Here is a 103,133-nt window from a genome sequence, read left to right on the forward strand (position 1 = left end):
AACCACGCGCCCTCCCCCCGCCCCACCCACCCCGCCCCCCCCGCCCCGGGCGGGGGGCGGGGGGGGCGGCACGGCCCCCCCCGCGCCCCCCGCCCGTCCTCGTCCGCCGAACCGGCACAGGCTCCGCCGGGCGCTTCAGGCGTCGGCGCTTCAGGCGTCCGCGCTTCAGGCGTCCGCGCTTCAGGCACCTGCCGAAGTCGACCGCGTCCAGCCGAGCGTCCGCATGATGTCGGACACACGCATGTACACGCCGGGATTGCCGGCCCGACCACATCCGATCCCCCAGGACACGAGTCCGATCAACCGCCCCTGGGCCACCAGCGGCCCTCCGCTGTCGCCCTGGCAGGCATCCTTGCCTCCCTCGGTCTCCCCGGCGCACAGCATGCTCCTGGCGTCGTAGGTGCCTTGGGAACCGCCCGGATAGGCCTCCTCGCACAGCGCATCGGGGAGCACGCGCACACGTGCGGCCCGCAGGCTGTCCGGATAATCGCCGACACCCGAGGTGTCACCCCATCCGTAGACCGTCGCGGTCCCGCCTGCCGTGTACGCAGGGTCACCGGCAGCTGCCATGGGGATGGTCGAGTTGCCTTGGAGGGGCTCGGCGAGAGTGAGCACGGCGAAATCCCCCTCGTTGCTGTCCCCGTCGTAGGCCGGGTTCACCCATGTGCGGCGCACGGCGATCTCCTGACCGCCGCGGCCCGCCAGCAGGTCTGTGCGTCCGGCTATGACCTTGAGGTCTCGCACACGCTCCGGCGGCACCCCCAGAACGTTCTCGTCCAGGCAGTGGGCCGCGGTGAGGACGGTCGTGCGACCGACCGCCACGCCCCCACAGAACTGACCCGCTCGCGTACCCCCGAACCGGTCACGACTGGACAGGGCGACCGTCCACGGGCTCTGGGATATCTCGACGGGGAATCCACCTATGACCACGCTGTCGGCGGCCACAGGGCCACTGGAGCCCATGGACAGGGCGGGTACCGCGGCTGCAAGGGCCAGCGGCAGGAACAGCGCTCGTGCCAGACGACGACGCATTTCGCTCCTCACTCCGTGGTGTCGATGAGACACCCAGAGTCATGCACTCCGCGTCACCCCGCACCCGCGGCGAGACGGCACGGCAAAGGCCCGGTCCCCCCTCGGGGAACCGGGCCTTGCGCGTCGTAGACCTCGCTCAGTCGAGGTAGTCGCGCAGCACCTGGGAACGGGACGGGTGGCGCAGCTTCGACATGGTCTTGGACTCGATCTGGCGGATCCGCTCACGCGTGACGCCGTAGACCTTGCCGATCTCGTCGAGGGTCTTCGGCTGACCGTCGGTGAGGCCGAAGCGCATCGAGACGACGCCCGCCTCGCGCTCCGACAGGGTGTCCAGGACGGAGTGCAGCTGCTCCTGCAGGAGCGTGAAGCTGACCGCGTCGGCCGGGACGACCGCCTCGGAGTCCTCGATGAGGTCACCGAACTCGCTGTCGCCGTCCTCGCCGAGCGGGGTGTGCAGCGAGATCGGCTCGCGGCCGTACTTCTGGACCTCGATGACCTTCTCGGGGGTCATGTCGAGTTCCTTGGCCAGCTCCTCCGGGGTGGGCTCGCGGCCCAGGTCCTGGAGCATCTGACGCTGCACACGCGCGAGCTTGTTGATGACCTCGACCATGTGCACCGGGATACGGATGGTGCGGGCCTGGTCGGCCATGGCGCGGGTGATCGCCTGACGGATCCACCAGGTGGCGTACGTGGAGAACTTGTAGCCCTTGGTGTAGTCGAACTTCTCGACCGCGCGGATCAGACCGAGGTTGCCCTCCTGGATGAGGTCCAGGAAGAGCATGCCGCGGCCGGTGTAGCGCTTGGCCAGGGAGACCACCAGACGGAGGTTGGCCTCCAGGAGGTGGTTCTTGGCGCGGCGGCCGTCCTCGGCGATGATCTCCAGCTCGCGCTTGAGCTTGGGGGCGAGCTTGTCGGCGTTCGCCAGCTTGTCCTCGGCGAACAGACCCGCCTCGATGCGCTTGGCGAGCTCGACCTCCTGCTCGGCGTTGAGGAGGGGGACCTTACCGATCTGCTTGAGGTAGTCCTTGACCGGGTCGGCGGTGGCACCGGCGGCGGCGACCTGCTGGGCGGGCGCGTCGTCCTCGTCCTCGTCGGAGAGCACGAAGCCCGCGTTCTCGGGGGTGGCCTCGGGCTCCTCGCCGGCCTTGCCGGGGGCCGCCTCCTCGAGCACTTCCTCCTCGAGGATCTCGGCGTCGTCCTTCTTGGCGCTGGTCTTCTTGGCCGCGGTCTTCTTGGCGACGGTCTTCTTCGCGGCCGCCTTCTTGGCGGTCGTCTTCTTGGCAGCCGCCTTCTTGGCGGGTGCCTCCTCCTCGGCGGCGGGTTCGGCGGCGGGCGCCGCCGGCGTGGCGGTGGCCTTCCGGGTGGTCACCGCCTTGGCCGCGACCGTCTTGGTGGCGGTGCGCTTGGCGGGACTCTTCGCTGCGACGCTCTTTCGGGTGCGCTTTGGCTCTGCGGCACTGACCATCAGCGTCACACCCTCTTCCTCGAGGATCTGGTTGAGGCTGCGCAGTACGTTCTTCCACTGAGTGGCCGGAATCTGGTCAGCTTCGAAGGCCCGACGCACGTCATCGCCGGCGATCTGCCCCTCAGCCTTTCCCCGCTCAATGAGCGCCATGACAGAGACGGACTCGGCGATCTCCGGCGGGAGCGTACGGGATGTGCTGGCCGACACGAACAACCTCTCGGAACGTTGGAAAACGGCTTCCGGCCCCGTCCGGTGTGGACAGGAGCCGACCGCCGGCTTGGGGATGGGCCGACGGCGCGGGCGGGGGCCGGGAAGATGCACAGCGCCGTGAACGGCGTCCGTATTCCCTCCGCGGCTGTCACCTCTTAGGTCATCGTGTTCTCCCCGCGAGCGTTACGCCGAATCTGCGTGGCCCGAGTCACACCCCGTAAGCGAACAGAAACGGTCGAACACGGGCAGAACGGGTCACGCACGGTATCCACCCGACCGCGCCATGGGATATCGACCCCTTCGCGCCGTCGGACCCCGCAGGATCCAAGGATCCCACGGGGTCCGACGGGAGGCGGATCACCGATCAGGCACTGCCACAGGAGGGGGGTGGCACACCCGGCCGCGCCGCCCGCGGAACGCGGTCAGTGCTCGCGCGGGGCGGGCACCACCCGTTCCACCTCGGGGTGGACCGTGAGGAGTTGACGCATGGCCGTCTCGGCCGCCGCTCCGTCACCGGCGGCAAGGGCGTCGCAGATGCGGCCGTGGTGCGCGAGGGAGGCCTCGTTCGGCCGGTCACAGCCCGTGACCGGACCGCCCGAGACCTGCAGGGCGGCGGAGACGATGCCGGACAGGTGCTCCAGCATGCGGTTGCCGGCGACCTGGATGAGCAGCGAGTGGAACTCCGAGTCGGCGCGGGAGAACGTGAGCGCATCCCCCTGGGCCATCGCGTGCCCCATGATCTCGACCATGTCCGTGAGGCGCTGCTGGACGTCCTCGCGACCGTGCCCCGCCGCGAGGCGGGCGGCGAGCGGCTCGATCGTCCATCGCAGCTCGCTCAGCTCACGGCGCTGGTCGTCGCGCTGGGGCCCGAAGGCCCGCCATTCGATGATGTCCGGATCGAGGAGGTTCCAGTCACTGACGGGACGCACGCGCGTGCCGACGTTCGGACGGGCGCTCACCAGACCCTTGGCCTCCAGGACGCGGAGCGACTCGCGGACGACGGTGCGGGAGACCTCGAATCGCTGGCCGATCTCCTCGGGCACCAGCGGCCGGTCGGCGCCCAGGTCGCCGGAGACGATCATCTGACCCAGCTGTTGAACGAGTTGGCCGTGCAGCCCGCGTCCGCGGCTGCCCGCGGCACGACGGCCCACACGGCCCAGCTCAGGGTCTCCGCCGTCCCAGGCAGGGATCCCGACGCGGTCGACGGCGGGCGCCTCGGCGTACGGGTAGCGGTCGAGTTCGCCCGGGCTCGCGAGGCCGGAGTCAGCGGAGCGGGCGGCGGTCATCATGGTGTGCGCAAGGGTACTCACGCATCATTTGTCGGCGCCCTCTCCAACTCCCTTGAGGTCTTTGGTGAAAAGCACACGAAAGGGTGATCGCTCACCCCGTCGCAATTGACGCCTTATCGGAAAGAAATGGGCGTTCTGCAGGGAGTTGTGCGCATAGCCGGACTAAGGGTTACGGACAGTCGTCACCGGAATCTGCTGCGCAGCGTCGTGAGCAGGTACGCACAGAGCAGCGCGGCCAGCGACAACGTCAGTGCGCCGCCCACGGGTTGGGACATGACCTTGAGCGCGGCTTCCAGGTAGCGCTCTCCTCCGAAGGGCCACCGCGGCAGGAGCGTCTCTCGCAGCCGCACGGGAAGTCCGGCCGCGGTTCGCATGGACGGACCGTTCACGAGCCTGTGCACGACGGGTACCACGAGGAGGGGGACGGCGGTCACCGCGGCGAGGCCGGCCGTGGTCGACCGGAAGACACCTGCGGCAAGCACGCCGGCCCAGGCGCAGCCGACCACGAGCCCGATCCAACTCGTCATCAACGGGACCCAGTCGGCGGGAACCTGTGCGAGCTCCCGTCCGTAGACGAGATAGAGCACTTCGGCGTCGCATCCGACGGTGAGGACGGCCAGCACCAGCGCGGCGGCCGTGGAGACGAGCAGTTTGGCGGCCAGGAGCCCCAGCCGGCGGGGCACGGTGCCGCGGTCCGCGGCGAGGGCGGGGTGGCGGAACTCGTCGCCGAAGGCCAGCGCGCCGAGCAGCCCCGCCCCGAGCGCCGCGGGGGGCAGGGGCAGTTCCTGCGGCCAGGCGGCCAGCAGCCGCGGCTGTGGGGTGTGCCCGATGCGTGCGAGCACTACGGCGGTCACGGCGGACACGGCAAGTACGGTGGCCGCGGTCAGGAACCCCGTGCCGATCCCGGTGGCACGGCGGATCTCGTAACGGAGCGGGCGGAGCGGGCTGGGGGCGGGACGGACGGAGATGGGGGGCGGCAGAGGAGGCGGCGCGTCGAGCGTACGAGCGGTCAGGACTGCGGTCGGGTGCGCCGTCCGCGGCCGGGACGGCGGAGTCGCCGTCAGGGAACCGTCGTCCGTTCCTCCGGCCGGGGAGAGCTCCGAGAGTTCGTGCGGCTCCACGTCGGGCAGCTGCGATTGCCCGAAGGACAAGGACGGCTCACCTGTGCCCGGCTCCCTTGCGATGGAGAGGGATCCCGGCTCGAGCACCTGGTGCGGCTCGGCGGTGGGAGCCTGGGTGTCCGGTGCGAAGGGTCTCGTCGGACCGGCAGACGATGACGACTCGCCGGAATCGGGCGTGAGAGCCGCCCCGTGCGTGTCCGTGACACGCAGCGGCTCGACCAGGACGGAGTCGCGCTGCCCGTTTGTGTGAGCTGGACCCGCACCGGGCCCCATGTCTCCGATCTCGTCGGCGAGTTGGTGAACGACGATGCCGTGACGGAACGCGATCTCGCCGATGTCCGCGCAGGTACCGCCGTACACCGAAAGACGGTTGCCGCTCTCTCGGACAACTTCGACGGAGCGCTGCGATGTGCGGGCTTGCTTGGTCAGGAGAACTGCCAGACGGGCCGCGTGCGGACTCCGCACCGCGACACGGGGACGCAGGCGGGTACGCGCGAACTCCGCGGCCTCCTGGTCGGCCACGAGCCTGCCGTGATCCAGAGTGACGACGCGATCGGCGGTGCGCGCCGCTCCCTTGGGGTCGGCCGTGGTGAACAGGACCGTGCCGCCCCGAGCGGCATGGGCGCGCAACATGCCGTGCAACCAGGCGCTCTCACGGGTGGAGAGTCCGCCGGCCGGGTCGTCGAGGACAAGGGAGTGCGGGTCGGCCAGGAGGACGCAGGCCAGACCGAGGCGCCGGTCCATACCGCGGGAGAGTGTACCGAGGCGCTCCTCGCGCAGGCTCACGAGCCCGACCGCCTCGAGCACTACGTCGGCACGCCGGACCGAAACCCCCGCGGCCGCGCACAGCATGCGCAGATGGCCTCGGACCGTCCGGGCGGGATGCCCGGGCACGTCTCCCAGCAACACGCCGACCTCGCGCGAGGGATGAGTGATGCGGTGCAGCGGACGGCCGCGGAAGTGGGTGATGCCGCGACCCTGTTGGAGTTCGAGCATCAGTCTGAGAACCGTCGTCTTGCCGGCGCCCGGTGCTCCGAGCAGCGCGGTGACGCGGCCCGCCCGCGCCTCGAACGAGACGTCGTCGGCTGCGGGCGGAAGCTCTTTGCGAGGGTTGCTGGTCAGTCCGAAGGCCTGGATCACTCACAGCAAGATAGCGCGCTATGTCCGTTTTTTCGGGCACCTGAGGTCCCTATCGAGGCCCACCTCGGGAAGGACCGACACCCGCGACCGGGCTGCGGCCGGTTTCGAGTCCTGCCGCTGCGGCCGGTTTCGGTTCCTGCCGGTGCGCCGCCCGAACCCGGCCGACCACTCACACCTCGGGACGCAGCATCGGGGGGTTGAGCAGCGTCGCGCCACCGGCGCGGAAGAGCTGGGCCGGGCGTCCTCCCTGGCGAGTCGTCGTCCCACCGCTGGGAACCAGGAAGCCGGGTGTACCCGTGACCTTGCGGTGGAAGTTGCGCGGGTCGAGCGCAACCCCCCACACCGCCTCGTAGACACGACGCAGTTCCCCCACGGTGAATTCGGGTGGGCAGAACGCAGTGGCCAGTGATGAGTACTCGATCTTGGAGCGAGCGCGTTCCACTCCGTCCGCCAGGATTTGCGCGTGGTCGAAGGCGAGCGGCGCGACCGGCTCCGCCTCACGTCCATAGCCGCCCTGCTGCAACAGTTCCTCGACCGGGGCCCAGCGCGCGTTGCTGGCGTCTCCGCCCGCCCTGGGTGGTGGCAGATCGGGAGCGAGGGCGAGGTGGGCGACACTGACGACCCGCATTCTGGGGTCTCGCTTCGGGTCTCCGTAGGTGGCGAGCTGCTCCAGGTGCGCGCCGTTGTCCTGAGCCGGGGCGGCCGGGTCGTGGACGCGCAGTCCCGTCTCCTCGGCCAGCTCGCGCGCCGCGGCCCGCGCCAGATCCTCGTCGGCCCGTACAAAGCCGCCGGGAAGCGCCCAGCGCCCCTGGAACGGCGGTTCACCCCTGCGCACCGCCAGCGCGCACAGGGCGTGGCGGCGCACGGTCAGCACGACCAGGTCCACGGTGACGGCGAAGGGCGGAAACGCTGACGGGTCGTAGGGCATGCGGCGATCATAGTCGTCTGCCTGACGATAAACACCTCCTTCGCCGGTCCGTCCGCCTAGTGATCCACTTCGGTCCGCTGATGGACTCAGTTGCCCGCACCTGCCACGTAATGGCACGTCGGTGCACGTCACACCCCCAGTTGCAGTCCGTCGGCCGCCTCCTCGACCATGGCCAGTCCCAGCCGGCCTACCCGCACGGAGAACCGGGCGCCCGCCACGCGCAGTCCCGTGAAACCGATCTCCCCGAGGGGTGCGCTGCGCACGGGGCGCAGGGTGACCATGCCTGCCGGAGCGTCCGGCCGGATGCCGGCGAGGGTGGTCAGCAGCATGACTCCGGCGGCCGCCGCTGTGGCCGCCGGACGGCAGGCTGCCGGATGTGGGAGCGGGGCGCTTCCTTCCGTGCGCTGCTCCCCCGCGTACATCTCGGGCAGCCGGTAGGCGAAGGTCTCGGCTGCCGCGAGCACGCCCCGCACCAGTGAGCCGGCCTCCTTCTCATAGCCGGCGGCGGCGAGTCCCGCGGCTGCGAGCGCCGTTTCCTGGGTCCGTACGGCTCCTGCACGGTGGCCGAACGGATTGAATCCCGCTTCCTTCGAACCGAGTCCGCGCAGGCCCCAGCCCGAGTCCATCACGGGGCTGCCGAGCAGCCGGGCGAGGTGCTCGGTCCGGACCTTGTCCAGCAGGCCGGGCGCCAGCTCGCCTCCGCCCAGCAGGCCCGTGTCGAGGAGGTGCACGGCAGCGGCGCCCAGGTGCGGCACCGGACTGCCGTCCGGCGCACGTGCCGCCGCCGGCCGGCCGCCTCCCCGGTCCTCGACCCAGAAGTGCTTCCGGAAGGCGGCCCGCAGGGTCTGCGCCCACTGCCGGAGCGCCTCCGCCCCCGTCCGGCCACAGGCGTCGAGGAGGTCGGCTCCGAGCAGCGCGGCACGGTGGGCGTGGGCCTGTGTCTCGCAGCGGACGGGCCCTCCAGGGTTCGGGTCGCGCAGGTAGGTGCCGTCTCCCACGGTGTCCCGCAGCCAGGTCAGGCAGCGCTCGGCGGCGGGCAGCAGTGCTTCCGTTTCCTGGTCGGGGAGTCCCCAGCGGCGGGCCTCCGCCAGCAGGGCGGGGAAGAGGAGCGTGGCCTCTGTGCCGGTGCACTGGGGCGGGAGGTGCGGCCCGGCGTCCCGTCTGGGGCCGGGGATCATTCCGTGCTGCGGCCCGGGGCCGGTGAGTTGGGTCCGCGCGAGGATCCGCAGCGTTCCCGCGGCCAGGCCGGTGCCCAGCGGCAGCACCATCCGGGCGGCGGCCAGCGCGTCGGCGGGAGCCAATCCGCAGCGCCAGGGGGCCCCGGCCGCGAGGTGGGTGTCGGCGGGGTACGCGGAGTCGCGCAGGAGGAGGGCCTGGAGGTCCTCGATGCTTGTCCGCAGGAGGGTGGGGACCCTCGGGTCGTCGCCCTCCGCACATGCGGCGGCCAGCGGGCTCGTCGCCGCTCGTCCCATGGCTCGGAGGGGCCCCGCGCCGTCCGGCCGCACCCGTAGTTCGACGGTTCTGCTGCCGCCCGGTGGCAGGTCGAGCTCCCACCGCAGCAGCCCGACCGAGGCCAGGGCGTCCGAGGGAGGCGGTTCGGCTGTCAGGGAGGCGTTGCCGGTGGCGCAGGACCAGCGCAGGCCTGAGCCGTGGACACTTGCGGCAAGTTCGGGGCCCGCACTGCCGGAGGCGATCGCGCCGAGGTCGGCCAGGTCAGTGCCCAGAGTGATCTCGACCGGCAGCCGCAGGGTGCGCGGAGCCGCGCTGTGCAGGGTGACCCGCTCAGTGCCGTCGGCGAAGCGGTTGCGTTCCACGATCACGTCAGGGTCCGGACCTGTCTGCGGTGACGTGCGGAGTGTGCCCACGAACCGGGCGCGGTCGGCCGAGGCCATGCGGGCCTGTACCGCGAGCGGTTCTCGCCCGGCGACACGGATCTCGCACCGGGAGAGCACGCGGCGGCCGGCACGGTAGAAACCCTCCAGTCCCCGCCCCGTCAGCTGCCCTTCCTCGGTCGAGATGGCCAGTCCGGGAAGGGCGACACAGATCATCGCGGTGTGGGCGGGGGGCAGGTCGGCGGACCAGCGCAGTCCCGGGACGGTGGCACCCCGGGGCGGGGGTGCCGATGAGTGCCCCACGGTTGATGGCGTCCGCCCTTGAGCGAAGGGTGAGGAGGCTGGGCCACGTCCCGTACCCGCGCCAGGGCGACGGCTCTGGCCCGCCCACCGTGGGGACGGACGGCCCGGACCCGACGACGAGGGTGGACGCGAGTCGGCGCTGGGCGGCGCAGAGGGGTAGGACATGCCGCCGGGGAAACTCGGCCCGTATCCGTCGCCGTGTGCGGACGGTTGGGGAGGGACAGACTGGTTTTCGACTCGCGGTACCCGGGCCCAGGGCGGGCCGAGGCCCGACCCTGGGGGCTGTGGGGGGCCACCCTGGGGGCGGCGGTCGTCGGCGGCGGGCCGAGTCGGCTGGTGCATGAGACGGCTTCCTCTGCGCTCGGTGCGCCGAGACCGGGTGCGGCGCGGGTGCCGGGGGGCTCCGACGGAGCAGGGACAGTGCGGCCTCACGGTCCGTCCGGCCGTTCCGCCACTCAGGTGAACGCTGTGAGCGTCCTCCGGGTCACGCCCCGGGCCGCCCTCCGCCCGGAGCCCGCCCGCCCGCCGCAAGCTCATTCCTCACCGCTCAAGCCCTGATCTGTCTGCACGCCTTCCTCGCCCCTGTTCCGATCGGGCGTGGCTGTCTTCTTCGGCGCATGCGAAGGCGAGTTGCCTGTTCGCGCGTCGCCGGGCCGCGCGGTACCGGGCGCCGTCACACGGCCGGGGCGAGCACCGGTTTCGGTAGCGCCCACGGAACGCGTGGCCGCGGGACGTGTGGCGGCCGCGGAACGTGCGGGGCCAGCCGGGCGCGTGGTGCCCGCCGGTGTGCGCCGGCCAGGAGTGCGCACTGCGCCGTCACGGTCGTCCGCGCGGGTACCGCCGCATGCTGAGCCGGTGGCGCCGGACGTGCGAGTGCGGCGGCGACGGCGGGACGGCGCTGCCGGTTGAGCGGGCTTTTCGTGCTGCTCGGACTCGGGCCGCACCGTTGTCGGTGAGGAGTTGCCGGGTGGTCCGAGCCGGGGCGCGGCTGCTGATGACGTTGTTCCGTGGGGCTGGATCTCTGGCGCCGCCTTGGTGTCGCGTCCGGCGGACTCGGAACTTTCCGCATGCGGTTCCAGGTCGGCGGCCGCACGCCCACGGCCTTCCCGCTCCGCCCGAAGGCACCTGCGGATCGACTCCGGGTCGAGGCCTTCGTTGCAGGCCTGGTGCAGGAGACGGGCGAAGAGGTAGTCGGGGTCGGCGCCCAAGGCCATGGCAAGGGCTTCGCGGGCCTCGAGTTCGTCGCCGGCGGACCAGGCGACCCAGCCGGCGAGGGTGAGCGGCGCGGCGGCGTGTTCACTGTAGGGCCCGACACAGCGGCGGGCCAGGGTGCGCCAGAGGCGAAGGGCGCGTGCGGCTTCGTCGCCTTCCATCCACGCGGCCGCGCGGTCGCGCGTGGCTCGGTCCTGGAGGCCGAGGATCAGCCGGGCGGCCTCGTCGTGGCCGAGCAGTTCGTCGTCGCGAAGATCCGCCAGGAGCATGCCGGAAACCGGCTGTGCCTCGGCGAAACGGTCCAGGATCCTTCCGGCCAGCTCCAGCGTCTCGTCGGCCACGGTGGCGCGGCCCGCGTCGTCCAGAATTTTCGGCACCAACGCCATGCTGGCGGTGTCCAGGGCTGCCTCCTGCTCGAGGGCCGCGGCGTTCTCCCAGGGCAGCAACCGGGCCCGGAGCTCCCGCAGCGTGCCGCGCACCTGGATGCCGGCGTAGGTGGCGGCCGCGGCGAGCACCGAGGTGCCGGGGAGGCCCATGGGGGCTCCCTCGGAGGAGCAACATGCCTCGTTGTCACAGCAGTACGACCAGTAGCGGCCCTCCGAGATGCACAGTGCCTCGACGACCACCACGTCCAGGGAACCGCACTCGACGCGCAGCCTCTGGGCCAGGGGCCGCAGCCGCTCCATCACCTGCCGGCCCGTCTCTCCCTTTCCCGGTTCCTGACACAGGAAGGCGACCATGGACTCGGGCCGGCCCCTTCGGCGCTCGCTGCCCGTCACGAGGCCGTGGGACAGCTGCCTCGCAGCCGACGGCCAGTCGTCCGGGCTCGCTGGGATACCGAGCCGGGCCCGGCCTCCGAACCGCCCCCGGCCGTTGCTGTCGTGGAGCGCGACCAGGACGATGCTGTCCTCGGGGCGGTAGCCGAGCAGGTACGGCAGGGCGTCGGCCAGCTCGGCCGGCGTGCGCAGGGTGACCTGGTGCTCGCCTCCGTGACCGGCGTAGGGCGGCCCGGCGGTGTTCGGCGCGGACGGTTCGTTCCCCTTGTTCTCCTGCTTGCTGTTCCTGTGCCCGCTCTGTGTCCCGGGGCCGGTGATGTCACCGTTCTCAGGGGATCCGGTCGTTTCGCTGTGGTTCGTCATGCGAAGACGATCTCGCGGAACCCAAACCTCCGCTTGAGCCTGTGGATAAGTCTGATCAGGGACGCGTCATCCTGTGCGGTTGTGTCCACAGGTCTCGGTGCGCGGCTCCGGATGTCAGTGACGTCCTGTTGTATGGAACGCATGGAGCACACGAGCAACACGGAACTCCGGGCGGCCGCCGACGCCGTCCTCACCCGTCTCGTCGGGGACGTCTCGGGAGAGGCCCGGCTGCGCGAGGACCAGTGGCTGGCGATCGAGGCGCTGGTCGCCGACAGACGCCGTGCCCTTGTCGTCCAGCGCACGGGCTGGGGCAAGTCCGCGGTGTACTTCGTGGCCACTTCGCTGCTGCGGGCGCGGGGCAGCGGCCCCACCGTGATCGTGTCCCCCCTGCTCGCCCTCATGCGAAACCAGGTCGAGGCGGCGGCTCGGGCCGGCATCCATGCCCGGACGATCAACTCCTCCAACACCGAGGAGTGGGATGCCGTTCAGGAGGAGATCTCCGCGGGCGAGGTGGACGTCCTGCTGGTGAGTCCCGAACGGCTCAACAACCCCGACTTCCGTGACCAGGTGCTTCCCCGGCTCGCGGCCGCCACCGGGCTCCTGGTGGTGGACGAGGCCCACTGCGTCTCCGACTGGGGTCACGACTTCCGTCCGGACTACCGCAGGCTCCGCACCATGCTCGCCGATCTTCCGCCCGGTGTGCCGGTGCTCGCGACCACCGCCACGGCCAACGCGCGCGTGACCGCCGACGTGGCTGAACAGCTCGGCACCGGCGGCAGCTCGGACGCCCTCGTCCTGAGGGGCCCGCTGGACCGGGACAGCCTGAGCCTGAGCGTGCTGCGCCTGCCGGACTCCGCCCACCGGATGGCCTGGCTCGCCGAGCACCTCGACGAGCTGCCCGGGTCCGGAATCATCTACACCCTCACCGTGGCGGCCGCCGAAGAGGTCACCGCCTTCCTCCGGCAGCGCGGCCACACGGTCTCGTCGTACACGGGCAAGACGGAGAACGCCGACCGTCAGCAGGCCGAGGAGGATCTCCTCGCCAACAAGGTGAAGGCGCTCGTCGCCACGTCGGCGCTCGGTATGGGCTTCGACAAACCCGACCTGGGCTTCGTGGTGCATCTGGGCTCCCCCTCCTCCCCCATTGCCTACTACCAGCAGGTGGGCCGCGCGGGACGCGGCGTGGAGCATGCCGAGGTGCTCCTGCTCCCGGGCAAGGAGGACGAGGCGATCTGGAAGTACTTCGCGTCGCTCGCCTTCCCCCCGGAAGACCTGGTGCGCCGTACGCTCGACCTCCTGGCGAACGCGGAGAAGCCCCTGTCGTTGCCGGCCCTGGAGCCCTTGGTCGAGCTGCGCCGCTCCCGCCTCGAGACCATGCTCAAGGTTCTCGACGTGGACGGTGCGGTCAAGCGGGTCAAGGGCGGCTGGATCGCGACCGGGCAACCGTGGGCCTACGACACCGAGCGGTACGCCTGGGTGGCACGTCAACGCGAGGCCGAGCAGCAGGCCATGCGCGCGTACACGTCGACAGCGGAGTGCCGCATGGAGTTCCTGCAGCGCCAGCTGGACGACGAGGCGGCCAAGCCGTGCGGGCGCTGCGACAACTGCGCCGGCTCTCGCTTCACCGCCGACACCTCCGAGGAGGCTCTCGACGCCGCGCGCGTGGATCTGGGCCGGGCAGGTGTCGAAGTGGAACCCCGGCGGATGTGGCCCACCGGGCTGCCGGCGATCGGAGTGGACCTCAAGGGACGCATCCCCGCCGGCGAGCAGGCCGGGCCAGGACGCGCGCTGGGACGCCTCTCGGACATCGGGTGGGGCAACCGGCTGCGGCCCATGCTCGCGCCCCAGGCCCCCGACCAGCCCGTGCCCGAGGATGTGGCAAGGGCGGTGGTGGACGTACTGGCCGACTGGGCCAAAGGCCCCGGTGGCTGGGCCCCGGGCGCACCGGAGGGGCGATCGCGCCCGGCCGGCGTCGTCACCGTCGCCTCGCGTACGCGACCGCAGCTGATCAGCTCCCTGGCGGCGCACATCGCGGAGATCGGGCGGCTGCCGCTGCTGGGCACCGTCGAGTACACCGGCGACGCCTACCCGAGTTCCAGGAGCAACAGCGCCCAGAGGCTGAAGGCGCTCGACGGAGCGCTGGCCGTGCCGCCCGCCCTCGCGACCGCTCTCGCAGGGGCCCAGGGCCCGGTCCTCCTGGTGGACGACTACACGGAGACCGGCTGGACCCTCGCCGTCGCCGCCCGTATGCTCCGCCGCTCGGGCGCGCAGGGGGTGTTGCCGCTGGTGCTGGCCGTGCAGGGCTGACGGCATTCCCGAGTTCGAGGTGGTTGTCCCGACGCACACCTCTGGACGCCGCCCACCCCCATGACGTACGAACGTCTCGTGCTCGAACGCCCCATGGGTGGTCCGGAGACACGCATCGCGGGGATATTAGCCGCGCATCATCTGATAACGGTCGGCTGCCTCAATTGCTCGTTGCCGCATTCAAGTTCGACAGGAAGAATTGAGGTCCGCTCCCGCACGGCTCGCCCGCCGCTCCGGTTAGGGCTTTGCCGCGGTGCGCGCTCCCAGAATCCGACCCCGCCCGCAGTGTGGGCGCGTAGCCGAAGGGAGGACCGTGACCTTCGGATTCGCTCCGGCCGCGGCAGCGGCGTCGACGTCCGTCGCTTCCGCCAACCGCATGCTCGAACCCGCGGAATGGGCCGCCGCCGGGATCCCACTCCTGCGCAACCCCCGCGAGATCGTCAGCGGACTGCACGCCCGGCACCACCCGCAGCCGGCGACCGCTGTCGTCGCCGTACTCGACCCGGACGAGCGGCTGCGGGCGAGCGCCTCGTTCGTGCGCCGTTCGTCCCCGGCCGACGGCTGGATGTTCCGCAACGCGCTGCTTGCGCAACTGCGTCGGGTCATCCCGCACGATCTGCGTCGCCGGACACCGGTACGCACCGCGGTGCTGCTCTACTGCCGTGAGGGCGACGCGCGTTGGACGGAGGAGGACGGCGCGTGGATGTGGGGGCTGCGCGACGCGTGCACGCTGCACGGACTGCGCTGCGGGGCGTACATCACTCTGACCCGTGACGGCTGGCAGGTCCTGGGCGAGGGTCGCGGTGGGCGCCGCCCAGACTCGACCTCGGCGCCGGAGCCGTTCGCCACGTCGGAGGCACCGCCGCCCATATCGCGCACCGGTGGCGCCTCCGAGGTGCTGCGCCGCGCGGCGGCGGCTCGCTGAGTCCGGGCCGACCGCTCCACACGGCCCCGGTACCAACGGCGCCTTGCCGCCCGGCACAACGCGGTCGGGACGACGAGCAGCAGGAACGAGCACTCCGAACCCTGCCCTGCCCGAGGCACACGCACGGTCGTCCGCCACAGCCGCAGCGGCGCTACCCCGGACCGGGCGAGGACGGCACAGAGTCACGTCCCACACCCGCAGGGCAGGGTGAACCGCCCACCGCGCTACGCCGCTGCAGCGGCGACCCGAAGCCCGCCCCCGCGCCCTACCGGGCGCTACGGCACCGGCTCAGACGCCCGCGCCCAGCACCGAGTTGATCCGCTGCGGGTCACCACAGACGATCAGCAGGGCACCGGCTCGGGAGTGGGCCTGGGACAGGGCACTCACGGCCGCGGCCTCGGGACCACCGTTGACAGCGACCACGACCACCGAACGCGACGCTGCACGCTCCGCGATGGTGGCGTCCGTGTAGAAGACGTCGTCGCCCGTGTCGTGCTGGGCCCAGTAGGAGGTTTCACCGAAGGACAGCTCGTGGGCGGCCCACGGGTGCTGCTCCCCGGTCGTGATCACCAGGATGTCACCGGGGGCACGACCGGAGTCCAGCAGCAGGTCCACGGCCTCCTCGGCGGCGTCGAGCGCCCCCTCGACGGAAGCCGGGATCAGCTGGATCTGCGGGGTGGCCGGAGCGGCGGCATCGGCGGCAGGGCCCGACGGGGCGGGCTTGGCGGCCACATCGCGCGGCGTGCGTTGCACCGGCGGCGCCGGCCGGAGAGGGCCGGGGCGACCGGGACGCGACGGGGCCGCGGGACGGGGGCCTGGTACGGGACGGGGGGTCGGCGCGATTCGGCCGCTGGCCGGAGTGGCGCGGGGACCCTGGGCACTCTCGTGAATCTGAGGCTCCTCGGGAATGAGAGGCATGAGTTGATATTTATCAAACGCTAGTACGGCCCGCTTCGGCGGGTGGCGCATGAGCGTGAACGAAACCGTCAGAAATCGAAGCCGAGCTGACCCTCGATCTCCGGAACGCTTCCGTCCACCCAACTGCGGACCTTCTTGAGGTGCCGCCACTGGGGCAACGCATCAAGATACGCCCACGACAAGCGGTGGTAGGGGGTGGGGCCCCGCTCCGCCAGTGCGGCCTTGTGCACGGGTGATGGATACCCGGCGTTGTCCGCAAAACCGAAGTCTGCATGGTCGATACCCAGTTCGGCCATCATTTTGTCGCGCTGGACCTTGGCGATCACCGAGGCCGCCGCGACCGCCACGCAGGACTGGTCACCCTTGATCACCGTACGGACCCGCCAGGGGGTACCGAGGTAGTCGTGCTTGCCGTCGAGGATGACGGCGTCGGGACGGACCGGCAGCGCGTCCAGCGCACGCCCCGCCGCGAGACGCAACGCGGCCGTCATACCCAGCGCGTCTATCTCCTCCGGAGAGGCATGACCCAGCGCGTACGACGTAACCCAGGTCCGCAGTTCCTCGGCCAGGGCGGTGCGTCGTTTGATGGTGAGCAGCTTGGAGTCCGTGAGCCCCTCGGGCGGACGGCGCAGTCCGGTGATCGCCGCGCAGACGGTGACGGGACCGGCCCACGCGCCGCGCCCCACCTCGTCGACACCTGCAACGATCTTCGCTCCGGTCGTGGCTCGAAGGGAGCGCTCGACGGTGTGAGTAGGCGGTTCGTACGGCATGGCGCACCTAGATTACGCCGCCCTCCGGCGTCCGCGACACCCCGGTCCGCCGCAGCGGGCTCACCACCCTCGCGAGCCCCCTCCGGGCGCCGTCCCTCAGGAGCGACAGACCACTCCGCCGGGACGTCAGGAGCCATGCGGACGCAACAGCGGAACCATCAACTGGTCGATCATCTCCTCGACTTCACCGTCCTGCCATTCACATCCGCACATCTTGGAGCGATACATCATCATCGCCGGTATGGCGTCATAGACGTAACCGTTCGCAGCTTCCGGGCGCACTTCGCCTCGCCTGACGCCTCGATCGACAACCTCCCGCAACATCTTCATGGTGGGCTCCACAACCCCCTCGAAGATCACGGCATGAAAGCGTTCGGCCTGCGCTGTGTCGCACTCGTGAATCACCGAGCGAAGCGCGGAACCCGGACGGGAGAACATCGCGTCACGGGCTCGCAGGCACAGGGCCAAGAGGTCATCACGCACACCGCCTTCGTCCGGAACCGCGTCGAACTGCGGCAGCCCGGCACGCAAGGCGTCGGCGACAAGATCCTCCTTGGACGGCCAGCGCCGGTAGACCGCGGCCTTGCCGGTCTGGGCGCCGGCGGCGACGCCCTCCATCGTCAGGCCGTTCCAGCCGACGGTGCTGAGCTGGTCCAGGGCGGCTTCGAGAATGGCACGTTCGAGCACCGCGCCTCGGCGGCGAGCGGCCGTCCGGGCGGGAGCATCCGCCCAGCTGGGGGTAACCATCTGACTCTCTCCAACGAGCAGAGGAAGCGGGCATTTCGGGGACGGAGGACGCGCCGCACGGCCACACAAGGGGGACGCGCCGAACGACGCTGTCATAAGTGAACGCTTGCGTTCACTGTCGGGGACTCACTACCGTTGACGCGGCAGTGAACGCCAGCGTTCACTAAAGCTCTCGTGGGGGACCCATTGTGACCACCTCTCCATTGCTCCAGAAACACAAGCCAGGCGCGGCACGCCGGGAGGGACGCCCCGGCATCGCGCTCACCGTCATCGCGGCCTGCCAGCTCATGGTGGTACTCGATGCGACGATTGTGAACATCGCGCTCCCGCACATTCAAGCCGCGCTCGAGTTCAGCACCACCGACCTCACCTGGGTCGTCAGCTCCTACACACTCACCTTCGGCGGCCTGCTGCTCCTCGGCGGCCGCGCCGGCGACATCCTCGGACGGCGCCGGGTCTTCATGACCGGCATCCTGCTGTTCACCTTCGCCTCGCTGCTCGGCGGGCTGGCCCAAGAGCCCTGGCAGTTGCTGGCTGCCCGGGTCCTGCAGGGGGTGGGCGGCGCGATCGCCTCGCCCACCTCGCTGGCCCTCATCACCACCACGTTCCCCGAGGGTCCGGAGCGCAACCGGGCCTTCGGTGTCTTCGCCGCGGTCTCCGCCGGTGGTGGTGCCATCGGTCTGCTCGCAGGCGGCATGCTCACGGAGTGGCTCGACTGGCGCTGGGTGCTCTTCGTGAACGTGCCGATCGGCGTGCTGATAGCCGTGCTCACTCCGCTGTACATCAGCGAGTCCGAGCGGCACACCGGCCGCTTCGACATCGCGGGCGCGGTTACCTCGACCGCGGGCATGGCGTTGCTCGTCTACGGATTCATTCGCGCCGCGGACGAGGGTTGGCGGGACAGCCTCACCATCGGGTCCTTCGCCGCCGCCGTTGTGTTGCTGCTCGCCTTCGCGATCATCGAGTCCCGGGCCAAGGAGCCGATCACCCCGCTGCGGATGTTCGCTGACCGCAACCGCTCCGGCACGTATGTGATCATGCTGAGCCTGGCAGCGGCGATGTTCGGCATGTTCTTCTACATCGTTCTGTTCGTGCAGAACGTGCTCGGGTACAGCCCGATCGAGGCGGGCCTCGCCTTCCTGCCCGTGACGGTCGTGATCGCACTCGGCGCGGGCCTGTCGCAGCGGTTCCTCCCGGTCCTGGGCCCCAAGCCCTTCATGCTGGTGGGCTCGGCACTCGCGATGACCGGACTGGCCTGGCAGGCGCTCATCAGCTCCGACAGCTCCTACGCCGGCGGGGTCCTTGGCCCGATGCTGGTGTTCGGCTTCGGCATGGGGCTGAACTTCGTGACGCTGACACTCACTGCGGTCTCCGGCGTCGCCCCGCACGAGGCGGGTGCGGCGTCCGGGCTGCTCAACACGACGCAGCAGGTGGGCGGATCGCTGGGCCTTTCCATCTTGACGACGGTCTTCGGCACGGCGACCAAGGACGAGGCGGAGAAGCAGCTTCCGAAGTTCATGGCCGACGGATCCGCGGAACAGAAGGCGGAGTTCGCCAGGACGCAGCAGCTGCCCGCGCCGTGGGGGCACGAGGTGCTGGCGCAGGGCATCTCGACGGCCTTCGTCCCCGCGGCCGCGATGGCCGTCCTCGCCCTGATCACGGCCTGGCTGGTGATCCGGGTCCGCAAGAGCGACCTGGAGGCACTTTCCGGCTCTGCCGGACCGGGTCTCGGCTGATTCCGGGGCATCGCGAACCGGCCCCGGCGGCCCGCCGGCGGGCACGACACATGCTCGCCGACGGCCGTCGAGCCGGTTCACGATCGGCTGCCGATGCCCGGTCCGCATCCAGGGAACGGGCGAGGCCAGCAGCGCCGCCAACCGCACGCCTCCCGCACGAGGTACGACAGCGCCCCACCAACGGATCAGGGCCGCGAATAGAAACTTCATGACGCCCCCTCCCTCGCGCTCACCCGGATGTCCTGCCGACGTGCGCCTCGACGGCCCACGCCGCATGTCGGAACAACGGGCGGACGGTTACGGAGAGTTCCCGATGTACACGGAGAGTTTCCGGCGGGTGAGCGTCCTCACCTCAGGCCGACAGGGGCACCCAGTCCGGAAGCGGCTCCGTCCGCTCGATCCAGTCGGCGGGCGGAGCCCCCGCCTTACCCGAGGCGACCACGCCGCCGACGATGGCGCACGTGGTGTCGACGTCGCCGCCCACCTGGGCAGTCGTCCAGAACGCCCGCTCGTAGTCGCCGAGGCTTCTCGCGGCCGACCAGAGAGCGAAGGGCACGGTGTCGTGGGCCGTCGTACGCCGCCCGCACCCCAGCACCGCCGCGACTGTGCCCGGGTCGTCGTAGTCGAGCATGTCCCGGGCCCGGCGGAGTCCCGCACCAACGGCGCTCTTCGGCACCAGACCGATGACCCCGTCGAGGAGTGCTTCGGCGCCGGGCGGTCCGTCGGGGGCAGCGGTGAACGCTGCCGCCGCGGCGACGGCCATGGCCCCGACGACCGCCTCGCGGTGCTGATGGGTGGTGTAGGCCGAGATCTCCGCCTGATGTGTCGCCTGCTCAGGGTCGCCGGCGTACCAGGCGCCCAGCGGGGCGATCCGCATCGCGGCGCCATTGCCCCAGGACCCCTGCCCGTTGAAGAGCGCGGCGGCGAGTTCCCGCCAGTCACCGCCCTCCCGGACGAGACGCAAGAGGCGATTGACGGCGGGGCCGTACCCTCGGTCGAAGTCGTGGTGCTCCGCGAAGGAGAGGGCCAGGGCGTCCTGGTCGATGCGGTGGTGGGCGGCCAGGACGGCGACGACCGAGCCGGCCATCTCCGTGTCGTCCGTCCACTGCCACGTACCGGACGGCACCTCGCGGCGCTTCAGCAGCGGGTAGTTCACCGGCACGAAGTACTGGCTGCCCAGGGCGTCCCCGACGGACAGTCCGCGCAGGCAGGCCAGGGCGCGGTCCAGGCGCACGTCGGGGGAGGAATCAGCGGTCATCGCCCTGCCACTCTATCCGGTGATCTCGTACGGCTCGGGGTCTCGCCAGCGATCGAAGGGCCGGTCGAGCGTGTACTTGCCGTCGTCCCCCAGAACGAGCATCCGCACCTCGCCGTTCCCCGGGTTCGACAGCGACTCGAACTCCGCGACGGTCCAGTGGAACCACCGCATGCAGAACAGCCGCATGGCCAACCCGTGCGTGACGATGAGGACGTTCGGCGGGTGGTCCGGATCCTCGAAGCTACGGAAGAGGCTCTCCAGGAAGCCTCCGACCCGGTCGTAGACGTCGGCGCCGGACTCGCCCTGGGCGAAGCGGTAGAAGAAGTGCCCGTAGGCGTCCCGATAGGCCTTCTGGAGGCGGACCTCGTCCCGGTCCTGCCAGTTGCCCCAGTCCTGCTCGCGCAGCCTTGGTTCCTCGCGCACCCGTATGAGACCGGTGTCCAGATGGAACGCGCGCAGAGTCTCGTGCGTGCGGCGGTACGGGGAGACGTAGACGCTGACGCGCTCGTCGCCGAAGAGGTCGCGCAGCTGCTCGCCCGTCGCCTCCGCCTGCCGTCGGCCGCGCCCGGTCAGTGCCAGGGCGTGGTCGGGTTCACGCTCGTAGACGGAGTCATCAACATTGCCCGTTGACTCGCCGTGCCGGACAAGGACGATGCGCCGTGGTCGTGCCATGCCAAGACCCTAGATCGAGTGAGGGCCCGGGGAGCACTCACACCGCATCCATACCGCGTAGGTCACACGATTCGTGCACCACGGATCACTCCAGTCGCACGCTTGTCCGACCTCAACGACCTCAACGACCGCGTCCGGCTTCCGGAAGACATGGCCCGGAATCAGACGGTCCAGCTCGACTCCATGTCCACGACATCCCCGGTGAGCGCCGCCACGTCCGCCTCGATCTGTGCCCTCAGGGCGAGCCGTTCCACACGTTCCGTGCGGTACTTGCCGTGCTCGGCGGCCGAGCGCCACATCGACAGCACCATGAACTCGTGCCCGGGTGCCTCGCCGAACAGCCCACGCACCATGCCGGGCGAGCCGGCCATCGCCGGGTTCCAGACTTTCTCCTGCATCAGCACGAAATGCTCCGCCCGCGCCTCGTGGATACGGCAGAGCGCCACCCGGAGCAGGTCGGCGTCCGTGAACCGAGGTTCGAAGCCGGTCTTCACGTCGAAGCGGTAGTCGAAGAGTCTGACCTGTGCGTCCTTGAACGTGCCCGCCTGGGAGGATGCGAGCCGGTCGTGGGACCGTGCCATGAAGGAGTCGTAGAAGGCGCGGCTCTCCCAGAACGCGAAAATGTGCGCCACGTCCGGCCGCCCCCGGCTCCAGCCACCCCCCTGCCCGCGAAACCCCGGCTCCCCCAGAAGCCCCGCCCACTTCCGCTGCCCCCGCTCGAAACCGCGGCGGTCCACCACGGTGCAGCGAATCCACTTGACCAGCACCGCGCCATGGTAAGGCCACCGAGCGTGGCGTCGGTCACTCTCGGCTGGACCGCTCCCCCTCGCACCTACCCGCGCGCGTGGCAGGATGGACAAACAGTCATGCGCGCCCGGCAGTTGGGCCGGCGGACGGGTCGGTACGGGGAAGGGGACTCTGGTGGACGGGCTCAACAAGGGGCTTCGCAAGGTCGAGATCGCGGTGCGGTGGGATCCCAGTCCGGCGGGGCAGCCGTCCACCGACCTGGACCTGGTCGCTGCGACCTACCTGGCGGACGCTCCGCACGGCGATCCCGCATACGTGGTGCACTTCGACAGCCGCTCCCCGGACGGCACCATCACTCTCAACCGGGACAGCAAGGACGGCCAGGGCTTCGGCTACGACGAAGTCATGACGCTGGAACTGGACCGGCTCGACGTCCGGTACGCGCGCGTGGTCGTCGGTGTCGTCATCCAGCAGCGCCCGGCGGAGCGCACTTTCGTCAGTGTGCGCAACCCCGGACTGCGTATTCGCGAGGGGTACACCGTCCTCGCGGAGGACGACTTCGGCGGTGTCCTCGGCGCGACCGCGGCGACGGTCGCCGAGTTCGCCCGGGACGGCTCGGGGCCGTGGGACTTCCGCGCCGGCCTCCGTGGTTTCGAAGGCGACCCCGTGGACTTCACCGGGACGATGGGCTCGGCACACCGTCCCTGACGTCGCCACCGACGAGGCACTCACGACAGGAGGGGCACCGCCCGCAGGCGGTGCCCCTCCGTCATCGGCTCAGGTGCTCGACGTCAGCTGCAGCCGCTGGTCGAGCCGCAGCCCTCGCAGATGTAGCAGGAACCGGCACGCTGCATCTTCGTGCCGCAGGAGAAGCACAGCGGGGCGTCGGCCTGGATGCCCAGCTGCATCTCCACCAGTTCGGCACTGGTGTGGGCCTGCTGCGGGGCGGGCTTGACCGTCTCCTCGGCCTTCGGCGCGGAGACCGCCTTCAGCTCCTGGGCACGCGGCGCCGACTGGGCCAGGCCCTCGACATCGACCTCGTCCTCGCTCGGCTCGTACGAACCGGTCTCGAGGTGCCGCTGACGCTCCTCGGCGGAGTGGATACCGAGCGCGGAGCGCGTCTCGAAAGGCAGGAAGTCCAGCGCCAGACGGCGGAAGATGTAGTCGACGATCGACTGCGCCATCCGCACGTCCGGGTCGTCCGTCATACCGGCCGGCTCGAAGCGCATGTTGGTGAACTTCGAGACGTACGTCTCCAGCGGCACGCCGTACTGGAGGCCGACGGAGACCGCGATGGAGAAGGCGTCCATCATGCCCGCGAGGGTCGAGCCCTGCTTGGACATCTTGAGGAAGACCTCACCGAGACCGTCGTCCGGGTAGGAGTTGGCGGTCATGTAACCCTCGGCACCGCCGACGGTGAAGGACGTGGTGATGCCGGGACGTCCCTTCGGCAGGCGCTTGCGGACCGGGCGGTACTCGACGACCTTCTCGACCGCGGTGCGGATGGTTTCCTCGGTCTTCTCGGTGATCTCCGCCTTCTCCTTCTCCTTGGTCTTGGCGGAGAGGGGCTGGCCGACCTTGCAGTTGTCGCGGTAGATCGCGAGCGCCTTGACGCCGAGCTTCCAGGCCTCGAAGTAGATCTCCTCGACCTCCTCGACGGTCGCCGACTCCGGCATGTTGACCGTCTTGGAGATGGCGCCGGAGATCCACGGCTGGATCGCGGCCATCATGCGGACGTGGCCCATCGGGGAGATGGCCCGCTCGCCCATGGCGCAGTCGAACACCTCGTAGTGCTCGGGCTTGAGACCGGGGGCGTCGATCACGTTGCCGTTGTCGGCGATGTGAGCGACGATCGCCTCGATCTGCTCTTCGAGGTAGCCCAGGCGGCGCAGGGCCTGCGGGACGGTGCCGTTGACGATCTGCATCGAGCCGCCGCCGACCAGCTTCTTGAACTTGACCAGCGCGAGGTCGGGCTCGACACCGGTGGTGTCGCAGGACATCGCCAGACCGATGGTGCCGGTCGGGGCGAGCACGGACGCCTGGGAGTTACGGAAACCGTTCTTCTCACCGATGCGCAGGACGTCGCCCCAGGCCTCGCTGGCGGCGGCCCACACCGGGGTGTCCAGGTCGTCCATGCGGACGGCCGTGTCGTTGGCGTCCGAGTGCTGCCTCATCACGCGCTTGTGGGCGTCGGCGTTGCGGGCGTACCCGTCGTACGGGCCGACGACCGAGGCGAGTTCGGCGGAGCGCCGGTACGCCGTGCCCGTCATCAGGGAGGTGATGGCACCGGCGAGGGCGCGGCCGCCGTCGGAGTCGTAGGCGTGGCCGGTGGCCATCAGCAGGGCGCCGAGGTTGGCGTAGCCGATGCCGAGCTGGCGGAACGCGCGCGTGTTCTCGCCGATCTTCTGGGTCGGGAAGTCCGCGAAGCAGATCGAGATGTCCATCGCGGTGATGACCAGCTCGACGACCTTCTGGAAGCGCTCGGCCTCGAAGGACTGGTTGCCCTTGCCGTCGTCCTTGAGGAACTTCATCAGGTTCAGCGAGGCGAGGTTGCAGGACGTGTTGTCCAGGTGCATGTACTCGCTGCACGGGTTCGACGCGGTGATCCGGCCGGACTCGGGGCAGGTGTGCCAGGTGTTGATGGTGTCGTCGTACTGGATTCCGGGGTCGGCGCAGGCCCAGGCCGCCTCGGCGATCTTGCGGAAGAGCGCCTTGGCGTCGACCTCCTCGATGACCTCGCCGGACATCCGGCCGCGCAGCCCGAACTGCCCGCCCTGGTCGACCGCCTTCATGAACTCGTCGTTGACACGGACCGAGTTGTTGGCGTTCTGGTACTGGACGGACGTGATGTCGTCGCCGCCCAGGTCCATGTCGTAGCCCGCGTCACGCAGAACGCGGATCTTCTCTTCTTCCTTGACCTTGGTCTCGATGAAGTCCTCGATGTCCGGGTGGTCCACGTCGAGGACGACCATCTTGGCGGCGCGGCGGGTGGCGCCACCGGACTTGATCGTTCCTGCGGAGGCGTCGGCGCCCCGCATGAAGGAGACCGGACCGGAGGCGTTGCCGCCGGAGGACAGCAGCTCCTTGGAGGAGCGGATCCGGGAGAGGTTCAGGCCGGCGCCGGAGCCGCCCTTGAAGATCATGCCCTCTTCCTTGTACCAGTCGAGGATCGACTCCATGGAGTCGTCGACGGACAGGATGAAGCAGGCGGAGACCTGCTGGGGCTGCTTGGTGCCGACGTTGAACCAGACGGGGCTGTTGAAGCTGAAGATCTGGTGCAGGAGAGCGTAGGCCAGCTCGTGCTCGAAGATCTCGGCGTCGGCGGGCGAGGCGAAGTACTTGTAGTCCTCACCGGCCTTCCGGTACGTCTTCACGATGCGGTCGATCAGCTGCTTCAGGCTGGTCTCGCGCTGCGGGGTGCCCACGGCACCGCGGAAGTACTTGCTGGTGACGATGTTGACCGCGTTCACCGACCAGAAGTCGGGGAACTCCACGCCGCGCTGCTCGAAGTTGACCGAGCCGTCGCGCCAGTTGGTCATGACGACGTCACGGCTCTCCCAGGCCACCTCGTCATAGGGGTGGACCCCGGGAGTGGTGTGGACGCGCTCGACACGCAGGCCCTTGCTCGCCTTGGCGCTCTTGGCGCGGGAACTCCGTGCCGGACCGCTCGCCGTCTCTGTCATGCCGCCTCCCTGTACGGGCGAAAACGCCCTGAAGTGCCCCGTTGTTCCCGGTGCACGATGTTCTGTCTGGTGTTGCGGGCTCCCACTCACACGCCCGCAACAGGTCTTCTCACGCCGCCGCCCGGCCGGGCCCGGAGCTGCCTTCCGGGTCCGGCCCGCCGGTCAGTCGGCGGCGCCTGCGGGCTCGGGGACCTGCTTCGTCCCTCCGGGCCCGCGGTCGTCTTCCCGGCTCTCCGCAGCCGCGTCCTTGCGGTCCGGGTCGTCCGTATAGGTGTGTCCCGTCTGCGCCCTGAGTTCCTCGATGGCCGCCTCGAAGTCGTCGAGCGAGTCGAACGCCCGGTAGACGGAGGCGAACCGCAGGTAGGCGACGAGATCGAGTTCCTGCAACGGGCCGAGTATGGCCAGCCCCACGTCATGGGTGGTCAGCTCGGCGCTTCCGGTGGCTCGCACCGCCTCCTCGACCCGCTGGCCGAGCTGGGCGAGTGCGTCCTCGGTGACAGGTCGCCCCTGGCACGCCTTGCGCACACCATTGATGATCTTCGTACGGCTGAAGGGCTCGGTGACTCCGGACCGCTTCACCACCATGAGCGAGCACGTCTCCACGGTCGTGAAACGACGGGAGCAGTCAGGGCACTGGCGGCGCCTGCGGATCGATGTGCCGTCGTCGGTCGTACGACTGTCGACGACACGGCTGTCGGGGTGCCTGCAGAAGGGGCAGTGCATGAACTCCCAACCCTCCTCACAGCAGACTCAATAGCCTCGCCGGGCATCTTGCGCCCCACGAAGCAGCCCCAAGCATAGGCGATGACCATGGGCCTCGAGACCCGGGGGACCACAACTTATGGGCTGCGGATGTAATCCAACCACTAGATGTGGGGATTGGCTCATACATGCACGCCCATCTCGCGTGTCGCACGCGTAGGCGCAGGTGACGGGCGGCGGCTCCCGCTTCACGGGCACGTGCACACCCCGGGCGCCACTGCCGGCGCCTTCGCCCGGAGCGCGTCGGCATCCGCTCCCGCACGGCCGTATCGCCGCGGCGCATGCGGAGATACCGTGGGCGCCGCAAGGAGGGGGCGTGGGACTCCCGCGCAGATGAGGGCTGGTCCCCGGGTCCGGGGATGCCGGATGGCAGACTGGGCCACAGTCCACGAGGCGATCACCCCGGCGGTGAAGAGTACAGCAATGGGCCCTTTTGCCCGCCCGGTGACCCGGCCGCTAATACACCCGGACACACGATCGCGTCCGACGATTCGCGTTTTTTCACTCGAACGTGTGTTTGGCGCAACCTTTCGAAAGCAACTACCGTTGTCCAGCAGGGAGACCATCGAGAGGGGCCGACGTGACCACCACCGCAGACAGTGCCGCCATCGCTGCCCAGGACCGCTCCCAGGGCCGACTGGAGCCGGCGCATGCGATGAACGAAGCCACGAACCCTGAGGGGCACAAGCGCTCCCTGCCGGGCCGACCTCCCGGCATCCGGGCGGACAGCTCGGGACTCACCGATCGCCAGCGCCGGGTGATCGAGGTCATCAGGGACTCCGTGCAGCGACGGGGGTACCCGCCGTCGATGCGGGAGATCGGTCAGGCTGTCGGCCTTTCCAGCACCTCCTCCGTCGCACACCAGCTGATGGCACTGGAGCGCAAGGGCTTCCTGCGCCGCGACCCGCACCGCCCGCGCGCCTACGAGGTGCGCGGCTCCGACCAGGCCGCCTCGGTGCAGCCCACGGACACCGCGGGCAAGCCCGCCGCGTCCTACGTGCCGCTGGTCGGCCGGATCGCCGCAGGTGGCCCGATCCTCGCCGAGGAGTCCGTCGAGGACGTCTTCCCCCTGCCCCGCCAGCTGGTCGGCGACGGCGAGCTGTTCGTCCTCAAGGTCGTCGGTGACTCGATGATCGAGGCCGCGATCTGCGACGGCGACTGGGTCACGGTGCGCCGTCAGCCGGTCGCCGAGAACGGCGACATCGTGGCCGCGATGCTCGACGGCGAAGCCACCGTCAAGCGCTTCAAGCGCGAGGACGGCCATGTCTGGCTCCTGCCGCACAACGCGTCCTACGAGCCGATCCCCGGCGACGATGCGACCATCCTCGGCAAGGTGGTGGCCGTGCTGCGCCGCGTCTGACAGCGCGCACGGCGTCGGGCGGGCCCCGCGGGCCCGCCCTCTTGACCGGGCCCCGGGACCCCTGCGCCGGTTCCGGGGCCCTGCGCTGTCCGGGGCGGTTGTCGAACCTCAGGACTCAGTGGTTCGTGCACGTGGGGGCCGACCGACGGCTGAGCCGCCGGCCGGCCCACCGCTCATTCTTCTTCCGCCTGCTGGGCCGCGGAGTCGATCGCCGCGAGCGACTTCCGTACCTGGTTCCGGTCCGTCGTGAACCAGAAGTCGGGCAGCGAGGCCTTGAGGTAGCTCCCGTACCGGGCCGTCGCCAGACGCTGGTCGAGGACGGCGACCACGCCCCGATCCCCGGATGCCCGTACGAGCCGACCGGCGCCCTGGGCCATGAGGAGCGCGGCGTGGGTGGCGGCGACCGCCATGAAGCCGTTGCCTCCGGCGTCCTCCACGGCCTTCTGGCGAGCGCTCATCAGAGGATCGTCCGGGCGCGGGAACGGAATCTTGTCCATGACGACCAGCTGGCAGCTGGGGCCCGGGACGTCCACGCCCTGCCAGAGCGACAGTGTGCCGAATAGGCAGGTCTTCGGGTCGGCCGCGAAATTCTTGATGAGCTCGCCGAGCGTCTCCTCCCCCTGGAGCAGGATCGGGAACTCGGGGATGCGGGACCGCAGTTCCTCGGCGGCCAACTGGGCGCCCCTCATGGAGGAGAACAGGCCGAGGGTGCGGCCGCCCGCCGCCTGGATCAGCTCCGTGAGTTCGTCGAGCATGTCCGCGCGGTCACCGTCTCGCGCGGGACGCGCCAGGTGTTTGGCGACGTACAGGATGCCTTGCTTGCGGTAGTCGAAAGGCGAGCCGACGTCGATGCCCTTCCACTTCGGGACGTCATCACCCTCGGTGCCCTCCGGGGCGAGGCCCAGGGAGGCACCGACACCGTTGAAGTCACCACCAAGCTTCAGCGTCGCGGACGTCAGCACCACGGAGCGGTCAGCGAAGAGCTTCTCGCGCAGCAGCCCGGAGACGGACATGGGCGCGACGCGCAGGGAGGCACCGAAGCGGTCGTGCCGCTCGTACCAGACCACGTCCCACTCGGAGCCGTTCGTGATGCGCTCCGCCACGTCGTGCACGTTCTCCACGGACGCCAGAGCCTGCTTACGGACGGCGTCCTCGTCCTGGACGGACTTGTCGCGGGTCGTGCCGATCGCGGAGATGACCGTGCGGCACGCGTCCCGAAGGGCCATCAGGGCGTACCCGAGGTCCTCGGGAATCTCTTCCAGACGGCCCGGCAGCGCCAGCTCCATCAGCCGTTCGAAACCCTCGGCGGCGGTCTGGAGCTGGTCGGCGGCCTTCTCGTTGACCAGTTTCGCGGCACGGCGCACCGCGCGGTTGACCTGGCCGGGGGTGAGCTCGCCGGTGGCGACTCCGGTGACCCGGGAGACCAGCTCGTGCGCTTCGTCGACGATCAGCACCTCGTGCTGCGGGAGGACCGGGGCGCCCTCGATGGCGTCGATCGCGAGCAGCGCGTGATTGGTGACGACGACCTCGGCGAGCTTCGCCCGCTCACGGGCCATCTCGGCGAAGCACTCGGCACCGTACGCGCACTTCGACGCGCCCAGGCACTCCCTGGACGACACCGACACCTGAGCCCAGGCCCTGTCCGAGATGCCGGGCGTGAGGTCGTCACGGTCGCCGGTTTCGGTCTCGTCGGCCCAGTCGCGCACCCTCAGCAGGTCCTGGCCCAGCTTGCTGGTGGGCGCGGCGGCCTCGAACTGGTCGAAGAGGCCCTCCTCCTCGTCCTGCGGGACACCCTCGTGCATACGGTGCAGACACAGGTAGTTCGACCGGCCCTTGAGCATCGCGAACTCCGGGCGGCGGCGCAGGAGTGGGTGGAGCGACTCGACCGTTCTCGGCAGGTCGCGCTCCACCAGCTGGCGCTGCAGGGCGAGCGTGGCGGTCGCGACGACCACACGCTCCCCGTGCGCGAGCGCGGGCACCAGGTAGCCCAGGGACTTTCCGGTGCCGGTGCCGGCCTGGACCAGCAGGTGGGAGCCGTCGTCGATCGCTTCCTCGACGGCTTGGGCCATGGCCACCTGACCGGGGCGCTCCGTGCCACCGACGGCAGTGACGGCGGCGTGCAGGAGTTCGGGAAGTGAGGGCTTCGTCATAGCGCGACCACCCTACGACCCTGCACTGACAAACGGGTGATCAAGGCGGGTGCGGGGGACGGGATCAAGGCCGTGGGCTCCTCGGGAATGGGCCGTGAACGGGGGTCGTCCGGCCGGGACGTCGAGTCGTGGCACGGCCGTTCGAGAGATTGGCGCGGCGGACGGGAACTGTCCCGGCACGGGCCGCGTTCAATGAGTGATGGCGCGGTGACACAGCGCTACAAAAGGTGCCGGATGGGCCGGTCTCGGACCATGAGAGCGGCTCGCTTGGCGGTCAGGTCGACTTCGGCGGAGAACCGGAAACCGGCGGTCAGGAAAGCGGCGATGGAAGGGGTGTTGCGAATGTCGGGTTCCGCGATGACCCGTGCGCAGGAGGGCCGCTGCGCGAGGACGAGGTCGGCGACGGCCCGGAGCAGCAGACCGCCCAGGCCGCGCCCGCGGTCTGCGACCCCGCCTAGCAGGAGGTGGACCCCCGTGTCATGAGGCCGGGCGGGGTAGTGCCGGGCCAGCGGGTCCAGATCCGCCCGGTAGATCTCCCAGTAGCTCATCGGTGTTCCGTCCAATAGGCCGAGGCACGGAGCGCTGCGCCCGTCTCCGGCCAGCTGGGCGCGCAGGTGGTCCCGTGTCACCTCCTGCGGTCCGGCCAGGTCCCAGAACTCCGCGGCGGCGGGGTCGTTCATCCAGCGGCTGATGAGCGCCAGGTCGTGTTCGATGCGCACGGGGACGAGGTGGAACCGGCCTGCGGGCGTGTCTGCCGGGCTCCATGCGGCGATGTGGTCGAGGCCGTCCCCGCCGTCGAGCTCGGCGGCGGTGCCGGCCGCGACACCTGCGAGGTCACTGGCTGCACTCGGCCTGGTATCGGAGTCGACGCCCTGCCCGGCAGCGGTGTCGGCTCCGGACCCGGCGCCTCCGGTCACGGCGGTCACGGCGGTCACGACAGAGTCAGCAGCCACGGCGGCGCCGGTGCCGACGCCGTGGGTGGCGATACGGCTCCCGGCGATCGGGGTGGCGGGAGGCACCGGACGCTCCTCTCAGGAAGGGGGTGGCATGTCCTCAGGGACGAAGGAGATGGGTCAGCGGCGGTCAACGGGGATCAGAGCGGTCAGGAGTGCAGGGGGTTGTCGATCGTGACGTAGACGGATTGGGTGTCGACGGGGCCGACGAGTTCGTCGAGGCCGTGCAGCCGGGTCAGCAAGTTGGCCTTGCAGCGCAGGACGGGTGAGTCGAGCAGCAGGGCGGGCAGGGTGGTGCGCAGCCGGGACGGGCCGGAGGCGAGGTGCCCGAGGAAGCGCCGGAAGGCGGCGAGCAGCAGCCGCTCGTCGGCGAGCCCTTGGGAGCCGAAAGCGCCGATCAGGCCGAGCACGTTGTTGATCACCAGGTAGTACATGAGCCGCTCATCGGTCACCTGGTCGCAGACGAACGTGTCGCTCCGCTCGCCGATACCGGGCAACCGGTCGTCGAGGTCCTGGCGCCGGGATGCGCGGAAGTAGTAGCCCTGGTTGTCGCGGTAGCGGCCGCCCGTGGGCCAGCCGTCGGCGTCCAGCAGGAGCAGGGTGTTCTGCTGGTGCGCTTCCAGTGCGACGCCGGCCTCGCCGTCCAGCCAGAGGACGGGACGGACCACGTGGGCCAGGTAGCGGAGGAACCACTCGGCGGCGACGGCTGAGCGGGGTCGGCCGGTGCGGCGGGCCAGGCGCGTGACCACCTCGGCCAGTCGGGACAGCAGGGCCGGGCCGTGTGGGTCGGGGCGCCCCGGGGCACCCTCCGGCGCGGCCGGGGTGCATGGGTGCGGCGAGAGGAGGCCGGCGACGCAGGACACGTCGTCGGAGGGGCTGAACGGATTGTGGCGGATCACCACGTCCAGTCCGGGCACGGGGTCGCCGTCGGGGGTGTCGACGGCGAGCCAGGCCGGGTCCCGGACGATGTCGAAGCACGGGTGCGCGGCGTGCCACTGCTGCCCGAGGCCGCTGCGGAGCAGGCGGTGGACCTCGACGCCGCGGTGCAGTTCCTTGCGGAGGTTCTCACGGCGGGAGTTGGTGATGCGCAGGCCCAGCGAGAGCTTGAGCATCGCGGGGGCATGGGTTCGGTAGACGGTTCGTACGGAGGAGGTGGGGTGCCAGGCCGGGCCGTGGGTGCCGAGGTCACGGAGCAGTCCGGTGTCCAGCAGGGCAGCGGTCTGCGGGCGGCGCCGGACCTCGTGTGCCTGCCAGGGGTGCAGGGGCAGCAGGGCGTACCCCTCCGGCAACCGCGCTCCGGCCCCGGCAAGCCGGGCGGCGAGGAGGGGTGCGGCGACCGGGCGGCCGCGTTCGGTCCAGGAGGAGTCGGTGGCCAGCACGGAGGGGGCGACAGCCATCCAGTGCAAGGGGAAGGAGCCGCGCGACTCGGGTGAGTAGAGGGGTGCTTCGGCCTCGGTGAGGCCTTCGCGGCTCTTCGGTGTGGGGTGCAGGGGGTGTCCGAGGACGAGTGCCTGTTCGGCGGACAGGAAGAGGTCCGGGTAGTCGGCCGGGCGTTCCCGGCGGTCGGTGATGAATCCGGCGACACGGCGCAGGGAATCGGCAACACCTGCGACGAGTCCGACGCCGTCGACGGATCCGGATGGCGCGGAGTCGGGCGCGTGCGTGGGGACGGAGGGGGCGTGGGCACGGCTGGTGCCGGGCGTGTGCGTGGACGTCTCCCTGGTGAGCAGGGCGGCGATGGTGACCGCGTCGGCGGGTGGAGCCGTCTCGGGAGCATCGGCGAGACGAGGAGGGCCGAAGCGGTGCCAGCCCGTCGGGGACCAGTAGCGCACCGGTGCGAGGAGACTCGTACCGCTGGCGGGAAGGGGGATGTGGAGGACGCCGTCGGCCGGGTCGGGCGCGTTGGTCTCGCGCGCCCAGCAGCGGAGCAGGTTCTCCACGGCGGCGGCCTGGGCGACGGTGTGCGGGTCGGGATGCTCCAGTGGGTCACCGTCGTGGCCGGCGCTCGGCTCCTGGGCGGGTTTCGCCGCCGGCCGGGGGTGAGGGACCAGCGGGCTCGGCGACGCTGCCGACGGCCAGGCTTCGGCGGAGCTTTGTCCCGAGGCAGGGGCGTGGTCGTCGGGGTGGGGCGTGAAGTTCACGGCAGGTACCTCATGGGGTGGTTCCGGGATCATGCGGGTGGGGGCTGCGGGACGAGGAGCCGGACTCCGCACGGCATGCGGTGCGCGAGGCCGAGCGGTGGGCGGACGGGTGTGCGGGGTCTAGCTGCGGGCGGACGGGGGTGCGGGGCCACTTCGCTCGGCGTGCCGGGCGAGTGGCCGTCAGGACTCACGGCGCTCGGCGTGCCGGGCGTGTGGCCGTCAGGACTCACGGCACGCGGCTTGCGGGGCTCACACGGTCTGCGGGACTCACAGCCGGCGGCGCGTGAGGCTGGTGGCCAGCGGGGCTCACGGCCCACGGCGTGCAGGGTTCATGACGCGCGGCCGTCATGGCTCATGGCGCGTGGGCGTCCGGCGAACGGTGGCGCACCCCTGGTGCGCAGGCATGCCGCGCGGACTTTCACGCTCGCCGTGCAGGTCACCGAGTTCACGGTGCGGCTGCCGTGCCGGCACCACAGTCCCGAGCCGCCGCCCCGACCGCGTCGGCCAAGCGGTCCATTACGGCGGCCGCTTGTTCATCGGTGATGGTCAGGGGCGGCAGCAGGTGGACGACGCTTGCGTGCGGGCCGCCGAGTCCGACGATGAGGCCGCGCCGGAGACACTCCCGCTGGACCGCAGCAGCCGGTCCGGGAGCGGCGGGGAGGGGCCCGGGCCCGCTGCCCGGCCTCGCCGACGCCTCCATGCCGCAGTGCGCAGTCCGGGCGGCGCCGGGGTCGCCGGGTTCCCTCTCGCCCTCGGGATCCATCAGCTCAACACCGATCATGAGCCCTCTCCCCCGCACATCAGCGACACAGGCGAAATCGGAGACGAGCTGCTGGAGTTGGTTCAGCATGCGTGCCCCGAGGGTCGCCGCGCGCTCGGCGAGGGCGTTCTCGCGGACGTGGGCGAGGGTCGCCGTGCCGGCGGCCATGGCGAGCTGGTTGCCGGGGAAGGATTCGGCGGAGGTGCCGGGTTCTCCGACGTCGAGGTCGTCGCGGTAGACCACGACAGCCAGCGGCAGGCTGCCTCCGATGGCATCGGAGAGAACCATCACGTCGGGGGTCACGCCACTGTGCTCGACCGCCCAGAAGGCACCGGTCCGGCCCACCCCGGTCCGGATCTCGTCGGCGATCAGCGGGACGGACCGGTCGGCGGTGAGCCGGCGCACGCGCCGCAGCCAGGTGTCGGGGACGGGGATCACCCCGCCTTCACTCCGGACGGGCTCGATGATCACCCCGGCGGGCAGCGGCGCCCCGGCGGCAGGGTGGTCGAGGAGAAACTCGGTCCAACCGGCGGCGAGGTCGGGCCCGGGCTCGCCCCTGGCGCCGAGGGAGCAGAGATCGGACCCGCGCTCGCCCCCCGCACCGAAGGAGCAGAGATCGGACCCGGGCTCGCCCCCGGCACCGATGGCGCAGCGGTGGTCCCGCGGGTCGGGCAGTCGGGTGATCCGTGCGCCATGTGCCTCCGCGGAGGTGACGTCGAAAGCCCTGGCGGTACTTCTGTCACCGGCGCCGGTGAACGTCACGAGGCCGTTCCGGCCGGTCGCCGCGCGGACGAGCGCGTAGGCGGTCTCGACGGCTTCGCTGCCCGCCGGCCCGCAGAACCGCACGTGCGCCCGATCCGCGAGGCCCCGTGGCAGAGTGCGCAACAGTTCGGTGAGGAAGGCGTCCTTGACGGGGGTCGCCAGATCGAGGGCGTTCAGAGGTGCGCCGGAGTCGAGCACCTTGCGGAGGGACTCCAGGACGACCGGGTGATTGTGGCCGAGGGCCAGGGTGCCGGCGCCGGAGAGGCAGTCCAGGTAGCGGCGGCCGTCCGCGCCCTCGATGGTGAGTCCCCGGGCCCGCACCGGAACGATCGGCAGGGCACGGGCGTAGGTCCGGGCGGCGGATTCGCGGGCGGCTTGGCGGCGCAGGAATCCTTCGTGCGCGGAGCGGGGGGCAGGTGCGGTGTCTTCCCGCGCTCCGCCGAGGGGGGATGTCGCCTGCCCGCGCCCCACAGAGGCGTCCTCTGGTGCACAACCCCCACGGATGGATTCCGCCACGACTTCTCTGACCTCCCACTGCGCACGGGCACAGAGGACCGCGCGCAGACAGCAGGCCCCCCACCGCTACCAACCCCGGACCTCTCACGGGGTTACGGGTTGCCTCAAGATCCTTTCCGTGACGGAACTGTTGCGGATCCGTCGGGTCGCCCCCACAGCCACCGCATAGTGTGTGATGCCGTTCCCGGACACCGCGAGGTGGCCCCGAACTTCCCGCGAGGCAGCGGGAATCGGGGCCGAAGCCCGGTTCGTCCACGTTCGTTCCGCACCAGGGGGAGTCAGATCATGCGATCCACACGGCCGTCGTCCCATACCGTCCGAGGGGGGAGCGCGCGCCGCAGGAACTCCCCCGTCCTGGCAGCCGTGGCCCTGGCCTCGGCACTCGCCCTGACCGCCACCGCCTGTGAGTCGGGCGATGCGACGGCTGACGGTCAGGCCTCCGCGTCCGCCACTGCCTCCGACGACGGCAAGCTCAAGATCCCGGCCGACATCAGGGAGCGGCTCCGCGAGCACGGGATAGACATCGACAAGTGGAAGAACGGCGCCTGGAAGAACTGGGACCGGGACGACTGGCTGCGCGAGGCGAACGAGTACGTCAACCCGATCATCGAGGGGCTCTGGAACCCGGACCGCATGCGGGAGGCCGAGGAGCCCGACCAGGACGTCGACGCGGGCGAGATCGCCGAGGACCAGGGCAAGACCGACCCGACGCCCGCTCCCGTCCCGGCGCGGGCCGTGCCGCCGTCGTACCACGCCGACTCGCCCACGGCCGGCAAGGTGTTCTTCGACTCCCCCGAGGGCTCGGCGGTCTGCTCGGCGACCGTCGTGAAGGACCCGGCGCACCCGGGCAAGTCCAACCTGGTGTGGACGGCGGGCCACTGCGTGCACGCGGGCAAGAAGGGCGGCTGGTACCGCAACATCGCGTTCGTGCCGTCGTACAACGACGACGGCAAGCCGATGGCGGAGCTGGAGAACGCCACCCGCGAGGACGTCGCTCCCTACGGCGTCTGGTGGGGCGACTGGGCGCGGACCTCGGACCAGTGGATCGAGCAGGGCGGTTCGACGGGCGGTGACGGCGCACCGTACGACTTCGCGGTCATCCATGTCACGCCGGAGAAGGGCAGTGGCGGCAAGTCGCTGGAGGAGACGGTCGGTTCGGCGCTGCCGGTCGAGTTCAAGGCGCCGGCGGTGCCCCGGGTGAAGCGCGTCGTGGCGATGGGCTACCCGGCCGCCAAGCCCTACGACGGCCAGAAGCTGTATGAGTGCGAAAGCCGGCCCGGGCGGCTGTCGATCAACGCATCGGATCCGACGATGTACCGCATCGGCTGCAGCATGACCGGCGGTTCGTCCGGCGGCGGCTGGGTGGCGACCGGTTGGGACGGCAAGCCGGCGCTGGTGTCCAACACCTCGATCGGCCCGGCGACCTCGGGCTGGCTGGCCGGACCGCGCCTGGGTGACGTGGCCAAGGGCGTGTACGACTCGGTCAGCAAGAAGTTCGCCGGTCGGTGACGGCCCACTGAACCACGCCGTCGACGGCGGCCGCGTACCCGCACCCGGACGCTCCGCAGCTGCGCCGCGCACCTTGCTACTCCCGGGGGGCTGCGCCGCCCACCCTGACGCTCCGGGCCGCGCCGCGCAGCCGAACGATGCGGGCCGCGCCGAGTGCCCGGAGCGTGCCCGGCGCAGCTGAGCCCCCTGGCGTATGACATCGCCCCGGGGGCTCTGGGAAACCTTCACCGGCTCACCCCGGTACACCCTCAACTCCCCGGGCATAGTGGGGAGTCGCGCGGAGCCACCGGTTGCCGCGCCCATGCCGTGCCCACGCGGCACCTGCACTGAGCAGGACCAGCACCACTCAGTACGCACCAACGGGGGTCATCGCAGCATGCGTTCCACATCCACGCCCGCACCGAGGCGCGGACGGCGTACCGTCCTCGCCGCCGTCGGGCTCGTCGCCGCCCTGGCGCTCACCGCGACCGCCTGTGGCGGTTCCGGGGATTCGGCGAGTGACAAGCCCGACGCCACCAGCTCCCAGTCCTCCGCGAACGGCGGTGGCGAGGCCAAGATCCCGGCCGATCTCGCGGGCAAGCTCAAGGAGCACGGGATCGACGTCGACCGTTGGAAGAACGGCGGCTGGAAGGACTGGGACAAGGACAAGTGGCTCAGTGACGCCAAGGACTTCGTCAACCCGGTGATCAAGGACCTCTGGAAGCCGGAGCGGATGCAGTCCGCCGACGAGGCCGACAAGAGGGTCACGACGAAGGACGCGTCGGCCGGCCAGGGCGTCAGCGATCCGGATCCGGCGCCGGTCCGGGCACAGGCCGAGAAGACGCCGTACCACCGCAATGCGGCGCCGGTCGGCAAGGTCTTCTTCGACTCCCCCGACGGACCGGCCGTCTGCTCGGGCACGGTCGTCAAGGACGTCAACCATCCGGGCAAGTCCAACCTGGTGTGGACGGCGGGTCACTGTGTGCACGCAGGCGGCAACGGCGGCTGGTACCGCAACATCATGTTCGTCCCGGCCTACAACGACCTCGGCAGGTCCGAGGCGGAGCTGACCAATGCCAACCCGGCGGAGATCGCCCCGTACGGCAACTGGTGGGCGAACTGGGCCTCGACCTCCAACCAGTGGATCAAGGGCGGTTCGGAGACCGGCGGTGACGGAGCCGCGTACGACTACGCCGTGCTGCATGTGAAGCCGGAGCAGGGCGCCAAGTCCCTGGAGGAGACGGTCGGCGCCGCGCTGGACGTGGACTTCTCCGCCCCGTCGGCGGCCGAGGCCGCGAAGATGGGCGCCTGGGGCTACCCGGCCGCGCCGCCCTACAACGGCGAGAAGATGTTCAGGTGCATCGACAGCCCCGGCCGGTTCTCGCTCAGCCCGTCCCTGCCGACGATGTACCGCATCGGCTGCGACATGACCGGCGGTTCCTCCGGCGGCGGCTGGTTCCGGGTCCTGAACGGCAAGTCGGTGCTGGTCTCGAACACCTCGATCGGCCCGGCCGACAACACCTGGCTGGCGGGTCCGCAGCTGGGCCGCGACGCCGAAGCGCTCTACCAGAACATGAGCAAGACCTACGGCGGTCAGTGATCCGTACATGCTGAAGGCCCGCCCCCTGTGACAGGGGGCGGGCCTTCTCGCGTTCAGGGCGAGACCCGCCCTCAGGCCAGACGCGCGCTCAGATCGGACTCAGAGCGCCGGCGCCGGAGCGTACGGCGTGAGCTCCGCAGCCAGTTCCTCGTGCACCCGCACCTTGAGCAGAGTGCCCTCCGGGGTGTGCTCCTCGGAGATCACCTCGCCCTCGTCGTGCGCGCGGGCGACCAGCTTGCCGTGCGTGTACGGCACGAGCGCCTCGACCTCGACCGACGGGCGGGGCAGCTCGTTGTCGATGAGCGCGAGCAGTTCCTCGATGCCCTGGCCGGTGCGGGCCGAGACCGCGATGGACCGCTTCTCGACGCGCAGCAGCCGCTGGAGCGTCAACGGGTCGGCCGCGTCGGCCTTGTTGATCACGACGATCTCGGGCACGTCGGTGGCGCCGACGTCCCGGACCACCTCGCGCACGGCGGCCAGCTGCTCCTCCGGGAACGGGTGCGAACCGTCGACCACGTGCAGGATCAGGTCGGACTCGCCGACCTCCTCCATCGTGGAGCGGAACGCCTCGACCAGGTGGTGGGGCAGATGGCGTACAAAACCGACCGTGTCGGCCAGCGTGTACAGCCGTCCGCTCGGCGTCTCGGCCCGGCGCACGGTCGGGTCGAGGGTCGCGAACAGGGCGTTCTCGACCAGCACACCCGCGCCCGTGAGGCGGTTGAGCAGCGAGGACTTGCCGGCGTTGGTGTAACCCGCGATGGCCACGGACGGCACCTTGTGACGCTTGCGCTCCTGGCGCTTGATCTCGCGGCCCGTCTTCATCTCCGCGATCTCCCGGCGCATCTTCGCCATCTTCTCGCGGATCCGGCGCCGGTCCGTCTCGATCTTGGTCTCACCGGGACCACGGGTGGCGAGGCCGCCGCCCTTGCCGCCGCCCATCTGCCGGGACAGCGACTGACCCCAGCCGCGCAGTCGCGGCAGCATGTACTGCATCTGCGCGAGCGCGACCTGCGCCTTGCCCTCTCGGGACTTCGCGTGCTGGGCGAAGATGTCCAGGATCAGGGCCGTGCGGTCGATGACCTTGACCTTGACGACGTCCTCGAGGTGGATCAGCTGACCGGGGCTGAGCTCACCGTCGCAGATGACGGTGTCAGCGCCCGTGTCGACGACGATGTCGCGCAGTTCTTCGGCCTTGCCGGAGCCGATGTAGGTGGCCGCGTCCGGCTTGTCGCGGCGCTGGGTGACTCCGTCGAGCACCAGCGCACCGGCCGTCTCGGCGAGGGCGGCGAGCTCCGCGAGGGAGTTCTCCGCGTCCTGCACGGTTCCCGAGGTCCAGACGCCGACGAGGACGACCCGCTCCAGTCGGAGCTGGCGGTACTCGACCTCGGTGACGTCCTCGAGCTCGGTGGAGAGGCCCACCACACGGCGCAGGGCCGCGCGGTCGGAGCGGTCGAACTGGTCGCCGTCCCGCTCTCCGTCGATCTCGTGGCTCCAGGCGACGTCCTCTTCCATCAGGGCATCGGCCCGAAGACCCTCGGGGTGGCTGTGCACGAAGCGCTTGGAGTCCTGGGAAAAGGAAGAAGAGGAGGTCATTGGATCCTTACGTAGGTCGGAAACCGTTCACTGCCTGCAACGCACGGGCGGTCCGGGAGATTCCCGGTGCTCCGTGCCGCGCCGACCTGAAGATGGTCGCACGGCACGGGGCGTCTCGTCACCGTGTTATCGGGAGGGCGCCCACGCCCGCCCGGCCTGCTCCGCGGAGGCCTGCTCAAGGGGGGGGCTGCGGCCTCGGGCGCACTGCTTCAGGAGGTCTGCGGCCCCACGGCGTCCGGCGATTTCGCGGCGGCCTCGGGCTTCCAGTCCGGGTGGCCCGGCATCGGCGGGGTCTTCTCGCCGTAGAGCCAGCCCTGGAAGAAGCCGCCCAGGTCGCGCCCGGAGATCTCGGCGGCGAGCCGGAGGAAGTCCTCCGTCCCGGCCGTGCCGTCCCGGTGCCGCTCGACCCAGGCGCGTTCCAGGCGTTCGAAGGCCGCGCGGCCGATCTCCTGGCGCAGGGCGTAGAGGACGAGCGCCGCCCCGTCGTAGACGTTGGGGCGGAAGATGTCGGTCTTACGGCCGGGGTCGGGCGCCTTGGGCGCGGCGGGGGGTCCGCCGGTGGCGCGCCAGCGGTCGGAGGTCCCGTAGGCGGCCTTCATCCGGTCCCGCATCGGCTTGCCGCCCCGCTCCTCGGCGTACAACGCCTCGTACCAGGTGGCGTGCCCCTCGTTGAGCCACAGATCGGACCAGGTGCGGGGGCTGACGCTGTTGCCGAACCACTGGTGGGCCAGCTCATGGACCATGATCGACTCGACGTACCACGAGGGGTGGGACCGGTCGGTGAACAGATCACGCTCGAAGAGCGAGAGCGTCTGGGTCTCCAGTTCGAAGCCGATGGAGGTGTCGGCCATGAGCAGGCCGTACGTCTCGAAGGGGTAGCGGCCGACCTTGTTCTCCATCCAGGTGATCTGGCCAGGGGTCTTCTCCAGCCAGGGTTCGAGCGCCTCGCGGTGCTCGGTCGGGACGACGTCCCGTACGGGGAGTCCGTGCGGGCCGGTGCGGTGCAGCACCGTGGAGCGGCCGATGGAGACCTGGGCGAGCTCGGTGGCCATGGGGTGCTGGGTTCGGTAGGCCCACGTCGTCGTCCCGTTCGACTTCTCCGTTCCGGCGGGCAGGCCGTTGGCTACGGCCGTGTGCCCGTCGGGTGCCGTGACCCGGATGGTGAACATCGCCTTGTCGGAGGGGTGGTCGTTGCACGGGAACACCAGGTGCGCGGCGTCGGCCTGGTTGGCCATGGCGAGGCCGTCCGCGGTGCGCACCCAGCCGCCGTCGCGGCCCTTGGCGGGCACGGGGTCACTGGTGTGCCGCACGGTGATCCGCATCCACTTGCCGTCCGTCACCGGCTTCTCGGGCGTGATCACCAGGTCCTCGCCGGCGGTGTGGAACTGCGCCGGGTCGCCGTCGACCTCGACGGACTGGACCGTGCCGTGGGCGAAGTCCAGGTTGACGCGGTCCAGGTCGGCGGTCGTCCAGGCGTCGATGGTGGTGACGGCCCGCAGCGGCTGGCTGTTGCTGCCCGGGTAGGTGAAGGAGAGGTCGTACGACGCCACGTCGTAGCCGGGGTTGCCGAGGTACGGGAAGAGCCGGTCGCCGACGCCGAGCGGTACGGCGGGGGCGCTCGCGGCGACGATGCAGACGGAGACGGCCGACGTGAGCAGGGCGGCGGCGGTCCGGCGCCGCCGGGTGGGGGCGCCGGCCTGGCTGTGGAGGGTCAGGAGCATGCCCCATGGCTATCAGCGGGCGACTGAACGTCACGGACGGCGCGCTTCCGCCCCACCCGAACCGGGGACCGGGGCATGCGCCGGGTGCCGCCCCGGCGGTTCGGCGCGGCCGCACGCGACGGTCGTCCGCGGCCGGGTCAGCACCGGGGCGACACCGCGGACCCCACGCGGTCAGCCCGGGCAGGCCGTCCGCAGGGGCGCCCGGGCCTGCTCGGCGCGGGTCGCGTCAGCCGCCCTGGGGCTGCGGCTGCGCCCTGCTGACGTCGTACACCCCGGCCACGTCCCGCATCGCGCGCATCAGGCCTGGCAGATGGCCGGCGTCGGGAAGCTGCACGGTGTAGGTGTGCCGCACCTGCTGCTGGGTGGGAGGCTCGACGGTCGCCGAGACGATCTCGGCACCCTCGGAGGCCATGGCCTCGGTGAGGTCGGCCAGCAGATGCGGACGGACGAACGATTCGGCGACCAGCGTGACCCGGCACTCGGCGGTCTCTCCCCAGCGCACACCTACCTCCGTGCGCCCCCCGTCCTTCATGCGCGCTACCGCGGCGCACTCCACGCGGTGCACGGTGACCGCTCCCCCGCGTACGGCGAAGCCGGTGATCCCGTCGGGCGGGACGGGCGTACAGCAGCGGGCGAGCCGGACACTCGCGCCGGGCAGGTCGGCCAGGACGTTGCCGGTGGCGGAGCGGTCGGCGGGCTGTTCGGGCGACGGGTCGGGCTCGGGGACGTCGGTGGGCCGGATGCCTGTCCGGTTCTCCGCGACCCGCGCCTCGCTCTGCTGTGACTCCGCCTGCGCCGGATGGGCGGTCAGCCACCGCTGGATGGCGATCCGGGCCGCGGGAGTGTGCGCGTGCTCCAGCCACTCCCGGGAGGGCTCCGACGCCGGGTCCTGGCCCATGAGGAGCTGAACGGTGTCGCCGTCCTTCAGCACGGTGCTCAGCGTCGCCAGACGGCCGTTCACCCGGGCCCCCAGACAGGCGTGCGCGTCCTCCCCGTACTGCGCGTACGCGGCGTCCACGCAGGTTGCGCCCTCGGGCAGGCCGAGGGTGCCGCCGTCCGGCCGGAAGACGGTGATCTCGCGGTCCTGGGCGAGGTCCTCACGCAGGGTCGACCAGAAGTGGTCGGGGTCCGGTGCCGCCTCCTGCCAGTCGAGGAGCCGGGAGAGCCAGCCGGGGCGGGTGGGGTCGACGCGCTCGCCGTCGGCCGGGTCCTCGGGGGCCGGTGCGTAGGGGTTGCCGAGAGCGACGACACCCGCCTCGGCGACCTTGTGCATCTGGTGCGTGCGGATGAGGACCTCGACGACCTGGCCGTCCTCGCGCGCCACGGCCGTGTGCAACGACTGGTAGAGGTTGAACTTCGGTACGGCGATGAAGTCCTTGAACTCCGAGACCACCGGCTTCATGCAGGTGTGCAGTTCGCCCAGGACGGCGTAGCAGTCGGCGTCCTCGTTCACCAGGACCAGGACGCGGCCGAAGTCGGAGCCGCGGAGCCGGCCGCGTTTGCGGGAGACGCGGTGCAACGAGACGAAGTGGCGCGGGCGGATGAGGACTTCGACGGGGATGTCCGCCTCGCGCAGCACCCCGCGCACCTCGTCGGCGACCTCGGCGAGGGGGTCGTCGGTGCGGGCCGCGTTGCGGACGATCAACTCCCGGGTGTGGGCGTACTCCTCGGGATGCAGGATCGCGAAGACCAGGTCTTCCAGTTCGGTCTTGAGCGCCTGGACGCCGAGCCGTTCGGCGAGCGGGATGAGCACGTCACGTGTCACCTTGGCGATGCGCTCCTGCTTCTCGGGGCGCATGACGCCGAGGGTGCGCATGTTGTGCAGCCGGTCGGCGAGTTTGATCGACATGACGCGGACGTCGTTGCCGGTGGCGACGAGCATCTTGCGGAAGGTCTCGGGCTCGGCGGCGGCGCCGTAGTCGACCTTCTCCAGTTTGGTGACGCCGTCGACGAGGTAGCGGACCTCCTCGCCGAACTGGTCGCGGACCTGGTCGAGCGTCACGTCCGTGTCCTCGACGGTGTCGTGCAGCAGCGACGCGGTCAACGTCGTGGTCTCGGCACCGAGTTCGGCGAGGATCAGGGTCACGGCGAGGGGGTGGGTGATGTACGGCTCGCCGCTCTTGCGCATCTGGCCGCGGTGCGAGGACTCGGCCAGGACGTAGGCGTGACGCAGGGGTTCGAGGTCCGCTTCGGGGTGGTGGGCACGGTGGGCCTCGACGACATGGCTGATGGCGTCGGGCAGCCGCCCCCTGGCGGCTGGGCCGAGCAGGGCCGCGCGGCCCAGGCGGCGCAGGTCGATCCGGGGGCGGGCCTTTCTGCGGGTGGCTGTCGGTGTCACTGCTCCTGACACCGCACCCGGCATCGGGCCTGGGGTCACGGAATTCGTGGCCTCCGCACTCATGGGCACCTCCGGCTGCGTCAACCGGCGGACGGGCGCCCCAGAGCGGACATGGCTCAGGGGGCGGCTTCGGTCCCCCGTCCGGGCCGGTGCTTGATGCTACCGAGCCCACCACGCCCGACTGACCGCCTCTCGCCGAGCGTGAAACTGATCACCCATTCGAGGGAAGAATGTGAGGTTTGCACCCCTGCATCGAGTGGGCTTCGTGATGCAGTTCTCGCCAAGTGGCCGAATATCAACGGTGACTTCGGGCCGCCCGGCTGAAGATGCCCGCGTGTTTCAGGACGACACGCCCCGGCTCACGCGGACGCCGCGGTTTCCAGCCACTCCGCGTCGATCTCGCCCTCTGCCACGATCACGGCCGGGCCGGTCATCTCGATCATGCCGTCGGCCCGCTCGGTGATCACCAGGGTGCCGCCGGGGACGTCCACGGTGTAGGTCGCGGGGACGCCGGTGGTCTTCGGGTCGGCGCCGTCACGGCGGGCGGCGGCCACGGCGACGGCGCACGCGCCCGTACCGCACGAGCGGGTCTCGCCGGAGCCGCGCTCGTGCACCCGCAGGGCCACGTGCCCGGGGCCGCGGTCGATCACGAACTCGACGTTCACACCGTCCGGGTAGGCGGTCGCCGGGCTGAAGGGCGGCGGGGAGAGCAGGTCACCCGCGTGCGCCAGATCCTCCACGAAGGCGACCGCATGGGGGTTGCCCATGTTGACGTTGCGCGCGGGCCAGCTGCGCTCGCCGACGCTCACCGTGACGTCGCCCTCGGGGAGCACCGCGCGGCCCATGCCGACGGTCACGTCACCGTCCTTGGCGATGTGCACGGCCTTCACTCCTCCGCGCGTGGCGACCGCGAGATCTCCCTCGGTCACGTGACCGGCGCGCTGGAGGTAGCGCGCGAAGACCCGCACGCCGTTGCCGCACATCTCCGCGACCGAACCGTCGCCGTTGCGGTAGTCCATGAACCACTCCGCCTCGGCCGCCATGCCCGCCGCCTCCGGGTGCGCGGCGGAGCGCACCACGTGCAGCAGGCCGTCACCGCCGATGCCCGCGCGCCGGTCGCACAGGGCTGCGACGGCGGCCGGAGACAGGTCGACGGCGTTCTCGGGGTCCGGGACGATCACGAAGTCGTTCTCGGTGCCGTGACCCTTGAGGAAGGCGATCCGCGTGCTCATGCCTCGATCGTAAGGGGTGCCCACGACAACGCCTCGGCGTCCCTGCGACGGCGTTCCCGCAGCCCATACAGGGGGTCAGCGCAGCCGCGCCACACGCCACACGGCGAGGACCACCACGACAGCCACGACCAGGGCGTACGCGAGGGCGACCCGCCAGTCGGGTCTGCGGCCGGAGCCGCGGGCCGGCAGGCCCGGCCAGGTGTGGCCGACGCGGCGGGCGGCCATCATGCCCCACCCGGCCGCGCACGAGCAGATCAGCAGGCCCAGCATGGCGATGACGGCCCCGCTGTCGCCGAAGTCGAAGGCGAGCGGGAACGCGAACATCAGGGAACCCAGCGCCGCGAGGCTCACGATGGGCGCCAGCTGCCAGATCCGGAGCCGGCGCTGCGGGCGCAGCTCGACCTCGACCTCGTCTGCGAACATCTCACCGGGCTCGGGACCGTCGTCCGTCACACCCTGCGTCTCGTCGGGCCCGTCGGAGCTGAGTTGCTCCGTCTCCTGCTCCGACGCGTTCTGCTCCGACGCGTCCCCGCGCTCCGTCTCATCCCGCTCGGCGGTGATGTGATCGGTGCTTCGTGCGGTGTCGCGAGGGCCGGCCTCCATCGCCACGCGCCCTCCCAACTAGGACTTTGCTCGGTCGATCGAAGCTCGATGATGGCACGCCACCGAAGGACCGGATGACGGCCTGGGCGTCCCGATGCCATGACGTGATCAGGCTGTGACCGGTCGTTCGACCAAGGACATCGCGAGCTGCGGAAGTTCCGTGAGATCGGCCGCCGCCCCACTCAGCCAGTGCACCCGCGGGTCGCGCCTGAACCAGGAATCCTGGCGGCGCGCGAAGCGCTTGGTGGCACGCACGGTCTCGGCCCGTGCGTCGTCGAGCGTGCACTCCCCGGCGAGCGCCGCGAGCACCTGCTGGTAGCCGAGTGCGCGCGAGGCCGTACGCCCTTCGCGCAACCCCTGCGCCTCGAGCGCGCGCACCTCGTCCACGAGGCCGGCGTCCCACATCCGGTCGACCCGGCGCGCGATGCGCTCGTCGAGTTCGGGGCGGGCCACGTCGACGCCGATCTGAAGGGTGTCGTACACCGAGTCGTGGCCGGGGAGATTGGCCGTGAAGGGCCTGCCGGTGATCTCGATCACCTCGAGGGCACGGACGACCCGGCGGCCGTTGCTCGGCAGGATCGCGCGGGCCGCCTCGGGGTCGGCGGCGGCCAGGCGGGCGTGCAGCGCACCGGAGCCGCGCAGCACGAGCTCCTCCTCCAGCCGGGCGCGGACCTCGGGGTCGGTGCCCGGGAACTCCAGGTTGTCGACGGCCCCGCGCACATACAGTCCGGAACCGCCGACCAGGATCGGCCAGCGCCCCTCGGCGAGCAGCGCCTCGATCCGCTCGCGGGCCAGGCGCTGGTACTCGGCGACGGACGCCGTGACGGTCACGTCCCAGATGTCCAGCAGGTGGTGGGGGACGCCGTCACGCTCCTCGGGCGTCAGCTTGGCGGTACCGATGTCCATCCCTCGGTAGAGCTGCATGGAGTCGGCGTTGACGACCTCGCCGCCGAGGCGCTGGGCCAGGAAGACGCCCAGATCGGACTTTCCGGCCGCAGTCGGTCCGACGACGGCGATGACGCGGGGGGCGGGGGGTGCACTGCTCACCGACCCAGTCTCGCAAACCTCCAACCCTGGTCTCGAACGAGTTACGTGACGCGACGGACGCGGGGTCGTTGCCCGTTGCGAGGTTCCTGCCGCCGGATCACAGAGGCGGCAGCCCGGGCCGCGCAAATTGACGCACCGGGCAACGCGGGATTTCGCCCGCACGAGTAACGTATGGAGTGGATATGGGCGTTTTTGCACGACTTCTCCGGCGGTCGAAGGCCACGGCGGAGACGCCTGCGACGGCCGAGGCTCAGAACGACACGGCGAAGGCCGGGGCCGAGGCGGCGACGGCCGGGGCACAGTCGGCTGAGGCCGCCGAGACCGCCGAGGTGAAGGGCGACGACGAAGCCAGGGAAGCGGCGGAGCCGGCTGCCGAGGCCACTCCCGAGGTCACCGAGTCCGAGGCCGTCGACATCCCCAAGCAGCTGTCCACCGAGAAGGCGGCCGACAACGAGGCCGGCGAGGGCGCCCGTAAGTGACCGCCCCGCGCGAGGGAAGGTGAGCCATGGGTCTCATGGACAACGTGAAAGCCAAGCTGGGCCCGGCCAAGGGCAAGGTCTCCGACCTCGCACAGAGGCATGAGGGCAAGATCCATCACGGTCTGGACAAGGCCGCTCAGGCCGTCGACAAGACGACCAAGGGCAAGTACAGCGACAGGATCCAGTCGGGCACGGGCCGGGCCAAGGGCGCCATGGGCCGACTCACGCACCATGGCGACGGCACACCGGAGACGGGCGGCACGACGACGCCCGGCGCGGCCGGCACGACGACGCCGCCCGGCACAGGCCGGACGGCACCCTCACGGGACGCGGCTCCCCCGGACGCGCATCCGTCGGCGGACGCGGCTCCCCCGACGGATGCGGGCGGCACTCCGCCTCCGGAGGCACCACCGCCCACGTCCTGAGTCCGCTTCCGGCGCCCAGGACCCGAGCGCGTGCCGGAGCGCGCATCGGCACACCGAAGGACACATCGGCGGGCGGCCGCGGAGTTCGAGAGCTCCCGGCCGACCGCCGTTCCCCCGTCCTGCGCCTTGCGCCTTGCGCCTTGCGGGCTGTGGCCTACTGAGTCCGCATACCCGCTCTCTGCGGCCCGGTCTACGACCAGGCGGCCACGACGTACCCCACGCCGTACGGCGCGTCCTCGTACAGCAGTGAGCCGCCGAGGTCCGCGCCCTCGGCCGCCCCCGCCAGGACCTGCCAGGGAGCCCGGCCGGAGACCTTCAGCTCATGGGCCAGCCCGGTGTCCAGCGTGGTGAGTGCGGCCAGGTCCGCCGCGCCGAGCGCCCGTGCGACCTCCGCGTCGAAGGGCGCCGCCCGTTCGTCCAGGTAGCCCGGGGCCTTGAGCGTCCGGCACGCGCTGGCGTCCCCCATCACCAGCAGGGCCACGCGCTCGTCCAGGGCGGCGAGCTCCCTCCCGGACCGCACGCACCGCTCGGTCGGGCAGGACTCCCCCACCCCGAGTCCCTCGACCGGGGCGTCGGACCACTCGGTCCGCTCCAGCAGCCAGGCGGCCACACCGAGCGAGTACGGCAGCCGCGCTTGTGTGTCCGCGCCCTCGGCCTCGCCCAGCCGCACGTCGAGGTCGACGCCGAAACCCCGGAAGGACCCCGGCGTTCCCGCGGGGTAGTTCTCGGGCCCGGCACCACCGACGGGTCCGACGACCACGAGCCGTCCCGGCCGGGCGGCGGCGAGCACGCCCAGCGCGTCCGTGCAGGCGGCCCGCGCGGCATCCAGCTCCGGGGTGGCGCCCGCGGCGACCTCGGGGACCAGGAGGGGCGGGCAGGGGCAGGCAGCGGCGGCGACAAGCATGATCGGCAGGGTAACTCCCAGGAGCCGCTGTCACCGCACAGGGCGGCGGCGGCCCGGCTCAGCCGCAGCCCGCCCGCCAGCCACTACCGGCAAGGCGGGTGTGTCGACGGTCCGGCTCAGCCGCAGCCGCGCGCGCTCACCATGGCCGCCGAAACGCGAAGGTCAGGCGATCCACCTCATCGCAGCCGCTCGGCCCGCCACGACCAGCAAGAACGAGAGGGTCACCGATCCGGCTCAGTCGCAGCCGCACCCGCTCGCCACCGCCGGCAGGGGCTCGGGGGCGCCGATCTTCGGCAGGCCCAGCATCACGCCGACGGGCTTGGCCTTCTCGGCCGCGTTGCGCTTCTCCCAGGCGTCGCCCGCGCGCGTGCGGCGCACGTCCAGCACGGGCCCCTCGGCGAGGAGGTGGTGCGGGGCGGCGTAGGTGATCTCGACCGTGACGACGTCGCCGGGACGGACCTCCTGGTCCGGCTTGGTGAAGTGGACGAGGCGGCTGTCGGGGGCGCGGCCGGAGAGGCGGTGGGTGGTGCCGTCCTTGCGGCCCTCGCCCTCGGCGACCATGAGCTCCAGAGTGCGGCCGACCTGCTTCTTGTTCTCCTCCCAGGAGATCTCCTCCTGGAGGGCGACGAGCCGCTCGTAGCGCTCCTGGACGACCTTCTTGGGGACCTGGCCGTCCATCTCGGCGGCCGGGGTGCCGGGGCGCTTGGAGTACTGGAAGGTGAAGGCCTGCGCGAAGCGGGCCTCGCGCACCACGTGCAGCGTCTGCTCGAAGTCCTCCTCGGTCTCGCCGGGGAAGCCCACGATGATGTCGGTGCTGATCGCGGCGTGCGGGATGGCGGCGCGGACGTTCTCGATGATGCCGAGGAAGCGCTCCTGGCGGTAGGAGCGGCGCATCGCCTTCAGGACCGGGTCGGAGCCGGACTGGAGCGGCATGTGCAGCTGCGGCATCACGTTCGGCGTCTCGGCCATGGCGGCGATGACGTCGTCGGTGAAGTCGCGCGGGTGCGGGGAGGTGAAGCGGACGCGCTCCAGGCCGTCGATCTTCCCGCAGGCGCGCAGCAGCTTGCTGAAGGCCTCGCGGTCGCCGATGTCGGAGCCGTAGGCGTTGACGTTCTGCCCGAGCAGCGTGATCTCGGAGACGCCCTCGGCGACCAGGGCCTCGATCTCGGCGAGGATGTCGCCGGGGCGGCGGTCCTTCTCCTTGCCGCGCAGGGCCGGGACGATGCAGAAGGTGCAGGTGTTGTTGCAGCCGACGGAGATGGAGACCCAGGCGGCGTACGCGCTCTCGCGCCGGGTCGGCAGGGTCGAGGGGAACGCCTCCAGCGACTCCGCGATCTCGACCTGCGCCTCGTCCTGCACGCGGGCGCGCTCCAGCAGGACGGGCAGCTTGCCGATGTTGTGCGTACCGAAGACGACGTCCACCCAGGGCGCCCTCTTCACGATGGTGTCGCGGTCCTTCTGCGCCAGGCAGCCGCCGACCGCGATCTGCATGCCGGGGCGGGCCGCCTTCTTCGGGGCGAGGTGGCCGAGGTTGCCGTACAGCTTGTTGTCGGCGTTCTCACGCACGGCGCACGTGTTGAAGACGACGACGTCCGCCTCGTCGGCGCCCTGGGGCGCGCGGACGTAGCCCGCGTCCTCCAGCAGTCCGGACAATCGCTCGGAGTCGTGGACGTTCATCTGGCATCCGTAGGTCCGGATTTCGTAGGTCTTAGATGATCGAACGTCCACTGCCGGGCTCCGGTCGCTGCTGCTGGTCATGGTTCAAGGGTAGGTGCTCCCCGGAGGTCGTCGGCCCCGAGGTGCTGAGCCCTCAGCGTCGCTGTGCGGCCAGTCGGACGTGAGCGTTGGCGGCGCCGTAGCCGCGGTAGCCGCCGGTGCGCTGGACGATCTCGAAGAAGACCCGGCCCACGGTGGCCGTGTAGCAGTGGTGGAACTCGCCCCCGTGTTCGTCGCGGTCGTAGAGGATGCCGAGTTCCCGGTAGGTGTCCAGGGTGCCGGGAGCGAACTCGTAGCGGGCGTCGAGGTCCTCGTAGTAGTTGGCGGGGATCTTCAGCAGTTCCGCGCCGGCGGCGCGGACGCGGCGGGCGGCTGCGGTGATGTCGTCGGTGGTGAGGGCGATGTGCTGGGTCCGGGTGCGGGGGTCCGGGGCGGGGGCCGGGGCCAGGTTGAGGACGAGGCGCGGGGTGCCGCCGGCGCCGGTCATGGCCCTGCTGCGGAAGAGGCCGTAGGGGTCTGCCAGGTCGACGCTCTCGTGCGGGCGCAGCCCGAGCACCGCGCGGTGGAAGAGGACGGCTTCGTCGAAGTGGTGCCAGGGCTGGGTCAGAGCCACATGGTCGACACCGGTGAGGGGCCCGGCCGGTGAGAGTTCCTGCGGTTCGTCGGCGACAGCCGTGAAGTCGGCTACAGCCGTGACATCGGGGCCGGCCGTGGCATCGGGGCCAGACGCGAAATCGGTGCCAGACGCGAAGTCGGCGGTCCAGTCGGGGTGTCCGGGTCGTCGGGTGCTGCAGAAGAACAGTTCGGTGCCGTCGGGGGCGGCGACCGCGTCCAGCGGGACGTCGTGGTCGACGCGGCGCCGGGGCAGGACGGGCGCGAGCAGGGACTCGGCGCGCCGGGCGGCGGAGCGGGGCTCGGGGGTCTCCAGGCCGATGGCGGTGAGGAAGGGGCCGTCGCCTCGGGTGCCGGTGCCGTGGTTGACCAGGATGCGGGCGTCGCCCTGTGCCCAGAGGTCCACCGGCTTGCCGGTGTGCCGTCCGGTGCGCCGGAAGCCCAGTCCCTCCAGCAGGGAGGTCACGGGGAGCGGGTCGGCTGCTGCGATCTCGGCGAAGGCGAAGCCGGTCGGGACGGCCGGGGCCGGGAGCGGGGAGATGCCCGCACTCTCCTCCAGGGCGATCAGCGAGCGCAGCGCGTCGACCGCGGTGCTGCCCGCTTCCGCCTGGCGGAACACGTCGTTGAAGATCTCCAGGGACAGCGGCCCGTCGTAGCCGGTGGCCAGCACGAGCCGCACCAGCCCCGCGATGTCGAAGCCGCCCTGGCCGGGAAAGCAGCGGTAGTGGCGGCTCCACTGCAGGACGTCCATGGCCATCAGCGGGGCGTCGGCGAGCTGCAGGAAGAAGATCTTCTCACCGGGGATGTCCGCTGTTCCCGCGGGGTCCGAGCCGCGGGAGAGGATGTGGAAGCTGTCCAGGCAGAGTCCGAGCGCGGGGTGACCCGCTCGTTCGACGATGCGCCAGGCGTGGTCGTAGGTGCTGACGTGCCGGCCCCAGGCGAGCGCCTCGTAGGCGATCCGCATGCCGGATTCCTGGGCCAGAGCGGCCAGCCGGCTCAGCTGCTCGGCGGCGAGCCCGTCGTCGTCGACGGCGTGCGGGGAGACGTTGGAGCACACCAGGAGCGTGTCGGTGCCGAGCCTGCGCATGACGTCGAACTTGCGCTCCGCCCGGCGCAGGCCGCGTGCGAACTCCTCCTCCGGCAGCGCCTCGACGTCCCGCATCGGCTGGTAGAGGTCGATGGTGAGCCCGAGGTCGGCGGCACGGGCGCGGATCTCCTCCGGGGACAGGGGACTGGCGAGGAGGTCGTTCTCGAAGATCTCCACACCGTCGAAGCCCGCTCGGGCGGCGGCGGTCAGCTTCTCGGTGAGCGAGCCGCTGAGGCTCACCGTGGCGATGGACTTACGCATCCTGGTCCCCGATTCCGATCCAGGTCTTTCCCGCACGCTCGGCGGCCCCGGCGAACGCCTGCTGGGCCTCCTCGAGCGGGAAGCAGGCCTCGACGACTGCCGAGGGGCGGGCTCCGGGCAGCTCGGCGATCGCGGTGGTGAAGTCGCCCGGGTGGTCGTAGATCATCGACCCGCGGAGCACCAGTTGGCGGCGGACCACGTCGTCGGTGGTGAGCGGCAGCGGGTGGGGGCTGAGGCCGATCAGGACGACGGTGGCGCCGGGGGCGGCACGGTCCACGGCCGGGCGCAGGGCGGGTGCGTGGCCCGAGGTCTCGAAGACGTACGTGTATCCGGTGCCGCCGTCGTCGGGGGTCGCGCCCAGCCGTTCGGCACGGGCGAGCCGCTGTGGGTGTGGTTCGGTGACCACCGGCCGGATGCCGAGGCGGGCCAGGATCAGGCAGACCAGCAGCCCCTGCGCTCCGGCTCCGACGACCAGACAGCGGTCGGCGGGTGTCACTCCGCTGCGCCGTACGGCGGCCCTGGCGACGGCGTACGGCTCGGTGGCGGCGAGGTCGGCGCCGGTAGGGCCGTCCGGGACCAGGTGGGCGAAACGCGCGGGCAGGGCGGCACGTTCGGCGAGGACGCCGGGGGCGTTCAGTCCGACGATGGCCCGGTGCGGGCAGGCCGACGTCAGCCCGCTGAGACAGTCCGTGCAGGTGAGGCAGGCGTAGTTGGGTTCGATGACGACCCTCTGTCCCACCTGGCGGTCCCGTACGGCGCTGCCGACGGCGGCGATCCGGCCGAAGCCCTCGTGGCCCATGACCCATGGGGTCGTCGGCGGGAGGCGTTTGCCGTGGAAGACGGCGAGGTCGGTACCGCACAGGCCCACGCCGGCCATCCGGACGATGACGTCGTGCGGGCCGCAGACGGGTTCCGGCCAGCCCTCGACGGTCTCGATCGTGTTCGGCCCCGTGAGGACGGCTGCTTTCACCTGCACTCCTAGTGGTCCACTAGACGGATCGATGGATCCGTTCTGCGGTCAGGATAGTGGAGGGGTGGGTCCTCAACAAGGCTGAGGGATGCGCAAGAACTGGGGTTTCACGCACGTGATTGCACACAAGCAAGGGCCCCGGCTCAAAGGCCGGGGCCCAGCAGGCCCAGATTTCGGTCGGAACCGATCCGTCAGGCGGTCGCGTCCGCCGCCGCGGTCCGCTTGCGCACCTCCTCCGGGGACCCGGCCGCCGCGCCGCTACCCCGCATGCGCAGCGCGACGAGGAAGGAGATGGCGCACCCGAGGGCGATGTAGGCCGCCACCAGGGTCCAGGAGCCGTCCGCCCAGATCACCAGGGAACCGGCGATGAGCGGGGTGAAGCCGCCACCGACGGCGCTGGCGAGCTGGTAGCCGACACCGGCGCCGCTGTAGCGGTACTCGGGGCCGAACATGTCGGTGAACAGGGACTGCTGGACGGAGACCGCCATGTCGTGCGCGACGTTCACCAGCAGCACCGCGCAGGCGACGATCAGCACCATGGAGCCGGACTCCATCGCCCAGAAGTACGGCACCGCGCTCACGAGGCCCACCAGCGCACCCCAGCAGTACAGCCTCCGGCGCCCGAAGCGGTCGGCCAGGTAGGCGAACCCGGGGATGGTCAGCACGGCGAGGCCGCCGACGGCCAGGTTGACGTCGAGCAGGCTGTCGCGGCTCAGGCCGAGTTCGCCGGCGCCGTAGGCGAGGCCGAAGGTGGTCACGCCGTAGAAGGTGAACAGCTCGACGAAACGCAGGCCGATGATGGCGAAGAAACCCTTGGGGTTGGACTTCACGGCGGCGATCAGCGGCACCTTCGGCCGGGCGTCCTCGCTCATCGCGGCGACCTTCCCGGTGAAGACCGCGGACTCCTCGACCCTGGCCCGCACGATCAGACCGACGATCACGAGCGCGGCGCTGATCAGGAAGGGGATGCGCCAGCCCCAGGACCGAAAGGCCACGTCCGAGGTGGCGCCGGACATGATCTTGGTCATGAGAGTGGCGAGCAGCAGACCTACCGAGGCACCGACCTGCACGCCGCTGCTGTAGAGGGAGCGCCACTTGGCAGGGGCGTTCTCCACCGCCATCAGCGCGGCGCCGCCCCACTCACCGCCCACCGCGAAGCCCTGCGCCGCGCGCAGCACCACCAGCAGCACGGGGGCCCAGATCCCGGCCTGGGCGTAGGTCGGCAGGACACCGATGAGTGTGCTGGCCACGCCCATGATCAGCATGGTGAGGACGAGCATCCGCTTGCGGCCGAGCCGGTCGCCGAAGTGCCCGAAGACGATGCCGCCGAGCGGGCGGAACAGGAAGCCGACGCCGAAGGTGGCCCAGGCGGCCAGGGTGCCCACGGCCGGGGAGGCGTCCGGGAAGAACAGGTCACCGAAGAGGAGTCCTGCGACGATGCCGTAGAGGAAGAAGTCGTACCAGTCGACGACCGCCCCCATGAAACCGGCGATCGCCGCCCTCCTCGCGACACCGGGGGACCCGGCATCACCGGCCGATGCCGGCTGCTGCGCACTGCTCATCTCACATACTCCCTTGGATGCTGCGACTGCCCGGCCAGGGCGTGCCGTGCGCACGGCACAGGACACATCGGGGCGGGGTCACGGTTGGCTACGGCGAGGACAGATGCCCGGGCGACGGTGGCGCTCGGCGGGTGGGGAGCGTCCGTCACCGGCAAACCGGGCCTCGCCACAGCGTGCGGGCGGCGACCCTCAGAAATGGTCCATTGAGCGGACCGATCAAACCAAGTAGCGGAAACATACGGTGCGGGATTTCCGCCATCAAGGGTTGCACCGAGATTTCTTCGCCTTCATGGCTCCAGCGGTCCGCCTGATGGACTACCGTCACGAGTGGGCGCGGCGACGGTCACGGCAGGTGCCGCGCGGAGCCGACCACTGTGGGGAGCGGATCGTGGACGACAGGCAGGCAGTGGCCGGGGCGGCCCGGGAGCACAACGGGACGACTGGCGTCCGCAGCGTGCGGCGCGCCCTGGACATCCTCGGCCTGCTGAGCGAGGAGCGCCCGGTCATCTCACTGCGCGAGATCATCGACGCCACCGGACTGGCCAAGACCACCGTCCTGCGCCTGGTCCAGACGCTGGAGGAAAGCGGGCTGCTGTGGTCGCACCCGGCCGGTTACACCGCCGGACCCGGGCTGTGGCGCTGGGCCTACCTGGCCCGCAGCCAGTGGGAGGTGCCGCAGGAGACCCGCAAGGTCATGCGCGATCTCGCCGACCGGCTCGGCGAGACGGTCAACATCTTCGTCGCCCGCGACGTGAGCCGCGTCTGCGTCGCGCACGAGGAGAGCCCGCACCCTCTGCGTCACGTGGTCGACGTCGGCGACGAACAGCCCCTGTGGGCCGGCGCCTCCTCAAAGGTCCTGCTGCGCGACGTCTCGGAGGATCTGCTGCGCCGGGTGGCCGCCGCATCCCCCCACGGCGAGGCGCACGTCGACCGGTTGCGCGCCTGGGCGCAGGAGGCCGCGCAGCGCGGCTACGCGGTCAGCAGCAGCGAGTGGGACGAGGGCCTGACCGCCGTCGCCGTGCCGGTCACCGGCCGTTCGGACTCGGTCGTCGCCTCGCTCTCCCTCAGCGGCCCCAGCCACCGCTTCCCCTACGAGGCCGTGGAGCGGTTCGCCACCGACCTCGCGGAGGCGGCCGCGCTCATCTCGGCCCAGGGATTCAGCCACCCGCTCAGCCAAGGCCTCTGACGAGTCCGCGACCGTCGCCGAACGACAAGGGCGGCGGTCACCGGAAGGAGCCCGGCCTTGAGACAGGAGACCGAAGGAGCCCGAAGGAGCCCGAAGAGGCCCGAAGGAGTTCTGCCGCGAGGCAGGAGCCCCGCACCGGGCTCAGGGCTCAGGGCTCGATGAGCCCTGCCCTGATCGCGTACCGGGTCAGCTCCAGGCGGTCGCGCATGCCGAGTTTCTGCAGGAGGTTGGCGCGGTGGCGCTCCACGGTCTTGGCGCTGATGAAGAGGAGTTCCCCGATCTCCTTGGAGGTGTGGCCCTCGGCGACCAGCTTGAGGATCTCCTCCTCGCGTTCGGTGATGGCCCGCTCCGGCAGGCCGTCCCCCCGGTGCAACCGCTCCAGGTACGAGCGCACGAGGGCGCGTTCGGCACCCGGGTAGATGAACGGCTCGTCGCGCACGGCGGCCCGGCAGGCCTCGACCAGGTCCCGGTCGGCGACGGACTTGAGCACGTAGCCGCTGGCCCCGGCCCTGAGCGCCTCGAAGAAGTACTCCTCGTTGTCGTACATCGTAAGGATCAGGATGTGCAGGCCGGGCATCCGGCGTGAGAGTTCCCGGGCTGCCTGGAGGCCGGTGGTGCGGGGCATGGCGATGTCCAGGACGGCGAGGTCCACCGGGGTCTGCCGGGCCATGGCGACGGCCTCGGCGCCGTCCCCGGCCTCGGCCACGACCGTGAGGTCGGGCTCGCCGTCCAGGATGAGGCGCACGCCCCGGCGCACGAGGGTGTGGTCGTCGGCGAGCAGCACGCGGATCGGTGTGTTCATCAGCGGGGTCCTCCGGTCACGGGCACGCGCCGTGTCACCGGTACGCGCAGTCGCACCTCGGTGCCCCCGTCCGGCGTCGATTGCAGGGTCAGGGCGGCACCGATCAGCAGGGCCCGCTCGCGCATGCCCGTCAGGCCGGCGCCCTCGGGGGCGTCTTTGAGGCCTGTGCCGTTGTCGCGTACGAGGAGTTCGACGCCGTCGGGGACCGGCTTCAGGCGGAGTTCGGCGCGGTCGGCAGCCGCGTGCCGGGCGGTGTTGGTCAGGCCCTCCTGGGCGACCCGGTAGACGACGAGTTCCGCCTCCGGGGTCAGGGCGGGGAGCTCACCGGTGACGTGGTGGCGCACGGTCAGCCCGTGGGTCGTGAACTCCCCGGCCAGCGAACGCAGGGCGCTGGCCAGCCCGAGTTCCTCCAGCACGCCCGGGCGCAGGCGGCGGGCGATCCGGCGGATCTCGTCCAGGCCGGCCCGGGTCGCCTCCTGCGCCTGGCCCACCTCCTCGCGAAGGTCCTCGGGTGCCCGGTCGGCGACGCGTTTGAGCTGGAGGAGGACGGCGGTGAGGGTCTGCCCGACCTCGTCGTGGAGCTCTCGGGCGATCCGCTGCCGTTCGCTCTCCTGGGCGGACAGCGCCCGGGCGGCGCCCGCGGCCCGCTCGGCCTCCAGCCGGTCGAGCATCGTGTTGTACGTAGTGATCAGCCCGGCCGTCTCCGCCGGCCCCGCGACCACGGGCCGGGAGCCCGGACGCAGCAGGTCAGCGGTGGCCATGGCCCGGTCGAGACGTTGCAGGGGCACCAGGCCGTACCGCAGCACGAGCGCGTTGCCGGCGAGCAGCAGCACCAGGCCGCCCAGCAGGACGAGAGCCTCGCCGGCGAGGACGGGGGTGGACACGGTGACGGGGCCGAGCAGCAGCGCCGTGGCCACGACCAGGCCGACGGCATTGAGCGAGAAGATCCGCCAGAACAACGACACGCCTCTGGATCCGCTCCTTCCCGGCGCCGCGCAGTGCACCGCCCCCTCCATCCTCTCCGGCGACCCGCCACTGCGTATATCCGTCACGACACCCATGTCGTCACCGTACGGCCGGATGGGAACATGCGGAGTTGACTCGTCCGATGATCGGCTCCGTTCATCAGGCCGACAAAGCACGTCAACCAAGACGAACAAGACGAACAAGGGGAAGCAACGTGTCAGCTCCGCGCCTGAGGGCGACGCCGCTACCGGGTATCGGGGTCCAGTACGACCTGGAGACCCGGGAACACCGCCATCTGTCGGTGGTGGCGCACCGCGACGGCACGCGCACGGTGAACGTGTACCGGTCCGACGATCCCGACTCGTGCGCGCAGTCGCTGAAGCTGACCAGCTCGGAGGCGGGCTCGCTGATCGACGCGCTGAAGCCGTCCCACCACAGCCCCAGCCTGCTGTACACCACGGACCTCGGGCTGGTCGCCGAGCGGATCGAGGTGGCCGCGACCTCGCGCTGGAACGGGCGGGTGCTCGGCGACATGCGGATGCGCACGGAGACGGGCGCGTCGGTGGTGGCCGTGCTGCGCCGGGCCGAGGCCATCCCGTCGCCCGCGCCGGACTTCCGGCTGTCGGGCGGTGACACGCTGATCGTCGTCGGCACCCGCGAGGGCGTCGACGCGGCCGCGACCATACTCGGGCGGGAGTGAACTTTTGCACTCCGCTGTTCTGCTCATCGAGTTCGGTTCCATCATTCTCGGCCTCGGCCTGCTCGGCCGGTTCGCCGCCCGGTTCCAGCTCTCGCCGATCCCCCTCTACCTCCTGGCCGGTCTGGCCTTCGGCGAGGGCGGTCTGCTGCCGCTCGGCGCGAGCGAGGAGTTCATCGCCACGGGCGCGGAGATCGGCGTCATCCTCCTGCTGCTGATGCTGGGCCTGGAGTACACGGCGAGCGATCTGGTCTCCAACCTGAAGACGCACTACCCGTCCGGTCTGGTCGACTGCGCCCTCAACGCGCTGCCCGGGGCGGCCGTCGCGCTGCTGCTCGGCTGGGGCCCGGTGGCGGCGGTCGTGCTGGCCGGTGTCACCTGGATCTCGTCGTCCGGCGTGATCGCGAAGGTGCTGGGAGATCTGGGCCGGGTCGGCAACCGGGAGACGCCGGTGATCCTCAGCGTGCTGGTGCTGGAGGACCTGGCGATGGCGGTGTACCTGCCCATCGTGACGGCGCTGGTGGCCGGCGTCGGGCTCATGGCCGGCAGCGTGACCCTGGCGATCGCGCTGGGCGCGGCCGGACTCGTGCTGTTCCTGGCCGTGCGCTACGGCAGGCTCATCTCACGGTTCGTCTCCAGCGACGACCCGGAGAAGCTGCTGCTGGTCGTGCTGGGCCTGACGATCCTGGTCGCGGGTGTCGCGCAGCAGCTCCAGGTGTCGGCGGCGGTCGGGGCCTTCCTGGTGGGCATCGCGCTGTCGGGGGAGGTCGCGGAGGGCGCGCACACCCTGCTGAGCCCTCTGCGTGACCTGTTCGCCGCGGTCTTCTTCGTCTTCTTCGGGCTGCACACCGACCCGTCGAGCATCCCTCCCGTCCTGCTGCCCGCACTCGGACTGGCCGTCGTCACCGCGCTGACGAAGATCGCCACCGGCTACTGGGCAGCCCGGCGGGCCGGGATCTCCGTCAAGGGACGCTGGCGTGCGGGCGGCGCCCTGGTGGCACGCGGAGAGTTCTCGATCGTCATCGCGGGTCTCGCGGTCGCGGCTGGGGTCGAACCGTCCCTCGGCCCTCTGGCCACGGCCTATGTGCTGATCCTGGTCGTCCTCGGCCCGCTCACCGCGCGCTACACCGAGCCGTTGGCGACGTGGTGGTCCCGCCGCCGCGAGCCCCACCGCCCGGAGGTGGCACCCCGGCCGGCCGAGGCGGAGGCACCGGTCGCCGACTGAGGAGGGCCGGCCAGGGGCGCCCGGGCGTGGCCCAGAGGCCTGTCCCCGTCCGGGCGGGGACAGGCCCAGGCTCAGGCGCCCCCGCCCGGCCGCCACCCCTGCCTGCGCAGGACCCCCGGCACGTCCGGTGCCTCGTAGTGCTCGCCCTTGAGGACCTTGCCGTCCTCGCGGCGGGAGACCGAGCCGTCGGGGCCGATCTTCGTCATGTTGGAGCGGTGGATCTCCGCGAGGACCGCGTCGAGGTCGATGCCGTGGACGAGGGCGGTGCCGTACGCGACGTAGACCACGTCGGCCAGTTCGTGGGCGAGCCGGTCGAGCGGCCCCCGTACCGACACCTCGGCGACCTCCGCCGCTTCCTCCGCGAGGAGTTCGCCCCGGTGGGCCGCCAGTTCCGGGGAGACCTCCGTCGGCGTACTGCGAGCGTCCAGGCCGAAGGCGCGGTGGAATTCACGGACCAGGTCAGCGGGCGAAGAACTCATGGGGGCGACTGTAGTGGCGGCCACCGACACTCCCCCGCCCTCCTGGCTTGTGACCCCTGCCCTGGTCAGGGGGCCACCCGGCTGGCAGGATCGCCCGCATGTCCCGATCCCTCCCCCGTATCGGCAGACGTCGGGCCCTGCAGGGCGGCGCCGCCTCCCTCGTGGTCCTCGGCCTGCTGTTGTGGTGGCTGCGCCCCTGGGCCGAGGAGCCGCCGAGCGGGACCATCACGTTCAGCACGGGCACGCGCGCAGGGGTCTACCACGAGTACGGCAAGCTCCTGAGCGACGAGATCGACAAGGACATGCCCGACCTGAAGGTGCGGCTGCAGCCCAGTGCCGGTTCGCAGGAGAACGTCGCGGACGTGGCGACGGGCGGCGCTGACTTCGCGATCGCCGCAGCCGACGCGGTCGCCACGTACAAACTCGGCAAGGGCCCCGGCGCCGACCGGCTGCGCGGTGTCGCCCGCCTGTACGACGACTACGTCCAGCTCGTCGTGCCGCCGGACTCGGACATCCACTCCGTCGCGGACCTGCGGGGCAAGCGTGTGGCCATAGGGCTGCCCGACTCCGGGGTGCGGCTGATAGCCAACGGCGTGCTCAAGGCGGCCGGCATCGACCCGGAGAAGGACATCGAGCCGTCGTCGGACGGCATCGACACGGGACCCAAGCGCCTCGGCCACGGCCTGGACGCTTTCTTCTGGTCGGGCGGCCTGCCCACCGACGGGCTGAGCCGGCCGGCCAAGAAGTCGGCGTCGGCCTTCCGGTTCGTGCCGATCGACGCCACGCTCGTGGCCAGACTGCACGACCAGGGCGGTGCCACGCGCTACTACCGGGCCACGAAGATGCCGGAATCGGCGTACCCCACCATCCAGCGCGGCAAGGCGATACCGACGCTCGCGGTGTCCAACCTGTTGATCACGCGCAGCGACATGGACCCACGGCTCACCGAGTGGCTGACCCGTACGGTGCTCGACAGCCGGGATCTCATCGGCGCGACCGTCCACTCCGCCCAACTGGTCGACGTCCGCACGGCGATCTACACCGACCCCCTGAAACTGCACGTCGGCGCCCAGCGCTACTACCAGTCGGTCAAGCCGTAGCGCCCGGGCGGACACCAGTCGGCCGGACCGCAGCACCCGGGCGGACACCAGTCGGTCAGACCCTGGTGCCCGGACAGATCGCGGCCGCGCGGCAGTCGGCTTCCCGTCACGCCGTCGGCGCCGACCTCGGTACCGCCACCGTCACCTTCAGTCCGTGCGGCTCATGACGGTCGTACGCGATGGAACCACCGCCCGCCGCGAGCAGCGCCCGCGAGATGGACAACCCGAGGCCCGAGCCCTTGATGTTCTGGTGCCGGCCGCTGCGCCAGAAGCGGTCGCCGACGCGGGCCAGCTCCTCCTCGGTGAGGCCCGGCCCCTGGTCGGTCACCACGACGGTGGAGATGTCGCCGTTGGAGGCGACGGTCACCTCGACGGTCTGCTCCTCGGGCGTGAACTTCACCGCGTTGTCGATGACCGCGTCCAGCGCGCTGGACAGGGCGACCGGGTCGGCCCACGCGGTCGTCGGCGGGCAGTCCCCCACCAGGCGCACGCCCTTGGCCTCGGCGGTCGGCGCCCAGGCCGCGAGGCGTTCGGCGGCCAGCTCACCGATGTCGGTGATCCGCAGATCCGCCTCGGTGTGCTCGGCCAGCGCCAGGTCGAGCAGGTCGTCCAGGACCTGCGCGAGGCGCTTGCCCTCGGCCTGGACCGAGGCGATCTCCTGATTGCCCTCGGGCAGTTCGAACGAGAGCAGCTCGATGCGCAGCAGCAGCGCCGCGAGGGGGTTGCGCAGCTGGTGCGAGGCGTCGGCGACGAAGGCGCGCTGCTGCTCCAGCACGTCCTCGACGTTGTCCGCCATCTCGTTGAACGACCGGGCGAGCCGACGGAGTTCCGGCGGCCCGCCGGCGGCGGCGACCCGGGACTTGAGCCGGCCGGTGGCGATGTCGTGGGTGGTGGCGTCCAGGACGCGCACGGGCTTGAGCACCCAGCCGGTCAGCCGCAGAGCGGCACCTACGGCCAGCAGCATCGCGGCGAACTCGCCCGCGCCGATGACCAGCCAGCCGTGCAGCGTGCGTGAGCGCAGCTGCCCCGTGGGCGAGTCGGTGACGACGACCGCGACGACGTCACCGTCCCGGATGACCGGCGAGGCGACCACGAGGTTGCGGCGCTGCCAGGGCCACACCTGCTTCGGGTCGTGGCTGCGGCGGCTGAGCTTCGCCTCGTCGAAGGCGTCCCGCACCTCGCCCTCCTGGGGCAGCGACCACTCGGCGGGGGAATGGGCCATGGCCCTGCCGGTGCGGTAGAAGACACCGGCCCGGATGCCGTAGACCTCGTAGTAGCTGCGCAGCTCGCTGCTGAGGGTGGCCAGGCGCTCGTTCTCGAAGGCGCCGGTGGTGCCGTCGGGCGAGTCGGTGACGAACTGGGCGAGGGCGGCGAAGCGCGCCGTGTCGTCGATCCGGTCGACGACGACCTTCTGCTGCTGGGCGCCGGCGAGACTGACGGCGAGCGGGACGCCGAGCGCGAGCAGAACGGCCGCCATCAGGACGATGAGCAGCGGGAGCAGACGAGTGCGCACCCGGCCCCGCTACCCGGCAGGCGCGACGAGCCGGTACCCGACTCCGCGGACGGTCTCGATGAGGGCCGGCATCCGGAGCTTGGCGCGCAGGGACGCGACGTGCACCTCCAGGGTGCGCCCGGTCCCCTCCCAACTGGTCTGCCACACCTCGCTGATGATCTGCTCCCGGCGGAAGACCACTCCGGGCCGCTGCGCGAGCAGGGCCAGCAGGTCGAACTCCTTGCGGGTCAGGCTGATCACCGCCCCGTCCACACTGACCCTGCGCGTGGGCAGCTCGATGTGCACCGGGCCGAGCCGCAGCTCGGTCTCGATGCCGCTCGAGGTGTCCTCGTGGGAGGTGCGCCGGCTGACCGCGTGGATACGGGCGAGCAGCTCCCCGGTGTCGTAGGGCTTCACCACGTAGTCGTCGGCGCCGAGGTTGAGGCCGTGGATGCGGGAGCGCACGTCGGAGCGCGCGGTGACCATGATCACCGGGGTGCTGGTGCGCTTGCGGATCTTGCCGCAGACCTCGTATCCGTCCTGGTCGGGCAGGCCGAGGTCGAGGAGGACGACGCCGAAGCAGTCGCCCTCGGGGACGAGTGCCTGGAGGGCCTCCTCACCGCTGCGCGCGTGCGTGACGTCGAACCCGTGCCGCGCCAGAACAGCCGACAGGGCGGCGGCGACGTGGTTGTCGTCCTCGACGAGCAGCAGTCTCATCCGGTCCCCCTTCAGTTCACTGGCCGTACGATCTGTATGTGTACACAACGCGTGCACACGCGCGCGTGCACCTTGTGCAGTCACGCTGATGGATGAGGACGGCGTCAAGAGAGTTCCGGTTGCGGAGCCCTTCCGTTACCCGGCCGATATCAGCGCTGCTCACAAGTGCTACGACATGTGTCCGATTGCTATCGGATCGTGATGCTCAGATTCCCCTCAGATGTAATGACGCAGGTCGTAGAGGGTTACTACTGTCCTCCGAAACCGAGGAGGACGGAGCCTGAGAGCGATGACCGAAGTATCGGTGGCCAAGGAAGATGTGGCCGCGACCGGCGATCTGGTCGTCCTGAAGAGCGTCAACAAGCACTTCGGCGCGTTGCACGTACTCCAGGACATCGACCTGACGATCGCCCGCGGTGAAGTCGTCGTGGTCATCGGACCCTCCGGGTCCGGCAAGTCCACCCTGTGCCGCACCATCAACCGCCTGGAGACGATCGACTCCGGCTCGATCACGATCGACGGCAAGCCGCTGCCCGCCGAGGGCAAGGAGCTGGCCCGGCTGCGGGCCGATGTCGGGATGGTCTTCCAGTCCTTCAACCTCTTCGCGCACAAGACCGTGCTCGAGAACGTGATGCTCGGCCAGATCAAGGTCCGCAAGAAGGACAAGAAGGCGGCCGAGGAGCGGGCCCGGGCCCTGCTCGACCGGGTCGGCGTGGGCGCGCAGGCCGAGAAGTACCCGGCTCAGCTCTCCGGCGGTCAGCAGCAGCGCGTCGCCATCGCGCGGGCCCTGGCCATGGAGCCGAAGGTGATGCTCTTCGACGAGCCGACCTCCGCGCTCGACCCCGAGATGATCAACGAGGTGCTGGAGGTCATGCAGCAGCTCGCCCGCGACGGCATGACCATGATCGTCGTCACCCATGAGATGGGTTTCGCACGATCGGCCGCAAACCGCGTGGTGTTCATGGCGGACGGCCGAATCGTCGAGGAGGCTGCGCCCGACCAGTTCTTCAGCAACCCGCGCAGCGACCGTGCCAAGGACTTCCTTTCCAAGATCCTGCACCACTGACGGCGCGGGTCGCGTCCGCCGCGCACCCTGTGCCGCCCGCCCCTTGAGGGCCCGCATCTCTTCACCAGCCAAAGGATGTTCATCATGAAGCTCCGCAAGGTCACCGCCGCCTCGGCCACCGTCTTCGCCCTCGCCCTGACCGCCACCGCGTGCGGCGGCGACAACAGCACCGGCGGCGACTCCGGCTCCGGCGGCGGCAAGACGATCAAGGTCGGCATCAAGTTCGACCAGCCCGGTCTCGGCCAGAAGACCCCGCAGGGTTACGCCGGCTTCGACGTCGACGTCGCCACCTACGTCGCGAAGAAGCTCGGTTACAACGCGGACCAGATCGAGTGGAAGGAAGCGAAGAGCGCCGACCGCGAGACCATGCTCCAGCGTGGTGACGTCAACTTCATCGCGGCGACCTACTCGATCACCCCCGAGCGCCAGGAGAAGGTCGACTTCGCCGGTCCTTACCTGCTGGCCCACCAGGATGTTCTGCTTCGTGCGGACGACACCAAGATCAAGTCGCCGAAGGACCTGAACAACGCCAAGCTGTGCTCGGTCACCGGCTCCACCTCGGCGCAGAACGTCAAGGACAAGCTGGCTCCCAAGGCGCAGCTCCAGCCGTACCCGACGTACTCCGCCTGCCTGCCCGGTCTGCAGAACGGTGCCGTCGACGCGCTGACCACCGACGACTCCATCCTCGCCGGTTACGCCGCCCAGGCCCAGTTCAAGGGCAAGTTCAAGCTCGGCGGCTTCAAGATGACCAACGAGAACTACGGCATCGGCGTCAAGAAGGGCAGCGACCTCAAGGCCAAGATCAACAAGGCCCTCGAGGAAATGGTCGCCGACGGCGCCTGGCAGAAGGCCGTGGACAAGAACCTCGGCCCGGCCAACTACAAGAACGAGCCCGCGCCGAAGATCGGCGACATCAAGAGCTGAGGCAACGCCTGAAAGGGGCGCCGCTCCGCGGAGCGGCGCACTCGGGCATCCCTATACGCGGAAGCGCGGGAGATCGTGTTCGACTTTCTTGAGGGTTATGACCTGCTGGGAGCCTTCTGGACGACAGTGCAGCTCGCTGTGCTGTCCGCCGTCGGCTCCCTCATCTGGGGCACGCTGCTGGCCGCCATGCGCGTCGGCCCCGTGCCACTGATGCGCGGCTTCGGGACCGCGTACGTCAACATCGTGCGGAACATCCCGTTGACCGTCATCATCCTGTTCACGTCGCTGGGCCTGAACCAGACGCTGGGGATCTCCCTCGGCGCGGACGACGTCGAGACGATCAACTTCCGGCTCGCCGTCCTGGGGCTGATCTTCTACACCTCGTCCTTCGTGTGCGAGGCCCTGCGTTCCGGCATCAACACGGTGCCGGTCGGGCAGGCGGAGGCGGCCCGGGCGATCGGCCTCAGCTTCAACCAGGTGCTGGGTCTGGTCGTGCTGCCGCAGGCGTTCCGTTCGTCTGTCGTCCCGCTGGCCAACGTGCTGATCGCCCTGATCAAGAACACCACGGTGGCCGCGGCCATCGGTGTCGCCGAGGCGGCGGTGCTGATGAAGGAGATGATCGAGAACGAGGCTCAGCTGCTGTTGATCTCCGCGATCATCGCGTTCGGATTCGTGGTCCTGACGCTGCCGACCGGTCTGATCCTCGGCTGGGTGGGCAAGAAGGTGGCGGTGAAGCGATGAGTTCCGTTCTGTACGACGCCCAGGGCCCTCGCGCCAAGCGGCGCAACGTCGTCCTCACGGTGGTCTTCCTGGTCGCCGTCGCGGCTCTGCTGTGGTGGGTGATCGGGACCCTCAAGGACAAGGGCCAGCTGGAATGGCCCCTGTGGGAGCCGTTCTTCCACACCGAGGCCTGGTCCACGTACATCTGGCCGGGTCTGCAGAACACGCTGAAGGCCGCGGCCCTGGCGATGATCATCGCGCTGCCGCTCGGCGCGGTCCTCGGCATCTCCCGACTGTCGGACCACGCCTGGGTCAGGGTGCCGGCCGCGATCGTGGTCGAGTTCTTCCGGTCCATCCCCGTGCTGGTCCTGATGATCTTCGGTCTCGCGCTGTTCGCCGAGTACACCGCCGTGAGCTCCGACGACCGTCCGCTGTACGCGGTCGTCACCGGTCTGGTGCTGTACAACGCCTCCGTCCTCGCCGAGATCGTCCGGGCGGGCATTCTGGCCCTGCCCAAGGGCCAGTCCGAGGCGGCGATGGCGATCGGCCTGCGGAAGGGGCAGCTGATGCGCCTCATCCTGCTGCCGCAGGCGGTCACGGCGATGCTTCCGGCGATCGTGAGTCAGCTCGTCGTCATCGTGAAGGACACCGCGCTCGGCGGCGCGGTCCTGACCTACGCGGAGTTGCTCGCCGCTGCGGGCACGATGAGCGGCTACTACGGCGGGAACATCATCCAAAGCCTCATCGTCGTGTCCGTGATCTTCATCGCGCTCAACTTCGCCCTGACCTCGTTCGCCGGCTGGCTGGAACGCCGGCTGCGGCGGGCCAAGAAGTCGACGGGCGCGGTCGTGGGCCCGAACGACGCAGAGATCGCAGGCACGGCAGGGACCGGCGCCGGAGGCACCGTCTGACACGCGGTCACCTCATGTGACACCATCAGGGGCAGTGGCATGATCGCCACTGCCCCTGGTCACTTGACGCAAGCACCGGCAATGGGTTGCATACGTTCTGTGATCGTGCACCCTGCTCCACCTTCCTGTTCACCTACGTCTCTCAGGACACCACCGCGGGCAGGGGGCGCCACGCCGTGGACCCGGTGATCATCGTCGGAGCGGGGCCCGTCGGCCTCACGCTCGCCCTGGCGCTGGCACGTCAGCAGGTGCCGTGCGTCGTCCTCGACGAGGGCCCGGGCAAGGACGAACCCCGCGCGGCGCGCACCGTCGTCCTGCGCGAGGACACCACCGCCCTGATGGAACGGCTGACCGGCATGCCCCTCGCCCGGGCCGGTGCGCACTGGGCCGGATGGCGGTCGGTGCGGCGCAAGCAGGTGATGCGCGAGGTCTTTTTCGACGACGCCGAGCCCTCCCCCCTGCACATCGCCCAGCACGTGCTGACCGGCGCCCTGCGCGCCGCCCTCGCGGACGAACCGCTCGTCAAGGTGGCGGTGGACAGCCGCCTCGACGGCCTCGAACAGGAGCCCTCGGGGGTCACGGCCCACACCCGCGGCCCCAAGGGAACCTGGTGGCGCGGCAGTTACCTGGTCGGCTGCGACGGGCCCCGCTCGACCGTGCGCAAGATCCAGGACATCCGCTTCCCGGGCCGTACGGCGGTGGAACGTCACGCCGTCGCCGCGCTCCGTACGGAACTGCCCTTTTACGACGAGGCGTTGCTGCACCGCCTGCCGCCGTGGCGGATGTCCGGGCCCTCGGCCGGCGAGGTCACCGCGCGGCCGCTGCCGGACGGCGTCTGGCGCCTGGACTGGCTCCTGCCGCCCGGCAAGGACCTGGTCACCCCCGAGCTGCTGCTCACCCGCATCCGGGAGACCCTGGCCGGCTGGGCGGGCGGCACGACCTTGCCGTACGAGCTGCTGGACACCGGAGTCCACACGGTCCACCACCGGCTGGCCCGCCGATGGCGCGCCGACCGCGTGTTCCTCGCCGGGGACGCGGCCCATCTGCTCGGCGCGCTGGGCACGCACGGCCTGGACGAGGGGCTGCGGGACGCCGACAACCTCGCCTGGAAGCTTGCCCTGGCCTGGCACCACGGGCCGCACGAGGCGCTCCTCGACAGTTACCAGACGGAACGCCGGGCGGTCGTCGCCGCCCGGCTCCGCGCCGCAGACCAGGCACTGCCGCTGCTGCGCGGCGGGGGCGGGCTGCGGGCCGTCGTCCCGGGTTCGTCCCGGGGCCACGACGCCCTGCTCACCGGGGGTCATCTGGGGCAGGGCCAGCTCGGCGCGCCGGGGACGTACGCCGACTCGCCGCTCGCACCGCGTCCCCTCGAAGGGGAGGTCCCGGTCGACACACCACTGGGGGCACCGGTCACCGACGTACGGGTCACCGCGGAGGACGGCACTTTCGTGCGGCTGCGGGACCGGCTCGGCCGCGGTGCGCTGCTCGTGGTGCTGATCGCACCGGGCACCGGTGTCTGGGAGCGCAAGCACTGGGTCAGCGCGGGCATCATGCCGCAGCTCGCGGCGGCGGTCACGGCACTGCCGTACCCCGCCGAACTGCTCGTCGCCGAAAGTTACCCGGGGGCGGCCGCGCACACGGTGCTGCTGGTGCGTCCCGACGGTCACCTCGTCACCGCGCTGGGCGGAGTGCGCCCGGCCGATCTGTACGCCGCGGCGGAGGCCGCGGTGGGCGGACCGGTGAAGGCGCAGGCAGAGGCCGGTGCTTCGGCCGGTCCCCGCTGAGGTCGGCCCCCGGGGCCCGGTCCCGGGGCGATGTGCTCACTGTCACAGTGCGTCCGCATGGTGACAGTGAGTTGACCCGTCCGGTCGGCCATGGTGTACTCCGGTGCGTGACCGACACCTGTGTGCGCCTGTGGCGGAGGGTCCATATGGACCTCCTCCGCTATGCGGGCTGCGTGTGTCGCCCGTCCTGCTGAATTCGCATTCCTCTTCCCTTGTGCGCGCGCCGCGCTCTGTCCGCCGGCTGCCGCGCCTCGCCCGCGAACCCTCATCAGGACCTTCAGGACGGCACCCGTGTCTGTATCCCCTTCTGCCACCCCCTCTGTCTTCACCGGTCCGGCCCCCACCCAGGCCGACCTCTACGACTTCGTGCGGCGCACGGCCGCCGACACCGAGCTGATCGACTCCCTGCCGCTCGACCCGGAGGGCCGCACATGGGTGCGGCTGGACGGGCCCGGTGGCAGCGAAGCATGGCTGATCGGCTGGCCGCCCGGCACGGGCACCGGCTGGCACGACCACGCCGACTCGGTCGGCGCCTTTCTGACCGCTTCGGGCGAGCTCAAGGAGAACTCCCTCGCGGCTCGGCTGCCCACCGACGGCTGGAAGACCCTGGAACTCACCGACGACATGGACCGGGAACGCCGGCTGCGGGCCGGCCAGGGCCGTGCCTTCGGCCGACACCACGTCCACGAGGTGCTCAACGAGTCCCCCGACCGGCACGCGATCTCCGTCCACGCCTACTACCCGCCTCTGCCACAGATCCGCCGCTACAGCCGCAGCGGCCCCATCCTGCGACTCGAGCAGGTCGAGCGACCGGAGGACTGGCAGTGAGCGCCGCACCCGGACCGACGAGCCGTGACACCCGGCCGCCGGTCGGCATCGACGAGTTGCTGGACCGTGTCCGTGCGGACTACGAGCGGATCGAACCGCAGGTTGCGTACGAGGCTGCCCAAGCCGGCGACGCGCTCCTGGTCGACATCCGCTACGCCGCCCTGCGCGATCGGGACGGCCTCATCCCCGGCGCCCTGGTCGTCGAGCGCAACGAACTGGAATGGCGCCTGGACCCCCAGGGCAGCCACCGTCTCCCCGAGGCCACGAGCCACTCCCTGCGCATCGTCGTGATCTGCAACGAGGGCTACGCCTCCAGCCTGGCGGCCCGGTCCTTGCACCAACTGGGCCTGCACCGGGCCACGGACCTGGTCGGAGGCTTCCAGGCGTGGCGAGCGGCGGGGTTGCCGGTGGAGTGAGAGCGAGGGCCTGCCGCAGTGCGGGCAGGGCCGCTGTTCCGCCTCGGCGTCCTGCCAGGGGAAGCGGCGGCAGTTGCTCGGCGGGGCCACGCAACCGCTTCGGGGGCGCCGACCTCGTTCCATCGGCGATACGCCCCCCCTCAGCCCCCCTCGTCCTCGAGAAACTCCGTGTCCTCTCCCTCTTCCTCCAGCGCCTGCCGGACCACCCGCAGGGCCATGCCCTCGGGGTAGCCCTTACGGGCGAGCATGCCCGCGAGGCGGCGGAGGCGTTTGTCACGGTCGAGTCCGCGGGTGGAGCGGAACTTGCGTGCGACGAGCTCGCGTGCGGTCTCCTCCTCCTGCTCGGAGTCGAGCTGGGAGACCGCCTCGTCGATCAGCGTGGAGTCGACGCCCTTGGTTCGCAGCTCCCGGGCGAGCGCACGCCGGGCGAGCCCTCTGCCGTGGTGGCGGGACTCGACCCAGGCCTCCGCGAAGGCACTGTCGTTGATGAGGCCTACCTCTTCGAACCGGGAGAGGACCTCTTCGGCGGCGTCGTCCGGGATCTGCCGCTTGCGCAGGGCGTCGGCGAGTTGCTTGCGGGTCCGTGGGGTCCCGGTGAGCAGGCGCAGGCAGATCGCCCGTGCCCGCTCGACCGGGTCTCCCTCGGGTGCCTCCTGCTCGGTCCTCGACGAGGAGAGGGCACCTCCGTCCTCGGCGTCGGCCGCCGCCTCACCGAAGCCACGCCGACGACGACCGCGCCTGCCGCGCGGCCCGCCGTCACGCGAGCCGCCTGCGGATGAGCCGACCTCGTGCGGCCCGGTGTCCTCCCCGTCTCCGTACAGCCGGCCGCCCTCGGGTGGGGTGTCCCCGAAGCCGTCCACCTCGTCCACGGCCGAGCCCGTGTCACCTCCGGTGCCCCTCCCCCGTGGGGCACCGGAGGCGGCGTACTCGTACTCCGCCCAGTCGGTTCGCCGTGTCACAGGTCAGCTCTTGGCTGCGGCGGCCTTGGACTTGGCGGTCTTGGCCGGTGCCGGTGCCGGGACACCCGGTGCCGGGTCGGCCGGTGCGGAGGCCGCGGCGTCCGTACCCGGCTCGGCGGCCGGCTCCTCGGGGCGCACGCCGACGCCCAGCTTCTCCTTGATCTTCTTCTCGATCTCGTTGGCCAGGTCGGGGTTGTCCTTGAGGAAGTTGCGCGCGTTCTCCTTGCCCTGGCCGAGCTGGTCGCCCTCGTAGGTGTACCAGGCGCCGGCCTTGCGGACGAAGCCGTGCTCCACGCCCATGTCGATCAGACCGCCCTCGCGGCTGATGCCCTGGCCGTAGAGGATGTCGAACTCGGCCTGCTTGAAGGGCGGCGCGACCTTGTTCTTGACGACCTTGCAGCGGGTGCGGTTGCCGACCGCCTCCGTGCCGTCCTTCAGGGTCTCGATGCGGCGGATGTCGATGCGCACCGAGGCGTAGAACTTCAGCGCCCGGCCACCGGTCGTGGTCTCGGGGGAGCCGAACATCACGCCGATCTTCTCGCGGAGCTGGTTGATGAAGATGGCGGTGGTCTTGGACTGGTTGAGCGCGCTGGTGATCTTCCGCAGGGCCTGGCTCATCAGGCGGGCCTGGAGACCGACGTGGCTGTCGCCCATCTCGCCCTCGATCTCCGCGCGCGGGACGAGCGCGGCGACGGAGTCGATGACGATGAGGTCGAGAGCGCCGGAGCGGACCAGCATGTCCACGATCTCCAGGGCCTGCTCGCCGTTGTCCGGCTGGGAGAGGATGAGGTTGTCGATGTCGACGCCGAGCTTCTTCGCGTACTCGGGGTCGAGAGCGTGCTCCGCGTCGACGAAGGCGACCTGGCCTCCGGCCTTCTGCGCGTTCGCCACCGCGTGCAGCGTCAGGGTGGTCTTACCGGAGGATTCCGGTCCGTAGACCTCGACGACGCGGCCGCGCGGCAGGCCGCCCACTCCGAGGGCCACGTCGAGGGCGGTGGACCCGGTCGGGATGACCTCGATGGGCTCGTTCACCCGGTCGCCCATGCGCATGACCGCGCCCTTGCCGAATTGCCGTTCAATCTGTGCGAGCGCGGCATCCAGGGCCTTCTCGCGGTCGGTTCCTGCCATGGGTTCCACCCGATTTGCTTGAGTCGATCGCTTCACGTCAAAGACGCTAACGCCTGCCACTGACAACGGGCCCCGACGCACGTCCGGCCTGTGGATAACTCGGGCACTTCTCTACCCAAAGTACGTCGAAATGCCCTTCGTTGAGCCTCGCCGGTGCCTCCATGGGAATGGATGTTCGATTTTGGTGTCAAGCGCACCACGCGGCACATCCGGAACCCGGCCGGTGCCGTCCGTTCCGTGTCCGGGCACGTGCTGTCGGGCCTTCCCCCGAGGGCCACCTCCATGCCTCGCGCAGGCTGCCGCCCGATCGTCGGCGGCCTGGCCGGATCGCAGGCGGCAAGGTCGGTCAGCCCGCCGGCGGCCAGGTCAGGAGGAGTTCTGCCCGGGCCCCCGGCCCTCCGGCCGATGCGGCTCGCGGCGCCGTTCCCACAGTCCCTTCGCGCGCGCGAGGAGGCCCGGTCCGTCTCCCCGCCACCGGTGGCCGTGCACCCGGGGGTCGTCCGTGACGTCGTAGCGCTTCACGTACGCCCCGAGGAAGGCCTGGAGCGTGGCGACGGCGGGGATGGCGATCAGCGCGCCGACCGCGCCGAGGAGGGCGGTTCCGGCGATGACCGAACCGAAGGCGACGGCGGGGTGGATGTCGACGGTCTTGGAGGTCAGCTTGGGCTGCAGCACGTAGTTCTCGAACTGCTGGTAGATCACGACGAAGATCAGCACCCATAGCGCGTACCAGGGGTCCACCGTGAACGCGATCAGCATGGGCAGGGCACCCGCCAGGTAGGTGCCGATGGTGGGGATGAACTGCGACACCAGCCCGACCCACACGGCGAGCACGGGCGCGTAGGGCACGCCCAGGGCCTGGAGCAGGACGAAGTGGGCCACGCCGGAGATCATGGCCATCAGGCCGCGGGAGTAGATGTAGCCGCCGGTCTTGTTCACGGCGATCTCCCACGCGCGCAGCACCTCCGCCTGGCGGGCGGGCGGCAGGACCGAGCAGATCGCGCGGCGCAGTCGCGGGCCGTCCGCGGCGAAGTAGAACGAGAACAGGGCGATCGTGAGCAGCTGGAAGAGGCCGCCGATGACCTGGGCCGACACGTCCAGGACGCCGGTGGCGCTGTTCTGGACGTAGTTGCGCAGCCAGCCGGAGCGGAGCAGGCCCTCCTGGATGTCGACGCGCTTCAGGTCGGTGTTGAAGTGCGTGTTGATCCAGTGGATGACGGAGTCGAGGTACTCGGGGAAGCCCTCGATCAGCTTGATGAGCTGATCCGCGAGGACGGAACCGAGCAGGGTGACGAAGCCTGCCGACAGGATCATCACGCCGATGAAGACGATGAACGCGGCGAGCCCTCTGCGCAGGCCGCGCGAGGCCATCCAGCTCACCGCGGGCTCTATGGCGAGCGCCAGGAAGAACGCGATGAGGATGTTGACCAGCAGACCGGTGAGCTGGTGGAAGGCCCAGCTGCCCAACTGGAACACCGCGACGAGGGCGAGCGCGAGCACCATGGCGCGGGGCAGCCAGCGCGGCATGCGGCCGTTCGTCCCGGCCCCGCCGACCGGGGGCCGGACAGGCGGTGTCGTACCGGAAGCTGAGGGCTGCTGGGCTGCCTGCCCGGTCTCGTCAGTGGGTGCCACGGTCCAAGTCTCGCCCACGCCACCGACGGCCGTCTGCCCGGCTGCGATCTTCGTGACCGGTCGGCCTCGTCCGGGAGGGTCCTGCCGGGTCGGCGGGTGCTCCCCCGGACCAGCTGCCCGGCATCGCCGTCGGCTGAGGAGGCCGGACGGCCTCCTCAGCCGACGGCCTCCGGGGCGCACCGGCGACGGTCAGCGCCGCTCCCGGGGCACGTCCATCACCGAGCAGACCACCTGCCAGACCTCCTTGGCGTCCCAGCCGGCCGCCAGCGCCTCGTGCACCGTGCGCCCGCCGAGCTCGGACATCACGTGGTCGCGCGCGAAGTTTTCGGCGTAACCAGGACCGAAGTGCTCCGCCATTCGCTGCCAGAAGACCGTCAACCGCATGACTCCAGTATCCCGCCCCTGGGGGTGGGCCTGAGCCGGGACCGCCTGCCGGCGCCGCTTCGCGCCCTACGGTCTGACCCATGGCCGAAACCGGAGCTACCGAACTCCCCCCGACGCCCCCGCCGCACAGCCCCGTCACACGCGCGGAGCGTTTCGTCTGGCTCACCGCGCGCGTGCTCGAGCAGCGCCGCTTCGCCCACCACTTCCGGGGCGCCGCCGCAGATCCGGTGGAGACCGCCCTGGACGCCTACCGCAACGAGGACGGCGGGTACGGCCACGCGCTGGAGCCCGACCTGCGCGGCCCGGTCAGCCAGCCGCTGCACACCGCGCACGCGCTGGGCGTACTGGACGCGGTCGGACGCTGCGCCGGCCAGCGGGTGGAACGCATGTGCCGCTACCTGACGTCCGTCTCGACCGCGGACGGCGCCCTCCCGGCGATCCACCCCAGCCAGCGCGACTACCCCACGGCCCCCTTCGTGACGGTGGTGGACGACCCGCCCAGCGACCTGCTGGCCACCGGGCCGGTGGTGGGCCTGCTGCACCGCAACGAGGTGTGGCACGCCTGGCTCTTCCGGGCCACGGACTTCTGCTGGCGGGCGGTCGAGTCCCTGGAGACGTCGCACCCCTACGAGATCGAGGCCGCCGTGGTCTTCCTGGACTCCGCACCGGACCGCCCGCGTGCGCAGGCGGCCGCCGAACGTCTCGGCCGCCTGGTCCGCAAGCACCGTCTCGCGGCCCTGGACCCCGACGGCCTGGACTCCTACCCGGTCTCTCCCGGCTACGCCCCGGCGGAGCACCACTTCCCGTACGACTACGCGCGGACACCGCGCTCGCTCGCGCGCGCGTGGTTCACGGACGACGAGATGGCCCGGTCCCTGGACCACCTCGCGGCGCAGCAGCAGGAGGACGGCGGCTGGCCCGTCCGGTGGCGCCACTGGGCCCCGGCTCCCGCCCTGGAGGCCCGCCCGCTCGTGACGATCGAGGCGCTGCGGGTGCTCAGCGCGTACGGCCGCGTCATCGACTGATCAGCCCGCTCCCAGGGCCCGGACCCCCGCGGTCACCAGCACGGCCGCGGCCACGACGAGGAGGAACGGGGCGCGCAGCACCAGCGCCACGGCGGCGGCGGCGAGTCCGGCGGCCCTCGCGTCCAGCACCAGCGACTGCCCGTCGGCGAAGGTCTGCTGGGCCGTGAGGGCCGCCAGCAGGGCGACGGGCAGCAGGGCGGCGAGACGCTTGACGAGGGGCCGCTCGAGGGCCCCCGCGGGCACGAGGAGGCCCGCCAGCTTGACGGCGTAGCACCCGAGGGCGGTCGTCCCGATCGCGATCCAGACGTTCACCGCGCGTCCCCCCGTCCGTTGCGCCGGCCGTCCGCCCACAGCACCACCGGCGCCGCCAGCGCGGCCAGCAGCACCGGCACTCCGCCGGGCAGCACGGGCAGCAGCCCGAGCCCCAGCAGCACGGCGAGCGCGGCGACGGCCCGCTCGCTGCCGGTCTTCAGCATCGGCGCGAGCAGCGCCAGGAACACCGCGGGCCCGGCGGCGTCCAGTCCCCACGCGTCGGTGTCGCCGATGGCCTCTGCGCCCAGGGCACCGAGCAGCGTGGTGAGGTTCCACAGGATGTAGAGGCATAGTCCGGTCACGGCGAACCCGAGCCGCGCGGCACGCCGGGTGGGCTGGGCGAGTGTGACGGCGGCCGTCTCGTCGATCACCCACTGCGCGGCGAACGGCCGCACCAGGCGCGGGAGGGCCAGCAACTGCGACAGACGCAGGCCGTAGAAGGCGTTCCGCACGCCCAGGAAGAAGGCGCCGGCGGCGGCCGTGAACGGGCTTCCCCCGGCCGCGAGAGCCCCCACGAGGGCGAACTGGGACGCCCCGGTGAACACCAGGAGACTGAGCGTGCACGTCTGGAGCAGCGTGAGTCCGCTGCCGGCCGATGTCACGCCGAAGGCGAAGCCGGACAGCCCGACGGCCACCCCGACGCCAAGGGCGTCGCGCACGACCGCCCGATCCGTCTTCCCACCGATGTCTGCGTCTTCGAGAACTGTTGGATCTGCCACGCCCGCACGCTACGGGCCGCGGCTAGCCGAGGTCTTGTACGTTCTTGCGCTCCCGCTGATAGGCCCCGGGAGGCACGCCGACCATCCGGCTGAAATGCCGGTTGAGATGCGGCTGGTCGGTGAACCCGACCGCCAGGGCGGCCTCGGAGGGAGCCGTCCCCGTGTCCAGCAGCCGCCGCGCCCGCCGTACCCGCGCGTCCGTGAGCCAGGCGTGAGGCGGCATCCCGTAGGTGTTCCGGAAAGCCCGCAGCAGGGCGAACGGGCTTGTCCCGAGGTCGGCCGCCAGCCGCTCCAGGGTCGGCGGACATGCCATCCGCTCCTCCAGCACACCACGCGCGCGTGCCGCGATGCGGGCTCCCGCCGTCCGCACCTCCCGCCGTGGCAGGGGCCCGCCGTTCAACCGCAGCAGCCTGGTCACGGCGACCCGCAGCAGGGTGTCCGCGGCCAGCGCGTTGCCCTCGTCGGCGGCCCGCAGCACCTGGTGCACCAGTGACGCGGCGTAGGGGTCGTCCACCACCGGGCTGACGAATCCCGGTGTCCCGCGCAGCCCGGTCGTCTCGGCCGCTATCTCGGCGACCACGTCGGGCGGCGGGTACACGGCTCCGTACCGCCACCCTTCGGGCACCCCGGCCCGTCCGGTGTGGGGTGTATCGGGATTCACCAGCGCGAGAGCCCCGGCTCCCGCGTACTGGTCGCCCCCGCCGTGGTGGAACACCTCCACGCCGTCGGCGATGGCGGCGATCACGAAGTTCTCGTGCGTGTGCCGCACGAAGGTCTTGTGCACGTAGCGGGCCCGCAGCAGATCGACTCCGGGCAGCTCGTCGTACTGCCAGTGCCGTGCGCGCTCGTTCATACGCCCATTGTCCGGGGCCTCGGCCGCCCCGGCCCACCCCCGTCGGCCCGGCTCGTCCGTACACCCATGACCCTGGCCGCCCCTGGCCTCCCCCGGCCCGTCGGCGGCCGCACTCGCGGCGAAACGGCAGGCCAGGAGGCGTCGAGGCCCCGTTGTCAGTGCCGAGGTGCACGATGGACGCATGCCCAGCAATGCGCACCGAGCCCTGGACGGCTTCTCCCCCGCGACCCGAGCCTGGTTCACGGGTGCCTTCTCCGCGCCCACCTCGGCGCAGGCCGGTGCGTGGCAGGCCATCCAAGAGGGCTCGGACGTGCTGGTCGTGGCCCCGACCGGCTCCGGCAAGACCCTGGCAGCATTCCTGGCCGCCCTGGACCAACTGGCCTCGGCGCCTCCCCCCGCCGACCCCAGGAAGCGCTGCCGTGTCCTGTACGTCTCCCCGCTGAAGGCCCTGGCGGTGGACGTCGAGCGCAACCTGCGCAGCCCGCTGACGGGCATCCGGCAGGAGTCGGTACGCCTCGGCCTGCCCGAACCCGAGGTCAAGGTGGGCATCCGGTCGGGTGACACCCCCGCCGCCGAGCGCCGCGCCCTGTCGACCCGCCCGCCGGACATCCTCATCACGACCCCGGAATCGCTGTTCCTGATGCTGACGTCCGCCACGCGCGACGCACTGGCGGGTGTGGAGACGGTGATCCTCGACGAGGTGCACGCGGTCGCCGGCACCAAGCGCGGCGCCCACCTCGCGCTCTCTCTGGAGCGGCTGGACGACCTCCTGCCGAAGCCCGCCCGCCGCATCGGCCTGTCCGCGACGGTCCGCCCGGTGGACGAGGTGGCCCGTTTCCTCTCCCCCCGCCGCAAGGTGGAGATCGTCCAGCCGGAGTCCGGCAAGGAGTTCGACCTGTCCGTGGTCGTCCCGGTCGAGGATCTGGGCGAGCTGGGCGGTTCCCCGGTCGCGGACGGCCAGGAGGGCGCCGAGCGCCCTTCCATCTGGCCGCATGTGGAGGAGCGGATCGCCGACCTCGTCCAGTCCCACCGCTCCACGATCGTCTTCGCCAACTCCCGCCGCCTCGCGGAACGCCTCTGCAACCGGCTGAACGAGATCGCGTACGAACGGGCCACGGGCGAGCCCCTCGACGAGCACCACTCCCCGGCCGAGCTCATGGGCGGTTCGGGAGCGGCCCAGGGCGCTCCCCAGGTCATCGCCCGCGCCCACCACGGCTCGGTGTCCAAGGAGCAGCGGGCCCTGGTCGAGGAGGACCTCAAGGCCGGCCGTCTGCCCGCGGTCGTGGCCACGTCCAGTCTCGAACTGGGCATCGACATGGGTGCGGTCGACCTGGTCGTGCAGGTGGAGTCACCGCCCTCGGTCGCCTCCGGCCTGCAGCGCGTCGGCCGGGCGGGGCACCAGGTGGGCGCGGTCTCCACCGGGGTGGTCTTCCCGAAGTACCGGGGCGACCTCGTACAGGCGGCGGTGGTCACCGAGCGCATGCGCACCGGCTCGATCGAGTCGCTCAAGGTCCCGGCCAATCCCCTGGACGTCCTCGCCCAGCAGGTGGTCGCCATGACGGCCCTGGACACCTGGCAGTTCGACGATCTCCTCGCCGCCGTCCGCCGGGCCGCCCCCTTCGCCTCGCTGCCCGAGTCGGCCTTCACGGCGGTCCTCGACATGCTGGCGGGCCGCTACCCGTCCGACGCGTTCGCGGAACTGCGCCCGCGCGTGGTGTGGGACCGGGTCACCGGCGAGATCACCGGCCGCCCCGGCGCACAGCGCCTCGCCGTCACCTCCGGCGGCACGATCCCCGACCGCGGCCTCTTCGGCGTCTTCCTGGCGGGCACCGATCCCAAGAAGGGCGGCGGCCGGGTCGGCGAGCTCGACGAGGAGATGGTCTACGAGTCCCGCGTGGGCGACGTCTTCACCCTCGGCACCAGTTCCTGGCGCATCGAGGACATCACCCGCGACCGCGTCCTGGTCTCCCCCGCCCCGGGCGTGCCGGGCCGGCTGCCCTTCTGGAAGGGAGACCAGCTGGGCCGACCGCTGGAACTGGGCCGGGCGGTGGGCGCGTTCCTGCGCGAGGTCGGGTCACTGCCCGAGGAGGACGCGCGCCTGCGTCTCCTCGCCGCCGGGCTGGACGCGTGGGCGGCGGACAACGTGCTGTCGTACCTGGACGAGCAGCGTGAGGCCTGCGGTCACATCCCGGACGACCGGACGATCGTCGTGGAGCGCTTCCGTGACGAGCTCGGCGACTGGCGCGTGGTCGTGCACTCCCCCTTCGGCGCCCAGGTGCACGCCCCCTGGGCGCTCGCGCTCGGCGCCAAGCTGTCCGAGCGGTACGGCATGGACGCGCAGGTCATGCACGCCGACGACGGCATCGTGCTGCGCCTGCCGGACGCCGACCTCATGGGCCTGGACCTGCTGGACCAGGAGCCGGTCACGATGGGCCGGGAGTACGACGCCGAGCAGGCCCCCGTGGGCGCGGCGGACGTCGTCTTCGACAAGGGCGAGGTCGACCAGGTCGTCACCGACCAGGTGGGCAGCTCGGCCCTGTTCGCCTCCCGATTCCGCGAGTGCGCCGCCCGTGCGCTGCTGCTCCCGCGCCGCAATCCGGGCAGGCGCACCCCACTGTGGCAACAGCGGCAGCGCGCCTCGCAGCTGCTGCAGGTGGCGAGCGAGTTCGGCTCGTTCCCGATCGTCCTGGAGGCGGTCCGCGAGTGCCTCCAGGACGTCTTCGACGTGCCCGGTCTCGTCGAGCTGATGGGCGACCTGGAGTCCCGCAAGGTGCGCCTGGTCGAGGTGACCACCGCCGAACCGTCCCCCTTCGCGCGCTCCCTCCTTTTCGGCTACGTCGCCCAGTTCCTGTACGAGGGCGACTCCCCGCTGGCCGAGCGCCGCGCCGCCGCCCTGTCGCTGGACTCGCGGCTGCTGGCCGAGCTGCTGGGCCAGGCGGAGCTGCGCGAGCTGCTCGACGCGGAGGTGCTCACCGAGCTGGAGCGGGAGCTGCAGTGGCTCACCGAGGACCGTCGCGCCAAGGACGCCGAGGGCGTCGCGGACCTCCTGCGCCTCCTCGGCCCCCTCACCGACGCGGAGCTCGCCGAGCGGGGCGCCGAGCCGCAGTGGGCGCAGGAACTCGCCGGTGCCCGCCGCGCCATCCGGGTCCGCGTCGCGGGCGCGGACCACTGGGCGGCGATCGAGGACGCGGGCCGCCTGCGCGACGCGCTGGGCACCGCCCTCCCGGTCGGCGTCCCGGAAGCCTTCATGGAGCCCGTCAAGGACCCTCTCGGCGACCTCCTCGCCCGCTACGCCCGCACCCACGGCCCGTTCACCTCTGCCACGGCCGCCGCGCGCTTCGGCCTGGGCGTCGCCGTCACCGAGGGCGCCCTCCAGCGGCTCGCCGCGGCGGGCCGGGTCGTCCAGGGCGAGTTCCACCCGGCCGGGATCGGCCAGGAGTGGTGCGACGCGGCCGTGCTGCGCCGGTTGCGCCGTCGCTCCCTGGCGGCCCTGCGGCACGAGCTGGAGCCGGTGCCGCCTGCAGCGCTGGCCCAGTTCCTCCCCCAGTGGCAGCACATCGGCAAGGGGCACTCCCTGCGCGGCATCGACGGGCTGGTCCGGGCCATCGAGCAGGTCCAGGGCGCGTCAGTGCCGGCCTCCGCCCTGGAGAAGCTGGTGCTGCCCTCCCGGGTCGTGAACTACACCCCGGCGATGCTGGACGAGCTGACCGCGGCCGGAGAGGTGGTCTGGGCGGGGGCGGGCTCCCTCCCCGGCAAGGACGGCTGGGTCTCCCTCTATCTGGCGGACGCGGCCCCCCTGCTCCTGCCGCCCCCGCACCCCCTGGAGCTGACCGCCCTGCACCAGTCCGTCCTGGACACCCTCTCCGGCGGCTACGGCCTGTTCTTCCGCCAGATCGCCGACCAGGTCCGCGCCACCACCCATCCCGAGGCCGGCGATCCCCAACTGGCCGACGCTCTCTGGGACCTCGCCTGGTCCGGCCGCCTGACGAACGACACACTCACCCCGATGCGCTCCCTGCTCGGCTCGGGCCGCACCGCCGGCTCGACGGCCCACCGCGCCAAGCGCTCCGTCCCGCGCGGCCGCTACGGCTCCCTGACGGCCGCGGCCCGCGCCTCGTCCCGTTCCGGCCCGCCGACGGTGGCCGGCCGCTGGTCGCTGCTCCCGGCCCACGAACCGGACCCCACCGTGCGGGCCCACGCGCTCGCCCGCACTCTCCTCGACCGGCACGGCGTGGTCACCAGGGGCGCGGTCTCGGCGGAGGGCGTAGAGGGCGGCTTCTCGGCGACGTACCGGGTCCTGTCCGTCTTCGAGGAGAGCGGGCAGGCCCGACGCGGCTATGTGGTGGAGGGCCTGGGCGCCGCACAGTTCGCGATGGACGGCGCGGTGGACCGCCTGCGCGCGGTGTCGAACGCCCGGGACCGCGGCGCCGACCTGCCCGGCCCGCCCCCCGGCCCGGAGCCGGACCCGTTCCCCGCTCATGACTTCGCCGCCCCGGACGACGATCCCGCTGCCTCCCACGACCACACCGGCGACCCCGGCCCCGACGTCTTTCCCGACATGGTCCCCTCGTACGACATCCCGAAGCCGTCCCCGGGTGAGTGGGTCTCGCCACGCGACCACCCCCCGCAGGCCGCCCCGTCCTGGCAGAACGGCGGTCGCGCCGGGTACGACCAGGGCTTCACGGGCCGCCACAGCCGCCCCGACGGCGCTTCACGGGCCGTCGTCCTCGCCGCCGCCGACCCGGCGAACGCGTACGGCGCCGCCCTGCCCTGGCCCGAACCACCTAGCGGCGCCGGGCACAAGCCGGGCCGTAAGGCGGGCTCCCTGGTGGTCCTGGTCGACGGTGAGCTGACGCTCTACATGGAGCGCGGCGGCAAGACCCTGCTGGCCTGGCCCGCCCACCCGGACGGCGATCCCGCCGGCGACCCCCGGCTGCACAGTGCCGCCGAAGCCCTCGCCGCGGCGGCCCGCGCGGGCTCCCTCGGCACGGTCACGGTGGAGCGCGTCAACGGCGCCCAGGCCCTCACCTCCCCCATCGGCACCCTTCTGGAAGGAGCAGGGTTCATCGCGACCCCCCGGGGACTGCGCCTGCGTGCATGAGGGCCGGCCGGCCACCGTCGCTCCGGCCGGGTGTGCGGCGTTCGTGCCACCCTTGACCCATGCCCGAAGGTGACACGGTCTGGCAGGCCGCGAGACGGTTGGACGACGCCCTCGCGGGCAGGACGCTGACCCGCAGCGACCTCAGGGTGCCCCGCTTCGCCACGGCCGATCTCACGGGTCGGGCGGTACTGGACGTCACCGCGCGCGGCAAGCACCTCCTCACCCGCATCGAGGGCGGCCTGACCCTCCACTCGCACCTGCGGATGGACGGCTCCTGGAAGGTGTACGGGAACGGCCAGCGCTGGAGCGGCGGTCCGGGCCATCAGATCCGCGCGATCCTCGGCAACACCGACCGCACGGCCGTCGGCTACCGGCTGCCCGTCCTGGAACTGCTGCGCACGGCCGACGAGCATCGCGCGGTCGGCCATCTCGGCCCCGACCTCCTCGGCCCGGACTGGGACCCCGGCCAGGCGCTCGCCAACATCCTCCAGGACCCCGCCCGCGAACTCGGCGAGGCCCTGCTCGACCAGCGAAACCTCGCGGGCATCGGCAATGTCTACAAGAGCGAGCTCTGCTTCCTGCTCGGTGTCACCCCCTGGCTCCCGGCCGGCGCCCTGCCCGCCATCCGGGCCGAGAAGCTGCCCGCGCTCGCGAAGAAACTGCTGGAGGCCAACCGCGACCGGCCGATCCGCAGCACGACGGGCCGCCGCGGCCAGGACCTCTTCGTCTACGGCCGCGCTCCCCGCCCCTGCCTGCGGTGCCGCACCTCGATCCGCGTCGCGGACCAGGGCGACGGCTCCCGCGAACGCCCCACCTACTGGTGCCCCACCTGCCAACCGGGCCCAGCCCCGGCCACCACCCGGCACCGCCGCAGTGATTGACGACCCGTCAGAAACGCTCGTACGGTCCCTGTATGCCTGTCACGGCGTACGACCTCACCGGCCGCACGGTGTTCGTCACCGGCGCGGCGAGCGGCATCGGCCGTGCCTCGGCCCTCCTGCTCGCCCAGGCGGGCGCGACGGTGCACTGCGCCGACCGTGACGCCGGGGGCCTGCACGAGACAGCGGCCCTGGTCGAGGGCAGCGGCGGCACCGCCCGCACCCACGTTCTCGACGTCACCGACCGGCCGGGCCTGAAGCAGGCCCTCACCTCCTGCGAGCGCCTGGACGCCCTGGCCGCGGTCGCCGGGATCATGCACAGCAGCCCGGTGCTGGAGACCCGGGACGAGGACCTCGACCGCGTGCTCGACGTGAACTTCAAGGGAGTGCTGTACGCCTGCCAGGAGGCGGCCCGCCTGATGATCGCCCACGGCACCCGGGGCAGCATCGTCACCATGGCCTCGGGCGCCGTCGACACCGGCGGCGCCGGCCTGCTCTGCTACGGCGCGGCCAAGGCAGCGGTGGTCCAGCTGACGAAGACCCTCGCGACGGAGCTGGGCCGGCACGGCATCCGCGTCAACGCGGTCGCTCCTGGCTGGATCCGTACGCCGATGACCGACCGGCACGACAGCGCGTCCCAGGCGCACACGGAGTCCGTCATGGCCCGCATGTCACCCCTGGGCCGTGTGGGACGGCCCGAGGACATCGCCCACGCGATCCTCCACCTGGCCTCCGACGCCTCGGCCTTCACCACGGGCCAGATCCTCCGCCCCAACGGGGGCGTGGCCATGCCATGGTGAGACGCCCCCGCCGATCACCCCTCCCTGCAAGGAAAAACGGCCCCTCACGCCCCCCTACACCTCCCCCGATTTGACCCCCGCCGCCCCTTCACGCCCGGCCCGCCAGATCCTCCGCAGCCGCCCCGCCCCCACAACCCCCGGGGCCTCCCGCTTGGGCACACAGTGCACGGGCAGCACACTCAGCCCCCACCCCCCGGCCACGACAGCCGCTTCCAGCACTCCCGCCTCGGGCACGGTCAGCAGCCGGAGCACTGCCCACCACCACAGCGCCCCCAGCCCCAGCGCGGCCCCGCGAGCCCCCCAGCGCCGGCTCCCCCAGCCCGCTATCCCCGCCACGGCCGCCACCTCCGGCCCGACGCTATGCCGCTGCGCGGACCCACGGACAGGGCGCACCAGAGGCACACGGGAGCACCGCGCAGCTCTCCGAAACGAGCCGGGGCAACCGTCCCGGCAGACCCACGAAGCCCACCCGGCTCACCTGGCTCGCCGGACCCACCGGGCTCGCCTGACCCGCCCGGACCGTCGCCCGCGCCCGCGCCCGCTTCCGTCACCCGTTCTCGGCCTGGAACATCCAGTGATGCTTCTCCAGGTCCGCCGTGATCCCGATGAAGATGTCCTGGCTCACCGGATCCGGCTCACCGGTCGTCCCGACCCGCTCCCGCATCCGCGCGATCACCGCTCCCAGCGCATCGACCAGCGTTCCCACGGCGGTCGTGTCGTCGACCCAGCCCTCGGGTGTCACGCCGATCCCGCTGCCGACGGCCACCGTCGCGGCACGCCCGTCGGGTGAGATGCCGAGGGCCGCGGCCCGCTCGGCCACGGTGTCGGAGTACTTCCGCGCGGTGTCGACGACCTCATCGAGCTGGAGGTGCACGGAACGGAAGCGCGGCCCCACCACGTTCCAGTGGATCTGCTTCGCCACGAGGGCGAGATCCACCAGATCGACGAGGGCACCTTGCAGCGCCTCGGACACGGTCTTCAGGTTCGCGTCCGTCAACGGGCTCTTCACGACGTACATCCGCACCTCCGAGGACTGCCCCCCGCCATCCCCTCAACGATGACCGCCGTATGCCACACCGGCAAACGCACACAAAGCGGACACAGCACACGCGTGACGGCTCAGCCGGGCCGGCACAAGCGAAAACACGGTGCCCGAGCAGGCGAAGACCGCGGCGCTTGGGCAGGCAAGAGCCCCGGCGCCCCAGGCAAGCGAAAACCCCGGGCGACGCCTCTCCGGATCTCCCGGAGAGGCCCGGCCGGGGCCTCACCACTTCTCAGCGCCCGGTAGGCGCCGTTCGACTCATGCCGCGCAGGCGCGATGCCTCACGCGGCGACGACGTCCACCGCTTCGGCGGGCGCCTTGATGGTCACCCGTTCCGGTGGCACACCGGTCACCGAGACGGAACCCAGCATCGAGCGAACCGGCGTGGGTACAGGCTCGCTGGGGGTGGCCGCTGCAGACTGGGCCAGCTCGGCGAGGGCGAGCTCGTCGCTCACTTCCCGCATGAGCTCGGACATCCGTACGTCCAGCGCGTCGCAGATCGCGGAGAGCAGCTCGGAGGAAGCCTCCTTCTGCCCCCGCTCCACCTCGGAGAGATAGCCGAGTGAGACTCGGGCGGACGAGGAGACTTCGCGCAGAGTACGGCCCTGGCGCTGGCGCTGCCGACGCAGCACGTCACCCAGCAGGCGACGGAGCAGAATCATCGGTGGCTCCCTCCTCGGACCGCGTAGCCGCATCCATTACGCCCCACCGTACCGCCTTGCGCCGCGGCCGTGCGGGGAGCGATGTCGTGTTCACTCAGGGCTGCAAACATCAAAACCCCCCGTTCCGTTCCGTATCCTGTGCCCGCTCATTCCCAGTCTGTTCGCCCGCAAGCCCCTTCAGGAGCAGTGCGAGTACGCTCCGTACACTCTCTCTACGAATTTCCGCGCGGCCGCCGTTCAACCGCAGAGCCTCCACTTTTCCGCCGCCGGCAGAACCGGGATCCGCCGCAACCGGTCCGTCCACAGCGACGAAGACCGTGCCCACGGGCTGCCCGTCCTGCGGCTCGGGGCCCGCGACACCAGTGGTCGCGATGCCCCAGTCGGTGCCGAGCGCCTTACGCACCCCCGCCGCCATCTGCGCTGCGACCTGCGGGTCCACCGCTCCGTGGGTCGCCAGCAGGGCGGCGTCGACATCGAGCAGGTCGTGCTTCAGCTCGGTGGCGTACGCGGTCACGGAGCCGCGGAAGACCTTGGACGCTCCGGGGATCGACGTGATCTCCGCCGCTACGAGGCCACCGGTCAGCGACTCCGCGACGGCGAGCGTCTCGCCCTTCACTGTGAGTAGTCGCACCACGTCGGTGGCCGTGGAACTCACGCTTCCTTCTCCTCCAACGCGGCCTTGCGCTCGGCGATTCCCTGCCTGCGCAAGACAATGGCCTGTTTCACATAGTCGAGTCCGGTCACCACGGTCAGCACGACCGCCGCGGCCATCACCCACCACCTCAGGGTCGCCAGCCACCCCGTCAGCGCCAGCACGTACATGCCGACGGCCACGCCCTGGGTGAGCGTCTTCAGCTTGCCTCCGCGGCTGGCGGGAATGACGCCGTACCGGATGACCAGAAAACGCAGCAGCGTGATCCCGAGTTCCCTGCCGAGGATGATGCCGGTCACCCACCACGGCAGGTCGCCCAGCGCGGAGAGACAGATCAGCGCCGCACCCATGATCGCCTTGTCGGCGATGGGGTCGGCGATCTTCCCGAAGTCCGTGACCAGGTTGTACGTGCGTGCGAGATGACCGTCGAACAGGTCGGTGATCATGGCGATCGCGAAGGCGGCCCAGGCGAGGGAGCGCCACGCCGGGTCGTAGCCGCCGTCGGCGAGCATCAGCGCCACGAAGGCCGGTACGAGGACCAGCCTGAGCATGGTCAGGAGGTTGGCGATGTTCCAGACGCTCGCCTGGTTGACGGCCGCGGCAGCGATCTTCCCGCCCCGCGGGGTCTTCCCCTCACCCTGGGCGTCGACACCGGCGTCCTCGTCCAGGAGGGCCTCACCGACACCGGGCAGCGCACCGGCGCCCCCATCGGGCACCGCACCGGCAGCCCCGCCGTGTTCCGCGTCCGGAGCCCCACCGGGACCTGCACCTGCGGCCTCACCGGGCCCCGCGTCGGCCGCCCCGGCATGTCCCGTACCGGTCGCCGCGCCCTCGGCCGACCGAGCGGTCGCGGCTCCTGGAGCCTTGCCGGAGGCCGCCGAGGTCATGGCGGCCGCACCGGCCGCGGCCCTCCTCGCGCCGGAGGCGCCTCCCGCCGCGGATGCCGGTACACCGGTCATCTGCCCGCCTCCTCACTCCACGCAGGCGACGTGAGCGAGCCCTGCAGCGGCTCGGCCACCAGGTCGACACCCTCCGTACCGACCACCTTCGCCTCGACCATACGGCCGATACGCAGACCCGCGCCGCTCGTGAGCAGCACCTGGCCGTCCGTCTCGGGCGCCTGGTGCTCGGCACGGCCGTACACGCCGTCCTCGTCGACGGACTCGACGAGGACCCGTACGGTCTGGCCGACCCGGTCCTCGGCGCGCTGCGAGACGAGCTCCTCGGCCAGGCGGGAGATGTGGGCCAGGCGCTCGGCGACGACGTCCTCGTCGAGCTTGTCGTCGTAGGTCGCGGCCTCGGTGCCCTCCTCGTCGGAGTAGCCGAAGACGCCGATGGCGTCCAGCCGCGCGCCGTTCAGGAACCGCTCCAGCTCGGCGAGGTCGGCCTCGCTCTCGCCGGGGAAGCCGACGATGAAGTTCGAGCGGACACCCGCCTCCGGCGCCTTGCTCCGGATGGTGTCGAGCAGCTCCAGGAAGCGGTCGGTGTCGCCGAAGCGGCGCATCGCGCGCAACACGCCGGGCGCGGAGTGCTGGAAGGACAGGTCGAAGTAGGGCGCGACCTTCGGGGTCGAGGTCAGTACGTCGATGAGGCCGGGCCGCATCTCGGCCGGCTGGAGGTAGCTGACGCGGACGCGCTCGATGCCGTCGACCTCGGCGAGCTCGGGCAGCAGCGACTCCAGGAGGCGGATGTCGCCGAGGTCCTTGCCGTAGGAGGTGTTGTTCTCGGAGACCAGCATGATCTCCTTCACGCCCTGCTCGGCCAGCCAGCGCGTCTCGTTGAGCACGTCGCTCGGGCGCCGGGAGATGAAGGAGCCGCGGAAGGAGGGGATGGCACAGAAGGAGCAGCGGCGGTCGCAGCCGGAGGCCAGCTTCACCGAGGCGACCGGGGAGCCGTCCAGACGGCGGCGCAGGGGCGCGCGCGGGCCCGATGCGGGAGCGAGACCCTCCGGAAGATCCGCCGGCGCCACGGCGGGCTCGGCCGGTCCGTGCCCGGGCAGGGCGACCGAGGTGGCCGACTCCTGGCGCTCCGCCGGGCTGATCGGCAGCAGCTTGCGCCGGTCGCGCGGGGTGTGGGCGGCGTGGATGCCGCCGTTGAGGATGGTCTGCAGGCGGTCGGAGATGTCCGAGTAGTCGTCGAAGCCGAGCACACCGTCGGCCTCGGGGAGGGCCTCGGCGAGGTCCTTGCCGTACCGCTCGGCCATGCAGCCCACCGCCACGACGGCCTGGGTTCTGCCGTGCCCCTTGAGATCGTTGGCTTCGAGGAGGGCGTCGACGGAGTCCTTCTTGGCGGCTTCGACGAAGCCGCAGGTGTTCACGACGGCGACGTCCGCTTGCTCGGCGTCCTCCACGAGCTGCCAGCCGTCCGCCTCCAAACGGCCTGCGAGCTCCTCCGAGTCCACCTCGTTACGGGCGCAGCCAAGGGTGACGAGTGCGACGGTACGGCGTTCAGGCATGGGCTCAAGACTACTTCGTCCCGCTGACACCCCATGTCGACGGGGTTGGCCGTTTCCCGGCCAACCCCGCATCAACTGGACCTTTCGGTCCGATCACCCGGCTTCGGGATCGCCCTTCGTGTACGTCAGGCGTTCGACGGACCCGGGCTGGAAGTCCTCTTCGATCTTCTTGCCGTTGACGAAGAGGTCGATCGCGCCGGCGTCCCCGAGGACGAGCTGGACCTTCGAGCTGTCCTGGAAGGTCTTGGTGTCGCCCTGTTTGAGGACGCCGTCGAAGATCATCCGGCCGTTGTGGTCCTTGGCGGCGATCCAGCTGCGGCCGTCGGCGGCGGCCACGCGGACCGTCACCTTGTCCTGCGGCGCGGCGGCGATGGCACTGTCCGAGGGCTCGGCTTCGGCGTCGGCGGGTTTCTTGGTCTTGGTGGTCGGGGAGGCGGAGTCGCTGGGCGTGGAGCCCTCGGCCACGTTCGCCTCGTTGGCGTTGTCGTCGCCGCCCTGGAACATGGTGAAGCCGACGAAACCGATCACCGCGACGATCGCGGCGACCATGGCGGCGGTCCAGTTGGGGCCCCGCCGCTCCGGACGGATGCGTTCCGCCTCGAAGAGGGGAGCCGCCGGGGTCGGCGCCGGCCGCCCGCCGTGCTCGTCGCCGTACTGGGCGAGCAGCGGCCCGGGGTCGAGGTGGACGGCCTTGGCCAGGGTCCTGATGTGCCCACGGGCGTAGACGTCCCCACCACAGGGGGCGAAGTCGTCCGCCTCGATCGCGTGCACGATGTTCATGCGGACCCGGGTGGCGCTACTGACGTCGTCGACGGTCAGCCCGGCGGCGATACGAGCCTGCTGCAGGACATGGCCGATGGAGGGGCGGGCTTCCTCGCGGTCTGCTTCGACGTGCTCGTTTTCGAACGGACGCTCGTCTTCAGGGGAGTTGCCGATGGACACGGGGGCGCCTTTCGAGCGTGTAGCCGCCTGTGCTGGAAGTTCAGTCTAGGGGGGTACCAAAAGGGTGGGGCAACCGGGCGGTGTCACTTTGTACGCCATCGGAATGGCCCGACATTCCGATGGTGGGGTCGCTGCTTGTCGCTTCGCTCAACTTGACGTACGCCGAAGGGAAACGGTTGCTCGATGATCCCTTACGGGTGAGTCACGATCCGGACCCGATTGCCGTAACGCCCCGTGCGGCGACCACCGTGTCGCGCTTCCTACCCTTCAGACTCCCCCCGGATCAGCGCGAGCACGCCATCCAGCTCGTCAGGCTTCACAAGAACGTCACGAGCCTTGGAACCCTCGCTCGGTCCGACGATGTTCCGGGACTCCATCAGGTCCATCAGCCGCCCGGCCTTGGCGAAGCCGACACGCAGCTTGCGCTGGAGCATGGACGTCGACCCGAACTGCGTGGAGACGACCAGTTCGGCCGCCTGGCACAGCAGGTCGAGGTCGTCCCCGATGTCCTCGTCGATCTCCTTCTTCTGCTTGGTGCCCACGACGACGTCGTCCCGGAAAACGGGCGTCATCTGGTCCTTGCAGTGCCGGACGACGCCCGCGATCTCCTCCTCGGTGACGAAGGCGCCCTGCATACGGGTGGGCTTGTTGGCGCCCATGGGCAGGAACAGCCCGTCGCCCTTGCCGATGAGCTTCTCGGCGCCGGGCTGGTCGAGGATGACCCGCGAGTCGGCCAGCGAGGACGTGGCGAATGCCAGGCGTGACGGCACGTTCGCCTTGATCAGGCCGGTGACGACGTCCACCGACGGCCGCTGCGTGGCGAGCACCAGGTGGATGCCGGCCGCGCGCGCGAGCTGCGTGATGCGCACGATCGCGTCCTCGACGTCCCGCGGCGCGACCATCATCAGGTCGGCGAGCTCGTCCACGATGACCAGCAGGTACGGGTAGGGCTGGAGCTCGCGTTCGCTGCCCTCGGGCGATTTGACCTTGCCCTCGCGCACGGCCTTGTTGAAGTCGTCGATGTGCCGGTAGCCGTAGGCGGCCAGGTCGTCGTAGCGCAGGTCCATCTCGCGTACGACCCACTGGAGCGCCTCGGCGGCCCGCTTGGGGTTGGTGATGATCGGTGTGATCAGGTGCGGAATGCCCTCGTACGCGGTCAGCTCGACCCGCTTGGGGTCGACCAGGATCATCCGCACGTCCTCGGGGGTCGCCCGCATCATGACCGAGGTGATCAGGCAGTTGATGCAGGACGACTTGCCGGAGCCGGTGGCGCCGGCGACCAGCATGTGCGGCATCTTCGCCAGCGAGTGCATGACGTAGCCGCCCTCGACGTCCTTGCCGAAGGCCACCAGCATCGGGTCGTCGTCCTCGGCGGACTCCGCCAGACGGAGTACGTCACCGAGGTTGACCATCTCGCGGTCGGTGTTGGGGATCTCGATGCCGACCGCGGACTTGCCGGGGATGGGGCTGATGATCCGCACGTCCGGGCTGGCGACGGCGTAGGCGATGTTCTTCGTCAGCGCGGTGATCCGCTCGACCTTCACGGCGGGGCCGAGCTCGACCTCGTAGCGCGTGACCGTCGGGCCCCGGGTGAAGCCGGTGACGCTCGCGTCCACCTTGAACTCGGTGAAGACCGTCGTCAGCGACTCGACGATGAGGTCGTTGGCGGCACTGCGCGCCTTGCCGGGGCCGCCACGCTCCAGCAGGTCCAGCGACGGCAGGGAGTACGTGATGTCGCCGGAGAGCTGGAGCTGCTCCGCGCGCGGGGGCAGGTCGCGCGGTTCGGAGGGCGGGGCCTTGGTGAGGTCGCGGACGCCCGCCCTGGGCTTCTGCGGGCCGGAATCCTCCTGCTCGGGCTTGGTGTCCTTCTTGAGCTTGTCCTGCTGCGGCCGGGCGGCCGGGACGGGCGTCGGGGTGGTCGCCTCCTGGTCCCCCACCCGTACGCCCTGGGTGAGGTCGGCGACGACCGGCGACGGCGGCATGCCGTGCAGCACGGCTCCGTCGAGGGCGGCGGCCGCCGCGGCGGCGACGTCCACGGCGTCCCTGGGCCGGTCCATGTCGGGCTGCGGTACCGCCGAGCGGCGCGGACGGCCTCGGCGCCGCGTGAGCGCCTCCTGCTCGGCACCGTCGGGGTCGTACGCCTCGGGCGCCGGCGCGCGCCGGCCGCGCGGGCGCGCGGGCAGCGCCTCGCGCCACTGCTCCTCGTAGCGCTCGTCGTCCTCGGCGAAGCCGAACTCGTCCTCGGCCGGGTCGCGGACGATCCCGAGACGCACCCCGAGCAGCCGCAGCCGCTGCGGGATGGCGTTGACCGGGGTGGCGGTGACGACCAGCAGCCCGAAGACCGTGAGCAGCACCAGCAGCGGTACGGCGAGCACGTCACCCATGGCGTACGACAGCGGGGTCGCGACGGCCCAGCCGATGAGTCCCCCGGCGTCCCTTATGGCCTGCATGCCGTCGCCACGCGCGGGTGAGCCGCACGCGACGTGGACCTGGCCGAGCACGCCGATCACGAGCGCGGACAGGCCGATGACGATGCGTCCGTTCGCCTCGGGCTTCTCCGGGTGCCGGATGAACCGCACGGCGATGACGGCGAGCAGTATCGGCACGAGCAGGTCGAGGCGGCCGAAGGCGCCGGTCACCAGGATCTCGACGAGGTCGCCCACGGGGCCCTTGAGGTCGGCCCAGGTGCCCGCGGCGACGATCAGCGCGATGCCGAGCAGCAGCAGGGCGACACCGTCCTTGCGGTGGGCCGGGTCGAGGTTCTTGGCACCCTGCCCTATGCCCCGGAACACCGCGCCGACGGCGTGCGCCACACCGAGCCAGACGGCACGCACGAGCCGGTAGATGCCACCGGTGGGACTGGGGGCCGGTCTGGGCGCGACCTTCTTGGCCGCGGCCTTCCTGACGGGCGCCTTCTTCGCGGGAGCCTTCTTGGCGGCGGCCTTCTTCGCCGGAGCCTTCGCGGCCGCCTTCTTCGCGGGCGGCGGCTTCTTGGCTGCGGAGGGACGTGAGGCCATGGGTGTGAGGTTACCGGGGGAGACGACAGGGGACACGCGTGTCCACGGCTTCACCCGTTCGTGTCGCTTCGGGAGAGGCGCGAAACTGACGCGCGGTCACGGCGGACAATCCCGCCTGCGCACGCGTCAGTTCTGCGAGGACACCGAGGAGGTGCTCCCGGTGCCCGGCTCCAGCGCGTCCAGCGCCCGCCGCAACCCCGTGAGCTTGCGCTCCAGATGAGCCGCCGTGGCCACCGCGGCGGCGTCCGTCGACTCGTCGTTGAGCTGCTTGGTCAGCGCTTCGGCCTGCTCCTCGACGGCCGCGAGCCGTGCGGAGAGCTCCGCGAGCAGTCCGGCCGACTCCTTGGCCTCGCCGCCCGCGTCCTTGCCGTTGCCCTCCAACTGGAGCCGCAGCAGCGACGCCTGCTCCCGCAGCTGGCAGTTCTTCATGTACAGCTCGACGAAGACCGAGACCTTCGCGCGCAGCACCCACGGGTCGAACGGCTTGGAGATGTAGTCCACCGCGCCCGCCGCGTAACCCCGGAAGGTGTGGTGCGGGCCGTGGTTGATCGCCGTGAGGAAGATGATCGGGATGTCCCGGGTCCGCTCACGGCGCTTGATGTGCGCGGCCGTCTCGAAGCCGTCCATACCCGGCATCTGGACATCCAGCAGGATGACCGCGAAGTCGTCCGTGAGCAGCGCTTTGAGCGCTTCCTCCCCGGACGATGCCCGCACCAGCGTCTGATCGAGCGCAGAGAGGATCGCCTCCAGCGCCAGCAGATTCTCCGGCCGGTCATCGACCAGGAGGATCTTGGCCTTCTGCACCATGGCCCGCCCTCCTCGCCCCGGCGTGGGGCCTCCCCTGTCCGCAGGACCTGCGGCAGCACCGGTGGGTGCCACCCCAGGGGACGACTCCCTTGCGCCGCCCGTCCTTGTGCCGGTCATCGTAGCCGCACCCTGCCCGTCGCCACACCCTGTCACCGTGATGTCACTGTGCACGTAGCAGAAACGCAGCAGGAGACCAGAAGGTTCCCCAGATCTTGTACTTCTACACGACTATGCGCACACCGAGTCGGCAACTCCGCGTGAACACCGAACCTTCCCGTCATGGTCGCGCAACTGCCCAACGTTCCCCTCATTCCCCTCGCATCCACTGATCCATCACCGCCAGCAGGTGATCGGGGTCGACCGGCTTCGTCACGTAGTCGGAGGCGCCCGACTCGATCGCCTTCTCCCGGTCGCCCTTCATCGCCTTGGCGGTCAGCGCGATGATCGGCAGCCCGGCGAACTGCGGCATCCTGCGGATCGCACTGGTCGTCGCGTAACCGTCCATCTCGGGCATCATGATGTCCATCAGCACGACCGCCACGTCGTCGTGCTGCTCCAGGACCTCGATCCCCTCCCGGCCGTTCTCGGCGTACAGCACCGACAGGCCGTGCTGCTCCAGGACGCTGGTCAGGGCGAAGACGTTGCGGATGTCGTCGTCGACGATCAGGACCTTCTGGCCGCCGAACCGGATGCCGCGGTTCGGCTTCGGCGCCGGATCCTGCTCGGCCGGGGCCCACTGCTCCAGCTGCGCGGGGCGCGGCGGCAGCTCGGGCATCCTGCGACGCCGACGGAACAGGGCGGCGGGCCCGTTCTGCGTCTCGCGGTACGACGTCACCTCGGCCGGTGTCTCGGCCTCGACGTCCGACAGCTCGGACAGGTCGGTCGTCGACGCCACCAGGTCACCGGCCTCCAGGGCGGGCAGCTGCTGCTGATAGCCCTGGGGCGGCAGTTCACTGGGGTGCAGCGGCAGATACAGCGTGAACGTCGAGCCGCGGCCCGTCTCGCTCTGCGCGTAAATCTCACCGCCGAGCAGCTGCGCGATCTCCCGCGAGATGGACAGCCCGAGGCCGGTACCGCCGTACTTCCGGCTGGTCGTGCCGTCGGCCTGCTTGAACGCCTCGAAGATCACCCGCATCTTGCTGGAGGCGATGCCGATCCCCGTGTCGGTCACGGAGAACGCGATCAGCTCGGCCTCCGGATCGGTCAGCGACCCGGTCTCCAGCAGCTGCTCCCGGATCCGCTGCGGCACGTCGTCCCGCGCCGGCCTGATGACCAGCTCCACCGAGCCGGAGTCGGTGAACTTCACCGCGTTCGACAGCAGGTTGCGCAGCACCTGCAGCAACCGCTGCTCGTCGGTGTGCAGCGTCGCGGGCAGTTCCGGGGAGACCCGCACCGACAGATCCAGGCCCTTCTCCGCCGTCAGCGGCCGGAAGGTGGCCTCCACGTAGTCCACGAGCTGGACGAGCGCGATCCGCGTCGGGGAGACGTCCATCTTGCCCGCCTCGACCTTCGACAGGTCGAGGATGTCGTTGATGAGCTGCAGCAGGTCCGAACCGGCCCCGTGGATCGTCTCGGCGAACTCGACCTGCTTCGGGGAGAGGTTCCCCTCGGCGTTGTCGGCGAGCAGCTTGGCCAGGATCAGCAGCGAGTTGAGCGGCGTACGCAGCTCGTGCGACATGTTCGCCAGGAACTCGCTCTTGTAGCGCATCGACACCGCGAGCTGCTCGGCACGCTCCTCCAGGACCTGCCGCGCCTCTTCGATCTCGGTGTTCTTCACCTCGATGTCGCGGTTCTGCTGGGCCAGCAGCTCGGCCTTCTCCTCCAGTTCGGCGTTGGACGCCTGGAGGGCCTTCTGCCGCTGCTCCAACTCGGCCGAACGCTCCCGCAGTTGCTCGGTCAGCTCCTGCGACTGCGCCAGCAGCAGCTCGGTCTTGGTGTTGACGGAGATGGTGTTGACGCTGGTCGCGATCATCTCGGCGATCTGGTTCAGGAAGTCCTTCTGGATCTGCGTGAACGGCGTGAAGGACGCCAGCTCGATGACCCCGAGCACGCTGCCCTCGAACAGCACCGGCAGCACGATCACCTGCGCGGGCGGTGCCTCGCCGAGCCCCGAGGAGATCTTCAGATAGCCGCTCGGCGCGTTCTCCACGAGGATCGTGCGCTTCTCCTCGGCAGCCGTCCCGACCAGCGCCTCACCGGGCTGGAACGACGTCGGCATGGAGCCCATCGAGTAGCCGTAACTGCCGAGCATGCGCAGCTCGTACTGGTCCTCGTCCGCGGCGCTCATGTCCTCGCCGTCGACGAGCGGCATCGCCACGAAGAACGCGCCGTGCTGCGCGGAGACGACCGGGGTCAGCTCGCTCATGATCAGCGACGCCACGTCCTCCAGGTCCCGGCGGCCCTGCATCAGCGCGGAGATCCGGGCCAGGTTGCCCTTGAGCCAGTCCTGCTCCTTGTTGGCGATCGTGGTGTCGCGCAGGTTCGCGATCATCTTGTTGATGTAGTCCTGGAGCTCCTGGATCTCCCCGGACGCGTCCACGTCGATCTTCAGATTGAGATCACCGCGGGTCACCGCGGTCGCCACGCGCGCGATGGCACGCACCTGCCGGGTCAGGTTCCCGGCCATCTCGTTCACCGACTCGGTCAGGTCCCGCCAGGTGCCGTCCACGTCACGCACGCGGGCCTGGCCGCCGAGCTGGCCCTCCGTGCCCACCTCGCGGGCGACCCGGGTGACCTCCTCGGCGAAGGACGACAGCTGGTCGACCATCGTGTTGATGGTCGTCTTCAGCTCCAGGATCTCGCCGCGCGCATCGATGTCGATCTTCTTCGTCAGGTCGCCCTTGGCGATGGCCGTGGTCACCATGGCGATGTTGCGCACCTGACCGGTCAGGTTGGACGCCATCTGGTTCACGGACTCGGTCAGGTCCTTCCACGTCCCCGCCACACCGGGTACGTGCGCCTGCCCGCCGAGGATGCCGTCCGTGCCCACCTCACGGGCCACCTTGGTGACCTGCTCGGCAAACGAACTCAGCGTCTTCACCATCGTGTTGATGGTGTCGGCGAGCTGCGCGACCTCACCGCGCGCCTCGATGGTGACCTGCCGCGTCAGGTCACCGTTGGCGACCGCCGCGGAGACCTGGGAGATGTTCCGCACCTGAGTGGTGAGGTTCTTCGCCATCAGGTTGACGTTGTCGCTCAGGTCCTTCCAGATGCCCGTGACACCCGGCACGTGCGCCTGACCACCCAGGATGCCCTCGGTGCCCACCTCACGGGCCACCCGGGTCACCTGCTCGGCGAAGGACGAGAGCTGGTCCACCATCGTGTTGACGGTCGTCACCAGCTCGAGGATCTCGCCCTTGGCGTCCACGGTGATCTTCTTCGACAGATCGCCCCGGGCGACCGCGGTCGTGACCTCGGCGATGTTGCGCACCTGGATGGTCAGGTTGTTCGCCATGCCGTTCACGGACTGGGTGAGGTCCTTCCAGGTGCCGGACACACCCTGCACCTCGGCCTGACCGCCCAGGATGCCCTCCGTACCCACCTCACGGGCCACTCGCGTGACCTCCTGGGCGAACGACGACAGCTGGTCCACCATCGTGTTCAGCGTGTTCTTGAGCTCCAGGATCTCGCCGCGCGCGTCCACGGTGATCTTCTGGGACAGGTCACCCCGGGCCACGGCGGTCGCCACCTGCGCGATGTTCCGCACCTGCGCCGTGAGGTTCCCGGCCATGCCGTTCACAGAATCCGTCAGATCCCGCCACACACCGGCGACCCCGGGCACCTGCGCCTGACCGCCCAGCCGCCCGTCCGTACCCACCTCACGCGCCACCCGCGTCACCTGGTCGGCGAAGGCCGAGAGCTGGTCCACCATCGTGTTGATGGTGTTCTTCAGTTCGAGGATCTCCCCGCGCGCGTCGACGTCGATCTTCTGCGACAGGTCACCCCGGGCCACGGCCGTCGTCACCTGCGCGATGTTGCGCACCTGGGAGGTGAGGTTGCCCGCCATGGAGTTGACGGAGTCCGTGAGCTCCTTCCACGTGCCCGACACGCCGTCCACCTGGGCCTGACCACCCAGGCGCCCCTCGGTGCCCACGTCCCGGGCCATCCGGGTCACCTGGTCGGCGAAGGACGACAGCTGGTCCACCATCGTGTTCACGGTGTTCTTCAGCTTGAGCATCTCGCCGGAGACGTCGACCGTGACCTTCTGCGACAGATCACCGTTGGCGACCGCGGTCGTCACCTGCGCGATGTTCCGCACCTGTCCGGTGAGGTTCCGGAACGCCGTGTTGACGGAGTCGGTCAGGTCCTTCCACGTGCCGGCCGCACCCGGCACCTGCGCCTGACCGCCCAGCTCACCCTCGACACCGACCTCACGCGCCACACGCGTGACCTCGGCACCGAACGCGGACAACTGGTCCACCATCCCGTTGACGGTGTTCTTCAGCTCCAGCATCTCGCCGGCCACATCGACGGTGACCTTCTGCGACAGGTCACCGTTGGCCACCGCCGTCGTCACGGCGGCGATGTCCCGCACCTGCGTGGTGAGGTTCCTGAAGACGGTGTTGACGGAGTCCGTCAGGTCCTTCCAGGTCCCCGCCGCGCCCGGCACGTTCGCCTGTCCGCCGAGCCGTCCCTCGGCACCCACCTCGTTGGCCACGCGCGTGACCTCGTCGGCGAAGATCCGCAGCGTCTCGGTCATCTGGTTGATCGTCTCGGCGAGCTGCGCGACCTCACCGCGCGCCTGCACCGTCACCTTGCGCGACAGGTCACCGTTGGCGACCGCCGTCGTCACCTCGGCGATCCCGCGCACCTGAGCCGTGAGGTTCCCGGCCATCGTGTTCACGGAATCGGTGAGTTCCTTCCACACTCCCGCGACCCCGGGCACCTGCGCCTGACCGCCCAGCGCGCCGTCGGTACCCACCTCACGGGCCACGCGCGTCACCTCGGAGGAGAACGCCGACAGCTGGTCCACCATCGTGTTGACGGTGTTCTTCAGCTCCAGCATCTCGCCGGCGACCTGGACCGTGACCTTCCGCGACAGATCACCCTTGGCCACCGCCGTCGTCACCAGGGCGATGTCCCTCACCTGGGCCGTCAGCCGGTACGCCATCGTGTTGACGGAGTCCGTCAGATCCCGCCAGGAACCCGACATGCCCCGCACCCGGGCCTGCCCGCCCAGCTTGCCCTCGGTGCCCACCTCACTGGCCACACGCGTGACCTCGTCGGTGAACGTCGACAGCTGGTCGACCAGATTGTTGACGGTCCGTCCGACCTTCAGGAACTCGCCCCGCAGGGGCTGACTGTTGCCGTCCGGCACCTGCGTCCGCAGCTCCATCCGCGGCGACAGATCACCCTCCGCCACCGCCGACAGCACCCGGCCGACCTCGGAGACCGGCCGTACCAGGTCGTCCACCAGGGCATTGCCGTTGTCGATCGCCGTCGCCCAGGAGCCCTCGCAGGCACCCGTCTCCAGCCGCTCGGTGAGCTTGCCCTCGCGGCCCACCATCCGCCGCACCCGCGACAGCTCACCCGTCAGATGCAGATTGCGGTCGGCCACCTCGTTGAAGACCGCCGCGATCTCGGCCATCACGCCGTCGCCCGACACGGTGAGCCGCTTGCGGAAGTTCCCGTCCCGCATCGACACCAGGGCAGCCATCAGCCGGTTCAGGGCGGCCGTGTCCACCTCGGTCGTGCCGCTGCGCACCTTGCCCTGGTTGACCGGGGACTGTCCGCCTTTCGCGCGCGTCTTCTTGCCACGCGTCGCTGCGCCAGACTCCACTGTGTCCCTCCCGCAGGGATCGACCGTCACTGCTGTGTTCGGGTACCACGCTCGCCGTACCAGTTACTACTGCGTATTCTCTGCCCTGCATACCAGGCCGCTTCCACGGGGGCTGCTGCCCACGGTCACCATCGGGCACACAGCCTGCCCGGACCTTCACAGGAAGCTTGCCCAGTGTTTCACCCTGGCCGAACCAGGCCATAACAGTTCGGCAGCTTCGCACATCGTCCGCACACCCTCCGGACGGAAACACTGCAGACCGGCACCCGCACGGACCGCGAAGGTAAGTAACCTTGCATCCGGCTGTCCAGCCGCGCCGGTCCGTCCGGCCTGGGCGGTGGCACGAAGACGAGCGGGCATCGGAGGGGCGGCCGCACACAACATGACCACCGGACTGATCCCCGGGGGACAGCCCCCGGACCCCCGGCCGACGGGCAGCCTGCCGCAGCAGCGGCGCGAGCCGGTCGGCCCCGCAGCCCAGCACGTCGAGAACCGGTCGAGGAGTTCTGTGATCACCGCGCGCGCGGCCGCCAGTTTCGAGCCCGTCGGGCGATCGGTCGCGAGCGCCCGCTCCTTCGTCCGCGACACCCTCCAGGGCTGGGGCTTCGCCGACATCGTGGACGACGCCGTCGTTCTCACCAGCGAACTGGTGACCAACGCCGTGGTTCACGCCGGCACCTCCGCCGACGTGCTCTGCCTGCGCAGCGACGACGGCGTACGTATCGAGGTGGCCGACCGCTACCCCGAACGCGAGATCCCCCTCCAGGCCACGGCCATCAACATGGGCAGCCCGGACCGCGAAGGCGGCCGAGGACTCCAGCTGTGTGCGGCCCTCGCCGGCCGCTGGGGCGTCGAGTACATCCCCACCCACAAAACCGTCTGGTTCCAACTGGACCTGCCCGCACGCGCGGTGGGCACCCGCGCCGCCGGCCCGGCCCTCCCCTCCGACCTCCTCCCCCTCGCCGACGGCCGGGTCCGCGTCGCCGTCATCCAGATCGACCGCACCGGTCACATCACCGCCTGGAACGAGGACGCCGAGGAGCTCTTCGGCTACCCCGCCGAGCAGGTCACCGGCAAACCCCTGACCGACCTCGCTGCCTGGCCCCACACTCCGGGCACCAGCACCGGCATCGCGGAAGCCCTGCGTCTGTCCCGCTGGGAAGGCAGCTACGGCATCCGCGCGGCCACCGGCCGCGTCACCCCCGTCTACGCCTCCCACCTGCGCGTCCGCGACACCGGCGGCGAGCCGTCAACCGTGTGCCTCCTGGTACGGGACCACGAACGGGCAGTTCTGCAGACGCCCCTGCGCGTCCCCGGCTCCGACACCTCGACCGGCGCCGAGGGCCAGAGCACGGACCCCTTCGAAGTCTTCATCGGCTCCCCCGCCCCGGACGACCTCGACGGCCTTCTCCAGCGCACGGTCGAACGTGCCCGCGACATGCTCGACGGCGACTCGGCGTTCCTCCTGCTGGCCACCGACGACGAGACGGAACTGGAGGTCCGCGCCTCCACCGGCCTGCCCTCCGCCCGTCAGCGCTTCGCCCGCGTCCCCGTCGAAGCCGGCCCGGGCCGCTACGGCTCGGCCCGCATGCCCGCCGTCCACGACGATCTGAGCGCGGTCCCCGGCGCGGTACCGCTGCTGAACGGCACGGGTATGCGCTCGGTCGTCACCGTCCCGCTGAAGGTCGAGGGCCGCCTCACCGGCTCTCTCGGCGTCGCCGCCGAAGCGCCCGCCAGATACTCCAACGAGGAGGCCCTGCGCCTCCAGTTCGCCGCCGACCGCATCGCTCTCGCCGTCGAATCGGCCCGCCTGGGCGAACTGGAACGCCTGCGCCGCGGCTCCCTCAGCTTCCTCGTCGAAGCGTCCGACCTGCTGGCCGGCACCCTGGATCGTGACCAGACGCTCGCCCTGATGGCCCAGATGACGGTCCCGACCCTCGCCACCTGGTGCGCCGTCTACACGATCGCCGACCAGGCCTCCGAGCCCTACCTCTCCTACGTCCTCCACGAGGACGAGGAACTCATCGACGGCATCAAGTCCCTGCTGTCGAAGGTCCCCCCGCCCGACCCGGTCCCCACCCCGGGCGCCCGCGTGTGGACGGCCCCCGGCGAGGTCGCCCACCAGGCTGCCCTGCGCACCTCCATGCGCAGCCTCGGCCTCAGCGGCAGCCCGACCCGCCAGGTCACACCCGGCATCGGCCCCACCCTCGCCACCGCCTCCGCCGTCGGCGGCGAGACCGTCGTCCTTCCCCTGGTCGCGCGCAACCGTGTCATCGGCATGCTGACCCTCGGCAAGCCGACCGACGAGCACTTCCGCCAGGAGATCCTGGAACTCGCCGAGGACCTCTCCCGCCGAGCCGCCCTGGCCCTGGACAACGCCCGCCTCTACTCGGAGCGCACGGCGATCAGCCAGTCCCTCCAGCGCAGCCTCCTGCCCCCGGAGCTGCCGCTGATCGACGGCGTCGAGGTGGAGGTCATCTACCGCGCCGCCGGCGAGGGCAACGAGGTCGGCGGCGACTTCTACGACGTCTTCCCTATCCGCGACGGTGCCTACGGCTTCGCCATCGGCGACGTCTGCGGCACCGGCCCGAACGCGGCGGCGGTCACGGGCCTGGCACGTCATGCCCTGCGCCTGCTGGCCCGCGAGGGCCTCAGCGGCCCGATGGTCCTCGAGCGCCTCAACTCCGCCATTCTCGACGAAGGCGCCCGCAGCCGCTTCCTCACCCTCCTCTACGGCGAGATGCGCCCCCAGGAGGACGGCAGCGCGCAACTGAAGGTGGTCTGCGCCGGACACCCGCTCCCGTTGCGCCTGCGCCAGGACGGCTCGGTCGAACCGGCCGCGGAGCCCCAGCCGCTCCTCGGCGTCATCGAGGACCTGGAGCTCTACGAGCAGACCGTCACCCTCGACCCGGGCGATGTCCTGCTGTGCGTCACGGACGGCGTCACCGAACGACGGGAGGGCGCCCGCATGCTCGGCGACGACGGCCTCGCCGACGTCCTCACGACCTGCACGGGCCTGACGGCCGGCGCGGTCGCGGCGCGCATCATGCGCGCGGTGGAACGCTTCGCTTCGGACGCCCCGTCGGACGACATGGCGATCCTGGCCATGCGTGTCCCGGGCCTTCAGAAGGACTAGGAGAACGCGAAAGGCCCCACCCGTGAGGGTGGGGCCTTTTTGGTGGAGCCCCCAAGCGGAATCGAACCGCTGACCTTCTCCTTACCATGGAGACGCTCTACCGACTGAGCTATAGGGGCCTGTTGCTTGCGAGGTCTCCCCCGCGGCAACGGAATAGATCATACCCCGAACAGAGCCGTGCTCCCAACCGCGTCAGAAGGCAGGCTGCAGAAGTCCTCCGAGGGCATTGCAGGCGGACACGACGCGCTGCATGTCGCGCTTGGTCAGCGACGCGTCCACCGGCAGGGCCAGCGTCTCGTCGGAGGCCCGTTCGGTCTCGGGCAGGGATACACACCGCCTGAATTCGGGCAGCCGGTGCACGGGGGTCTTCACCGGAACGCGGCACTCAACTCCCTTGGCGCGCACGGCCCGCGCGAACGCATCCCGATCGGGTCGGCCATTGCCGGGAACCCGCACGACGTACTGCTGATAGGTGTGCCCATCTCCGTCCTCCGGCGCCCGGACACCCCTCAACTTGGCGTGCAGGTAGGCCGCGCGCTCCCTGCGCTGGGCTATCTCGTCGTACGGCGCTTCGGACTCACCCTGTTCCAGAACGAGCAGTCCGTGCCGCTGCCCGAGTGCGTGCAGCCGGGGAATGTCGGCGAGTCGCCCGAAGCGGTGCACGGCCACCACGGCCGCGGTCCGCGGAGTCACCGCCGCTTCCACGGCAGCGACGTCGAGGCAGTAGGTGGCGGGGTCTATGTCGGCGAACACCGGAAGAGCCCCGGCTTTGGCCACGGCCTCGGCGACCTCGACGTTCCCGAAGGCCGGCACGACGACCTCGTCACCGAGTCCGACACCGGCGGCCCTGAGCATTGCAGCAGTACCCATACTGTGGATGCTGCTCGCACAACGTGAACTTCAAGTGACGTGGAACAAAAAAGGGTTGGACCCGAAACCGAAGTTCCGGGTCCAACCCTTTCAATGATTGTTCGGCGGCGTCCTACTCTCCCACAGGGTCCCCCCTGCAGTACCATCGGCGCTGAAAGGCTTAGCTTCCGGGTTCGGAATGTAACCGGGCG

At 70.9% G+C, this 103,133-nt stretch carries 78 protein-coding genes, 1 tRNA gene and 1 rRNA gene; 26 read left to right on the forward strand and 54 right to left on the reverse strand.

Features of this window, described 5'->3' with window-relative positions; translation table 11 throughout:
• Positions 1 to 180 precede the first annotated feature (180 nt).
• From ACFCXS_RS34470 to ACFCXS_RS34500, 7 genes are all read right to left on the reverse strand, one after another.
• On the reverse strand, positions 181 to 1,032 hold the full coding sequence (locus ACFCXS_RS34470; protein ID WP_376647307.1) for a serine protease: 852 nt from the start codon (positions 1,030 to 1,032) through the stop codon (positions 181 to 183).
• A gap of 136 nt (positions 1,033 to 1,168) precedes the next feature.
• On the reverse strand, positions 1,169 to 2,704 hold the full coding sequence (locus ACFCXS_RS34475) for an RNA polymerase sigma factor (protein ID WP_376647308.1): 1,536 nt from the start codon (positions 2,702 to 2,704) through the stop codon (positions 1,169 to 1,171).
• Between the two features lie 425 nt (positions 2,705 to 3,129).
• A complete protein-coding gene (locus ACFCXS_RS34480) occupies positions 3,130 to 4,017 on the reverse strand; it encodes a FadR/GntR family transcriptional regulator (RefSeq protein WP_376647309.1) in 888 nt (295 codons plus the stop codon).
• Between the two features lie 161 nt (positions 4,018 to 4,178).
• Positions 4,179 to 6,257 (reverse strand): ATP-binding cassette domain-containing protein, encoded by a 2,079-nt coding sequence (locus ACFCXS_RS34485; RefSeq protein ID WP_376647310.1) that lies wholly within the window; start codon positions 6,255 to 6,257, stop codon positions 4,179 to 4,181.
• 169 nt (positions 6,258 to 6,426) lie between these two features.
• A complete protein-coding gene (locus tag ACFCXS_RS34490) occupies positions 6,427 to 7,185 on the reverse strand; it encodes an NUDIX domain-containing protein (RefSeq protein WP_376647311.1) in 759 nt (252 codons plus the stop codon).
• 128 nt (positions 7,186 to 7,313) lie between these two features.
• Positions 7,314 to 9,233, reverse strand: coding sequence for a glycogen debranching N-terminal domain-containing protein (locus ACFCXS_RS34495; RefSeq protein WP_376647373.1), 1,920 nt, complete (start codon positions 9,231 to 9,233; stop codon positions 7,314 to 7,316).
• 620 nt (positions 9,234 to 9,853) lie between these two features.
• The gene (locus ACFCXS_RS34500) at positions 9,854 to 11,671 is read right to left on the reverse strand and encodes a DUF4192 family protein (protein WP_376647312.1); all 1,818 of its coding nucleotides are present in this window, start codon (positions 11,669 to 11,671) and stop codon (positions 9,854 to 9,856) included.
• Between the two features lie 141 nt (positions 11,672 to 11,812).
• Here ACFCXS_RS34500 and ACFCXS_RS34505 point away from each other — a divergent pair, with 141 nt between their 5' ends.
• Positions 11,813 to 13,978: a RecQ family ATP-dependent DNA helicase gene (locus tag ACFCXS_RS34505; protein ID WP_376647313.1), complete on the forward strand. Its 2,166-nt coding sequence runs from the start codon at positions 11,813 to 11,815 to the stop codon at positions 13,976 to 13,978.
• 313 nt (positions 13,979 to 14,291) lie between these two features.
• Positions 14,292 to 14,903 carry a hypothetical protein gene (locus ACFCXS_RS34510; protein WP_376647314.1) on the forward strand — a complete coding sequence of 204 codons (612 nt, stop codon included), beginning with the start codon at positions 14,292 to 14,294 and terminating at the stop codon, positions 14,901 to 14,903.
• Between the two features lie 288 nt (positions 14,904 to 15,191).
• On the opposite strand, the gene ACFCXS_RS34515 is transcribed toward ACFCXS_RS34510, so the two are convergent.
• From ACFCXS_RS34515 to ACFCXS_RS34525, 3 genes are all read right to left on the reverse strand, one after another.
• Positions 15,192 to 15,821 carry a hypothetical protein gene (locus ACFCXS_RS34515; RefSeq protein ID WP_376647315.1) on the reverse strand — a complete coding sequence of 210 codons (630 nt, stop codon included), beginning with the start codon at positions 15,819 to 15,821 and terminating at the stop codon, positions 15,192 to 15,194.
• 68 nt (positions 15,822 to 15,889) lie between these two features.
• Entirely contained in the window at positions 15,890 to 16,591 is a 702-nt protein-coding gene (locus ACFCXS_RS34520) for a ribonuclease HII (RefSeq protein WP_376647316.1), read from the reverse strand.
• Between the two features lie 126 nt (positions 16,592 to 16,717).
• A complete protein-coding gene (locus tag ACFCXS_RS34525; protein WP_376647317.1) occupies positions 16,718 to 17,338 on the reverse strand; it encodes a TetR/AcrR family transcriptional regulator in 621 nt (206 codons plus the stop codon).
• A gap of 188 nt (positions 17,339 to 17,526) precedes the next feature.
• Here ACFCXS_RS34525 and ACFCXS_RS34530 point away from each other — a divergent pair, with 188 nt between their 5' ends.
• Positions 17,527 to 19,074, forward strand: a complete 1,548-nt coding sequence (locus ACFCXS_RS34530) for an MFS transporter (RefSeq protein ID WP_376647318.1) — start codon at positions 17,527 to 17,529, stop codon at positions 19,072 to 19,074.
• A gap of 352 nt (positions 19,075 to 19,426) precedes the next feature.
• Here ACFCXS_RS34530 and ACFCXS_RS34535 read toward each other — a convergent pair whose 3' ends face one another.
• The 3 genes from ACFCXS_RS34535 to ACFCXS_RS34545 form a co-directional block, all read right to left on the reverse strand.
• Positions 19,427 to 20,332 (reverse strand): ADP-ribosylglycohydrolase family protein, encoded by a 906-nt coding sequence (locus ACFCXS_RS34535; protein WP_376647319.1) that lies wholly within the window; start codon positions 20,330 to 20,332, stop codon positions 19,427 to 19,429.
• 12 nt (positions 20,333 to 20,344) lie between these two features.
• A complete protein-coding gene (locus ACFCXS_RS34540) occupies positions 20,345 to 21,004 on the reverse strand; it encodes a histidine phosphatase family protein (RefSeq protein ID WP_376647320.1) in 660 nt (219 codons plus the stop codon).
• A gap of 161 nt (positions 21,005 to 21,165) precedes the next feature.
• Positions 21,166 to 21,771, reverse strand: coding sequence for a YdbC family protein (locus ACFCXS_RS34545; protein ID WP_376647321.1), 606 nt, complete (start codon positions 21,769 to 21,771; stop codon positions 21,166 to 21,168).
• Positions 21,772 to 21,925: 154 nt separating this feature from the next.
• On the opposite strand from ACFCXS_RS34545, the gene ACFCXS_RS34550 reads away from it, so the two are divergent.
• Positions 21,926 to 22,459 carry a TerD family protein gene (locus ACFCXS_RS34550; RefSeq protein ID WP_361881083.1) on the forward strand — a complete coding sequence of 178 codons (534 nt, stop codon included), beginning with the start codon at positions 21,926 to 21,928 and terminating at the stop codon, positions 22,457 to 22,459.
• Positions 22,460 to 22,542: 83 nt separating this feature from the next.
• On the opposite strand, the gene ACFCXS_RS34555 is transcribed toward ACFCXS_RS34550, so the two are convergent.
• Positions 22,543 to 25,434 (reverse strand): vitamin B12-dependent ribonucleotide reductase, encoded by a 2,892-nt coding sequence (locus ACFCXS_RS34555; RefSeq protein WP_376647322.1) that lies wholly within the window; start codon positions 25,432 to 25,434, stop codon positions 22,543 to 22,545.
• A gap of 162 nt (positions 25,435 to 25,596) precedes the next feature.
• Positions 25,597 to 26,157, reverse strand: a complete 561-nt coding sequence (gene nrdR, locus ACFCXS_RS34560) for a transcriptional regulator NrdR (RefSeq protein ID WP_376647323.1) — start codon at positions 26,155 to 26,157, stop codon at positions 25,597 to 25,599.
• A gap of 619 nt (positions 26,158 to 26,776) precedes the next feature.
• Here nrdR and lexA point away from each other — a divergent pair.
• On the forward strand, positions 26,777 to 27,556 hold the full coding sequence (gene lexA, locus ACFCXS_RS34565; protein ID WP_104781284.1) for a transcriptional repressor LexA: 780 nt from the start codon (positions 26,777 to 26,779) through the stop codon (positions 27,554 to 27,556).
• Between the two features lie 173 nt (positions 27,557 to 27,729).
• On the opposite strand, the gene ACFCXS_RS34570 is transcribed toward lexA, so the two are convergent.
• From ACFCXS_RS34570 to ACFCXS_RS34585, 4 genes are all read right to left on the reverse strand, one after another.
• Positions 27,730 to 29,706: an ATP-dependent DNA helicase gene (locus tag ACFCXS_RS34570; protein ID WP_376647324.1), complete on the reverse strand. Its 1,977-nt coding sequence runs from the start codon at positions 29,704 to 29,706 to the stop codon at positions 27,730 to 27,732.
• A gap of 218 nt (positions 29,707 to 29,924) precedes the next feature.
• Positions 29,925 to 30,725: a GNAT family N-acetyltransferase gene (locus ACFCXS_RS34575; RefSeq protein WP_376647325.1), complete on the reverse strand. Its 801-nt coding sequence runs from the start codon at positions 30,723 to 30,725 to the stop codon at positions 29,925 to 29,927.
• 83 nt (positions 30,726 to 30,808) lie between these two features.
• The gene (locus ACFCXS_RS34580; RefSeq protein WP_376647326.1) at positions 30,809 to 32,833 is read right to left on the reverse strand and encodes an IucA/IucC family protein; all 2,025 of its coding nucleotides are present in this window, start codon (positions 32,831 to 32,833) and stop codon (positions 30,809 to 30,811) included.
• 412 nt (positions 32,834 to 33,245) lie between these two features.
• Positions 33,246 to 34,793, reverse strand: coding sequence for an aminotransferase class III-fold pyridoxal phosphate-dependent enzyme (locus tag ACFCXS_RS34585; RefSeq protein WP_376647327.1), 1,548 nt, complete (start codon positions 34,791 to 34,793; stop codon positions 33,246 to 33,248).
• Between the two features lie 330 nt (positions 34,794 to 35,123).
• Between ACFCXS_RS34585 and ACFCXS_RS34590 the strand changes: the two genes are divergently transcribed.
• Positions 35,124 to 36,347 (forward strand): trypsin-like serine peptidase, encoded by a 1,224-nt coding sequence (locus ACFCXS_RS34590; protein WP_376647328.1) that lies wholly within the window; start codon positions 35,124 to 35,126, stop codon positions 36,345 to 36,347.
• A gap of 376 nt (positions 36,348 to 36,723) precedes the next feature.
• Positions 36,724 to 37,926, forward strand: coding sequence for a trypsin-like serine peptidase (locus ACFCXS_RS34595; protein ID WP_376647329.1), 1,203 nt, complete (start codon positions 36,724 to 36,726; stop codon positions 37,924 to 37,926).
• Between the two features lie 99 nt (positions 37,927 to 38,025).
• Here ACFCXS_RS34595 and hflX read toward each other — a convergent pair whose 3' ends face one another.
• The 6 genes from hflX to miaA all read right to left on the reverse strand — a co-directional run bounded on the left by hflX (position 38,026) and on the right by miaA (position 46,460).
• Positions 38,026 to 39,519, reverse strand: a complete 1,494-nt coding sequence (gene hflX, locus ACFCXS_RS34600; protein ID WP_376647330.1) for a GTPase HflX — start codon at positions 39,517 to 39,519, stop codon at positions 38,026 to 38,028.
• Between the two features lie 209 nt (positions 39,520 to 39,728).
• A complete protein-coding gene (locus ACFCXS_RS34605; protein WP_376647331.1) occupies positions 39,729 to 41,240 on the reverse strand; it encodes a M1 family metallopeptidase in 1,512 nt (503 codons plus the stop codon).
• Positions 41,241 to 41,466: 226 nt separating this feature from the next.
• Positions 41,467 to 43,641 (reverse strand): RelA/SpoT family protein, encoded by a 2,175-nt coding sequence (locus ACFCXS_RS34610; RefSeq protein ID WP_376647332.1) that lies wholly within the window; start codon positions 43,639 to 43,641, stop codon positions 41,467 to 41,469.
• 296 nt (positions 43,642 to 43,937) lie between these two features.
• Positions 43,938 to 44,810, reverse strand: coding sequence for a diaminopimelate epimerase (gene dapF, locus ACFCXS_RS34615; protein WP_376647333.1), 873 nt, complete (start codon positions 44,808 to 44,810; stop codon positions 43,938 to 43,940).
• Between the two features lie 75 nt (positions 44,811 to 44,885).
• On the reverse strand, positions 44,886 to 45,413 hold the full coding sequence (locus ACFCXS_RS34620) for a hypothetical protein (protein WP_376647374.1): 528 nt from the start codon (positions 45,411 to 45,413) through the stop codon (positions 44,886 to 44,888).
• Between the two features lie 108 nt (positions 45,414 to 45,521).
• Positions 45,522 to 46,460: a tRNA (adenosine(37)-N6)-dimethylallyltransferase MiaA gene (gene miaA, locus ACFCXS_RS34625; RefSeq protein ID WP_376647334.1), complete on the reverse strand. Its 939-nt coding sequence runs from the start codon at positions 46,458 to 46,460 to the stop codon at positions 45,522 to 45,524.
• Between the two features lie 182 nt (positions 46,461 to 46,642).
• Here miaA and ACFCXS_RS34630 point away from each other — a divergent pair, with 182 nt between their 5' ends.
• Together ACFCXS_RS34630 and ACFCXS_RS34635 are read left to right on the forward strand one after the other, a co-directional pair.
• Complete coding sequence (locus tag ACFCXS_RS34630; protein ID WP_376647335.1) at positions 46,643 to 46,939, forward strand: hypothetical protein; 297 nt, start codon at positions 46,643 to 46,645, stop codon at positions 46,937 to 46,939.
• Positions 46,940 to 46,965: 26 nt separating this feature from the next.
• Complete coding sequence (locus ACFCXS_RS34635; RefSeq protein WP_376647336.1) at positions 46,966 to 47,364, forward strand: antitoxin; 399 nt, start codon at positions 46,966 to 46,968, stop codon at positions 47,362 to 47,364.
• Between the two features lie 190 nt (positions 47,365 to 47,554).
• On the opposite strand, the gene ACFCXS_RS34640 is transcribed toward ACFCXS_RS34635, so the two are convergent.
• From ACFCXS_RS34640 to shiA, 5 genes are all read right to left on the reverse strand, one after another.
• Positions 47,555 to 48,268, reverse strand: a complete 714-nt coding sequence (locus tag ACFCXS_RS34640; protein WP_376647337.1) for a class III extradiol dioxygenase subunit B-like domain-containing protein — start codon at positions 48,266 to 48,268, stop codon at positions 47,555 to 47,557.
• A gap of 234 nt (positions 48,269 to 48,502) precedes the next feature.
• Entirely contained in the window at positions 48,503 to 50,026 is a 1,524-nt protein-coding gene (miaB, locus tag ACFCXS_RS34645) for a tRNA (N6-isopentenyl adenosine(37)-C2)-methylthiotransferase MiaB (RefSeq protein ID WP_376647338.1), read from the reverse strand.
• A 52-nt stretch (positions 50,027 to 50,078) separates the two neighbouring features.
• The gene (locus ACFCXS_RS34650; RefSeq protein ID WP_376647339.1) at positions 50,079 to 51,944 is read right to left on the reverse strand and encodes a TIM barrel protein; all 1,866 of its coding nucleotides are present in this window, start codon (positions 51,942 to 51,944) and stop codon (positions 50,079 to 50,081) included.
• Positions 51,937 to 52,914 (reverse strand): zinc-binding dehydrogenase, encoded by a 978-nt coding sequence (locus tag ACFCXS_RS34655; RefSeq protein ID WP_376647340.1) that lies wholly within the window; start codon positions 52,912 to 52,914, stop codon positions 51,937 to 51,939. Before ACFCXS_RS34655 ends, ACFCXS_RS34650 begins: the two co-directional genes overlap by 8 nt.
• A gap of 191 nt (positions 52,915 to 53,105) precedes the next feature.
• The gene (gene shiA / locus ACFCXS_RS34660) at positions 53,106 to 54,476 is read right to left on the reverse strand and encodes a shikimate transporter (RefSeq protein ID WP_376647341.1); all 1,371 of its coding nucleotides are present in this window, start codon (positions 54,474 to 54,476) and stop codon (positions 53,106 to 53,108) included.
• A 352-nt stretch (positions 54,477 to 54,828) separates the two neighbouring features.
• On the opposite strand from shiA, the gene ACFCXS_RS34665 reads away from it, so the two are divergent.
• On the forward strand, positions 54,829 to 55,662 hold the full coding sequence (locus ACFCXS_RS34665; RefSeq protein ID WP_376647375.1) for an IclR family transcriptional regulator: 834 nt from the start codon (positions 54,829 to 54,831) through the stop codon (positions 55,660 to 55,662).
• Between the two features lie 148 nt (positions 55,663 to 55,810).
• Here ACFCXS_RS34665 and ACFCXS_RS34670 read toward each other — a convergent pair whose 3' ends face one another.
• The gene (locus ACFCXS_RS34670) at positions 55,811 to 56,464 is read right to left on the reverse strand and encodes a response regulator (RefSeq protein ID WP_376647342.1); all 654 of its coding nucleotides are present in this window, start codon (positions 56,462 to 56,464) and stop codon (positions 55,811 to 55,813) included.
• The gene (locus tag ACFCXS_RS34675) at positions 56,464 to 57,429 is read right to left on the reverse strand and encodes a sensor histidine kinase (protein ID WP_376647343.1); all 966 of its coding nucleotides are present in this window, start codon (positions 57,427 to 57,429) and stop codon (positions 56,464 to 56,466) included. The genes ACFCXS_RS34670 and ACFCXS_RS34675 overlap by 1 nt, the downstream gene beginning before the upstream one ends.
• Positions 57,430 to 57,644: 215 nt before the next feature.
• Here ACFCXS_RS34675 and ACFCXS_RS34680 point away from each other — a divergent pair, with 215 nt between their 5' ends.
• Both ACFCXS_RS34680 and ACFCXS_RS34685 read left to right on the forward strand, forming a co-directional pair.
• Entirely contained in the window at positions 57,645 to 58,130 is a 486-nt protein-coding gene (locus ACFCXS_RS34680) for a cation:proton antiporter regulatory subunit (RefSeq protein ID WP_053671045.1), read from the forward strand.
• Positions 58,131 to 58,134: 4 nt separating this feature from the next.
• Positions 58,135 to 59,352: a cation:proton antiporter gene (locus tag ACFCXS_RS34685; RefSeq protein ID WP_376647344.1), complete on the forward strand. Its 1,218-nt coding sequence runs from the start codon at positions 58,135 to 58,137 to the stop codon at positions 59,350 to 59,352.
• Positions 59,353 to 59,423: 71 nt separating this feature from the next.
• Here ACFCXS_RS34685 and ACFCXS_RS34690 read toward each other — a convergent pair whose 3' ends face one another.
• A complete protein-coding gene (locus ACFCXS_RS34690; RefSeq protein ID WP_376647345.1) occupies positions 59,424 to 59,831 on the reverse strand; it encodes a MazG nucleotide pyrophosphohydrolase domain-containing protein in 408 nt (135 codons plus the stop codon).
• A 98-nt stretch (positions 59,832 to 59,929) separates the two neighbouring features.
• Between ACFCXS_RS34690 and ACFCXS_RS34695 the strand changes: the two genes are divergently transcribed.
• Positions 59,930 to 60,931: a TAXI family TRAP transporter solute-binding subunit gene (locus ACFCXS_RS34695; RefSeq protein WP_376647346.1), complete on the forward strand. Its 1,002-nt coding sequence runs from the start codon at positions 59,930 to 59,932 to the stop codon at positions 60,929 to 60,931.
• A gap of 106 nt (positions 60,932 to 61,037) precedes the next feature.
• Here the strand turns inward: ACFCXS_RS34695 and ACFCXS_RS34700 are convergent, their stop codons facing one another.
• Together ACFCXS_RS34700 and ACFCXS_RS34705 are read right to left on the reverse strand one after the other, a co-directional pair.
• Positions 61,038 to 62,444, reverse strand: a complete 1,407-nt coding sequence (locus ACFCXS_RS34700) for an ATP-binding protein (RefSeq protein WP_376647347.1) — start codon at positions 62,442 to 62,444, stop codon at positions 61,038 to 61,040.
• A 9-nt stretch (positions 62,445 to 62,453) separates the two neighbouring features.
• Positions 62,454 to 63,140, reverse strand: a complete 687-nt coding sequence (locus ACFCXS_RS34705; RefSeq protein ID WP_376647348.1) for a response regulator transcription factor — start codon at positions 63,138 to 63,140, stop codon at positions 62,454 to 62,456.
• A gap of 289 nt (positions 63,141 to 63,429) precedes the next feature.
• Here ACFCXS_RS34705 and ACFCXS_RS34710 point away from each other — a divergent pair, with 289 nt between their 5' ends.
• The 8 genes from ACFCXS_RS34710 to ACFCXS_RS34745 all read left to right on the forward strand — a co-directional run bounded on the left by ACFCXS_RS34710 (position 63,430) and on the right by ACFCXS_RS34745 (position 69,789).
• Positions 63,430 to 64,206: an amino acid ABC transporter ATP-binding protein gene (locus ACFCXS_RS34710; protein ID WP_362239884.1), complete on the forward strand. Its 777-nt coding sequence runs from the start codon at positions 63,430 to 63,432 to the stop codon at positions 64,204 to 64,206.
• Positions 64,207 to 64,290: 84 nt separating this feature from the next.
• Positions 64,291 to 65,130 carry a glutamate ABC transporter substrate-binding protein gene (locus ACFCXS_RS34715; RefSeq protein ID WP_376647349.1) on the forward strand — a complete coding sequence of 280 codons (840 nt, stop codon included), beginning with the start codon at positions 64,291 to 64,293 and terminating at the stop codon, positions 65,128 to 65,130.
• Between the two features lie 75 nt (positions 65,131 to 65,205).
• On the forward strand, positions 65,206 to 65,871 hold the full coding sequence (locus tag ACFCXS_RS34720; protein ID WP_053671052.1) for an amino acid ABC transporter permease: 666 nt from the start codon (positions 65,206 to 65,208) through the stop codon (positions 65,869 to 65,871).
• Entirely contained in the window at positions 65,868 to 66,761 is an 894-nt protein-coding gene (locus tag ACFCXS_RS34725; RefSeq protein WP_376647350.1) for an amino acid ABC transporter permease, read from the forward strand. The genes ACFCXS_RS34720 and ACFCXS_RS34725 overlap by 4 nt, the downstream gene beginning before the upstream one ends.
• Positions 66,762 to 66,937: 176 nt before the next feature.
• Positions 66,938 to 68,545: an FAD-dependent monooxygenase gene (locus ACFCXS_RS34730; protein ID WP_376647351.1), complete on the forward strand. Its 1,608-nt coding sequence runs from the start codon at positions 66,938 to 66,940 to the stop codon at positions 68,543 to 68,545.
• 122 nt (positions 68,546 to 68,667) lie between these two features.
• Positions 68,668 to 68,739, forward strand: coding sequence for a putative leader peptide (locus tag ACFCXS_RS34735; RefSeq protein ID WP_310851512.1), 72 nt, complete (start codon positions 68,668 to 68,670; stop codon positions 68,737 to 68,739).
• 97 nt (positions 68,740 to 68,836) lie between these two features.
• The gene (locus ACFCXS_RS34740) at positions 68,837 to 69,373 is read left to right on the forward strand and encodes a cysteine dioxygenase (protein WP_376647352.1); all 537 of its coding nucleotides are present in this window, start codon (positions 68,837 to 68,839) and stop codon (positions 69,371 to 69,373) included.
• A complete protein-coding gene (locus tag ACFCXS_RS34745) occupies positions 69,370 to 69,789 on the forward strand; it encodes a rhodanese-like domain-containing protein (RefSeq protein ID WP_376647353.1) in 420 nt (139 codons plus the stop codon). The genes ACFCXS_RS34740 and ACFCXS_RS34745 overlap by 4 nt, the downstream gene beginning before the upstream one ends.
• 140 nt (positions 69,790 to 69,929) lie before the next feature.
• Here the strand turns inward: ACFCXS_RS34745 and recX are convergent, their stop codons facing one another.
• The 4 genes from recX to ACFCXS_RS34765 all read right to left on the reverse strand — a co-directional run bounded on the left by recX (position 69,930) and on the right by ACFCXS_RS34765 (position 73,892).
• Positions 69,930 to 70,748: a recombination regulator RecX gene (gene recX, locus ACFCXS_RS34750; protein ID WP_376647354.1), complete on the reverse strand. Its 819-nt coding sequence runs from the start codon at positions 70,746 to 70,748 to the stop codon at positions 69,930 to 69,932.
• 3 nt (positions 70,749 to 70,751) lie between these two features.
• On the reverse strand, positions 70,752 to 71,876 hold the full coding sequence (gene recA, locus ACFCXS_RS34755; RefSeq protein WP_376647355.1) for a recombinase RecA: 1,125 nt from the start codon (positions 71,874 to 71,876) through the stop codon (positions 70,752 to 70,754).
• 366 nt (positions 71,877 to 72,242) lie between these two features.
• Positions 72,243 to 73,508, reverse strand: a complete 1,266-nt coding sequence (locus ACFCXS_RS34760) for an AI-2E family transporter (RefSeq protein ID WP_376647356.1) — start codon at positions 73,506 to 73,508, stop codon at positions 72,243 to 72,245.
• 189 nt (positions 73,509 to 73,697) lie between these two features.
• A complete protein-coding gene (locus tag ACFCXS_RS34765; RefSeq protein ID WP_376647357.1) occupies positions 73,698 to 73,892 on the reverse strand; it encodes a DUF3046 domain-containing protein in 195 nt (64 codons plus the stop codon).
• 80 nt (positions 73,893 to 73,972) lie between these two features.
• Here ACFCXS_RS34765 and ACFCXS_RS34770 point away from each other — a divergent pair, with 80 nt between their 5' ends.
• A complete protein-coding gene (locus tag ACFCXS_RS34770) occupies positions 73,973 to 74,917 on the forward strand; it encodes a hypothetical protein (RefSeq protein WP_376647358.1) in 945 nt (314 codons plus the stop codon).
• Here the strand turns inward: ACFCXS_RS34770 and ACFCXS_RS34775 are convergent, their stop codons facing one another.
• The 3 genes from ACFCXS_RS34775 to ACFCXS_RS34785 are packed head-to-tail and all read right to left on the reverse strand — an operon-like array spanning position 74,918 to position 76,801.
• The gene (locus ACFCXS_RS34775) at positions 74,918 to 75,229 is read right to left on the reverse strand and encodes an AzlD domain-containing protein (RefSeq protein WP_376647359.1); all 312 of its coding nucleotides are present in this window, start codon (positions 75,227 to 75,229) and stop codon (positions 74,918 to 74,920) included.
• Positions 75,226 to 75,948, reverse strand: a complete 723-nt coding sequence (locus ACFCXS_RS34780; protein ID WP_376647360.1) for an AzlC family ABC transporter permease — start codon at positions 75,946 to 75,948, stop codon at positions 75,226 to 75,228. The genes ACFCXS_RS34775 and ACFCXS_RS34780 overlap by 4 nt, the downstream gene beginning before the upstream one ends.
• Before the next feature lie 22 nt (positions 75,949 to 75,970).
• Positions 75,971 to 76,801, reverse strand: a complete 831-nt coding sequence (locus ACFCXS_RS34785; protein ID WP_376647361.1) for an AraC family transcriptional regulator — start codon at positions 76,799 to 76,801, stop codon at positions 75,971 to 75,973.
• 181 nt (positions 76,802 to 76,982) lie between these two features.
• Here ACFCXS_RS34785 and ACFCXS_RS34790 point away from each other — a divergent pair, with 181 nt between their 5' ends.
• From ACFCXS_RS34790 to ACFCXS_RS34800, 3 genes are read left to right on the forward strand one after another with little or no spacing between them, the layout of a single operon-like run.
• Positions 76,983 to 81,902, forward strand: a complete 4,920-nt coding sequence (locus ACFCXS_RS34790) for an ATP-dependent helicase (protein WP_376647362.1) — start codon at positions 76,983 to 76,985, stop codon at positions 81,900 to 81,902.
• A gap of 59 nt (positions 81,903 to 81,961) precedes the next feature.
• Complete coding sequence (locus ACFCXS_RS34795) at positions 81,962 to 82,783, forward strand: Fpg/Nei family DNA glycosylase (protein WP_376647363.1); 822 nt, start codon at positions 81,962 to 81,964, stop codon at positions 82,781 to 82,783.
• A gap of 32 nt (positions 82,784 to 82,815) precedes the next feature.
• Positions 82,816 to 83,580 carry an SDR family NAD(P)-dependent oxidoreductase gene (locus ACFCXS_RS34800; RefSeq protein ID WP_376647364.1) on the forward strand — a complete coding sequence of 255 codons (765 nt, stop codon included), beginning with the start codon at positions 82,816 to 82,818 and terminating at the stop codon, positions 83,578 to 83,580.
• 547 nt (positions 83,581 to 84,127) lie between these two features.
• Here the strand turns inward: ACFCXS_RS34800 and ACFCXS_RS34805 are convergent.
• The 9 genes from ACFCXS_RS34805 to ACFCXS_RS34845 all read right to left on the reverse strand — a co-directional run bounded on the left by ACFCXS_RS34805 (position 84,128) and on the right by ACFCXS_RS34845 (position 98,936).
• Positions 84,128 to 84,598 (reverse strand): Dps family protein, encoded by a 471-nt coding sequence (locus tag ACFCXS_RS34805; protein ID WP_376647365.1) that lies wholly within the window; start codon positions 84,596 to 84,598, stop codon positions 84,128 to 84,130.
• 305 nt (positions 84,599 to 84,903) lie between these two features.
• Entirely contained in the window at positions 84,904 to 85,284 is a 381-nt protein-coding gene (locus ACFCXS_RS34810) for a helix-turn-helix domain-containing protein (RefSeq protein WP_033314530.1), read from the reverse strand.
• A 109-nt stretch (positions 85,285 to 85,393) separates the two neighbouring features.
• Positions 85,394 to 85,939, reverse strand: a complete 546-nt coding sequence (locus ACFCXS_RS34815; RefSeq protein WP_376647366.1) for a CinA family protein — start codon at positions 85,937 to 85,939, stop codon at positions 85,394 to 85,396.
• Positions 85,936 to 86,895: a CDP-diacylglycerol--glycerol-3-phosphate 3-phosphatidyltransferase gene (gene pgsA, locus ACFCXS_RS34820; RefSeq protein ID WP_376647367.1), complete on the reverse strand. Its 960-nt coding sequence runs from the start codon at positions 86,893 to 86,895 to the stop codon at positions 85,936 to 85,938. Before pgsA ends, ACFCXS_RS34815 begins: the two co-directional genes overlap by 4 nt.
• Positions 86,892 to 88,391: a 30S ribosomal protein S12 methylthiotransferase RimO gene (rimO, locus tag ACFCXS_RS34825; RefSeq protein ID WP_376647368.1), complete on the reverse strand. Its 1,500-nt coding sequence runs from the start codon at positions 88,389 to 88,391 to the stop codon at positions 86,892 to 86,894. The genes pgsA and rimO overlap by 4 nt, the downstream gene beginning before the upstream one ends.
• 93 nt (positions 88,392 to 88,484) lie before the next feature.
• Positions 88,485 to 89,333, reverse strand: a complete 849-nt coding sequence (locus tag ACFCXS_RS34830; RefSeq protein ID WP_376647369.1) for a helix-turn-helix domain-containing protein — start codon at positions 89,331 to 89,333, stop codon at positions 88,485 to 88,487.
• A gap of 260 nt (positions 89,334 to 89,593) precedes the next feature.
• Positions 89,594 to 92,350 (reverse strand): DNA translocase FtsK, encoded by a 2,757-nt coding sequence (locus ACFCXS_RS34835; protein ID WP_376647370.1) that lies wholly within the window; start codon positions 92,348 to 92,350, stop codon positions 89,594 to 89,596.
• A gap of 126 nt (positions 92,351 to 92,476) precedes the next feature.
• The gene (locus ACFCXS_RS34840) at positions 92,477 to 93,157 is read right to left on the reverse strand and encodes a two-component system response regulator (protein WP_030853408.1); all 681 of its coding nucleotides are present in this window, start codon (positions 93,155 to 93,157) and stop codon (positions 92,477 to 92,479) included.
• Between the two features lie 307 nt (positions 93,158 to 93,464).
• On the reverse strand, positions 93,465 to 98,936 hold the full coding sequence (locus ACFCXS_RS34845) for a HAMP domain-containing protein (RefSeq protein ID WP_376647371.1): 5,472 nt from the start codon (positions 98,934 to 98,936) through the stop codon (positions 93,465 to 93,467).
• Positions 98,937 to 99,318: 382 nt separating this feature from the next.
• Between ACFCXS_RS34845 and ACFCXS_RS34850 the strand changes: the two genes are divergently transcribed.
• Positions 99,319 to 102,072, forward strand: a complete 2,754-nt coding sequence (locus ACFCXS_RS34850) for a SpoIIE family protein phosphatase (protein ID WP_376647372.1) — start codon at positions 99,319 to 99,321, stop codon at positions 102,070 to 102,072.
• 43 nt (positions 102,073 to 102,115) lie between these two features.
• On the opposite strand, the gene ACFCXS_RS34855 is transcribed toward ACFCXS_RS34850, so the two are convergent.
• From ACFCXS_RS34855 to rrf, 3 genes are all read right to left on the reverse strand, one after another.
• Positions 102,116 to 102,191: transfer RNA gene (locus ACFCXS_RS34855), tRNA-Thr, on the reverse strand.
• A gap of 73 nt (positions 102,192 to 102,264) precedes the next feature.
• On the reverse strand, positions 102,265 to 102,927 hold the full coding sequence (locus ACFCXS_RS34860) for a DegT/DnrJ/EryC1/StrS family aminotransferase (RefSeq protein ID WP_376647376.1): 663 nt from the start codon (positions 102,925 to 102,927) through the stop codon (positions 102,265 to 102,267).
• Between the two features lie 114 nt (positions 102,928 to 103,041).
• Positions 103,042 to 103,133, reverse strand: a 5S ribosomal RNA gene (gene rrf / locus ACFCXS_RS34865); the annotation flags it as partial.

Origin of the sequence: Streptomyces sp. NPDC056373, from assembly GCF_042262425.1 — a bacterium.
Taxonomy (GTDB): domain Bacteria; phylum Actinomycetota; class Actinomycetes; order Streptomycetales; family Streptomycetaceae; genus Streptomyces.

Excerpts from the sequence above, each read along its gene's own strand:
- ACFCXS_RS34690 (WP_376647345.1), bottom strand. The coding sequence starts at position 59,831 with ATGAGTTCTTCGCCCGCTGACCTGGTCCGTGAATTCCACCGCGCCTTC.
- ACFCXS_RS34670 (WP_376647342.1), bottom strand. The coding sequence starts at position 56,464 with ATGAACACACCGATCCGCGTGCTGCTCGCCGACGACCACACCCTCGTG.
- ACFCXS_RS34495 (WP_376647373.1), bottom strand. The coding sequence starts at position 9,233 with ATGATCTGTGTCGCCCTTCCCGGACTGGCCATCTCGACCGAGGAAGGG.
- miaB (WP_376647338.1), bottom strand. The coding sequence starts at position 50,026 with ATGACCAGCAGCAGCGACCGGAGCCCGGCAGTGGACGTTCGATCATCT.
- ACFCXS_RS34650 (WP_376647339.1), bottom strand. The coding sequence starts at position 51,944 with ATGCGTAAGTCCATCGCCACGGTGAGCCTCAGCGGCTCGCTCACCGAG.
- ACFCXS_RS34570 (WP_376647324.1), bottom strand. The coding sequence starts at position 29,706 with ATGACGAAGCCCTCACTTCCCGAACTCCTGCACGCCGCCGTCACTGCC.
- ACFCXS_RS34515 (WP_376647315.1), bottom strand. The coding sequence starts at position 15,821 with ATGCCTCTCATTCCCGAGGAGCCTCAGATTCACGAGAGTGCCCAGGGT.
- dapF (WP_376647333.1), bottom strand. The coding sequence starts at position 44,810 with ATGAGCACGCGGATCGCCTTCCTCAAGGGTCACGGCACCGAGAACGAC.
- ACFCXS_RS34630 (WP_376647335.1), top strand. The coding sequence starts at position 46,643 with ATGGGCGTTTTTGCACGACTTCTCCGGCGGTCGAAGGCCACGGCGGAG.
- shiA (WP_376647341.1), bottom strand. The coding sequence starts at position 54,476 with ATGAGCAGTGCGCAGCAGCCGGCATCGGCCGGTGATGCCGGGTCCCCC.
- ACFCXS_RS34840 (WP_030853408.1), bottom strand. The coding sequence starts at position 93,157 with ATGGTGCAGAAGGCCAAGATCCTCCTGGTCGATGACCGGCCGGAGAAT.
- ACFCXS_RS34785 (WP_376647361.1), bottom strand. The coding sequence starts at position 76,801 with ATGAACGAGCGCGCACGGCACTGGCAGTACGACGAGCTGCCCGGAGTC.
- ACFCXS_RS34500 (WP_376647312.1), bottom strand. The coding sequence starts at position 11,671 with ATGACGAACCACAGCGAAACGACCGGATCCCCTGAGAACGGTGACATC.
- ACFCXS_RS34795 (WP_376647363.1), top strand. The coding sequence starts at position 81,962 with ATGCCCGAAGGTGACACGGTCTGGCAGGCCGCGAGACGGTTGGACGAC.
- ACFCXS_RS34715 (WP_376647349.1), top strand. The coding sequence starts at position 64,291 with ATGAAGCTCCGCAAGGTCACCGCCGCCTCGGCCACCGTCTTCGCCCTC.
- ACFCXS_RS34640 (WP_376647337.1), bottom strand. The coding sequence starts at position 48,268 with ATGCTTGTCGCCGCCGCTGCCTGCCCCTGCCCGCCCCTCCTGGTCCCC.
- recA (WP_376647355.1), bottom strand. The coding sequence starts at position 71,876 with ATGGCAGGAACCGACCGCGAGAAGGCCCTGGATGCCGCGCTCGCACAG.
- ACFCXS_RS34620 (WP_376647374.1), bottom strand. The coding sequence starts at position 45,413 with ATGGAGGCCGGCCCTCGCGACACCGCACGAAGCACCGATCACATCACC.
- ACFCXS_RS34555 (WP_376647322.1), bottom strand. The coding sequence starts at position 25,434 with ATGACAGAGACGGCGAGCGGTCCGGCACGGAGTTCCCGCGCCAAGAGC.
- ACFCXS_RS34705 (WP_376647348.1), bottom strand. The coding sequence starts at position 63,140 with ATGAGACTGCTGCTCGTCGAGGACGACAACCACGTCGCCGCCGCCCTG.
- ACFCXS_RS34770 (WP_376647358.1), top strand. The coding sequence starts at position 73,973 with ATGGCCGAAACCGGAGCTACCGAACTCCCCCCGACGCCCCCGCCGCAC.
- rimO (WP_376647368.1), bottom strand. The coding sequence starts at position 88,391 with ATGCCTGAACGCCGTACCGTCGCACTCGTCACCCTTGGCTGCGCCCGT.
- nrdR (WP_376647323.1), bottom strand. The coding sequence starts at position 26,157 with ATGCACTGCCCCTTCTGCAGGCACCCCGACAGCCGTGTCGTCGACAGT.
- ACFCXS_RS34710 (WP_362239884.1), top strand. The coding sequence starts at position 63,430 with ATGACCGAAGTATCGGTGGCCAAGGAAGATGTGGCCGCGACCGGCGAT.
- ACFCXS_RS34590 (WP_376647328.1), top strand. The coding sequence starts at position 35,124 with ATGCGATCCACACGGCCGTCGTCCCATACCGTCCGAGGGGGGAGCGCG.
- ACFCXS_RS34525 (WP_376647317.1), bottom strand. The coding sequence starts at position 17,338 with ATGGTTACCCCCAGCTGGGCGGATGCTCCCGCCCGGACGGCCGCTCGC.
- ACFCXS_RS34790 (WP_376647362.1), top strand. The coding sequence starts at position 76,983 with ATGCCCAGCAATGCGCACCGAGCCCTGGACGGCTTCTCCCCCGCGACC.
- ACFCXS_RS34725 (WP_376647350.1), top strand. The coding sequence starts at position 65,868 with ATGAGTTCCGTTCTGTACGACGCCCAGGGCCCTCGCGCCAAGCGGCGC.
- ACFCXS_RS34835 (WP_376647370.1), bottom strand. The coding sequence starts at position 92,350 with ATGGCCTCACGTCCCTCCGCAGCCAAGAAGCCGCCGCCCGCGAAGAAG.
- ACFCXS_RS34605 (WP_376647331.1), bottom strand. The coding sequence starts at position 41,240 with ATGCTCCTGACCCTCCACAGCCAGGCCGGCGCCCCCACCCGGCGGCGC.
- ACFCXS_RS34535 (WP_376647319.1), bottom strand. The coding sequence starts at position 20,332 with ATGACCGCTGATTCCTCCCCCGACGTGCGCCTGGACCGCGCCCTGGCC.
- ACFCXS_RS34610 (WP_376647332.1), bottom strand. The coding sequence starts at position 43,641 with ATGAGTGCGGAGGCCACGAATTCCGTGACCCCAGGCCCGATGCCGGGT.
- ACFCXS_RS34635 (WP_376647336.1), top strand. The coding sequence starts at position 46,966 with ATGGGTCTCATGGACAACGTGAAAGCCAAGCTGGGCCCGGCCAAGGGC.
- ACFCXS_RS34850 (WP_376647372.1), top strand. The coding sequence starts at position 99,319 with ATGACCACCGGACTGATCCCCGGGGGACAGCCCCCGGACCCCCGGCCG.
- ACFCXS_RS34765 (WP_376647357.1), bottom strand. The coding sequence starts at position 73,892 with ATGCGGTTGACGGTCTTCTGGCAGCGAATGGCGGAGCACTTCGGTCCT.
- ACFCXS_RS34595 (WP_376647329.1), top strand. The coding sequence starts at position 36,724 with ATGCGTTCCACATCCACGCCCGCACCGAGGCGCGGACGGCGTACCGTC.
- ACFCXS_RS34505 (WP_376647313.1), top strand. The coding sequence starts at position 11,813 with ATGGAGCACACGAGCAACACGGAACTCCGGGCGGCCGCCGACGCCGTC.
- ACFCXS_RS34490 (WP_376647311.1), bottom strand. The coding sequence starts at position 7,185 with ATGCCCTACGACCCGTCAGCGTTTCCGCCCTTCGCCGTCACCGTGGAC.
- ACFCXS_RS34520 (WP_376647316.1), bottom strand. The coding sequence starts at position 16,591 with ATGCCGTACGAACCGCCTACTCACACCGTCGAGCGCTCCCTTCGAGCC.
- ACFCXS_RS34580 (WP_376647326.1), bottom strand. The coding sequence starts at position 32,833 with ATGATCCCGGAACCACCCCATGAGGTACCTGCCGTGAACTTCACGCCC.
- ACFCXS_RS34800 (WP_376647364.1), top strand. The coding sequence starts at position 82,816 with ATGCCTGTCACGGCGTACGACCTCACCGGCCGCACGGTGTTCGTCACC.
- ACFCXS_RS34805 (WP_376647365.1), bottom strand. The coding sequence starts at position 84,598 with ATGTACGTCGTGAAGAGCCCGTTGACGGACGCGAACCTGAAGACCGTG.
- ACFCXS_RS34810 (WP_033314530.1), bottom strand. The coding sequence starts at position 85,284 with ATGATTCTGCTCCGTCGCCTGCTGGGTGACGTGCTGCGTCGGCAGCGC.
- ACFCXS_RS34470 (WP_376647307.1), bottom strand. The coding sequence starts at position 1,032 with ATGCGTCGTCGTCTGGCACGAGCGCTGTTCCTGCCGCTGGCCCTTGCA.
- ACFCXS_RS34695 (WP_376647346.1), top strand. The coding sequence starts at position 59,930 with ATGTCCCGATCCCTCCCCCGTATCGGCAGACGTCGGGCCCTGCAGGGC.
- hflX (WP_376647330.1), bottom strand. The coding sequence starts at position 39,519 with ATGACCTCCTCTTCTTCCTTTTCCCAGGACTCCAAGCGCTTCGTGCAC.
- pgsA (WP_376647367.1), bottom strand. The coding sequence starts at position 86,895 with ATGACCGGTGTACCGGCATCCGCGGCGGGAGGCGCCTCCGGCGCGAGG.
- ACFCXS_RS34860 (WP_376647376.1), bottom strand. The coding sequence starts at position 102,927 with ATGCTCAGGGCCGCCGGTGTCGGACTCGGTGACGAGGTCGTCGTGCCG.
- ACFCXS_RS34540 (WP_376647320.1), bottom strand. The coding sequence starts at position 21,004 with ATGGCACGACCACGGCGCATCGTCCTTGTCCGGCACGGCGAGTCAACG.